101 protein-coding genes and 9 pseudogenes (1 of these 110 running past the window's edge) are annotated in these 115,343 nt (G+C 71.9%); 43 read left to right on the top strand and 67 right to left on the bottom strand.

Features of this window, described 5'->3' with window-relative positions:
- Both ENC19_RS26785 and kdd read right to left on the bottom strand, forming a co-directional pair.
- Positions 1-1,200 carry the 5' portion of an amidohydrolase gene (locus tag ENC19_RS26785; protein WP_164449841.1) on the bottom strand. Its footprint begins 369 nt before the window's first position, so the window shows 1,200 of its 1,569 coding nt (coding positions 1-1,200); it begins with the start codon at positions 1,198-1,200; the stop codon falls past the left edge of the window.
- 4 nt (positions 1,201-1,204) lie between these two features.
- Positions 1,205-2,266 (bottom strand): L-erythro-3,5-diaminohexanoate dehydrogenase, encoded by a 1,062-nt coding sequence (gene kdd, locus ENC19_RS26780; RefSeq protein WP_164449840.1) that lies wholly within the window; start codon positions 2,264-2,266, stop codon positions 1,205-1,207.
- A 142-nt stretch (positions 2,267-2,408) separates the two neighbouring features.
- On the opposite strand from kdd, the gene ENC19_RS26775 reads away from it, so the two are divergent.
- A complete protein-coding gene (locus ENC19_RS26775) occupies positions 2,409-3,815 on the top strand; it encodes a KamA family radical SAM protein (protein WP_164449839.1) in 1,407 nt (468 codons plus the stop codon).
- Between the two features lie 88 nt (positions 3,816-3,903).
- Here the strand turns inward: ENC19_RS26775 and ENC19_RS26770 are convergent, their stop codons facing one another.
- Positions 3,904-4,098, bottom strand: coding sequence for a CsbD family protein (locus tag ENC19_RS26770; protein ID WP_164449838.1), 195 nt, complete (start codon positions 4,096-4,098; stop codon positions 3,904-3,906).
- A gap of 325 nt (positions 4,099-4,423) precedes the next feature.
- Here ENC19_RS26770 and ENC19_RS26765 point away from each other — a divergent pair, with 325 nt between their 5' ends.
- Entirely contained in the window at positions 4,424-5,038 is a 615-nt protein-coding gene (locus ENC19_RS26765) for a histidine phosphatase family protein (RefSeq protein WP_164449837.1), read from the top strand.
- A 38-nt stretch (positions 5,039-5,076) separates the two neighbouring features.
- Here the strand turns inward: ENC19_RS26765 and ENC19_RS26760 are convergent, their stop codons facing one another.
- The 3 genes and pseudogenes from ENC19_RS26760 to ENC19_RS26750 form a co-directional block, all read right to left on the bottom strand.
- A complete protein-coding gene (locus ENC19_RS26760) occupies positions 5,077-5,550 on the bottom strand; it encodes an Lrp/AsnC family transcriptional regulator (RefSeq protein ID WP_164449836.1) in 474 nt (157 codons plus the stop codon).
- A gap of 86 nt (positions 5,551-5,636) precedes the next feature.
- On the bottom strand, positions 5,637-6,779 hold the full coding sequence (locus tag ENC19_RS26755) for an acyl-CoA dehydrogenase family protein (protein ID WP_164449835.1): 1,143 nt from the start codon (positions 6,777-6,779) through the stop codon (positions 5,637-5,639).
- Positions 6,776-7,891: pseudogene (locus ENC19_RS26750) on the bottom strand (M24 family metallopeptidase). The gene ENC19_RS26755 and the pseudogene ENC19_RS26750 overlap by 4 nt, the downstream one beginning before the upstream one ends.
- A gap of 175 nt (positions 7,892-8,066) precedes the next feature.
- Between ENC19_RS26750 and ENC19_RS26745 the strand changes: the two are divergent.
- A complete protein-coding gene (locus ENC19_RS26745; RefSeq protein ID WP_164449834.1) occupies positions 8,067-8,294 on the top strand; it encodes a hypothetical protein in 228 nt (75 codons plus the stop codon).
- 13 nt (positions 8,295-8,307) lie between these two features.
- Here the strand turns inward: ENC19_RS26745 and ENC19_RS26740 are convergent, their stop codons facing one another.
- A complete protein-coding gene (locus ENC19_RS26740; protein WP_164449833.1) occupies positions 8,308-8,688 on the bottom strand; it encodes a VOC family protein in 381 nt (126 codons plus the stop codon).
- 107 nt (positions 8,689-8,795) lie between these two features.
- On the opposite strand from ENC19_RS26740, the gene ENC19_RS26735 reads away from it, so the two are divergent.
- Positions 8,796-9,704, top strand: coding sequence for a 5'-3' exonuclease (locus ENC19_RS26735; protein ID WP_164449917.1), 909 nt, complete (start codon positions 8,796-8,798; stop codon positions 9,702-9,704).
- 16 nt (positions 9,705-9,720) lie between these two features.
- On the opposite strand, the gene ENC19_RS26730 is transcribed toward ENC19_RS26735, so the two are convergent.
- The 4 genes and pseudogenes from ENC19_RS26730 to ENC19_RS26715 all read right to left on the bottom strand — a co-directional run bounded on the left by ENC19_RS26730 (position 9,721) and on the right by ENC19_RS26715 (position 14,462).
- Entirely contained in the window at positions 9,721-11,250 is a 1,530-nt protein-coding gene (locus tag ENC19_RS26730; protein ID WP_164449832.1) for a cell wall anchor protein, read from the bottom strand.
- An 89-nt stretch (positions 11,251-11,339) separates the two neighbouring features.
- Positions 11,340-12,164, bottom strand: coding sequence for a sugar phosphate isomerase/epimerase family protein (locus tag ENC19_RS26725; protein WP_164449831.1), 825 nt, complete (start codon positions 12,162-12,164; stop codon positions 11,340-11,342).
- Positions 12,161-13,314: pseudogene (locus tag ENC19_RS26720) on the bottom strand (dihydrodipicolinate synthase family protein). The gene ENC19_RS26725 and the pseudogene ENC19_RS26720 overlap by 4 nt, the downstream one beginning before the upstream one ends.
- Positions 13,311-14,462: a Gfo/Idh/MocA family protein gene (locus ENC19_RS26715; RefSeq protein WP_164449830.1), complete on the bottom strand. Its 1,152-nt coding sequence runs from the start codon at positions 14,460-14,462 to the stop codon at positions 13,311-13,313. Before ENC19_RS26715 ends, ENC19_RS26720 begins: the two are co-directional and overlap by 4 nt.
- A 181-nt stretch (positions 14,463-14,643) precedes the next feature.
- On the opposite strand from ENC19_RS26715, the gene ENC19_RS26710 reads away from it, so the two are divergent.
- The 4 genes from ENC19_RS26710 to ENC19_RS26695 all read left to right on the top strand — a co-directional run bounded on the left by ENC19_RS26710 (position 14,644) and on the right by ENC19_RS26695 (position 19,126).
- Positions 14,644-15,483, top strand: coding sequence for a class I SAM-dependent methyltransferase (locus tag ENC19_RS26710; protein ID WP_164449829.1), 840 nt, complete (start codon positions 14,644-14,646; stop codon positions 15,481-15,483).
- A 96-nt stretch (positions 15,484-15,579) separates the two neighbouring features.
- Positions 15,580-16,698, top strand: coding sequence for a LacI family DNA-binding transcriptional regulator (locus ENC19_RS26705; protein ID WP_328824391.1), 1,119 nt, complete (start codon positions 15,580-15,582; stop codon positions 16,696-16,698).
- Between the two features lie 8 nt (positions 16,699-16,706).
- Positions 16,707-18,236 (top strand): arabinosylfuranosidase ArfA, encoded by a 1,530-nt coding sequence (gene arfA, locus ENC19_RS26700; RefSeq protein WP_164449828.1) that lies wholly within the window; start codon positions 16,707-16,709, stop codon positions 18,234-18,236.
- Positions 18,237-18,268: 32 nt separating this feature from the next.
- Complete coding sequence (locus ENC19_RS26695) at positions 18,269-19,126, top strand: phosphotransferase family protein (protein ID WP_208021031.1); 858 nt, start codon at positions 18,269-18,271, stop codon at positions 19,124-19,126.
- A gap of 42 nt (positions 19,127-19,168) precedes the next feature.
- On the opposite strand, the gene ENC19_RS26690 is transcribed toward ENC19_RS26695, so the two are convergent.
- Positions 19,169-20,875: an NAD-binding protein gene (locus ENC19_RS26690; protein WP_164449827.1), complete on the bottom strand. Its 1,707-nt coding sequence runs from the start codon at positions 20,873-20,875 to the stop codon at positions 19,169-19,171.
- Positions 20,876-21,006: 131 nt separating this feature from the next.
- Here ENC19_RS26690 and ENC19_RS26685 point away from each other — a divergent pair, with 131 nt between their 5' ends.
- From ENC19_RS26685 to ENC19_RS26675, 3 genes are all read left to right on the top strand, one after another.
- The gene (locus ENC19_RS26685) at positions 21,007-22,218 is read left to right on the top strand and encodes a hypothetical protein (RefSeq protein WP_164449826.1); all 1,212 of its coding nucleotides are present in this window, start codon (positions 21,007-21,009) and stop codon (positions 22,216-22,218) included.
- A gap of 184 nt (positions 22,219-22,402) precedes the next feature.
- Positions 22,403-23,437, top strand: a complete 1,035-nt coding sequence (locus tag ENC19_RS26680; RefSeq protein ID WP_164449825.1) for a phosphotransferase family protein — start codon at positions 22,403-22,405, stop codon at positions 23,435-23,437.
- A gap of 70 nt (positions 23,438-23,507) precedes the next feature.
- Entirely contained in the window at positions 23,508-24,416 is a 909-nt protein-coding gene (locus tag ENC19_RS26675; RefSeq protein WP_164449824.1) for an oxygenase MpaB family protein, read from the top strand.
- Positions 24,417-24,452: 36 nt separating this feature from the next.
- Here the strand turns inward: ENC19_RS26675 and ENC19_RS26670 are convergent, their stop codons facing one another.
- From ENC19_RS26670 to ENC19_RS26650, 5 genes are all read right to left on the bottom strand, one after another.
- Positions 24,453-26,255: an IucA/IucC family protein gene (locus ENC19_RS26670; RefSeq protein ID WP_164449823.1), complete on the bottom strand. Its 1,803-nt coding sequence runs from the start codon at positions 26,253-26,255 to the stop codon at positions 24,453-24,455.
- Entirely contained in the window at positions 26,242-26,853 is a 612-nt protein-coding gene (locus ENC19_RS26665) for a GNAT family N-acetyltransferase (protein ID WP_164449822.1), read from the bottom strand. The genes ENC19_RS26670 and ENC19_RS26665 overlap by 14 nt, the downstream gene beginning before the upstream one ends.
- Positions 26,850-28,130 (bottom strand): lysine N(6)-hydroxylase/L-ornithine N(5)-oxygenase family protein, encoded by a 1,281-nt coding sequence (locus ENC19_RS26660; protein ID WP_164449821.1) that lies wholly within the window; start codon positions 28,128-28,130, stop codon positions 26,850-26,852. Before ENC19_RS26660 ends, ENC19_RS26665 begins: the two co-directional genes overlap by 4 nt.
- A gap of 35 nt (positions 28,131-28,165) precedes the next feature.
- On the bottom strand, positions 28,166-29,710 hold the full coding sequence (locus ENC19_RS26655; protein WP_164449820.1) for a pyridoxal phosphate-dependent decarboxylase family protein: 1,545 nt from the start codon (positions 29,708-29,710) through the stop codon (positions 28,166-28,168).
- A gap of 140 nt (positions 29,711-29,850) precedes the next feature.
- On the bottom strand, positions 29,851-30,879 hold the full coding sequence (locus tag ENC19_RS26650; RefSeq protein ID WP_164449819.1) for an ABC transporter substrate-binding protein: 1,029 nt from the start codon (positions 30,877-30,879) through the stop codon (positions 29,851-29,853).
- 406 nt (positions 30,880-31,285) lie between these two features.
- On the opposite strand from ENC19_RS26650, the gene ENC19_RS26645 reads away from it, so the two are divergent.
- From ENC19_RS26645 to ENC19_RS26625, 5 genes and pseudogenes are all read left to right on the top strand, one after another.
- The gene (locus ENC19_RS26645; protein WP_328824390.1) at positions 31,286-32,056 is read left to right on the top strand and encodes a FecCD family ABC transporter permease; all 771 of its coding nucleotides are present in this window, start codon (positions 31,286-31,288) and stop codon (positions 32,054-32,056) included.
- Positions 32,053-33,072: pseudogene (locus ENC19_RS26640) on the top strand (FecCD family ABC transporter permease). The gene ENC19_RS26645 and the pseudogene ENC19_RS26640 overlap by 4 nt, the downstream one beginning before the upstream one ends.
- A 77-nt stretch (positions 33,073-33,149) precedes the next feature.
- Positions 33,150-33,965 carry an ABC transporter ATP-binding protein gene (locus ENC19_RS26635; protein ID WP_164449818.1) on the top strand — a complete coding sequence of 272 codons (816 nt, stop codon included), beginning with the start codon at positions 33,150-33,152 and terminating at the stop codon, positions 33,963-33,965.
- Positions 33,962-36,003, top strand: a pseudogene (locus tag ENC19_RS26630) (penicillin acylase family protein). Before ENC19_RS26635 ends, ENC19_RS26630 begins: the two are co-directional and overlap by 4 nt.
- Complete coding sequence (locus ENC19_RS26625; RefSeq protein ID WP_164449817.1) at positions 35,996-36,544, top strand: GNAT family N-acetyltransferase; 549 nt, start codon at positions 35,996-35,998, stop codon at positions 36,542-36,544. The pseudogene ENC19_RS26630 and the gene ENC19_RS26625 overlap by 8 nt, the downstream one beginning before the upstream one ends.
- Before the next feature lie 150 nt (positions 36,545-36,694).
- Here the strand turns inward: ENC19_RS26625 and ENC19_RS26620 are convergent, their stop codons facing one another.
- The 7 genes and pseudogenes from ENC19_RS26620 to ENC19_RS26590 all read right to left on the bottom strand — a co-directional run bounded on the left by ENC19_RS26620 (position 36,695) and on the right by ENC19_RS26590 (position 42,358).
- Positions 36,695-37,411, bottom strand: coding sequence for a RibD family protein (locus tag ENC19_RS26620; RefSeq protein WP_164449816.1), 717 nt, complete (start codon positions 37,409-37,411; stop codon positions 36,695-36,697).
- Positions 37,408-38,049 (bottom strand): GTP cyclohydrolase II, encoded by a 642-nt coding sequence (locus ENC19_RS26615; RefSeq protein ID WP_164449815.1) that lies wholly within the window; start codon positions 38,047-38,049, stop codon positions 37,408-37,410. The genes ENC19_RS26620 and ENC19_RS26615 overlap by 4 nt, the downstream gene beginning before the upstream one ends.
- Before the next feature lie 11 nt (positions 38,050-38,060).
- On the bottom strand, positions 38,061-39,023 hold the full coding sequence (locus ENC19_RS26610) for a lysylphosphatidylglycerol synthase domain-containing protein (RefSeq protein WP_164449814.1): 963 nt from the start codon (positions 39,021-39,023) through the stop codon (positions 38,061-38,063).
- Between the two features lie 62 nt (positions 39,024-39,085).
- Positions 39,086-39,910: a methyltransferase domain-containing protein gene (locus tag ENC19_RS26605; protein ID WP_164449813.1), complete on the bottom strand. Its 825-nt coding sequence runs from the start codon at positions 39,908-39,910 to the stop codon at positions 39,086-39,088.
- Positions 39,907-40,941 (bottom strand): annotated as a pseudogene (locus tag ENC19_RS26600) (glycosyltransferase family 4 protein). The gene ENC19_RS26605 and the pseudogene ENC19_RS26600 overlap by 4 nt, the downstream one beginning before the upstream one ends.
- Position 40,942: 1 nt before the next feature.
- Positions 40,943-41,374: a 6-pyruvoyl trahydropterin synthase family protein gene (locus ENC19_RS26595; RefSeq protein WP_164449812.1), complete on the bottom strand. Its 432-nt coding sequence runs from the start codon at positions 41,372-41,374 to the stop codon at positions 40,943-40,945.
- 3 nt (positions 41,375-41,377) lie between these two features.
- Entirely contained in the window at positions 41,378-42,358 is a 981-nt protein-coding gene (locus ENC19_RS26590; RefSeq protein ID WP_164449811.1) for a zinc-dependent alcohol dehydrogenase, read from the bottom strand.
- A 97-nt stretch (positions 42,359-42,455) separates the two neighbouring features.
- On the opposite strand from ENC19_RS26590, the pseudogene ENC19_RS26585 reads away from it, so the two are divergent.
- Together ENC19_RS26585 and ENC19_RS26580 are read left to right on the top strand one after the other, a co-directional pair.
- A pseudogene (locus tag ENC19_RS26585) lies at positions 42,456-43,219 on the top strand (CDP-alcohol phosphatidyltransferase family protein); the annotation flags it as partial.
- Positions 43,220-43,291: 72 nt separating this feature from the next.
- Entirely contained in the window at positions 43,292-45,031 is a 1,740-nt protein-coding gene (locus ENC19_RS26580; RefSeq protein ID WP_208021030.1) for a sulfatase-like hydrolase/transferase, read from the top strand.
- 11 nt (positions 45,032-45,042) lie between these two features.
- Here the strand turns inward: ENC19_RS26580 and ENC19_RS26575 are convergent, their stop codons facing one another.
- Both ENC19_RS26575 and ENC19_RS26570 read right to left on the bottom strand, forming a co-directional pair.
- Positions 45,043-46,086, bottom strand: a complete 1,044-nt coding sequence (locus ENC19_RS26575) for a TRM11 family SAM-dependent methyltransferase (protein ID WP_164449809.1) — start codon at positions 46,084-46,086, stop codon at positions 45,043-45,045.
- 132 nt (positions 46,087-46,218) lie between these two features.
- On the bottom strand, positions 46,219-47,400 hold the full coding sequence (locus ENC19_RS26570; protein WP_164449808.1) for a snapalysin family zinc-dependent metalloprotease: 1,182 nt from the start codon (positions 47,398-47,400) through the stop codon (positions 46,219-46,221).
- Between the two features lie 229 nt (positions 47,401-47,629).
- Here ENC19_RS26570 and ENC19_RS26565 point away from each other — a divergent pair, with 229 nt between their 5' ends.
- The 5 genes from ENC19_RS26565 to ENC19_RS26545 all read left to right on the top strand — a co-directional run bounded on the left by ENC19_RS26565 (position 47,630) and on the right by ENC19_RS26545 (position 52,405).
- A complete protein-coding gene (locus ENC19_RS26565) occupies positions 47,630-48,208 on the top strand; it encodes an AMIN-like domain-containing (lipo)protein (RefSeq protein ID WP_208021029.1) in 579 nt (192 codons plus the stop codon).
- Positions 48,209-48,306: 98 nt separating this feature from the next.
- Positions 48,307-48,987 (top strand): response regulator transcription factor, encoded by a 681-nt coding sequence (locus ENC19_RS26560; RefSeq protein ID WP_164449807.1) that lies wholly within the window; start codon positions 48,307-48,309, stop codon positions 48,985-48,987.
- A gap of 13 nt (positions 48,988-49,000) precedes the next feature.
- Complete coding sequence (locus ENC19_RS26555) at positions 49,001-50,482, top strand: sensor histidine kinase (RefSeq protein ID WP_164449806.1); 1,482 nt, start codon at positions 49,001-49,003, stop codon at positions 50,480-50,482.
- A gap of 49 nt (positions 50,483-50,531) precedes the next feature.
- Entirely contained in the window at positions 50,532-51,365 is an 834-nt protein-coding gene (locus ENC19_RS26550) for a Gmad2 immunoglobulin-like domain-containing protein (RefSeq protein WP_328824389.1), read from the top strand.
- A 209-nt stretch (positions 51,366-51,574) separates the two neighbouring features.
- On the top strand, positions 51,575-52,405 hold the full coding sequence (locus ENC19_RS26545; protein WP_164449805.1) for an NPP1 family protein: 831 nt from the start codon (positions 51,575-51,577) through the stop codon (positions 52,403-52,405).
- Between the two features lie 28 nt (positions 52,406-52,433).
- On the opposite strand, the gene ENC19_RS26540 is transcribed toward ENC19_RS26545, so the two are convergent.
- A complete protein-coding gene (locus tag ENC19_RS26540) occupies positions 52,434-53,591 on the bottom strand; it encodes an FAD-dependent oxidoreductase (RefSeq protein WP_164449804.1) in 1,158 nt (385 codons plus the stop codon).
- A gap of 80 nt (positions 53,592-53,671) precedes the next feature.
- Between ENC19_RS26540 and ENC19_RS26535 the strand changes: the two genes are divergently transcribed.
- Together ENC19_RS26535 and ENC19_RS26530 are read left to right on the top strand one after the other, a co-directional pair.
- Positions 53,672-54,289, top strand: a complete 618-nt coding sequence (locus tag ENC19_RS26535) for a TetR family transcriptional regulator (protein WP_164449803.1) — start codon at positions 53,672-53,674, stop codon at positions 54,287-54,289.
- A gap of 9 nt (positions 54,290-54,298) precedes the next feature.
- Complete coding sequence (locus ENC19_RS26530; RefSeq protein ID WP_164449802.1) at positions 54,299-55,147, top strand: alpha/beta hydrolase; 849 nt, start codon at positions 54,299-54,301, stop codon at positions 55,145-55,147.
- Positions 55,148-55,155: 8 nt separating this feature from the next.
- Here ENC19_RS26530 and ENC19_RS26525 read toward each other — a convergent pair whose 3' ends face one another.
- Positions 55,156-56,352, bottom strand: a complete 1,197-nt coding sequence (locus ENC19_RS26525) for an MFS transporter (RefSeq protein ID WP_164449801.1) — start codon at positions 56,350-56,352, stop codon at positions 55,156-55,158.
- A 208-nt stretch (positions 56,353-56,560) separates the two neighbouring features.
- On the opposite strand from ENC19_RS26525, the gene ENC19_RS26520 reads away from it, so the two are divergent.
- The gene (locus tag ENC19_RS26520; protein ID WP_164449800.1) at positions 56,561-57,562 is read left to right on the top strand and encodes a hypothetical protein; all 1,002 of its coding nucleotides are present in this window, start codon (positions 56,561-56,563) and stop codon (positions 57,560-57,562) included.
- On the opposite strand, the gene ENC19_RS26515 is transcribed toward ENC19_RS26520, so the two are convergent.
- From ENC19_RS26515 to ENC19_RS26455, 12 genes and pseudogenes are all read right to left on the bottom strand, one after another.
- Complete coding sequence (locus ENC19_RS26515; protein ID WP_164449913.1) at positions 57,552-58,751, bottom strand: RtcB family protein; 1,200 nt, start codon at positions 58,749-58,751, stop codon at positions 57,552-57,554. The two genes, ENC19_RS26520 and ENC19_RS26515, sit on opposite strands and share 11 nt — an antisense overlap.
- Before the next feature lie 499 nt (positions 58,752-59,250).
- Positions 59,251-59,628 (bottom strand): monovalent cation/H(+) antiporter subunit G, encoded by a 378-nt coding sequence (mnhG, locus tag ENC19_RS26510; protein WP_164449799.1) that lies wholly within the window; start codon positions 59,626-59,628, stop codon positions 59,251-59,253.
- Positions 59,625-59,921 (bottom strand): monovalent cation/H+ antiporter complex subunit F, encoded by a 297-nt coding sequence (locus ENC19_RS26505; RefSeq protein ID WP_164449798.1) that lies wholly within the window; start codon positions 59,919-59,921, stop codon positions 59,625-59,627. The genes mnhG and ENC19_RS26505 overlap by 4 nt, the downstream gene beginning before the upstream one ends.
- Positions 59,918-60,526 carry a Na+/H+ antiporter subunit E gene (locus ENC19_RS26500; protein WP_164449797.1) on the bottom strand — a complete coding sequence of 203 codons (609 nt, stop codon included), beginning with the start codon at positions 60,524-60,526 and terminating at the stop codon, positions 59,918-59,920. Before ENC19_RS26500 ends, ENC19_RS26505 begins: the two co-directional genes overlap by 4 nt.
- Positions 60,523-62,094 (bottom strand): Na+/H+ antiporter subunit D, encoded by a 1,572-nt coding sequence (locus tag ENC19_RS26495; RefSeq protein ID WP_164449796.1) that lies wholly within the window; start codon positions 62,092-62,094, stop codon positions 60,523-60,525. Before ENC19_RS26495 ends, ENC19_RS26500 begins: the two co-directional genes overlap by 4 nt.
- Positions 62,091-62,561, bottom strand: coding sequence for a Na(+)/H(+) antiporter subunit C (locus ENC19_RS26490; RefSeq protein WP_164449795.1), 471 nt, complete (start codon positions 62,559-62,561; stop codon positions 62,091-62,093). The genes ENC19_RS26495 and ENC19_RS26490 overlap by 4 nt, the downstream gene beginning before the upstream one ends.
- On the bottom strand, positions 62,558-65,380 hold the full coding sequence (locus tag ENC19_RS26485; RefSeq protein ID WP_164449794.1) for a Na+/H+ antiporter subunit A: 2,823 nt from the start codon (positions 65,378-65,380) through the stop codon (positions 62,558-62,560). Before ENC19_RS26485 ends, ENC19_RS26490 begins: the two co-directional genes overlap by 4 nt.
- 121 nt (positions 65,381-65,501) lie before the next feature.
- Entirely contained in the window at positions 65,502-66,533 is a 1,032-nt protein-coding gene (locus ENC19_RS26480; protein ID WP_164449793.1) for an extracellular catalytic domain type 2 short-chain-length polyhydroxyalkanoate depolymerase, read from the bottom strand.
- 172 nt (positions 66,534-66,705) lie between these two features.
- Entirely contained in the window at positions 66,706-67,494 is a 789-nt protein-coding gene (locus tag ENC19_RS26475) for a class I SAM-dependent methyltransferase (protein WP_164449792.1), read from the bottom strand.
- Between the two features lie 135 nt (positions 67,495-67,629).
- Positions 67,630-68,439 carry a M15 family metallopeptidase gene (locus ENC19_RS26470; protein ID WP_164449791.1) on the bottom strand — a complete coding sequence of 270 codons (810 nt, stop codon included), beginning with the start codon at positions 68,437-68,439 and terminating at the stop codon, positions 67,630-67,632.
- Positions 68,436-69,677 (bottom strand): D-alanyl-D-alanine carboxypeptidase family protein, encoded by a 1,242-nt coding sequence (locus tag ENC19_RS26465; protein WP_164449790.1) that lies wholly within the window; start codon positions 69,675-69,677, stop codon positions 68,436-68,438. The genes ENC19_RS26470 and ENC19_RS26465 overlap by 4 nt, the downstream gene beginning before the upstream one ends.
- Positions 69,678-69,787: 110 nt before the next feature.
- Positions 69,788-71,061: pseudogene (locus ENC19_RS26455) on the bottom strand (D-alanyl-D-alanine carboxypeptidase family protein).
- Positions 71,062-71,424: 363 nt separating this feature from the next.
- On the opposite strand from ENC19_RS26455, the gene ENC19_RS26450 reads away from it, so the two are divergent.
- A complete protein-coding gene (locus ENC19_RS26450; RefSeq protein ID WP_164449788.1) occupies positions 71,425-72,303 on the top strand; it encodes a hypothetical protein in 879 nt (292 codons plus the stop codon).
- Between the two features lie 167 nt (positions 72,304-72,470).
- Here ENC19_RS26450 and ENC19_RS26445 read toward each other — a convergent pair whose 3' ends face one another.
- Positions 72,471-73,193 (bottom strand): MerR family DNA-binding transcriptional regulator, encoded by a 723-nt coding sequence (locus ENC19_RS26445; RefSeq protein ID WP_164449911.1) that lies wholly within the window; start codon positions 73,191-73,193, stop codon positions 72,471-72,473.
- Between the two features lie 179 nt (positions 73,194-73,372).
- Between ENC19_RS26445 and ENC19_RS26440 the strand changes: the two genes are divergently transcribed.
- Positions 73,373-75,646 carry an ATP-binding cassette domain-containing protein gene (locus ENC19_RS26440; protein WP_164449787.1) on the top strand — a complete coding sequence of 758 codons (2,274 nt, stop codon included), beginning with the start codon at positions 73,373-73,375 and terminating at the stop codon, positions 75,644-75,646.
- 134 nt (positions 75,647-75,780) lie between these two features.
- On the opposite strand, the gene ENC19_RS26435 is transcribed toward ENC19_RS26440, so the two are convergent.
- Together ENC19_RS26435 and ENC19_RS26430 are read right to left on the bottom strand one after the other, a co-directional pair.
- Positions 75,781-76,143 carry a protein-tyrosine phosphatase family protein gene (locus ENC19_RS26435; RefSeq protein WP_166459170.1) on the bottom strand — a complete coding sequence of 121 codons (363 nt, stop codon included), beginning with the start codon at positions 76,141-76,143 and terminating at the stop codon, positions 75,781-75,783.
- Between the two features lie 135 nt (positions 76,144-76,278).
- Positions 76,279-77,082 carry a DedA family protein gene (locus tag ENC19_RS26430; protein WP_164449785.1) on the bottom strand — a complete coding sequence of 268 codons (804 nt, stop codon included), beginning with the start codon at positions 77,080-77,082 and terminating at the stop codon, positions 76,279-76,281.
- 71 nt (positions 77,083-77,153) lie between these two features.
- Between ENC19_RS26430 and ENC19_RS26425 the strand changes: the two genes are divergently transcribed.
- On the top strand, positions 77,154-77,849 hold the full coding sequence (locus ENC19_RS26425; RefSeq protein WP_309246026.1) for a carbon-nitrogen hydrolase family protein: 696 nt from the start codon (positions 77,154-77,156) through the stop codon (positions 77,847-77,849).
- Positions 77,850-77,890: 41 nt separating this feature from the next.
- Here ENC19_RS26425 and ENC19_RS30695 read toward each other — a convergent pair whose 3' ends face one another.
- The 6 genes from ENC19_RS30695 to ENC19_RS26405 form a co-directional block, all read right to left on the bottom strand.
- On the bottom strand, positions 77,891-78,055 hold the full coding sequence (locus ENC19_RS30695; RefSeq protein ID WP_235945142.1) for a hypothetical protein: 165 nt from the start codon (positions 78,053-78,055) through the stop codon (positions 77,891-77,893).
- Positions 78,052-79,665: a serine/threonine-protein kinase gene (locus ENC19_RS26420; RefSeq protein ID WP_235945141.1), complete on the bottom strand. Its 1,614-nt coding sequence runs from the start codon at positions 79,663-79,665 to the stop codon at positions 78,052-78,054. Before ENC19_RS26420 ends, ENC19_RS30695 begins: the two co-directional genes overlap by 4 nt.
- Positions 79,666-79,667: 2 nt before the next feature.
- A complete protein-coding gene (locus tag ENC19_RS30690) occupies positions 79,668-79,922 on the bottom strand; it encodes a substrate-binding domain-containing protein (protein WP_309246031.1) in 255 nt (84 codons plus the stop codon).
- Entirely contained in the window at positions 79,814-80,695 is an 882-nt protein-coding gene (locus ENC19_RS31605) for a LacI family DNA-binding transcriptional regulator (protein WP_328824388.1), read from the bottom strand. The genes ENC19_RS30690 and ENC19_RS31605 overlap by 109 nt, the downstream gene beginning before the upstream one ends.
- 280 nt (positions 80,696-80,975) lie before the next feature.
- Positions 80,976-81,857 (bottom strand): helix-turn-helix domain-containing protein, encoded by an 882-nt coding sequence (locus tag ENC19_RS26410; RefSeq protein ID WP_166459169.1) that lies wholly within the window; start codon positions 81,855-81,857, stop codon positions 80,976-80,978.
- A gap of 138 nt (positions 81,858-81,995) precedes the next feature.
- The gene (locus ENC19_RS26405; RefSeq protein ID WP_164449783.1) at positions 81,996-82,235 is read right to left on the bottom strand and encodes a DUF397 domain-containing protein; all 240 of its coding nucleotides are present in this window, start codon (positions 82,233-82,235) and stop codon (positions 81,996-81,998) included.
- A 255-nt stretch (positions 82,236-82,490) separates the two neighbouring features.
- Here ENC19_RS26405 and ENC19_RS26400 point away from each other — a divergent pair, with 255 nt between their 5' ends.
- Together ENC19_RS26400 and ENC19_RS26395 are read left to right on the top strand one after the other, a co-directional pair.
- The gene (locus tag ENC19_RS26400) at positions 82,491-83,138 is read left to right on the top strand and encodes a GGDEF domain-containing protein (protein ID WP_164449782.1); all 648 of its coding nucleotides are present in this window, start codon (positions 82,491-82,493) and stop codon (positions 83,136-83,138) included.
- A gap of 78 nt (positions 83,139-83,216) precedes the next feature.
- On the top strand, positions 83,217-83,867 hold the full coding sequence (locus tag ENC19_RS26395; RefSeq protein ID WP_164449781.1) for a flavodoxin family protein: 651 nt from the start codon (positions 83,217-83,219) through the stop codon (positions 83,865-83,867).
- A gap of 62 nt (positions 83,868-83,929) precedes the next feature.
- Here ENC19_RS26395 and ENC19_RS26390 read toward each other — a convergent pair whose 3' ends face one another.
- Positions 83,930-84,412 carry a type II toxin-antitoxin system PemK/MazF family toxin gene (locus ENC19_RS26390; RefSeq protein WP_164449780.1) on the bottom strand — a complete coding sequence of 161 codons (483 nt, stop codon included), beginning with the start codon at positions 84,410-84,412 and terminating at the stop codon, positions 83,930-83,932.
- 77 nt (positions 84,413-84,489) lie between these two features.
- On the bottom strand, positions 84,490-84,846 hold the full coding sequence (locus tag ENC19_RS26385) for a DUF2267 domain-containing protein (protein ID WP_164449779.1): 357 nt from the start codon (positions 84,844-84,846) through the stop codon (positions 84,490-84,492).
- 391 nt (positions 84,847-85,237) lie between these two features.
- On the opposite strand from ENC19_RS26385, the gene ENC19_RS26380 reads away from it, so the two are divergent.
- Positions 85,238-85,696, top strand: a complete 459-nt coding sequence (locus ENC19_RS26380) for an XRE family transcriptional regulator (protein ID WP_164449777.1) — start codon at positions 85,238-85,240, stop codon at positions 85,694-85,696.
- Between the two features lie 15 nt (positions 85,697-85,711).
- On the opposite strand, the gene ENC19_RS26375 is transcribed toward ENC19_RS26380, so the two are convergent.
- The 8 genes from ENC19_RS26375 to ENC19_RS26340 all read right to left on the bottom strand — a co-directional run bounded on the left by ENC19_RS26375 (position 85,712) and on the right by ENC19_RS26340 (position 93,607).
- Positions 85,712-85,903, bottom strand: coding sequence for a hypothetical protein (locus tag ENC19_RS26375; RefSeq protein WP_164449776.1), 192 nt, complete (start codon positions 85,901-85,903; stop codon positions 85,712-85,714).
- A gap of 460 nt (positions 85,904-86,363) precedes the next feature.
- Positions 86,364-87,113 (bottom strand): winged helix-turn-helix transcriptional regulator, encoded by a 750-nt coding sequence (locus ENC19_RS26370; RefSeq protein ID WP_164449774.1) that lies wholly within the window; start codon positions 87,111-87,113, stop codon positions 86,364-86,366.
- Between the two features lie 185 nt (positions 87,114-87,298).
- Entirely contained in the window at positions 87,299-88,162 is an 864-nt protein-coding gene (gene pstB / locus ENC19_RS26365; protein ID WP_164449773.1) for a phosphate ABC transporter ATP-binding protein PstB, read from the bottom strand.
- Position 88,163: 1 nt separating this feature from the next.
- Positions 88,164-89,078, bottom strand: coding sequence for a phosphate ABC transporter permease PstA (gene pstA, locus ENC19_RS26360; protein ID WP_164449772.1), 915 nt, complete (start codon positions 89,076-89,078; stop codon positions 88,164-88,166).
- Positions 89,075-90,067: a phosphate ABC transporter permease subunit PstC gene (gene pstC, locus ENC19_RS26355; RefSeq protein WP_166459158.1), complete on the bottom strand. Its 993-nt coding sequence runs from the start codon at positions 90,065-90,067 to the stop codon at positions 89,075-89,077. Before pstC ends, pstA begins: the two co-directional genes overlap by 4 nt.
- An 86-nt stretch (positions 90,068-90,153) precedes the next feature.
- A complete protein-coding gene (gene pstS / locus ENC19_RS26350; protein ID WP_164449769.1) occupies positions 90,154-91,230 on the bottom strand; it encodes a phosphate ABC transporter substrate-binding protein PstS in 1,077 nt (358 codons plus the stop codon).
- A 214-nt stretch (positions 91,231-91,444) separates the two neighbouring features.
- Entirely contained in the window at positions 91,445-92,089 is a 645-nt protein-coding gene (phoU, locus tag ENC19_RS26345) for a phosphate signaling complex protein PhoU (RefSeq protein WP_164449768.1), read from the bottom strand.
- 156 nt (positions 92,090-92,245) lie between these two features.
- On the bottom strand, positions 92,246-93,607 hold the full coding sequence (locus ENC19_RS26340) for an MGH1-like glycoside hydrolase domain-containing protein (RefSeq protein WP_235945140.1): 1,362 nt from the start codon (positions 93,605-93,607) through the stop codon (positions 92,246-92,248).
- A gap of 111 nt (positions 93,608-93,718) precedes the next feature.
- On the opposite strand from ENC19_RS26340, the gene ENC19_RS26335 reads away from it, so the two are divergent.
- The 5 genes from ENC19_RS26335 to ENC19_RS26315 all read left to right on the top strand — a co-directional run bounded on the left by ENC19_RS26335 (position 93,719) and on the right by ENC19_RS26315 (position 99,229).
- Entirely contained in the window at positions 93,719-94,330 is a 612-nt protein-coding gene (locus tag ENC19_RS26335; protein ID WP_164449767.1) for a class I SAM-dependent methyltransferase, read from the top strand.
- Between the two features lie 24 nt (positions 94,331-94,354).
- Positions 94,355-94,957 carry a class I SAM-dependent methyltransferase gene (locus tag ENC19_RS26330; protein ID WP_164449765.1) on the top strand — a complete coding sequence of 201 codons (603 nt, stop codon included), beginning with the start codon at positions 94,355-94,357 and terminating at the stop codon, positions 94,955-94,957.
- An 80-nt stretch (positions 94,958-95,037) separates the two neighbouring features.
- Positions 95,038-96,783 carry an ABC transporter ATP-binding protein gene (locus ENC19_RS26325; protein WP_164449764.1) on the top strand — a complete coding sequence of 582 codons (1,746 nt, stop codon included), beginning with the start codon at positions 95,038-95,040 and terminating at the stop codon, positions 96,781-96,783.
- Positions 96,780-98,540: an ABC transporter ATP-binding protein gene (locus tag ENC19_RS26320; RefSeq protein WP_164449763.1), complete on the top strand. Its 1,761-nt coding sequence runs from the start codon at positions 96,780-96,782 to the stop codon at positions 98,538-98,540. Before ENC19_RS26325 ends, ENC19_RS26320 begins: the two co-directional genes overlap by 4 nt.
- Before the next feature lie 167 nt (positions 98,541-98,707).
- A complete protein-coding gene (locus tag ENC19_RS26315; protein WP_164449762.1) occupies positions 98,708-99,229 on the top strand; it encodes an AAA family ATPase in 522 nt (173 codons plus the stop codon).
- 131 nt (positions 99,230-99,360) lie between these two features.
- Here the strand turns inward: ENC19_RS26315 and ENC19_RS26310 are convergent, their stop codons facing one another.
- The 3 genes and pseudogenes from ENC19_RS26310 to eccB all read right to left on the bottom strand — a co-directional run.
- Positions 99,361-99,936 carry a dihydrofolate reductase family protein gene (locus ENC19_RS26310; protein WP_164449760.1) on the bottom strand — a complete coding sequence of 192 codons (576 nt, stop codon included), beginning with the start codon at positions 99,934-99,936 and terminating at the stop codon, positions 99,361-99,363.
- Between the two features lie 120 nt (positions 99,937-100,056).
- Positions 100,057-100,476 (bottom strand): annotated as a pseudogene (locus ENC19_RS31130) (type VII secretion protein EccB); the annotation flags it as partial.
- Positions 100,477-100,496: 20 nt separating this feature from the next.
- Positions 100,497-101,435 (bottom strand): annotated as a pseudogene (gene eccB / locus ENC19_RS26305) (type VII secretion protein EccB); the annotation flags it as partial.
- Positions 101,436-101,547: 112 nt separating this feature from the next.
- Here eccB and ENC19_RS26300 point away from each other — a divergent pair.
- Positions 101,548-102,267: a polyamine aminopropyltransferase gene (locus ENC19_RS26300; RefSeq protein ID WP_164449758.1), complete on the top strand. Its 720-nt coding sequence runs from the start codon at positions 101,548-101,550 to the stop codon at positions 102,265-102,267.
- Between the two features lie 27 nt (positions 102,268-102,294).
- The gene (locus ENC19_RS26295) at positions 102,295-102,546 is read left to right on the top strand and encodes a hypothetical protein (RefSeq protein ID WP_164449744.1); all 252 of its coding nucleotides are present in this window, start codon (positions 102,295-102,297) and stop codon (positions 102,544-102,546) included.
- 5 nt (positions 102,547-102,551) lie between these two features.
- Here the strand turns inward: ENC19_RS26295 and ENC19_RS26290 are convergent, their stop codons facing one another.
- On the bottom strand, positions 102,552-103,772 hold the full coding sequence (locus ENC19_RS26290; protein WP_253289607.1) for a glycosyltransferase 87 family protein: 1,221 nt from the start codon (positions 103,770-103,772) through the stop codon (positions 102,552-102,554).
- Positions 103,727-104,185 (bottom strand): glycosyltransferase 87 family protein, encoded by a 459-nt coding sequence (locus ENC19_RS31125; RefSeq protein WP_164449756.1) that lies wholly within the window; start codon positions 104,183-104,185, stop codon positions 103,727-103,729. Before ENC19_RS31125 ends, ENC19_RS26290 begins: the two co-directional genes overlap by 46 nt.
- 217 nt (positions 104,186-104,402) lie before the next feature.
- Between ENC19_RS31125 and ENC19_RS26280 the strand changes: the two genes are divergently transcribed.
- From ENC19_RS26280 to manD, 3 genes are all read left to right on the top strand, one after another.
- Positions 104,403-105,743, top strand: coding sequence for an extracellular catalytic domain type 1 short-chain-length polyhydroxyalkanoate depolymerase (locus tag ENC19_RS26280; protein ID WP_164449755.1), 1,341 nt, complete (start codon positions 104,403-104,405; stop codon positions 105,741-105,743).
- Positions 105,744-105,934: 191 nt separating this feature from the next.
- The gene (locus tag ENC19_RS26275; RefSeq protein ID WP_164449754.1) at positions 105,935-107,542 is read left to right on the top strand and encodes an RICIN domain-containing protein; all 1,608 of its coding nucleotides are present in this window, start codon (positions 105,935-105,937) and stop codon (positions 107,540-107,542) included.
- Positions 107,543-107,668: 126 nt separating this feature from the next.
- Positions 107,669-108,865: a D-mannonate dehydratase ManD gene (manD, locus tag ENC19_RS26270; protein WP_164449753.1), complete on the top strand. Its 1,197-nt coding sequence runs from the start codon at positions 107,669-107,671 to the stop codon at positions 108,863-108,865.
- A 98-nt stretch (positions 108,866-108,963) separates the two neighbouring features.
- Here manD and ENC19_RS26265 read toward each other — a convergent pair whose 3' ends face one another.
- From ENC19_RS26265 to ENC19_RS26255, 3 genes are all read right to left on the bottom strand, one after another.
- Positions 108,964-110,424 carry an endo-1,4-beta-xylanase gene (locus ENC19_RS26265; protein ID WP_164449752.1) on the bottom strand — a complete coding sequence of 487 codons (1,461 nt, stop codon included), beginning with the start codon at positions 110,422-110,424 and terminating at the stop codon, positions 108,964-108,966.
- A gap of 261 nt (positions 110,425-110,685) precedes the next feature.
- A complete protein-coding gene (locus ENC19_RS26260; protein WP_164449750.1) occupies positions 110,686-111,732 on the bottom strand; it encodes an acetylxylan esterase in 1,047 nt (348 codons plus the stop codon).
- A gap of 21 nt (positions 111,733-111,753) precedes the next feature.
- The gene (locus tag ENC19_RS26255) at positions 111,754-112,785 is read right to left on the bottom strand and encodes a LacI family DNA-binding transcriptional regulator (RefSeq protein WP_164449748.1); all 1,032 of its coding nucleotides are present in this window, start codon (positions 112,783-112,785) and stop codon (positions 111,754-111,756) included.
- A 296-nt stretch (positions 112,786-113,081) separates the two neighbouring features.
- On the opposite strand from ENC19_RS26255, the gene ENC19_RS26250 reads away from it, so the two are divergent.
- On the top strand, positions 113,082-115,343 hold a 2,262-nt coding region (locus tag ENC19_RS26250; protein WP_164449746.1), incomplete at its 3' end, for a beta-xylosidase/alpha-l-arabinosidase.

Raw genomic sequence — 115,343 nt, 5'->3', positions numbered from 1 at the left:
CGCACCCATCGGATTCGACGCCAACGACCGCGCCAACCCCAACCGCGTCTCGTACATCCGCCCCGCGCCACCCCACAACCGGTCGAACGCCGGCTGCATCGACGCCACCACCCCGTACTCCACGAACCCGGCGATCAACCGCCGATCCACGATCTCCGCGTGCTCCACCCGATGCCGCGCCGCCCGCAACCGATCCGTGCCCAACCGCCGCGCCGCCCCCGCGAAACCCTCAAGCACCGTCGACACGGCCGCGTCACCGATCGCATGGAACCCGCCCTGCATCCCGTGCGCCGCACAGTCCAACAAATGATCACGCACCTGGTCCGCGCTCAGATAACCGTGACCACACCCGTCACCATCGGCGTACGGCTGCGACAGGTGCGCCGTCCGCGAACCCAACGCGCCATCGGCGAACAGATCACCACCGGCACCGACCGCCCCCAGCTCCCGCGCCCGCGCCGCACCACCCAACTCACCCCAGTACCCGTACACCTCCGGCACCCCCGCACCGGAGATCGCCAACAGGCCGGTGAAATCCTCCTCGTCGGAGATCTCCGGCCCGCCACACTCGTGCACCGCCGCGATCCCCACCGACGCCGCGTACCCCAACGCCACCCGCTGCGCCGCCACCCGCTGCGCCCGCGTCACCGACGCCCGCGCCACCGCCCGCACCACATGGTGCGCGTCCCGACGCAGCCAACCCGACCCGTCGTAGCCCGGCGCGGCCGCCGCCTCGGGACACGCCGCCAGCAACGCCTCCGACACCAACGCCGAATGGATCGACGCCTGCGACAGGTACACCCGCCGACCGTCCGCCGCCCGATCCAACTGCGCCGCCGACGGCGGCTGCGCCACCGACCACGTCGACTCGTCCCACCCGTGCCCCAACACCACCGCGTCCACCGGCAGACCCGCCGCGTACGCCGACACCGCGTCCAACAGCTCACCGGCCGACCGCACCCCGGACAGATCCAGCCCGGACAACACCAACCCGGTGTCGCTGGCGTGCACGTGCGCGTCCACGAAAGCCGGCGTCACCAACGCACCGTCCAGCTCCACCACCCGATCGGCCGGCGGCGCGTCGGCATCCGAACCCAGCCACACGATCCGCCCGTCACGGACCAGCAACGCCGTCGCGGACGGATCCGCCGGGCAGTGCAGCACACCGGCGCGGTACAACGTCGAGGGGAAGTTCGTCATGGCCTCAGTCTGCCGCCAGCCGCGCCTCGAACAGCCCACGCACCCCCGGCTCGCCCCGCAACAACCCCAACGCCAACTCCGCGTGCCCCGGCACGTACCCGTTGCCGACAAGCATCGTCACGTCAGCAGCCAGACCCTCCGCACCCAACGCCGCCGCCGCGAAACTCGTCGCCATCGAGAAAAAGATCACCGTGCCGCCGTCCGCCGTCGCCAACACCGCGCCGTGCTCACAACCCGGCACATCCACGCACACCACCGTCACGTCCGCCGGCACCCCCAACGCCGAGGTCACCGCCGTCGACAGGGCCACCGGATCGCGGGCATCGGCCACCACCACCGCATCGGCCAGGCCCGCCGCCACCAGCGCGTCACGCTCCGCGACCACCGGCACCACGCCGACCGTACGGCCCGCACCCGCCCGCCGCGCCGCCGCCAGCGACAACGAACCACTCTTGCCCGCGCCGCCGACCACCGCCACCGTCACCGGCCGGGCGTCCGCCTCGGCCGCCCGCTCTGCCACATACCGGGACACCACCCGCGACGTCAACGCCGGCGCACCGCACACGTCCAGCACCGCCAGGGACAGTTGCGGGTCCAGGTCCTCCGGCAGCACCGCCGCGACCGATCGGGCGAACAGAATCGCCCACCCCGCACAGGGCACCTGCTCGCTCCGGCCGTCCCAGCCGGCCAACCCGTCGGTGACCACAAGCGGAGTCAACGTCAACGACACGAGCGTGGCCACCCGCTCGCCCGCCTTGAGCCCCAACGGTGAACGCCGACCCGCCTCCTCGACCGTGCCGATCAACATGCCGCCCGACCCCGTCACCGGGTTCTGCATCTTCCCCCGGGCGGAGATGATGTCGAGCACCTCGGCCCGGACCGCGGCACCGTCCCCGTCGTGCTTGACGGACAACTGCCGGAAACTCGCCGCGTCCAGGTTCAGCCGCTCCACCCGGATCCGCACCTCGTTCGGCGCGATCTCCGGACGCGTGTCGAGCCGCCAGGCGGCCTGTGGCAACACGCCCGCAGGCTCCACGACACGGTGCAGACCCACCGGTGACGTCACACCGACCTCCCCCTGTCCGGCCGCCTGAAGCCTCGCCTTGGACTCGCATGGCGGGAAAACTTACGGCAGAATAATTTCTCTACCGAAATTTTTCCAGTAGCCTTCGGGTCGCTGATCACCCAGGCAGACCAGAGGAGGGGCCGTGACCCAGACCCGACCGCCGGTGCAGACCATCCCGGCACCCCCGCCGGCCCCCACCACAACCCGCACCGGCCAGCCGTACGAATACCGCCGCAGCCCCCTCGTCGAACCCGACTGGACCCGCTTCCCCGGCTGGCGCGCGGTCACCCGCGACCAGTGGGAAAGCGCCCAGTGGCAACGCGTCAACTGCGTCAAGAACATCAAACAGCTGCGCACCGTGCTGGGTGACACCGTCGACGACACCTTCTACGCCGACCTCGAAGCCGACCAGCGCGCCCTGGCCACCATGTCCATGCTGGTGACCCCACAGATGATCAACACCATGGCGCCGTACGGCCCACCCACCACCGAGACGCTGCTCGCCGACCCCATCCGGCGCTACATGATCCCGGTCGCCTCCGACCGCCGCACCGACTGGCCGTCACACCCCTACGCCACCCGCGACTCACTGCACGAACACGACATGTGGGTCGCCGAAGGCCTCACCCACCGCTACCCCACCAAGGTCCTCGCCGAACTGCTCTCCACCTGCCCGCAGTACTGCGGGCACTGCACCCGCATGGACCTGGTCGGCAACTCCACCCCCACGGTGGACAAGCTCAAGCTCAGCCTCAAGCCCGTCGACCGCTACGACGCCCACATCAGCTACCTGAAGGCCCACCCCGGCGTACGGGACGTCGTCGTCTCCGGCGGCGACGTGGCGAACGTGCCCTGGCGCAACCTCGAGTCCTACCTGATGCGGCTGCTGGAGATCGAAACCATCCGCGACATCCGGCTCGCCACCAAGGCCCTGATGGGTCTGCCCCAGCACTGGCTGCAACCCGACGTCGTCGAGGGCCTGGAACGAGTCGCCCGCACCGCCGCCCGCCGCGGGGTCAACCTCGCCATCCACACCCACGTCAACCACGCCCAGTCGCTCACCCCGCTGGTCGCCAGGGCCGCCCAGACCGCCCTCGACATCGGCGTGCGCGACGTACGCAACCAGGGCGTCCTGATGCGCGGCGTCAACGCGACCAGCACCGACCTGCTCGACCTCTGCTTCGCACTCCAGGGCGAGGCAGGGATCCTGCCCTACTACTTCTACATGTGCGACATGATCCCCAACGCCGAGCACTGGCGGGTTCCGGTCTGGCACGCCCAGCAGCTCCAGCACGACATCATGGGCTACCTGCCCGGCTACGCCACCCCACGGATCGTCTGCGACGTGCCCTTCGTCGGTAAGCGCTGGGTACACATGGTCACCGAGTACGACCGGGAGCGCGGCATCTCCTACTGGACGAAGAACTACCGCACCTCCATCGAGTCCGCCGACCTGGAGGCGCTCAGCAAGCGCTACGCCTACTACGACCCGATCGACACCCTCCCCGAAGCCGGCCAGCAGTGGTGGCGCGTCCACCGCGACGACTGAGCCCGACCGGGCGGCGTCATCGCCGACCTGTGCCACACCGCGAAGCGGGCCACCGGATGATCCGGTGGCCCGCTTCCGTGCCGGGCGATCACTTCGTGAAGGCGTCCTTCGTGTTACGTCCGGCCTCCTTGACGTTCTCACCGGCCTGACGGGCCCGGGCATCGCTCTGCTGGCTGGCACCCTCGGCCCGCATGCGCTCGTTGTCGGTCATGTCGCCGATCCGCTCTCTGGCGGCACCGCTCAGTTCCTCGACCTTGTTCTTCGCCTTGTCGGTGAAGCTCATGTCGTCTCCCTGTCTGTTCGGCGGTAGAGCGGAGCGGACCGCTCCGCTCTTTCTCGAGTCCCCCCGTGCGGAGAGCTGAAACGGTCTGGTGTCTCGGTGGCGGATGGTACAACCGCTGAGGCATCCTAGGACACTAGGTGTATGGTGGAGCCTGGTTCGATGCGACGCGGGACGAAGTCACTGATTGTCGAGTGCGGTCCGTCCGATCCGTTCGCCGCCCGACATCGGACCCGGTGTCCTGGTTGACTGAGGACATGGGTGAGCGAATTCTCCGGATCGGCGCCGTCAGACCGCACCGCATCGCGCCGCACGGTGGTGCGACGGCATGAACGAGATCCTGCTCGTCCGGCACGGCGAAACCACCTGGAGCGCCAGCCGCCGCCACACCTCGTACACCGATCTCAACCTGACGCCCGACGGTGAGCGGCAGGCCCGCGCACTCGGACCGGCTCTCGCCGGACGACGGTTCGTCGCGGTGCTGACCAGCCCACGGATCCGGGCGCTGCGCACCGCGCAGCTGGCCGGGTTGCCCGTCACCGACTCCGACGACGACCTCGCCGAATGGCACTACGGTGACTACGAGGGCCGCACCACCGCGGAAATCCAGGACGAACGTCCCGGGTGGAGCGTCTGGACCGACGGATGCCCGGGCGGCGAGTCACCGAGCGAGGTCGGCGAACGCCTGGACCGACTGCTCGCCCGGCTGCACCCCCTGCTCGACCGAGGTCCCGTCGCCGTGGTCGGGCACGCGCACGCGCTCCGCGTGCTGGGTGCCCGGTGGATCGGGTTGCCCCCGTCGGCCGGTGGCTTGTTCCGGCTGGACACCGCCACCCTCAGCCTGCTCGGTCACGAACACGGCCGGCGGGTGCTCCTCCGCTGGAACCAGCCGCCTCCCCCACCGCTCGACCCACCCACGGCGCAGTCACCGGCCCGCCACTGACCATTCGCCGGGCCGGCGGTGACGGACCGCGGCGTCGATCAGCGGGACGGCTGCTGCCGCGCCGGATCCTGCCCTACCTTCGGTGGCCGATGTTCGTACGGGGTGGACAGCACTACAGTCGTGCGGGTGGTGACATTCGCCGACGTCCTGATCTCCTGGAGCACCCGCTCCAGGTCGACCGGCCCGGCCACCCGGACCAGCAGCAGGTAGAAGTCCTCCCCCGCCACCGAGTAGCAGGAGTCGATCTCCGGCAGATGCGCCAGCCGCTCCGGCGCGTCGTCCGGCTGCGACGGATCGAACGGCCGGATCGCCACGAACGCCGTCAGGGGCAGGTCCAGCGCCTCGAACGAGACCCGGGCGGCGTAACCCTTGATCACCCCGCGCTGCTCCAGCCGTCGTACCCGCTGATGCACCGCGGAGACCGACAGGCCGACCTTCTCCGCCAGATCCGTGTACGACAGTCGGCCGTCCGCGGTCAGCGCCACCACGATGGCGCGGTCGATCTCCTCCACGGCGTGCAACCTACCGGGTACGACCGGTCGACGCGACTGACAAGCCCGCCCGCCGTCGCGTTCGGCGGGCGGATGCTCGCGTACGGTCAGCCCTTCGCCAGTGCCCGGGAGATCACCAGCCGTTGAATCTGGTTGGTCCCCTCCACGATCTGCAACACCTTCGCCTCCCGCAGGTACCGCTCGACCGGATGATCGGCCACGTATCCCGCGCCGCCGAGCACCTGTACCGCGTCGATGGTCACCCGCATCGCCACGTCCGTGGCGAACAGCTTCGCCTTGGCCGCCTCGATCGAGTACGGCCGACCGGCGTCGCGGAGCCGGGCCGCGGACAGGGTCAACGCCCGGGCGGCGGAGATCTGGGTGGCGAGGTCGGCCAGGGTGAACCCGAGCCCCTGGAAGTCGATGATCGACCGGCCGAACTGCTCACGTTGCCGGGCGTAGTCCACCGCGTAGTCCAGCGCCGCCTGGGCCAGCCCGACCGCGCAGGCCGCGATGCCCAGGCGACCGGAGTCCAGGGCCGACATGGCGATGGTGAACCCCGCCCCGTCGCCGCCGATCAGCCGGTCGGCCGGCACCCGGGCCTCGTCGAAGACGACCTGCGCCACCGGAGACGAGCGCAGCCCCATGGTGCGCTCGGCGGCCTGCGGGTGCAGACCTGGTGTGGCGCGGTCGGCGAGCAGGCAGGAGATGCCCTTCGGGCCCGGGCCGCCGGTGCGGCAGAAGATGTTGTAGAAGTCGGCCACCTGGGCGTGGGTGATCCACGCCTTGGTGCCGGTGACCAGATAGCCGTCGCCGTCGCGCACCGCCCTGGTGGTCAGCGCCGCGGCGTCCGAACCACCCTGCGGCTCCGACAGGCAGTACGCCCCGAGCAACTCGCCGCCGATCATGTCGGGCAGCAGCTTGCGCTGCTCCTCGCTGCCGTAGGCGGCGACCGGGTAGCAGGACAGGGTGTGCACGCTCACCGCCTCGGCGACCGCGAGCCAGCGGCCGGCCAGGATCTCCAGCACCTGAAGATAGACCTCGTACGGCTGGGCGGCGCCGCCGTACTCCTCCGGGTACGGCAGGCCGAGCAGACCCGCCCGGCCCAGCGTGCGCAGCACCTCCCGGGGGAACTCGGCCCGCTGCTCGTGCTCGACCACCTTCGGCGCGAGTTCCCGGTCGGCCAGTTCGGTGGTCAACTCCAGCAGGTCACGAGCCTCGTCGGTGGGCAGGATCCGGTCGACAGTCATAGCGCGATGAGCTCCGTGGGGATGGTGTTGAGCCGTCGTACGCCGTCCGTCGTGCAGACGACGATGTCCTCGATCCGGGCGCCGTGCCGCCCGGCCAGGTAGATGCCCGGTTCGACGGAGAAGACCATTCCCGCCGCCAGGGCACGGTCGTTGCCGGCCACCACGTACGGCTCCTCGTGGCCGTCCAGACCGATGCCGTGGCCGGTGCGGTGCAGGAACGCATCGCCGTAACCGGCCGCGGTGATCGGCGCGCGGGCGGCGGCGTCGACGGCCGCGGCGCTCACCCCGGGCGGACCGCCGCCACGGCGGCGCGCTGCGCCTCGTGCAGCACCGCGTAGTAGTCGACGAACTCGGCCGGTGCCGGCCCACCGCTGACATAGGTACGGGTGCAGTCGGAGCGGTAGCCCGAGGCCATGGTGCCGCCGATGTCCACCACGACCGGCTCGCCCACGCCGATCGGCCGGTCGGCGGTGCCGTGATGCGGGCTGGCGGCGTTGGGGCCGGCCGCCACGATGACGAAGTCGACGGTGGCGTGGCCGGCTGCCCTGATCGCGGCGGCGATGTCGGCGGCCACCTCCACCTCGGTCCGTCCCGGTCGTAGCCACTGCCCCATCCGGGCGTGCACCGTGTCGATCGCCGCGCCGGCCTCGGCGAGCGCCGCCACCTCCGCGGCCGACTTGTGGACGCGCAGCCTGCGCAGGACCGTCGAGGCGAGCCGCTGCCGGGCGTCGGGCAGCAGCGCACGCAGTGCCAGCACCTGCTCGGCCCACATCCGGTCGGCCAGCCCCACCGCGCCGACCGGCCCGCCGAGCGCGGCGGTCACCAGTGGGTACGGGTCCGTGCCGTCGGGGTGGTCGACGATGCGTACCCCGGTGGCCGGCGCCGGCGACGCCTCGGCCGCCGGCCGTTCCAGGGTCGGCACGATCAGCGTCGGCTCCGCCCTCGGCGGGCAGCACCAGCAGGGTCAGCCGCTCACCGGCGTGGGCGTCGTAGCCGGTCAGGTAGCGCAGGTCGGAGCCGGGGCTGAGCAACAGCGCGTCCAACCCGGCGGCGGCCACGGCACGCTGCGCGGCGGCCAGCCGCCCCGACGGATACAGCTCCTCGAACCCCACACCACTAGCTTAACGGTCGTTTGGGCCAGCCGGCGCCCACGGTGCCGGACCGCCACGACGCACCGGTCAGGAATCAAGAAGCACCGACCAGCGGGACGTCACTAGCTTGACCAGGGTGGATATCCGGCCGGGCAGCCGCTCGGGCCGGTGCGGAGAGGCACCCGGGAGGTTCGTGATGAGTGGGAGCAACTGGATCCGGCAGGCCCATCGGTGGCTGGCGATCGCGTTCACGGTGACCGTCGTCGTCACCTTCGTCGCGCTCGCGCAGGAGAATCCGGTCGAGTGGATCGCCTACCTGCCGCTGCTGCCGTTGGCCCTGCTGATGATCACCGGCCTGTACCTGTTCGTGCTGCCGTACGTCGTCAGGCGGCGTCGCGGGCCGGGTACGGCCGGTGCGCGCTGACGGCACGACCGGCTCACTCCACCAGCCAGAGACAGAACGGGTGGCCGTCCGGGTCCAGGCAGACCCGGACGTCCTCCTGCGGCTGAAAAGCGGCGAGCGTCGCCCCGCAGGCCAGCGCGTGCTCCAGCGCCGCCGGCAGGTCCCGCACCCCGATCTCCAGGTGCATCATCATCTGCTGCCGGCCGGGCTGCGCCGGCCAGCTCGGCCGCACGTACGCGCGTTCCCGCTGAAAGGACAGCCCGACCCCGCCGTCGGCGGCACGCAGGATCACGTCGTCGGCCTCCTCGACCGCGATGTCCCAGCCGAGCAACCGCGCGTAGAAGCGGGCCAGCGCCGCCGGGTCGGGGGTGTCGAGGTTCACCGTGGTCAGCGTCAGCCGGGTCGGTACGGTCATCGGGCCCTCCCTCGTCGCGCCGGCGGAACGCACCGCCGACCTGCCGTACGTCGTGAACGTCGGTGTGGTGTGCCAGGCTGTCGGGCGTGACAGCGCAGACCCCGATCATGCTCATCGACGCGCCCAGTCTCTACTTCCGGGCGTACTTCGGCATCCCCGAGTCCGCCGCGAAGACCGCCGACGGCCAGCCGGTGAACGCGGTGCGCGGGTTCCTGGACATGCTCGCCCACCTGGTCCGCACCCGCCGGCCGGGGCGGATGGTGTGCGCGATGGACCACGACTGGCGGCCCGACTGGCGGGTCGCGCTGCTGCCGTCGTACAAGGCGCACCGGGTGGCTCCGGAGGGGGGCGAGGTGGTGCCGGACACCCTCTCCCCGCAGGTGCCGATGATCCTGGAGGTGCTCGACGCGCTGGGGGTGACCGTGGTCGGCGCGACCGGCTACGAGGCCGACGACGTGCTGGGCACCCTCTCGGTCAGCGAGCCCGGTCCGGTGGAGGTGGTCTCCGGTGACCGGGATCTGTTCCAGCTGATCGACGACGCCCGGGGCGTGCGACTGCTCTACGTCGGGCGGGGGGTGGCCAAGCTGGAGGACTGCGACGACGCCGCCGTGCGCGCCCGCTACGGGGTGCCGGCCGACCGGTACGCCGAGTTCGCCGCGCTGCGCGGCGACCCGTCCGACGGGCTGCCGGGGGTGGCCGGCGTCGGCGAGAAGACCGCAGCCCGGCTGGTCGACAGGTACGGCGACATCGCCGGCATCCTCGCCGCCCTGGACGACCCGGCCGCCGGTTTCGCACCCGGGCTGCGCACCAAGCTCGTCGCGGCCCGGGACTACCTGGCGGTGGCGCCCAAGGTGGTCCGGGTCGCCCTGGACGTGCCGCTGCCACCGCTGTCCACCGAGCTGCCGGTGTCGCCGGCCGACCCGCAACGGTTGCTCGACCTGGCCGAGCGGTGGAACCTCGCCGGCTCGACCCGGCGCCTGGTCGACGCGCTCGCCACCCGCACCGCGACGAGCTGACCCGTTCCGGGCCGGCTCAGACGGTGAAGCGGAGCCGGCCGCGCCGGGCCAGCAGGTAGCCGAGGGCACCGGCGGCGATCAGCGCCAGACCGATGCCGACGAGCAGGCCGGTCGAGGCACCGGTGATCGGCAGCGAGCCGCCGCCTCCGCCGCTGCCGGAGAGCCGCACCTGGATCTTCGCGGTGTCGTTGGCGGGGTCCAGGTCCTTGACGGGGCCGGCGCCGTCGAAGGTGTGCAGCCGGACCGTGCCGCCCTTGCCATCGGCCCGGTCGATCCGCAGGTCGAACTCGAAGCTCAGCCGCTCACCGCGGCTGATCGTGCCGCGCGCCAGACACACGTAGACCCGCGCGCCCGGCTTGCCGGGCTGCCACTCGTCCGCGTCCCGGTCGACACAGGACTGCGGGGCGGTGACCGCGGTGACGTTTGTCGGCAGGGTCACGATGGTCTCGACGTTGAGCCCCCGCTGGCCGTTGGGTCCGGCACTGGCCGGGCCGTTGTTGAGGTACCCGACCCGCATCTCGACCGTGTCGCCGACCGCACCCGTGACGGTGGCCCCCTCGGCGGCCACGTCGCCACGCTGGTCGCCGTCGACGGTCAGCGTGATCCTGGTTTCGTTGTCGAGGGTGTCGGTGTCGGTCTGGCCGAGCGCGCGGGCCTGCGTACCGCCGACCGGCACCAGCGTCAGCGCCTCGTCGGTGCCCTTCGGCCCGAGCGGCCCGGTCGTGGGCGACTGGGAACGGAACTCCGCCCAGTCGGCCGGGGTGAACCAGACCGCGTAGCTGTGGTGCAGGTTCGGCGCCCAACTGTCGGCCGGAACCGTGCCGCCGAACGTCGGATCCACCCGGAGCGCCGCACCGGGCTCCAGCGAGTTGTCGAACGTGCAGGCGAAGGTGCTGCTGTCCAGGTCCGGGTCGCTGTACTCGCAGTTTTCGTACCGCTTCGACGGGGTGAACCCGTAGGAGCCGGACAGGTACAGCACCATCCCGTGCGCGGTCTTCGTGCCCCGGTTCCGCACCGTCAGCGGCACGTCCACCCGGCCGCCCAGGCTGCTGTCGAGGGTGAGCGTCCGCTCGGTGGCCAGGTCGACGCCCTCGCCGACGGCGACCGTGGACCGGTAGGTGCCGGTGGTTCCGTCCGGTGCGGTGACGGTGAACAGCAGTTCCCCCTGCTGGCCCGGCTGCGCGCCGGCAGCCGCCGTCACGGCCAGGCTGAGCAGTTCCGAACCCCAGTCGCCGTCGATGGTCAGCTCGCAGGTGACGACCGCGCCCGCCACCGTGCAGACGCCCGGCTCGTCGCCGGGCTCGACATCGGCGAACGCCATGACGTCGCGGCGGTCCACCCGCACGGTGTAGGTGCCGACCTGCTGATCGCCGAGCAGCCGGAGCGAGGCCCACTTCTGCGGGCCGTCGGTGGCGACGACGACGTTGTTGACGTACGCCACCGGCTTCGCGGCCGGCTCGGCGGCGGCCGGCGCACCGGCGGCCACGGTGGCGAGCACGACGACGGCCACGCCGGCGAACCACCGACGAACAACACGAGTCTGCATGGCGGGTCCCTCGAGAACGGTGATACCGCGGGAGCTGAGCCGGGTAAGACTCTCATGGATGCCGTGCTCGTCGGTAGCCGCGCCGCGGCTCAGGTCACCTCGCGCAGGTAGCCGTCGATGGCGGCGGCCAGGATCTGCTCGCCGGGACGCGCCCAGACCTCGGCGTTGAAGACCTCCACCTCGATCGCGCCGGTGTAGCCGGCCGCGTCGACCGCCTCGCGCAGCCGGCGCAGCTCGATGCAGCCGTCGCCGGGCAGCGCCCGGCCGAGCAGCACCCCCTCCGGCAGCGGGGTTATCCAGTCGCAGACCTGGAACGCGGCGATCCACTCCCCCGCGCGGGCGATCTGGTCGTGCACGGTGTCGTCCCACCACACGTGGTACGCGTCCACCACCACACCGACCACGCCCGGGTCGAACCGCTCGGCGATGTCCAGCGCCTGACCGAGGGTGGCGATGACGCACCGGTCGGCGGCGAACATCGGGTGCAGCGGTTCGATGGCCAGCCTCACCCCGGCGGCGTCGGCGTGCGGAGCGAGTTCGGCGATCGCGTCGGCGACCCGGGCGCGGGCGCCGTCGATGTCCCGGCTGCCGGCGGGCAGGCCACCGGAGACCAGGACCAGCACCGGGGCGCCGAGCGTGGCCGCCTCGTCGATGGCTTGTAGGTTCTGCTCCCGCCAGTCGTCGGCGGTGAAGAACCCACCCCGGCACAGGGTGGTGACCGTCAGCCCGGCGTCGCGGACCAGCTTCGCGGTACGGCCGAGACCGTACTCGATCACCGGCTCCCGCCACAGGCCGATGCCCGGCACCCCGGCGGCGGCACACCCGGCGACCACATCGGGTAGCGGCCAGTGCTGGGCGGTGGCCTGGTTGAACGAGAACCGGCGCAGGGCCGCCCTGCCCGCCGGGCCGGTCACTGGGTCACCCCGGCCACGGTGAAGAAGGCCCGGGCGCGGGCGGCGGCCAGCTCGGCGTCGGGCAGCAGGCCGGCGGCGTCGGCGAGGGTGAGCAGGGTGCCCAGGTGCTCGGGTGTCCGGCCGGACTGCAACCCGCCGACCATCGTGAAGTGCTCCTGGTGCCCGGCGAGCCAGGCGAGGAAGACGATGCCGGTCTTGTAGTACCAGGTGGGTACGGCGAACAGGTGCCGGGCCAGCGGCACGGTCGGGGCGAAGATCTCGTCGTACCGGTTCAGGTCACCGTCGTCGAGGGCGGCGAGCGCGGCCGACGCGGCGGGCGCGATGGCGGCGAAGACCCCGAGCAGCGCGTCGGAGTGGCCGGCCCCGTCGCCCCGGATCAGTTCCGGGTAGTGGAAGTCGTCGCCGGTGTAGAGGCGTACCCCCGCGGGCAGCCGGCGGCGCAACGCCACCTCGCGCCCGGCGTCGAGCAGCGACACCTTGATGCCGTCCACCCGGCAGGCGTGGGCCTTGAGCAGCTCGACGACGGTGTCGGCCGCCAGGTCCAGGTCGTTGGTGCCCCAGTAGCCGGACAGGGCCGGGTCGAACATCGGACCGAGCCAGTGCAGCACCACCGGCTCGTCGGCGGCGTGCAGCAGCTTGTCGTACACCCGCAGGTAGTCCTCGGGGCCACGGGCGGCGGCGGCCAGGTGCCGACTGCACATCAGCACCGGCACCGCCCCCGCGTCGCGCACGTCGTCGAGCTGCTCCCGGTAGGCGGCGGTGACCTCGGCGAGCGTCGCCGGGCCGGGCGGCAACTGGTCCGTGGCGGCCCCGGCGACGATCCGGCCACCGACGGACCGCGCCTCGGCCGCGCTGCGCCGGATCAGCTCCCGGGTCGCCGGGTAGTCCAGACCCATGCCGCGCTGCGCGGTGTCCATCGCCTCGGCCACCCCAGGCCGTAGGACCACAGGTGGCGGCGGAAGGCGAGGGTACGGTCCCAGTCCAGGACCGCCGGGGCGCCCGGGGTGTTGTCGCCGGCCGGGTCGGCCACCACGTGCGCGGCGGCGTACGCGACGCGGCAGGTCGGCGGGCCGTCGGGGTGGGGATGCCCGGTGCCGCCGGAAAGCCGCAGGCGACGGCCGCCGGGCAGGGTCACCTCGGTGCCGCTCACAGGCTCAGCTCCGGCACCTCGACGCGGCGTCCCTCGCGGGCCGACAGCAGGCCAAGCTCGGCCAGCTGCACGCCACGGGCGCCGGCCAGGAAGTCCCACGGGAACGGCTCGCCGGTGGCCACGTGCCGCAGGAACGCCTCCCACTGCACCTTGAAGCCGTTGTCGAAGTCCTCGTTGTCCGGCACCTCCGTCCACTGCGAACGGAAGTCCTCGGTGGCGGGCAGGTCCGGGTTCCAGACCGGCTTGGGGGTGACCGCCCGGTGTTGCACCCGGCAACGCCGCAGCCCGGCGACCGCACTGCCCTCGGTGCCGTCGACCTGGAACTCGACAAGCTCGTCGCGGTGCACCCGGACGCACCAGGACGAGTTGAGCTGGGCGATGACGCCGCCGTCCAGCTCGAAGATGCCGTAGGCGGCGTCGTCGGCGGTGGCCTCGTAGGGCCGCCCGGCCTCGTCGACCCGACGTGGGATGTGCGTGGCGATGGTGGCGGAGACGGCGCGTACCTCACCGAACAGTTCCGCGAGCACGTAGTGCCAGTGCGGGAACATGTCCACCACGATGCCACCGCCGTCGGCGGCCCGGTAGTTCCACGAGGGCCGTTGGGCGGGTTGCCAGTCGCCCTCGAAGACCCAGTAGCCGAACTCGCCGCGTACCGAGAGCACCCGGCCGAAGAAGCCACCGTCGAGCAGCCGCTTGAGCTTGCGCAGCCCCGGCAGGAAGAGCTTGTCCTGCACCACGCCGGTGCGTACGCCGGCCGCCCGGGCGGCACGCGCCAGGTCCAGGGCGGCGGCGGTGTCCTCGGCGAGGGGCTTCTCGGTGTAGATGTGCTTGCCGGCGTCGATGGCCTGCCGGATCGCCTTCTCCCGCTGCTGGGTCACCTGAGCATCGAAGTAGACCTGGGTGTCGTCGCGGGCCAGGGCGGCGGTCAGGTCGGTGGTCCAGTCGTCCAGGCCGTGTCGTTCAGCGATCTCGCGCAGCTTGGCCTCGCTGCGGCCGACGAGGACCAGATGCGGCCAGACGGTGGTGCCGTCGGCCAGCGGCACCCCACCGGCGGACCGGATGGCCAGCAGGGAGCGCACCAGATGCTGCCGGTATCCCATCCGGCCGGTGACGCCGTTCACGATGATGCCGATCGACCTGCGGGTCATGGGGGTCCTTCCGTCGTACGCGCTCGGACCGGGTAAGGTAAGCGCTTTCCCGCCCAGATTAGGCCGCACCTCCGAAGCCAGGCAAGGGCTTACCTGACGATGGTGCGTCCGGCCTCGGCGGCCGATGGCGGGCCGAACAAAGCGCTGGCCACCTCACCACCGCAACGAGGACCATCAGTGGATGGATCGCCAGTCCGACGAGATCGTCGCGTACTACACCGACCGGTACCGCGAGGACCTGCGGCTCGCCGCACGGCCGCAGGCCCGGCTGGAGCGGACCCGCACGCTGGAACTGCTACGCGAGTACCTGCCCGCACCACCCGCCCGGATCCTGGACGTCGGCGGAGGAACCGGCGAGTACGCCCGGGCCCTCGTCGCCCTCGGCTACCGGGTACGCCTGCTCGACCTGGTGCCCGCGCACGTCACCCAGGCCCGCGCCGGCCACCCCACCGTCGACGCGGCCGTCGCCGACGCTCGCGCGCTGCCCGAGCCCGACGACGGCTACGACGCCACCCTGCTGCTCGGGCCGCTCTACCACCTGCCCCGGCGGGCCGACCGGTGCCGGGCCCTGGCCGAGGCGGTCCGGGTCACGCGACCCGGCGGTCGCGTCCTCGCCGCCGCGATCTCACGATTCGCCGGGCCGCTGGACTTCGCCGCCACCGGTCGACTCGACGACCGGATGGTCGAGGAAGCCGCGGTGCTGCTCACCGACGGCCGGAACGACGCGCGTCTCGGTTTCACCCACGCCTACTTCCACCGGGTCGAGGAACTGCTCGACGAATGCCGGACCGCCGGTCTGGTCGACCTGGTCGTCGACGGTATCGAGGGGCCGGCCTGGATCGCCGCCGAGGCGGCCGCCCACGGGCCGATGGCGGAGACCGTGTTCACCGCCGCGTTGCGGCTCGCCCGCGTCTACCGACGGGAGCCCGCCCTGGTCACGGCGAGTGCCCATCTGCTCGCCCGGGGCACCGTCGGCGATCCGTCGGACATCGGGCGGGACCGGCCGGACCTGCGGGCTTGACCTGCGCTAACCACGCCCCGATGCAGGCCCCCGCCCTGGGGTACGGTGTCGCTGGTCGCCGCTACAGCGGCCGGCGCGACGCGTGAGGGGGCGGGTGTGGCGACGCTGTCCGATGTGGCCCGACGGGCCGGTGTCTCACCCGCCACCGCCTCGCGCGTGATCAACGGCAGCAGCAAGCCGGTCACCGAGGAGCTGCGCGAACGGGTGCTGCGCGCCGTCGCCGAGTTGCAGTACGTCCCCAACGCCCACGCCCAACTGCTGGCCCGGTCGCATCGCGGCGCCGTCGGGGTGATCGTGCACGACGTCTCCGACCCGTACTTCTCCGAGATCACCCGGGGCCTGCAACGGGTCGCCACCGACCAGGGCCGACTGTTGATGATCTGCAACAGCTACCGTGACCCGGAGCGGGAACTGGAGTACGTCGAGCTGCTGCGGGGCCAGCAGGTCGCCGCCATCATCCTGGCCGGCTCCGGGTACCACGACGCCGACTTCACCCGGCTGCTCAACGGCAAGCTCGCCGCGTACGAGGCTACCGGCGGGCGGGTCGCGGTGATCGGCCGTCACGAACACTCCGGTGACGCGGTGATGCCGGACAACCGGGGCGGCGGCGAACTCCTCGGTCGGGAACTGTGCCGCCTCGGCCACGAACGCATCGGTGTGGTGGCCGGCCCCCGGGTGCTGACCACCATCACCGACCGGCTCGCCGGGTTGCGCGCGGCACTCGCCGACCACGGCCGGGAGCTGCCGGAACACCGCATCCGGTACGCCGACTTCGACCGCGACGGCGGCGCCGGGGCCACCGCCGAGCTGCTCGACGCCGAGCCCGGGCTGACCGCGATCGCGGCGCTCAACGACTCGATGGCCATCGGCGCGTTGGCGCTGCTGCGCGCCCGCGCGGTGCCGGTGCCGCAGCAGGTGAGCGTGTTCGGCTTCGACGACATGCCGGTGGCCCGGGACGTCACCCCGGCGCTGACCACGGTCCGCCTGCCACTCGTCGAGATGGGCGCCCGGGCGATGGCCCTGGCCTCGACCCGGGAGCCGCGAATCCCCGGATCGAGTCGCTCGCGGCCGAACTGGTCCGTCGGGACAGCGCCGGCCCCGCCCCGGGGTGAGGCGGCGGGCCGCTGGCCGACGGTGGGCACCGCGCGACGCCGACGACCTGCCGAGGGCTCGTCCGCCGGCACCGAAAACGTTATCGTAGGTGATCATCGGTAAGGAGTCTCATGCCCCGCGCGCACCTCACCATCAACCCGGCGTTCACCATCGGGCCGGTCCGTCGACGACTCTTCGGCGGTTTCGTCGAACATCTCGGCCGGCACATCTACGACGGGATCCACGAGCCCGGGCATCCGAGCGCCGGACCGGACGGGTTCCGGCGTGACGTCGTCGAGCTGGTCAAGGAGCTGGGTGTCAGCACGGTCCGGTACCCGGGCGGCAACTTCGTCTCCGGCTACAACTGGGAGGACGGGGTCGGGCCGGTGGCCGAGCGACCGCGTCGGCTCGACCTCGCCTGGCACTCCACCGAGACCAACCAGGTCGGCCTGCACGAGTTCCAACACTGGCTCGACCTGGTCGGCAGCGAGCTGATGTTGGCCGTGAACCTCGGCACCCGCGGCCCGAAGGAGGCCGTCGAGCTGCTGGAGTACACGAACCTGCCGGCCGGCACCGCCCGTGCCGAGCAACGGGCCGCCAACGGCCGGGAGAAGCCGTTCGGCATCGCCATGTGGTGCCTCGGCAACGAGATGGACGGTCCCTGGCAGCTCGGCCACCGCGACGCCACCGACTACGGCAAGCTCGCGTCGATGACGGCCAAGGCGATGCGCCAGGTGGATCAGAACCTGGAGCTGGTCGCCTGCGGCTCGTCCGGCCGGGGCATGCCGACCTTCGGTGAGTGGGAACGCGTCGTGCTGAACCACGCCTACGACGACGTCGACTACATCTCCTGCCACGCGTACTACCAGGAACACGACGGAGACCTCGCGAGCTTCCTCGCCTCCGGGGTCGACATGGACACCTACATCGAGTCGGTGGTCGCCACCGTCGATCACGTACGCACGGTCAAACGCTCGTCCAAGCGGGTGGATCTCGCGTTCGACGAGTGGAACATCTGGTACATGAGCCGGTGGCAGGAGAAGGCGCGCACCTTCACCATCGACGAGTGGCCGGTCGCACCACGCCTGCTGGAGGACCGCTACACCGTCGCGGACGCCGTCGTCCTCGGCGGTCTGCTGATCTCCCTGCTCAACCACGCCGACCGGGTCACCTCGGCGAACCTCGCGCAGCTCGTGAACGTGATCGCCCCGATCATGACCGAGCCCGGCGGCCCGGCCTGGCGGCAGACGACGTTCTTCCCGTTCTCGGTGACCTCGCACGCCGCCCGGGGTGACGCGCTGCGGGTCCTGGCCGACGCCGACGAGACGACCACCGCGACCTTCGGCTCGGTGCCGGTGGTGGCCGCCGCGGCGACAAGCGACGGCACCGGGCTGTCGGTGTTCCTGCAGAATCGGCACCTCACCGAGGCGACGACGGTGACGATCGACCTGCGCGCGTTCCAGCCGACCGGTGCGGTCTCGGCCCAGGGCATCTGGGACACCGACGTGCGCGCCGCCAACGACCTGCGCGACCCGCACCGGGTCGGGCTGCGCAACAACGACACCGCGCGGCTCTCCGACGGTCTGCTCACCGTCGAGCTGCCGCCCGTGTCGTGGACCGCGCTGACGGTCCCGCAGGCAACCGGGTCCGGCGGGTCCTGACCGTACCCACGGTCGGCTCGTATCCTCTCGTGGTGACCTCGGCGCTCGGGAACCTCACCCGCCAGCAGCAGACGCTGCTGGCGCGGTGGCTTCCCGGGACGAGCGTCGAGGCCGAGCACAGCTGGGGCTTGGTGGCCACCACCGTCCTCGAGGTGACCTGCGCGGGTGCGCGATTCATCGTCAAGGCCGGCGGCGACGACGACCACGGCATCCGGCGCGAACTGGACGCCCATGCCAACTGGTTGCGGCCCTGGACCGATCGGGGCCGCGCGCCGGCCCTGGTGCACGGCGACGTGGACGCGAAACTGCTCGTCACCCGCTACCTGCCCGGTCAGTTGGTGCTCGGCAGCGAGCACGCCGACGATCCTCGCCTCTACCGGCAGGCCGGCGAGTTGCTGGCGCTGCTGCACGCCCAGTTCGTCGTCACCGACGACGACCACGAGCGACGCGAGAACGAGAAGGCCCTGGCCTGGCTGCGCCGACCACATCGGATCGCCGCGCACACCGTGCGGCGGCTGCGGGCCGAAATCACCTCCTGGCCGACCCCGTCGGCGTCCCTGGTGCCCACCCACGGCGACTGGCAGCCCCGGAACTGGCTGGTCCACGAAGGCGTGCTCAGTGTGATCGATTTCGGTCGCGCCGCCCTGCGTCCCGCGTACACGGACTTCGGTCGGCTGGCCGCCCGGGACTTCCGGCGCGATCCGAGGCTCGAGGCAGCCTTCCTCGACGGTTATGGGACCGATCCCCGTGAGCCGGACGCGTGGCACCGGAACCGGGTCCGCGAGGCGATCGGCACCGCGGCCTGGGCGTACCGGGTGGGCGACGAGGCGTTCGAGGCGCAGGGCCATCGCATGATCGCCGGAGCGCTCCGCGACGTCGACGTCCCGTAAGGACGCCACCGTCGGCCGCAAGCCACACCATGAGCGCCGTTGTCACTCGTGCGGCACGATGTGCCGCACCGCGTCGGGGCGGGCTGCCGCCTCCGCCATCAGCCGGGCCAGCCCGGCCCTGGTCGCCACCACCGTGATCTTCTCTCCGGGACGCAACCGCCGTCCGTCCGCGACGGTCGCCGGCAGCTGACTGCCGACGAGGTTCGTCAACCGCAGCAACCATGTCTCGCCCGGCCGGCGCAGATCACCGACGGTCATCCGGGCCAGCAACGAGCGCTCGCCGACCGTCGTCTTCGCGACCAGCAACACCCGCCGGGCGACGGGAATCGCCTCCAGTTCGTGACCCAGCATCCGCGCCACGAACGACGGCACCGCGAGATAGCTGACACTGCGGGAGATGGTGAGGTCGAAGGCGCGCTGCACCTGGTCGGCGAAGTCGCCGTCGAAGAGCCGCAACACCACCCGCAGATCGGGCCGGACGGCGCGGCCGACCAGCGCGGTCTCCAGATTCGTCACATCGTCCGAGGTGAGTACGACAAGGGCGCGGCTGGTCGCCAGCGAAGCGGCGACCAGCGTCTCTCGACGACTCGCGTCCCCGACGATCAGCGGAATCCGCAGCTCCCGCGCAGCCGATACGCCGCGCGCGTCCGCCGAGCGGTCGATGGCGATCACGTCGACCCCGAGGGCGTGCAGACCTTCGACCACGTGGCTGCCGACCCCGCCCAGCCCGACCACGATGACGTGTCCGCTGGCCCGCCTCGGCAGGGAACCGTCCGCCACCTCCAGTCGTACCTTGATCACTGCGTCCACCACGGCGCCGGTGAGCAGCGGAATCAGGGCGATGCTGGCGATGGTGAGGACAACCAGCGTCGCCTTCTCCACCCCGGTGGCGGTCGGCTCGACGTCCGCGCCACCCAAGGTGGCGAGGACCGCCTCGAAAAACGCCTGGGACCAGGTGGTTGCCGGACGGCTCAGGGCGAGCACGACGGCGGCGGCGAGCAGCAGTCCGAGGAAGACGCCCAGGACGACGCGGATCCGGCGCCAGACCCGGCCCGCGATCGTTCCGAGCGGGTAGCCGTGGGTCATCGGGCGGCGGCGGGACGTCTCCGGACGCCAGGGTGCCACGGCGGCGAGCACCAGGTCGGCCTCGTGCTGGTGGGCCGGCAGTACCTCGACCTCGTCGCCGTTGCGGGTGATCGCCAGGCCACAGACCACCTCGTGCTCGCGTACCTCGTCGCGTCCGGCGACGAACATCGTGCCGTCGCGTAGGCCGTGCCGGGGAGTGGCCTGGCCGACGGCGGCGGAGACGAAGGCCGGCGCGGCCAGCGCCCCGTCGGACAGGACGGTGCAGTAGGGCAGTTGGTCGAGTCCTCGGCTCAGTCCGGTGTTGAACATCCGCACCACGATCCGCAGCGTCGGGTGCAGGTCGTGGGCCTGGAGCGCGGCCTCGATGTTCGCCACGTCGTTGCGGTCGACCAGGGCCAACGCGTCGGCCGTGCCCAGCCCGGCCGTCTGGTAGGCGTCGGTGTCCGGCCGCTCCGCCACGATGCACCGGACGCCGGGCAGCCGGGCGATGCGTCGACCGTACCGGGATGTCCGGGACCGCAGGATCACCGTGACCTGACCGCCGTGCCGGTTGGTGAGTTCGTCGGCGAGCCGGTACGCCAGGCTGTCGTCGCCGCAGATGACGAAGCGACGTGGCTCTTCCGGCTCCGGCTGGACCGGCGATCCGGACTCCGGGGCCTCCACGCCGCCGAGCGTATCGACCACCCGCCAGGCCAGGCGCTGGACACATCGCGGAACCCGGCAAGCCGCCGCAGGCCGCACGCATGGGACAGACGTGATCGCATGCGTGGATTCGCGATGCGATCATCAGGGCCATGCGCAAGATTGTCGTGACGACGGCCGCCGTCCTGCTGGTGTCGGGGTGCACCGGCGGATCGGCGGGCACGAGCACCTCGGCCCCCTCCGACGGACCACCCGGAGCCGTCGCCGCCGACGCGCCGGAACCGGGTTGGCGGCTGGCCACGCTGCCGGAGCTGGCCGGGCCCACAAGCGTGCTGTGGGACGTGGTGTCGGTGGACGCCAGGCACGCGTGGGCCGTCGGTAGCGAGGCTTACTCGCCCGACCAGCCGAACGACACCGGCACCCCGTTGGTCCTTCGGTGGGACGGAACGAACTGGACACGAGCGGCCGTGCCGGCGATCTCATGGCACGGCCGGCTCGACCTCGTCGCGGCCGACTCGCCGTCGAATGTCTGGGCGGTCGGCAGCACGGCCGCCGCCACCCCGGAGGAGCAGGTGACGCACGTCCTGCACTACGACGGCAGCGCCTGGCGCGAGGTGCCGTTCGCGCGGGGCGACGGCGAGAGCCAGGCACTGATCACCGGACTTACCGTCCTCGGCGAACAGACCTGGTTGGTGGGCAACGACGGCAGCAATGTGATCATCAAGCAGTGGGACGGACGATCCTGGCGGTCACACCAGCCGCCCGCCGAGTGCCGCACCGGCGGCACGTCCTTCGGTGGAATGCCGAACTTCTGCACCGTCACCGCGATCAAGGCCATCGGGCCGGATGACGTCTGGGCCGCCGGCAACGGCGCGTGGCAGGGCTTCAAGGGCCCGTTGCTCTTCCACTGGAACGGCTCGGGCTGGCGTACGGTCCAGGTGGGCGTCAACAACGACGAGTCCTCGTTCCGCGCGCTCGCGGGTCGATCCTCCAGCGAGCTGTGGGCGGTCGGCGACGGTGGGTTGGCCGTGCGCGGGGGCGGTGGATCGTTCGAACTGCTCAGGTACGCGCCGGGTGGCGCACTGCCCGACGTGGTCACCGACCACGCCGGACAGCCGTGGCTGATCGACAACTCGCCGACGCCGAGCGCTTCGCTTGTCACGTACCGGACGGGCGGGTGGGCCGGCGTTGCGGCGCCGCAGCCGCCGGACGCGGTCGGGCTGAGCCTGCACGGGATCGCCGGGACCCCGGGCAGCCCCCTGATGTTCGCGGTGGGCGCGGCAGATCTCCCCACCACCCCGCGCTACCTGCGGGGGGTCGTGCTCGAGTACGTGCCGGACGCGTCGACCGGATCACGCCACTGACGTCGACCCGGAGTGGTTCGCACAGCTACAGGTCTACAACCCCGTCGACGGGCCGGTGCCGGAGGTGATGCTGACCGGAGTGGTGACCGACGGCTGACCCGTGCCGCCCGCCGGCCGCACACCGGGTGCGGACGGCGGGCACGGGACGGACAGCGTGCGGAGCGCGGCCTACGCTGGCCGGGTGGTGCCGGTCAGTCCAACGCAGCGGGTCCTCTCCCCCGACGACGTGGTCGACTTCGTCCGGTCCTCGTTCGGGCCGGACCGGCGGGTGGCGGACTGCGGGCCGCTGTCCGGTGGCGGCTTCGCCGCGGTGTGGTGGGTCCGCCTCGACGGCGAGCGGCCGGGAGCGGGCCGCGTGGCACCAGGTCACCGCGACGTGGTGCTGAAGGTCGCCCCGCCGCCCACCGCGCGGCTGCTGCGCTACGAGACCGACCTGCTCGCCGCCGAGGCCCGATACTTCCGGCTGGTCGCCGAGCGGGCGCCGCAGGTGCCGGTGCCGCCGGTGCTGCACCACGGCCGGGACCGGCGGCTCGGTGAGTGGCTGGTCACCGGCCGGCTGCCCGGCCGGGCCCTGCCCGACCTGGACGGTGACGACGGGCCGGTCCGCGCCGACCTGGGCGCGGCGACGGCCGCCCTGCACCGGGTCACCGGCGACCGGTTCGGCTATGACGCCGGCCGCACCGGCGGCGCGACCTGGTCGGCCGCGTTCACCGCGATGATCGACGACCTGATCGCCGACGCGGTCGACTGGCAGGTGCCGCTGCCGGTGCCGCCGCAGCGGTTGCGGGCACTCGTGACCCGGCACGGCGAGGTGCTCGACACGGTACGCCGGCCGGCGCTGCTGCACTTCGACTGCTGGGACGGCAACGTCCTCGCCGACCGGGACGCCGACGGCGCGTACCGGATGTGTGGGCTGGTCGACGGCGAGCGGTTCCTCTACGGTGATCCGCTGCTCGACCTGGTCTCACCGCTGCTGTTCCGCCGCGCCGAGGACGAACCGACGCACCCGTTCCTGCGCGGCTACGCCGAGGCCACCGGTGTGCCGCTCGCCTTCGACGACGGAGCACGCCGCCGGCTCACGCTGTACCGGATGCACCTGCACCTGCTGATGACCTCGGAGATGCCCAGCCGGGGCATCACGCCGAAGAACGACCCCGGCCGGCACACGCTGCTGGCCGAGTTGCTCGACCGCGACCTGGTCGAGCTGGCCGCGGACTGAGCCGACGGCCCAACGGCCGGCCGGACCAGTTGGCCGGGCCGGCAGTCGACCACCGCTGGAGGTGCCGCTGTTGCGAGACCGTCACGCCAACCTGGCGCGTATCCGGTCGCTCGACCCTGAGCGTGACCACCTGGAGATCTACCAGACGATGCTGCGCCACGAGTTCTGCTGGGATCTGCGGCTCGGGCTCAACCTGGCGTTCAACCGCTCCTTCTCGATTCCGGAGATCGCCGCCGTGCACACCGCCACCGGTGAGCTGACCCAGCGGACCCGCAAGCGCATCGACGACACCGGGCTGTTGATGTACGAGATGGTGCTCAACGGCTTCGACCATCCGCGCGGGCGGGCCGCGTTGCGCCGGGTCAACCAGATCCATCGCCCGTACGGCATCGGCAACGACCACTATCGGTACGTGCTCGGCTGTCTGGTGGTGATCCCGACCCGCTGGATCGACCGGCACGGCTGGCGTCCCACCTGCTGTCACGAGCGGCGCGCCACCCATGCGCTCTACCGGGAGCTGGGCCGCCGGATGGGCATCACCGACATCCCGGAGACCTACCGGGAGTTCGCCGACTGGTTCGACGCCTACGACGCGGCGCACCTGCGCCCCAACGACGACGCGGCGGCGATCGAACGGGCCACCCGGGAGCTGCTGCTCGGCCGGCTGCCCCGCCCGCTGGCTCCGATCGGCGACGCCCTGGTCGCCGCGCTGTACGACGACCGGCTGCGCGCGGCCGCCCGGGTCGCCACCCCGGCCTGGCCGGTACGCGCCGGACTGCACGCCGGCCTGCGCGTCCGGGCGTGGCTGCTGCGCCACCTCGGCCGGCCGCGCACCGCGCCGCTGTTCGCCGGCGGCGTGATCAGCACCCGGACGTACCCGGACGGCTACACCATCGACCAGCTCGGCCCGGCCGACACCACCGATTCGCGGACGACCGGCGGCGGTGCCGTCACCGCGAGCCGCCCCGATCCCGACTGACGGCGACGGCCGGTCGGGATCGAGGTCCGCCGGCGGTCAGGACGGTGCGAACCGGGCTAGCGGGTTGGTCAGGGCACCGACCAGTTGCAGGGCCGCCGACGGGTCGGCCAGGTCGACCATCTGCTGGTTGTCGCGCAGTTGCAGCCGGTTGAGGCAGGACAGTGCGAACTCCGGGGCGAACAGGTCGTAGCGGGCCAGCCGGTCGGCCAGGTGCGGTACCCGGCCGGCGTACTCGGTGGCGCAGTCGGCCACGGTACGCCAGAACTCCTCCTCGCCGAGGACGCCCTGGTCGGCAAGGGTCGCGCCGAGGAATCGGAAGAAGCAGTCGAAGACGTCCGTGAAGATCGACAGCAGCTTCATGTCCTCCGGGATGTCGGCCCGGATCCGCTCGACCGCCGGCGGCAGCTGCGCGTCGGCTCCCATCACCACGATCTCCTCGGCGATGTCCTTGAAGATCGCGCGCTCGACGACGCCGTCGCGCAGCACCAGGATGACGTTCTCGCCGTGCGGCATGAACGCCAGGTCGTAGGCGTAGAAGGCGTGCAGCAGCGGGGTCAGGTAGGCGGTCAGGTAGCGGCGCAGCCACTGCGCCGGTGCCAGCCCGGAGGCCGCGATCAGCTCGGCGGCGAACGACCGGCCGTCGGCGTCGACGTGCAGCAGCGACGCCATGGTGGCCAGTCTCCGGCCGTCCGCCAGGTCGGGTACCGGGCTCTCCCGCCACAGCGCGGCGAGCATCTTCCGGTACGGGGAGTAGCGGTCGGTGGCGGCCTCGTACTGGCGGTGCCGGTAGCCGACCGCGGCCCGCTCCCGGATGATCGTCAGTCCGGTGGCCCGGAACACCTCGTCGCCGTCGATCAGGTCGGCCAGCCAGTCGTTGATGGCCGGGGTGGCCTCCATGTACGCGGCCGACAGGCCCCGCATGAAGCCCATGTTCAGCACGGACAGCGCGGTCTTGACGTAGTGCCGCTCGGGGTGGCTGACGTTGAAGAAGGTGCGGATGGACTGCTGGGCGAGATACTCGTCGGGGCCCTCGCCGAGGCAGACCAGCCGGCGACGCGCCACCTCGCCGGCGAAGGTGACCGACAGCTTGTTCCACCACTGCCACGGATGTACCGGGATGAGGTGGTAGTCGGCGAGGTCGAGGCCCAGCTCGGTCATGGTCGCGGCGAACCGGGCGAGGGTCGCCTCGCCCAGTTCGGTGCGCAGCAGCGTCTCCCGGTCCAGGTCCGCCGAGCTGGTGAAGGTGGCGTGGTCGCGGTGGGCGGCGAGCCAGATCAGCCGTACCGGGTGGGCCGCCTCGGGGGCGTACCGGTGGTACTCGTCGACGCCGAAGCCGAGCCGTCCGTTGTTGGCCACGAAACAGGGATGACCCTCGGTCATCGAGGTCTCGATGGTCTGGAAGTCGGCCGCCACCAGCTTCGCCGCGCCGGGCAGCGCCCGGTCCAGCTTGTACGCCAGGCCGGCGAGGGTGGACGTGATCTCCTCGAGGTAGACCGGCAGGATCCGGTCGGTGAGGCCGAGCGCGTCACGCAGGTCGAGGCAGAAGTCGACCGCGTCCAGCGGCAGCGACTCACCGTCCCGGTGCCGGCTGATGCTCTCCGGGTCGATGTCCCAGTGCTCCAGGGTCATCACCCGGGCCGCGAACCGGTACCGGACCGCGCCGGAGGCGGCGGTGACGGTGTACCAGCGGCGGCCGGTGGAGTCGGCGGCCGAGCCCTCCGGTTCGGGGGTGAGCAGCCGCTCGTGGCTGAATTCGGCCAGCGCCTTGCGTACCAGCAGGCGGTTGGCCCGCTCCCAGGTTTCCGGGCGCAGGTGGGCGACCGGGTCAGGCGAGGTCACGGTGATGCTCCTTCGTCTCGGTGCCGGCCGCTGCGGTCACGTCGGTGGCGGCGCGGAATCCTTGCCGGGTGCAGATGCTCAGCAGGGCGATCTTCTCCGGCTTGGTCACCGGTCCGACCACCTCGAAGCCGACCGCCGCGTTGAGCGCCTGCACGGCGGTGTTGCGCACGTCCGGCTCGACCACCACCCGTTCGGTGGCCGGGTCGGCGAACAGCCAGGCCATCACCGTGGTGATGACGGCCCGAGTGAAGCCGGACACCGGGGTGGCGGTGGGTGCGCAGAGGAAGTGCATCCCGACGTCGCCGGGCCGCGCGTCGTGCAGGCCGACCAGCTCGACGTGCGCCGGGTCGTACCGTTCGGCGAGGAAGGCCGGCTCGCCGCGCCACAGGCCGAGGTACGCCTCGTGGTGCGGGTGCTCGGCGATGCGGCGGTACTCCGCGGCCACGGCGTCGAGGTCGGCGTCCTGCATCAGCCAGAACGCCGCCTTGGGATGGGTCACCCACCGGTGCAGCAGCGGCGCGTCGACGGCCAGGTCGATCGTACGCAGGGCGAACTCGCCGAGTCGCCGATCATGGCGGACGTGGACGAGCTGGGTCACCCCGGCACCCCGAAGTCCTGGAAAGTGATCGACTTCTCGATGGGGTACGGCTCGCGGCCGAGCAGCTCCCGGATGATCCAACTGTTGCGGTACGGACCCATGCCGAGGTCGGGCGAGGTGACGCTGTGGGTGTGGGTGCCACCGTTCTGCAGGAACACGCCGCGCCCGGTGGAGTCCACACTGTAGTTGCGGGCGACGTCGAGCCGACCGTGGTCGTCGAAGCGCAGCCGGTGCCGGATCGGCTCCAGGAACGCGGGTACCTCGTACCGGTATCCGGTGGCCAGCACCAGCCCCTCGGTGTCCAGGGTGAAGTCCCGCTCCTGCTCGACGTGGCGCAGCCGAAGGGTGTGCTTCCCGGTGCTCTCGTCGTACGTCACCTCGGTCAGCTCGGTGTTGGTGAGCAGCCGGGTGTTCACCGGTCCGTCGACGCTGCAGGCGTAGAGCAGGTCGTAGATGTCGTTGACCAGGTCGGCGGAGATGCCCTTGAACAACCCCTTCTGCTCGGCCTCCAGCCGGTACCTGGTGGGCTCCGGCAGCGCGTGGAAGTAGTCCACGTAGTCCGGCGAGGTCATCTCCAGCGTGAGCTTCGTGTACTCCAGCGGGAAGAAGCGCGGCGAGCGGGTCACCCAGTTCAACTGGTAACCGTGGGTGCCGATGTCGCCGAGCAGGTCGTGGTAGATCTCGGCGGCGCTCTGCCCGCTGCCGACGACGGTGATGCTCCGCTTGGCCCGCAACGCGTCCCGGTGCGCCAGGTACCGGGAGTTGTGCACCGCGTCGGAGGTCAGGCCGGCGCAGGCGTCCGGCAGGTGCGGCGGGGTGCCGGTGCCGAGCACCAGATGCCGGGCCCGGTGGGTCACGACGGCACCGTCGACGGTGGCGGTCACCACGTAGCGGTCGTCGGTCGGGTCGTACTCGACGGCGGTGACCTGGTGACCGAAGCGCAGGTTGGGCAGCTTGGCGGCGGCCCAACGGCAGTATGCGTCGTACTCCACCCGCAGCGGGAAGAAGTTCTCCCGGATGTAGAAGGGGTAGAGCCGGCCGATCTCCTTGAGGTAGCTCAGGAAGGAGAAGGGCGAGGTGGGGTCGGCGAGGGTGACCAGATCGGCCAGGAACGGCGTCTGCAACCGGGACGACTCCAGCAGCATGCCGGGGTGCCAGGAGACGTCGTCGCGGGCCTCCAGGAACAGCCCGTCGAGTTCGGCGATGGGTGCGGTCAGGCAGGCCAGGCCGAGGTTGTACGGCCCGAGGCCGATCCCGATGAAGTCGTAGCTTCGCATCCGGCCCTCCAGGCTCGGGTTGGCAGCTGGCATGGTCAGCCGACCGGGCAGGTCAGGTCGGCGGCGGGCACGTGTTCGTGCAGGTAGCGCCCGGCGTGCTCGGCGATCAGGTCCAGCACGTAGGCGACGTCGGCGACAGTGGTGGCCGGGTTGAGCACGGTGAACTTGAGGTACTGGCGGCCGTCGACCTTGGTGCCGGCGACCACGCCGAGGCCGGAGGCGGCCAACGCCTCGCGGGCGCGCAGGTTGGCCGCGTCGGTCAGGTCCGGGCCCGGCCCGCTGGGTCGCCAACGGAACACCACGGTGCTCAGCTGCGAACGGGTCAGCACCTCGAATCGCGGGTCGGCGGCGACCAGCTCCCACGCCTGCGCGGCCCGGTCGCAGACCTCGTCGAAGAGTTCACCGACCGCGTCGGGCCCCATCACCCGCAGGGTCAACCAGAGCTTGAGCGCGTCGAACCGGCGGGTGGTCTGCAGGCTCTTGTCGACCTGGTTGGGGATGCGCTGGGCGACCGTCCGGGCCGGGTTGAGGTAGTCGGCGTGCCAGGTGGCGTGCCGCAGGGTCCGCCGGTCACGGACCACCAGGGCGCTGGAGCTGACCGGCTGGAAGAAGGACTTGTGGTAGTCGACGGTCACCGAGTCGGCGCGCTCGATGCCGTCGAGCAGGTGCCGGCGGGTCGGCGAGACCAGCAACCCGCATCCGTACGCGGCGTCGACGTGCAGCCACACCCCGGCCGTGGCGCACACCTCGGCGATCTCGTCGAGCGGGTCGATGGTGCCGAAGTCGGTGGTGCCGGCGGTGGCCACCACCGCCATGACGGTCAGGCCGGCCCGCCGGCAACGGGCGATCTCGTGCCGGACCGCGCCCGGACGCATCCGCCGGTCCGGGCCGGTCTCCACCACCACGACCGCGTCCGGTGCCAGGCCGAGCAGCTTGGCCGCCTTCTGCACGCTGAAATGACCGGCCGCCGAGGCGATGATCCGCAGCTGGGGCAGCAGGATCCGCCGGTCGGCGGGGGTCGCGGCAGCCAGCGCCTCCTCCCGGGCCAGCAGCAGGGCGTGCAGGTTCGACTGGGTGCCGCCGCTGGTGAAGACCCCGTCGGCGGCCGGACCGAGGCCGATCCGGTCGGCGGTCCACTCGACGAGCCGGCGCTCGATCAGGGTGCCGCCGGCGCTCTGGTCCCAGGTGTCCATCGAGGAGTTGACCGCGCTGAGGACCGCCTCGCCGAGCAGTGCCGGAATCACCACCGGGCAGTTGAGGTGGGCCAGGTACCGGGGGTGGTGGAACCAGACCGCGTCGCGCAGGTAGACGTCCTCCAACTCGTCGAGCGCGGCGGTGGTGTCGCCCAACGGCCGGTCCAGGTCGATCGCCTCCACCTGGGGGGCGAGTTCGTCCGGGCGTACGCCGGTGAACGGTCCGGTGGCCTCGGCGATCCGCCGGGCCACCCGGTCGGTGCCGGCGGCCACCGCCCGGCGGTACTGCTCGACCGTGTCGTCGCTGAGCAGGTGGGCCCGGGCGGGTGTGGGGCCGGGCCGCAGGGGGGTCGGCGTTGCCTCGGCGGTGTGCACCGGCAGGGTCATGGACGTGTCCTCCACGCTCGGCGGTTCGGTTTTCGGGCAGCCGGAACGGGCCGCACGACAGGTGGGCGGCACTCGGATCGGGTCTGGCAGGGCGGTGGCGGGGCGGCCGGTGCTGACCGCAGCCGGCCGGCCCGCCCAGGTCAGGTGAGCTTCTTGGCGCCCTGGATCGCCTTGGCGAGGTTCTCCAGCAGCGGCGCCGCGCCGGCGTACGAGAAGCGTGGCACCGCGTCCCACGGCGTGACCTGCCCGGCCTGTACGGCGGGCAGCTGCTTCCAGGTGGGCTTGGCGGCCAGGTCGGTGGGTTGCAGGGCGGTGCCGCGGTTGTCGAGCAGGATCAGGTCGGCGGCGAACTTTCCGGCGTTCTCCCAGCTGAGCGCCTCGAAGTAGTCACCGGCCTCCAGCTTGGTCGGCACCACGATGTCGACGCCGAGTTCGGCGAAGTACATCAGGTCGGTGCTGACCTTGGGGTTGGAGACGTAGAACAGGTCGGGGCTGCCCGAGGCGGCCATCACCTTGATGCCCGGATTTGCCGCGACGGCCTGGCGTACCGCCTCGGCGGCGGCCTCGAACCGCGCCTTGGCGTCGGTGACCTTCGCCGCCGACAGGTCGGCGCCGAGGGACTCGGCGAGCTGGGCGTAACGCTCGATCGGCTTGGTCATCGGCACCCGGGCGGTGGTGATGGTCACCACCGGTGCCAGCGGCAGGATCTTGTCCTTGCTCTCGTCCGGGACGTACCAGTAGGCGCCCGGGTCGTACATGTGGGTGACCAGCAGTTCCGGGCGCAGGGCGGCGTACTTCTCGACGCTGAACTCGCCCCAGACGTTGCCGAGGATCTCGACGCTCTCCACGTCCAGGTCGCCGGCCTGCGGCTCGACGCTGCCGTCGGCCTTCCTGGTCTCGCCGAAGACCCCGACGATCTCGCTTCCGAGTCCGAAGTCGACGAGCGCCGCGGCGGAGCCGGTGAAGGCGACCACCCGGTCGGGCCGGGCGTCGGCGGTCACCGTCTCGGGGCGGTCGTCGGTGAACGACCAGGGCCCGGAGCCGTTGTCGGTGTCGGTGCCGGAGGTGTCGTCACGGCCGCAGCCGACGAGCGCGGCGGCCATGGCGGCGCCGCCGATGGCGAGCAGCCCCCGACGGGAGAGGCGACGGGCGGAGTGGTGCTCAGACATGCGTCTCGTCTTTCGATCAGGGTCTCGGACCATGGACAGCCGGGGTTAGGCTAACCTAACCTAACTTCCTGCCTACACTCGGCTCCTGTCAAGTCCCGACGGCGTTTCGCACCACACTGGAGTTCACCCTGTCCGTCATCGAGTCGCCACCCCGCGAGCAGCCGACGCGGCCGACCACGGCACCCCGGCAGCGCCGCAACGCCCTGCGCGCCGGCGGTCTCCTCGTCGCCGCGCTGGCCCTGCTCGCGGTCGCGGTGCTCAGCATCGCCGTCGGCGCCAAGCCGATCCCCCCGTCCGACGTCTGGCACGCCCTGACCGAACGCGACGCCGCCGAGCACACCGTCGTACGGCAGCTGCGGCTGCCCCTTACGCTGCTCGGTCTGCTGGCTTCGGTGCCGCGCTCGGCGTGGCCGGCGCGGCGATGCAGGCCCTCACCCGCAACCCGCTCGCCGACCCCGGCCTGCTCGGCATCAACGCCGGGCCGCCGCCGCCATCGCCACCGCCACCGCCCTGTTCGGCCTCGGCGGCGGCACCGGCAGGTGTGGTTCGCCCTCTCGGCGCCGCTGTCACCGTCGGGGTGTACGCCGTCGGTGGCGGTCGCGCCGCGACCCCGGCCCGCCTGGCGTTGGCCGGCGCGGCGCTCAACGCGGCCCTCTACTCCTACGTCAGCGCGGTGATGCTGCTCGACGCGGCCGGCCTGGAACGGCTGCGCTTCTGGACCGTCGGCTCACTGGCCAGCGCCGACGCCGGCACGGTGCTGCGGGTACTGCCGTTCATCGCGGTTGGGCTGCTGGTCGCGCTGGCCGCCGCCCGTCCGCTCAACGCCCTCGCCCTCGGTGACGACGCCGCGCAGGCCCTGGGTGCCCGACCGGCCGTGGCCCGAGCCGGTGTGATCATCGCCATCACCCTGCTCTGCGGGGCCGCCACCGCCGCCTGCGGACCGATCGTCTTCGTCGGTCTGCTCGTGCCGCACCTGGTCCGCGCCCTCACCGGCCCCGACCTGCGCTGGCTGCTGCCCTACTGCGCACTGCTCGCCCCGGTGCTGCTGCTCGGCTCCGACGTGCTCGGGCGGGTCCTCGGCCGCCCCGGCGAACTCCAGGTCGGACTCATCACCGCAGTCGTCGGCGGTCCGCTGTTCCTGGCGCTGGTGCTCCGGACGAGGACGATCCGATCATGATCGTGATCCGTACGCCCGCCCGGCTCTCCGTCCGGTTGCGTCCCCGCGTCCTCGCCGTCGGCACGGTCTGCCTGCTGCTCACCGTCGGCGTCGGCGTACTGGCCATCGGGCACGGCGAGTACCCGATGTCACCGATCGACGTGTTGCGCACGCTGACCGGTGGCGGCAGCCCCGCCGAGGAGTTCATCGTCACCCAGCTGCGGCTGCCCCGGCTGGTCACCGGACTGGCCGTGGGCACCGCGCTCGGCCTGGCCGGAGCGGTCTTCCAGTCGCTGGTCCGCAACCCGCTGGGCAGCCCGGACGTGCTCGGCTTCACCCAGGGCGCGGCCACGGGCGCGCTCGTCGTGGTCGCCGTCAGCGGCAGCAGTGCCGCCCTCGCCGGTTCCGCGGCCCTCGGCGGGGTGGTCACCGGCCTGCTCATCTACCTGATCGCCTGGCGGCGCGGCGTGCACGGCTACCGGCTGGTCCTGGTCGGCATCGGCATGTCTGCCATCCTCACCGGCGTCAACGGCTACCTGATGACCCGGGTACCGCTGATGAGCGCCTCCCGGGCGATGCTCTGGCTCACCGGCAGCCTCGACGGTCGCGGCTGGTCCGACGCCGCACCGCTGCTGGCCGCCCTCGCGGTACTGGTACCGGCGCTGCTGGCCTGCGCGCCGGCGCTGCGGATGACCGAGTTGGGCGACGACGCCGCCAGCGGGCTGGGGGTCAGCGTGCACCGGCTGCGGATGCTGCCTCGCCGGGGCCGCGCTGCTGGTGGCGCTGTCCGCAGCCGCCGCCGGACCCTGCCGTTCCGTCGCGCTCACCGCCCCGCACCCTGGCCCGACGACTCCCGGGCCCGGGGTCACCCTGCTGCCTGCGGCGGTCGTCGGCGCGCTGATCCACGTCCTCCGCCGGCTCAGGTCGCGCTGCGCGCCCTGCCCGGCCAACTACCGGTCGGCGTGGTGACCGGCGTGATCGGCGGCGGCTACCTGGTGTGGCTGCTGGCCACCGAGCGCCGGGCGGGCCGGCTGTGACCGCCCGGCAGTCCGGCGGACCGGGCCGGACCAGCGGGTCGGTCCTGACCACCAGACCTCAGAACGGAGCAACAAGCATGTCGACCTCCCGGCTCGGTGGCGACGGGCTGCGGCTCGCCTACGACCGACGCGTCGTCGCCGAGGACCTCACCGTCGCCGTGCCCGACCGCTCCTTCACGGTCATCATCGGCCCGAACGCGTGCGGCAAGTCCACCCTGCTGCGGGCGCTGTCGCGGCTGCTGAGGCCGACCGCCGGGGCGGTGCTGCTCGACGGGACGGACATCCACCGGCTACCCGCCCGCGCCGTGGCCCGTACGCTCGGGCTGCTGCCCCAGTCGCCGATCGCCCCGGACGGCATCGACGTGGCCGAGCTGGTGGCCCGGGGGCGCTACCCGCACCAGGGGCTGCTGCGACAGTGGTCCCGCGACGACGAGCGGATCGTCGCGGAGTCGATGGCCGCCACCGGCGTCGACGACCTCGGCGACCGGCTGGTCGACGAACTATCCGGCGGCCAGCGGCAGCGGGTCTGGCTGGCCATGGCGTTGGCCCAGCAGACACCCCTGCTGCTGCTGGACGAGCCGACCACGTACCTCGACATCGCCCACCAGATCGAGGTGCTCGACCTGTGCGCCCGGCTGCACGAGGAGCAGGGTCGCACGCTGGTCGCGGTGCTGCACGACCTCAACCACGCCGCCCGCTACGCCACCCACCTGATCGCGATGCGTGACGGACGGGTGGTGGCCGCCGGCGAACCCCGCCGGATCGTCACCGCCGAACTCGTCGAGGAGGTCTTCGGCCTGCCCTGCCGGGTCATCGACGACCCGGAGACGGGCACCCCGCTGGTGGTGCCGGCGGCCCGTGCCCGAGCGCGCGCCGGTACGGTGACGCGGTGAACGCCCGCCGCTACCGCGACGGCTACGGCGTCCCCCACCTGCGCGCCGACGACCACCCGTCGCTGGCCTACGCCCAGGGTCGGGTCACCGCCCTGGACCGGGCCTGGCAGATCGAGGTGGAACGGCACCGGTCCCAGGGCACCTCCGCCTCCTTCCTCGGTACCGAGGCGGTGGCCTGGGACAGCTTCGCCCGCCGGGCCCGGCTCGCCGACACCGCGCGACGCTGCCACGCCGCCCTCGACCCGGGCACCGCCGAGTGGGTGGGGCGCTACGTGGACGGGGTCAACGACGGGCTGTCCGCCGGTGCGGCACGGGCCCCCGAGTTCGCCGCCACGGGCCTACGGCCGGGGCGTTGGCAGCCGTGGACGCCGCTCGCGCTCTGGCTCGGACATCACGTGCTCTTCGCGGGTTTCGGCACCAAACTCTGGCGCGACCACGTGGCCCGCCGGCTCGGCCCGCAGGCCGCCGGCCTGTTCGCCGTCGACAACCAGGTCACCTCGGGCAGCAACGGCTGGCTGCTCGCCGCCGACCGCACCGCCACCGGCGCCGCCCTGATCGCCGGTGATCCGCACCGGTTCATCGAGGCGCCCGGCATCTACCAGCAGATCCGGCTGGCCTGCCCGGAGTACGACGTGCTCGGCTTCGCGGTGCCCGGCATCCCGGGCATCCCGCACTTCGGCCACGCCGGGGAGGTGGCCTGGGCGATCACCAACGCCATGGCCGACTACCAGGACGGATACGCCGAACGGCTGCGCCGCCGGGGCGACCGGGTCGAGGCGTACGGGCCGCAAGGATGGCGGCCGGCGCACCGGCACGTCGAGACGATCGAGGTGGCCGGCGCCGCGCCGATCGAGGTCGAGGTGATCGAGACCGAGCGGGGGCCGCTGGTCTCCGGTGGACCGGACGACGACCCGGCCATCACGGTCAGCCTGCGCTATCCGCCCCGTGTCCTGGGTGAGCTGGGCTTCGGCGTCCTGCCGGCGCTGCTGCGGGCGCGCACCGTCGACGATGTCGACGCGGCACTCGACGACTGGGTCGAACCGGTGAACGTGGTCCTCGCGGCCGACACCGCCGGCGGCCTGCTGCACCGGGTGGCCGGGCGGGTGCCGCGACGCCACCCCGCCAACGGGCTGGGGGTGGTCCCCGGCTGGGAGGCGAGCCACGCCTGGCAGGGCTGGCACGACATGCCGAGCAGCCCGGTCGGTCAGGTGGCGGTGATGGCCAACGAGCGTGGCCTCGCCGCCGGGCTCGGTGTGGAGTTCGCGCCGCCGTACCGGGCCGACCGGATCCGCCACCTGCTGGACACCACCGACGACTGGCGTGCCGAGCAGCTCGCGACCGTGCACACCGACACCCACCTGGCCGCCGCCGGCCCGCTGCTGGACCTGCTCGTCCCGCTGGACGGGCTCGAACCGGCCGCCGCCGAGCTGCGGAACGTCTGCTGACCTGGGACCGCCGGATGGACGCCGACAGCGTCGACGCCGCCGCCTTCGCCGACCTGCGGGCCGCCGTGACCCGCCGGCTCGCCGCCCACCCCGCCCTGGCGGCGCTTGCCGAACCACCCCCCTACCCGGAGGTGTTCCGGCCGTGGCTGGGCCTACCGGCCCGCGTCGGGTACGCGGTGACACCGCTGCTGCACGCCGACCTTCCCGGCCTGGATCGGGCCCATCTGCTGCGCGAGACCCTGACGGAGGTGGCCGCCGCCGGCGACACCCACCGCTGGGGCGAACGGCACCGGCTCCTGCCATGGCGGGCCCTGCCGGAGCCGGCCGCGTCGCCGGGGCCGCAACTGTCCGGTGACCACGACTGCGTGCTGGCCACCTCGAGCGTCCCCGGGGTCACCGACCTGTGTCTGCGCGGGCCGGCGGCCCGCTACGTGTGGGACCTGGCCCGGCGGGACGACAGCCGCTGGGTGGTGCCGTTCGGCGCCACCGGCGCCGGACCGCACCGCGACGACCAACTGCCGCTGTGGTTGCGCGGCGACCTGATCCAGACCTGCTGCGACTGGGACCGGCTGACCGAGGAGCACGATGACTGACCGCCACCACTACGAACGTCACGTGCCCCGGTTCGGTGTGGTGGCCTTCCGGCCGGTCGAGCCGGACGCCGACGCCGAGGTGATCCACTCCTGGGTCAGTCAGGAGCGGGCCCGGTTCTGGGGGATGCGCGACGCCGACCGGGAGCGGGTCGCCGAGATCTACCGGTTCGTGGACTCGCTGTCCACCCACCACGCGTACCTCACCCTGCGCGACGGGCACCCGGTGGCGCTGTTCCAGACCTACGAACCGGAGCACGACCCGGTCGGCAGGTGCTACCCGGTACGCCCCGGCGACCACGGTGGACACCTGCTGATCGGCACCCCGGTACGCCCCGAACCGGGGTTCACCGGCACGCTGCTGGCCGAGTTCGTCGCCTTCGTCTTCACCGACCACCGGCGGCTACGACTGGTGATGGAACCGGACGCCCGCAACGACAAGGCGATCGCCCGACTGCGCCGGGCCGGCTTCGTCGACGGTCCGCTGATCGACCTGCCCGACAAACGCGCCCGGCTGATGTTCCTCGACCGCCCGTCGGCGTAGCCCTTCATGCAGCATGTCGCGCCCTCCCGCCGCCCGGAGACCGCGAGATGCCGCATGTCGCCGACCGCCGCCGCACCGACACCGCGAGACGCCGCATGTCGCGCCCGCCGCCGCGCCGGACACCGCGAGATGCGGCATGCGGCGCGACCGTCAGTCGGTCGACGGCGGCTCGCAGCGTTCGGACAACGCGTAGCGGGTGAGCACCACGTCACCGATCTGACGCGCCTCGACCACCTGCGCCCGCCGGCCCGGGTGCCACGGGAAGCTGCCCTCGCCGACGAACCTCGGCGCCCGCCGGTCCCCGACGAAGAACGGGGCCACCACCAGGTGCAGCTCGTCGGCCAGCCCGGCGGCGAGGAACTGGCCGTGCACGCCCGCGCCGCCCTCCACCAACAGGCGACCGACACCCCGCTCGGCCAGGTCGGTGAGCATCCATCGCAGGTCGACCGGATCACCGGCGTCGACCACGGTGGCCAGCTCACCGAGCCGGTGTCGGGTCTTCTCGACCGCCCCACCGGCGCTGTAGACGATCCGGTCGGTGTCACCCACGGTGAACAGCCGGGCCTCGGGGTCCAGGTCGCCACAGCCGGTCATGGTCACCCGGGTCGGCGATGCCGGCAGGCCACGGGCGACCCGGTCGGCCCGGCGCCGTTCGCAGCGCACCAGCAACCGGGGATCGTCACGGCGAACGGTGCCGGCACCGACCAGGATCGCGTCGCAGCCCGCCCGGACCTCGTCGACCCGGTCGAGATCCGCGTCGTTGGACAGCAGCAGCCGCTCGTCGGTGGCGTCGTCGATGTAGCCGTCGATCGAGGTGGCGCAGCTGAGCAGCACGTACGGCCGGGCCGCCCCGGACGAGGCGGTCACCGGACGAAGGGAAGGTCGGCGGCGCGGGCCGCGCGGCTGGCCTTCGCCGCGAGGTAGTCGGCGTTGGCCGGGGACAGGAACACTCCGGTGGGCACCTGCTCGGTCACAGTGATCCCGAGCCGCCCCAACTGCTCGGTCTTCTCCGGGTTGTTGCTCAGCACCGAGATCGGGCCGACACCGAGCGCGGCGAGCATCTGCGCCGCCACGGTGTAGTCGCGTTCGTCCTCGGCGTGACCGAGCGCGACGTTGGCCTCGAAGGTGTCCAGCCCCGCGTCCTGCAACGCGTACGCGTCGAGCTTGGCGTACAGCCCGATGCCCCGGCCCTCCTGGCGCAGGTAGAGCAGGTAACCGCCGACGTCGGCGATGCGCTGCACCGCCTCGCGCAACTGCGGCCCGCAGTCGCAGCGTTGGCTGCCGAACACGTCGCCGGTGAGGCATTCGCTGTGCGGACGGACCAGCGGCACGTCGCCGGCGCGTTCCGCCGCGCTGGGATCGCCGAGGCGGAAGGCGAGGTGCTCCCGGCCGTCGACGAGCCCGTCGAAGGTGAACAGTCGAGCCGTGGTGGTGTAACCGTCGGGAAACCGCAGCGGCACGGTGACCTGCGTCCGGATGGTGGCGACAGGCAGTGTTTCGGACATGGGTCTCCTCGTCAGACGGTGGCGGGTACACGGACACGTCGGGCCAGGAGCACGGCGGCTCCCGGCAGGCTCGCGACGAGCACCAGGGCGCCGTACACCGTCGCGGTGGCCACCCCCTCGGCGGCGGTCAGGCCCGCGGCGGCGAACGCCCACGCGGCCACCCCCTCGCGAGGGCCGAACCCGGCGACGTTCGCCGGCACCCCCATCGCGAGCAGGGCCAGCAGGGTCAGCGGCAACAGCAGGGTCAGCGGGGCGGTCGAACCCGCCGTGCGTGCGGCCACCAGGAAGGTCGCGAGGTGCCCGGCCACCGCCAGCGCGGAGGCGAGCAGGACCCCTGCCCAGGTACGCCGGCCGAGCAGCCCGAGGCGTACGTCCGACACGGCGGTGCCCAGTGCTCGGGCCCACCGGGAGGCGCCGGAGTGCGGCAGCAGCCGGGCCGCCACCACCACGGCGACCAGCACCGCCACCGCCACGGCGGTGGCCACCGGCAGGAACGGGCGCACCGGCGACGGGAAGGCGAACAGCAGCACCGCGGCGACCGCGACCAGCACCACCTGCCCGGCCATCCGTTCCCACACCACCGCGCGGATGCCGCGTCCGACGTCGCCCACGTCGCGGCCGTGCCGCACCGCGCGGTGCACGTCACCGAGGATGCCGCCGGGCAGCGTCGCGTTGAGGAAGATCGCCCGGTAGCAGTGGGCGACCGCCTCCCGCAGCGGCAGACGTACGCCGAGGCCACCGGCGACGAGGCTCCACCGCCAAGCGGCGCAGACGGTGGTGAGGACGCCGATGGCGAGCGCGGCGGCCAGCGCGGGCGCGTCGATCAGCCGCAGCCCGGCCAGGAACGGCCCGGTGCCGAGCCAGCAGAGCAGCCCGACGAGGACGGCCACTCCCAGTGCCAGTCGGGCCCAGCCCCAGAACGAACGGCGCGCCGGGGTCGCCGTGGGTGCGGCGTCGCCAGCTTCTTCCCCCACTCGTGCCTCCCCGGCATGACGATCTTCCCTGACTGTACGCACGTAGCTGGTCGGCTGCCGGTTCAACGGAGCAGCGCCAGCAGGTCGACGTGACCGACCAGTACCCCGAGGCGACCGCTTTCAGCCTCCGCCAGCCGACGTCGTGCGTACTCGTCTGTGTGGACGGTCAGGTCGGGGCGTTGCTCACGGGCCGCGTCGAGCCAGCCGGTGAACCACTCCGTCGTCAGGGCGGCCTGCTCCGACCCGAGCCGCCAGGGGCTGGGCCGCAGTTGCACGTCCACGCCGTGGCGGGCGAAGGCGGCGACGCAGGCGTCGACGGCGTCCGGTCCGAGCAACCGCCGGCCGCCGACGGTACGACGTTGGTGGGCGTTGAAGGCGGCGGCGACCTCCCCGTCCAGCGGGTCGGCCGGGGTCAACCGCACCGCGCCGGTCACGGAGATCAGGAACAACGCCGGGCAACCGGCCTCGGCACAGGCGGCGACCAGGCGGTCGAGTTCCTCGACGGTCAGCATGTCGAGCAGGGCCGAGGCGGTGACCAGGGCGGCGTCGGCCAGCTCGGCGGCGGTCAGCCGGGTCAGGTCGCCCTGGCGGGTCTCGACGGTGATCGGCGCCCCGTCGGCGGCGGTGGCCGGCATGCCGGCGCACGCCCGGGCCAGCAGGTCGGGATCCTGGTCGTACAGGATCCAGTGCTGGGCGCCGGGCAGCAGCGGGGCCAACCAGCGGCCCAGCGAGCCGGTCCCGGCGCCAAGATCATGCACCACCAGGGGGCCGTGGCCGGGCAGCGCCGTACGCAGCGTGTCGACAAGTTCGGTGGACCGGGCCGCCACGTCGGCGGGTTCGCGCAGCGCGAGCCACTTCGCGAAATCGGGCGGGAGTTCGATGCTCATGCCGACGCCTCCTTCAGGGCCGTGGTGATCCGGGCGACCGTGCTGTCCCAGTCCGCGAGGGTGTCCCGTCGCCGCACGGCGGCGTGCCGCAACTGCTCGCGCAGGGCCGCGTCGTCGAGCCAGCGGCGTAACGCCGTGGCGAGGGCGGTCGGGTCGTCGGGCGGCACCAGCAGACCAGGCCGGTCGCCCGCCGCCGTGCGACCGAGGGCGTTAGGCAGTCCGCCGACGGCGGTGGCGAGCACCGGTACGCCGCGCGCCAGCGCCCGGTGACCACCATCCCGTACGTCTCGCCCCGCGACGGGTGCACCAGCAGGTCGGCGGCGGCGTACGCGGCGTGCAGCCGGTCGCCGACCAACGGTCCGGTGAGTCGGATCCGGTCGCCGAGCCGGCCGGCGGTGATCCGCTCGCGCAGCCGGTGCACGAACTCCGGCTCCCGGTGCAGCGGTCCGACACAGGTGAGCGTCCAGTGCCGGTCGGCCACCGTGGTCAGCGCCTCGACCAGCACGTCGTGTCCCTTGTGTCGGGCGACCGCGGCGACGCAGAGCAGGGCCGATCCGGTGGCCGACCCGGGCGCCGGCGGGGCCGGGTCCACCCCGGGCGGGGCGACGTGCACCCGCTCGGCGGGCAGCGCGTACCGCCGCAGCAGCGCGTCGCGGGTCCAGGCGCTGGTGGCCACCACGGCGGTGACCGTGGCCAGCGCCCTGGCCTCGGTGTCGTCGTCTCGGGGCAGGTGCACCAGCGCGACCAGCCGCAATCGCCCGCGGTGGGCGGCGAGGACGTCCGGCACCACCGAGGCGACGAGGCCGTCGACGAGCACCAGCGCCCCGTCCGGCGTGCCGGCCAGCACGTCCGGCCAGCGCCGCCCGCGCCGCCGGGGACGGTCGCGGCCAGTCACCGGCCACGGCGTGCTCGCGCACCGACCAGCCGGCGGCGGTGAGCCCGGCGCAGATCCGCCGGTCGTAGCCGTTGCCGCCGCTGGGCGACGCCGGGTCGTCGATGTCGCCCGGCAGGATCACGTGCAGGATCGGCACGTCAGGCGGTGCCCTCACCGACGGCGGTCGAGCCGGGCAGCGCCCGCTCGTAGCTGGCCCAGGCCACGTGCGACTCGTGCAGGGTGACCGTGATGCCGGTCAGGCCCCGGGCGCCGCCGCCCAGTTGACCCGCGGCCACCCGGTCGGCGAGCCGGTCGGCGATGGTGCTGGCCAGCACCTCGGTGGTGGTGTTCCGCCCGGCGAACGCGGGTTCGTCGTCGAGGTTGCGGTAGTTCAGTTCGCCGAGCACCGCCTTGAGCTGGTCGGTGGCCAGTCCGATGTCGACCACGATGCCGTCGTCGTCGAGGTCGGGGCGGCGGAAGGTGGCGTCGACCACGAACGTCGCGCCGTGCAGCCGCTGGGCGGGGCCGAAGACCTCGCCGCGGAAGCTGTGGGCGATCATGATGTGGTCACGGACGGTAACGCTGAACACGGTTCACTTCCCGTCGTAGGTGATGAGGTGGCACAGCGCGGGCAGGTCGCCCCCGCTGAGTCGGGCGAGCACGTCGGGCAGTTCCGCGAACGGCGACCGGCCGGTGATCAGCGCGTCGAACCTCGGATCGGCGAGCAGGTCCAGGGCGAGTGCCATCCGGTCGGCGTAGCTGCGACTGCCACGTCGCGCCGGAGCCACCATGCCGACCTGGCTGCTACGGATGCTCAGCCGTCCAGAATGGAACGCACCACCGAGGGACAACTGCACCGGTCGGTCGCCGTACCAGCTCAGTTCGAGCAGGGTGCCTTCCGGTGCGAGCAGGTCCAGGCCGCGTTGCAGACCGGCGGCGCTGGCGCTGGCGTGCACCACCAGGTCACGGCCGTCGCTGGCGGTCTCGGGGGTGGCGAAGTCGACGCCCAGCGCGGCAGCCACCTCGGCGCGGGCCGGATCGGTGTCCACCAGTTCCACCCGTACGCCCGGGAAGCGGGCCAACAGGGCGGTCACCGCGCAGCCGACCATGCCACCGCCGACCACGGTCACCCGGTCGCCGACCAGGGGCGGGGCGTCCCACAACGCGTTGACGGCGGTTTCCACCGTGCCGGCCAGCACCGCGCGGGCCGCCGGCACGTTTTCCGGTACGACGGTCACCGCCTCCGCCGGCACCACGTACGCGCTCTGGTGCGGGTGCAGGCAGAACACCGTACGCCCGAGCAGGCGCGCCGGACCCTGCTCGACCTCGCCGACGCTGAGGTAGCCGTACTTGACCGGGGCCGGAAAGTCACCCTCCTGGAACGGGGCACGCATCGCGGCGTACTGGCTGGCCGGCACGCCGCCGGTGAAGACCAACGTCTCGGTGCCCCGGCTGACCCCGGAGTACCGGCTACGCACCAGGACCTCGTCGGCGCTCGGTTCCGGCAGCGTCACCGGACGGAGCTCACCCGCGCCGGGAGCCCGGAGCCAGAAGGCGAGGGCGGAACGCGTCACCGGTTTTTTCTCCTTACCTGCGTCCAGACCGAACCGATCCGTCGTATTTTCCGTAGTTCCCTGTCGGGGGGTCGTCGATCATAAACACGGAGGCACGGTGTCCACAGTTCGAACCAATCCGCAAATCGGGCTGATCGTCCAGATCGTCCTGCTGGCGGGGCTCGCCGCGACGGTCGGTCTCGGTGTCGCGGGCTGGCTGGCGGGCCTGGCGTACGGGGCGGTGACCTACCTGGCACTCGTGCGTGGGCTCCGTCACGCAGGCTCGGACCGACTGGGACCGGCCGACTGGGTGACCATGGGCCGTGGGCTGCTGGTCGGTGCGGTGACCGCGCTGATCGCCGACGCGCTGACCGACGGTCGCCCCGCCCCGGTGGCACTGCTGGTGGCGATGACGGCGGTGGCGCTGGCGCTCGACGCGGTCGACGGCAAGGTGGCCCGCCGTACCGGGACGACGAGCGCCCTCGGCGCCAGGTTCGACATGGAGGTCGACTCGTTCCTGGTGCTGATGCTGAGCCTGCACGTCGCGCCGTCGGTCGGTGCCTGGGTGCTCGCCATCGGCCTGATGCGGTACGTGTTCCTGGTCGCCGGCTGGCTGCTGCCCTGGGTCAACGCGCAGCTGCCGCACCGGTACTGGCGTAAGGTGGTCGCCGCGGTCCAGGGAGTCATGCTCGCGGTCGCCGCCGCCCAGGTGCTGCCCGGAGTACTGACCACTGTCGTGCTGGTGGTCGCGCTGGGGCTGCTGGTCGAGTCGTTCGGCCGCGACGTCGGCTGGCTGTGGCGCCACCGGCAGGTCCGGCCCGTCCCGGCCGTGGTGGTGCCGGTGGTTCCGACCATGCCGACGGTGCCGATCGGCGTCCGGCGGGCCGATCGGGCCGACGAGCGCGACCTGTCCACCGCCCCCGTCCTGTCGCTGCGCTGAGCCCGGAGACCCAGTTGTCGATCGCCGATCCGGCATCCACGCCCGACGCCGACCAGAACCCGAGCGCCATCACCGACCCGCTCGAACACACACACGGGACCGGGGCGGATGACGCCGCGTCCCGGCCGGCGCCGGTCACCCTGCGCCGACGGATCGTCGCGCGGGTGGTCACGGCGCTCGCCGCGCTGCTGGTGCTTGTCACGTTCACCCTGCCCAACCGGCCGTGGCAGCTGGAACCCGGCGCGTTTCTGCGGATCCCGCTGGAGGGGCTGTTGCTGGCCGCGCTGCTGCTCGCGCTGCCCGGTCGGCCCCGCCGGGTGGTGGCCGTGCTGGCCGGTGGGCTGCTCGGGCTCGTCGCCGTGGTGAAGGTCGGCGACCTCGGCTTCTACTCGTCACTGGGCCGCCCGTTCGACCTGGTGCTGGACTGGTCCCTGCTGGACGAGGCGTTCACCTTCGTGGCCGAGTCGATCGGCCGACCGGGCGCGATCGCCATCGCACTCGGGGTCGGGTTGGTTCTGCTGTCCGTACCGGTACTGACCGCTCTGTCGGCGGTGCGGCTGTCCGGGTTGCTGGCCCGACACCGCACCGGCAGCACGCGCGCGATCGCCACGCTGGTGCTGGTCTGGGCGGTGCTGGCCGCCTTCGGGGCACGGATCGTGCCCGCCATGCCGATGGCCGACACCAACGCCACGATCCTCGTGCAGGAGCACGCCGCCGAGGTCCGGGACCGGCTGTACGACCGCCAGGCGTTCGCCAACGAGGTGGGGGTAGACCCGTTCCGGGACGTGCCCGGCGACCAGTTGCTCACCGGGCTGCGCGGCAAGAACGTGGTGATCGCCTTCGTGGAGAGCTACGGCCGCGACGCGGTCACCGACGCCGAGTTCGCCTCCATCCCCCGGATGCTCGACGAGCGCGCCGACCGGCTGGCCACGGCCGGGTTCGGCACCCGCAGCGGCTTCCTCACCTCACCGACGATCGGCGGTGCGAGCTGGTTGGCACACGCCACGCTGCTCTCCGGCCTGTGGGTGGACAACAACCAGCGCTACCGGAACCTGCTCGCCACCGATCGGTTCACCCTCGGTGACGCGTTCCGGCGCGCCTCCTGGCGTACGGTCGGGGTGATGCCGGCGGTCAACCAGGCCTGGCCGGAGGGCGCCTTCTACGGCTACGAGCAGTTCTACAGCGGCCCCGACCTGGGCTACCAGGGCCCCAAGTTCGCCTTCGCCCCGATGCCGGACCAGTTCGCCATCCACCAGTTCCACCAGCGGGAGCTGGCCGGGCAGCAGGACCGTCCGGTCATGGCCGAGCTGGCCCTGGTCTCCAGCCACTCCCCCTGGACGAAGGTGCCGTCGCTTGTCGACTGGGACACCATCGACGACGGCGAGGTGTTCCGGCGGGGCATCATCGGCACGCCGACGGCGCAGGCCCGCACCGGCTACCGGCACTCGATCAGCTACACGCTGCGTACGCTCATTTCCTACGTGGAGCGCTACGGCGACGACGACACGGTGCTGGTCTTCGTCGGCGACCACCAGCCCGCGCCCGTCGTCACCGGCGAGAACCCGAGTCACGACGTGCCGATCCACATCGTGGCGAAGGACCCGGCCGTGTTCGAGCGGATCAACGACTGGGGCTGGCAGGACGGCCTTACTCCGGACGCCAACGCCCCGGTCTGGCCGATGCACGAGTTCCGCGACCGCTTCCTGACCGCCTTCGCCTCCACCGGATCCCGCCCCCAAGCCCACCCCCGCTGACCCCGCCGGGGTCAGGTGGGTTTTTGGGCTACCAGGACGTCGCGGACTATGGCCTGGTCGACTCGGTGGGTCAGGGTGCGCCAGGGGCCGGTGTCGAGGACGGTGAGGCCGGCCGCGGCCAGCCGGGCGGCGGCCTCCTCCCGCCGCGCGACGTTCGTGTTCCACGAGATGCCCAGCGCGCCGCCGGGGCGCAGCACTCGTGCCCAGCCCGGCGCGGCGGCGGTGAGCAGGGCGAGCGGGTCGCGGGCCAGGCCGGTCTCGGCGGTACGGCTGCCGTGCTGCACGCCGTACGGCGCGTCGGCCACCACCACGTCGATGGTCTCCGGGCGGAAGAACTCACCGACCCGGGTGGTGTCGGCGTTGACCACGTCCACGCACTGCACGTCGCCGGCCTTGTGGGCCTCCTTCGAGGCGGCCAGCTCCACCCGTAGTCGCCGGCCGACCACCTTGCGCTCCCGACGGATCGGCCCGGACTCCAGCACCCGGTGCTTGATCCGTTTGCGCTTCAGCCAGGTGTTCAGGAACGTCTGGTACGCCTCGAAGTCCTTGCTGTCGCGGTCCAGGCCGGCGGCGTCGAAGCCGTACATCATCGCCTGGTTGAGCGTGGTGCCCCGGCCGCACAGCGGATCGAGCACCCGGAACCGTCGGGTCAGCAGCTCGCCGGCCCCGTCCGAGGCGAGCAGCGTGACGTTGAGCAGCAGCTTGGTGAACTGCTCGTTGGTCTTGCCCGGGTACTTCTGGATGGTGAGCAGGTCGTCGTCGAAGCGGTCCAGCCGGGTCAACGGCACGGGTCGCAGCAGGTCGCCGACGAACTCGAAGATCGCGTACGCGCTGGAGAGGTTGCCCAGCAGCGCGGCGTCCCGCTCGCTCAGACCACCGACGGCCTCGAACGTGACGTAGCGCGCCCCACCGATCGTCGCGGTGGACACGTCACCGACGCGCCCACCGAGCACGGCGTCGCCGAAGATCTCCAGCTCCGCCCGGGTCAACTCCACCGCCGCCCCCGAGTACACCCGGTTACTCGACGGCAGACTCAACACCCCATATCTCGCCACGACCGCCCACTATCCCACCCCACCCCGCGCTCCCCCGCACAACCCTCGCCGATCATGCAGGTGTGGCACCCGGAACAGCCCGTTTCGGGGCGTTCGTGGGGCACCACACCTGCATGATCACGGCGGTGCGGGTCAGGAGGGCAGGCCGCCGACCTGGGTGTTGATCCAGGAGCGGATCGAGGTCAGGTCACCGTAGATGGACGGGGCGGTGGCGCAGGTGGAGCTGTTGTTACCGGCTCGGCTGGTCGCGCCGATCACGTTCCACACGCCGTTGATCCGGCGCACCTGCGGGCCGCCGGAGTCGCCGTAGCAGGCGCCGGCGTTGCCGTTGGTGTTGTTGGTGCAGATCTCGTACGGGCCGTTGATGCCGCTGCACCGGCTGTCGGCCACGATCGAGGTGTCCAGCTCGTGTGCCACGGTAGGCGCGGAGCCGCAGCCCCGGGGTGCGCAGGTCTGGCCCCAGCCGATGATCCGGGTGGCCGTGCCGACGGCACCGGAGCTGGTCGGGATCGGCGCGGGCGCGTAGCTGACCGAGCTGGCGAGTTGGAACAGCTTGACGTCGATGCTCGGGTGGTTGACCGCCCGGCTGACCCGGACGACAGTGCCGCCGCTGGTGCGGTTGATGCTGCCCACCCGCACCGACGACGGGGTCGGGCAGTGCTTGGCGGTGACCATCCAGTTGGACTTGATCAGGGTGCCGGTGCAGCCGGAGGTGTAGACCAGCCACGGGTAGTTCTCGGTGGCCGGGCGACCGTTGACCACGAGGATCCCGACCCCGGTGTCCTCGGTCCAGGTGTAGCTGCCGGCGGCCGACGCGCTCCTGCTGCCGGCGAAGAGCTGGTTGACCCGGCTCGCCTCGGCGGCACTGGGGTAGGCGTTGGTGCAGGACACCGGCGCGCTGCTGCCGGACATGAGATCGGAGCAGAGCCCGGTGCGCCGGTCGGGCAGACCGAGGATGTGACCGAACTCGTGGGTGGCGATCCGGGTGCGGTGGTAGCCCTGGTCGACCGCCTGCCAGCCCATCCAGATGCGTCCGGAGCCGAGCCCGGTGACCTGCGCCCGGGGCCAGCCGCTGTCGACGTAGATGGTGACGCTCGCGGGCGTGCCGGGCGCCAGCCGCACGTTGCTGACCCGGCTGTTCCAGATCTGCGCGGCCTGGTCGAAGTTGGTCCGGAACTCGCCGGCCCGGCTGGCGTCGTAGTAGACGGTCCGGGCCGCCGAGGCGCCGGCGGCGGTGGCCACCTGAAGCCCCGTCGCCGCCAGCACCGCCGCCAGCGCGGCGGTGGCCGCGCGCAGCAGTTGTCGTCGGATCATCACGCACTCCCTGCGGACTGAGCGGCGCGCCGACACGCCGCTATCGATGTGCGTGAATATTAATGGCCGCCCTTCGCTGGTAGTCATCGCGAAAGCGTCATACCGCCCACCGCTGTTACCCGCGCGTTACGCCACGGCGAAACTGCCGTGGCGTAGCGACGCGACGGTGGGACTTCACCAGGTCGAGCCCGCACGTCTCAGGAATCGGCGGGCCGGAAGGGAGCAGAAAATGAGGATCAGAAGGACCGTCACCACGCTGGTCGTGGCGCTCGCCACGCTGATCGCCGCGACCGCCACAGCCGCACCCACCGCCGCCAGGCAGGCGGCGACCGGCTCACCGTACTGCGGGATCACCTGGGGCAGCGGCGACAAGACCGCCGGGGCGCTCAGCTCCGCGCCGCTCGTCGACGTACGAACCGGTCGGCACGACTGTCACGACCGGGTGGTGTTCGAGTTCGACGGCCCGGTCACCGGCTACTCCGTCGGCTACGGCGAGACGTACACCGAGGGCGAAGGGTTGGCGCTGTCGCCGTACACCGCCGGTGGCGCGCTGCTGCGGGTCTCGCTGCGCGCCCCGGCGTACGACGACGAGCACCTCGCGACGGTGCCGTACCGGACCGGCGAGCACGTGGCGAACGTGCTGCGCTACCAGACCCTGCGCGACGTGGTCTTCGGCGGCAGTTTCGAGGGCTACAGCACCTTCGCTGTCGGCGTCCGCGCCCGGCTGCCGTTCCGGGTGTTCGTGCTGACCGGCCCCGGGGACCACAGCCGGATCGTGCTCGACGTGGCACACCAGTGGCAGGAATGACCGACCGCCGCGACGGGGGTCCGGCGCCGGCCGGCCCCCCGTCGTCGCCCGTCACGCCGAGCGACCTGCCGACCGTCCGGGACTACCCTGGGTGCATCATGGACGGCCGTGTGCTGGTGGTCGAGGACGACGCCTCCATCCGGGAGGTCATCGCCCTCGGGCTGCGCCGCGCCGGTTTCCGGGTGGCGACCGCCGCGGATGGCCGGCAGGCTCTGGCCACCTGGCGGGCCGGGACCGTCGATCTGATCGTGCTGGACGTCATGCTGCCCGGCGTCGACGGCCTTGAGGTGTGTCGGGAGATCCGACGCAGCAGTGCGGTGCCGATCCTCATGCTCACTGCCCGGACCGACACCATCGACGTGGTGGTCGGCCTCGAATGTGGCGCCGACGACTACCTGCGCAAGCCCTTCGACCTGCCCGAGTTGGTGGCCCGGGTCCGTTCGGTGCTACGCCGGGCGGTGGTGCCGCCCGAGCCCGGGCCGCTGCGGGTCGGCGACCTGGAGATCGACCCCGGCGCGTTCGTGGCCCGCCGGGACGGTGCCGAGCTGCCGCTGACCACGACCGAGTTCCGGCTGCTGCTGGAGCTGGCCCGCCGACCCGGACAGGTGTTCACCCGGGAGCTGCTGCTGGACCGCGTGTGGAACCACAGCTACCTCGGCGACAGCCGGCTCGTCGACGTGGCGGTGCAGCGGCTGCGCGCCAAGGTCGAGGCCGACCCGGGCAACCCTCGGCTGATCCGCACGGTACGCGGCGCCGGATACAAGCTCGTCGCCGGGTGAGCGGGCGACGGCGATGGGCAGCAAGCCGCCACCGCGGACGCCAGCGGACCGGCAGACGGTCCGCCCCGGCCGGTTGCGCCGCCGGCTGACCATCGCGTTCGTGCTGGTCGCCGGGATCTCCGCCGGGGTGCTCGCCGGTGGGTCGTACCTGCTGCTGCGGCAGGCCCGCTACGACGCGTCGCTGCACGCCGCCGCGGCCGACGCCCGGTACCGGCTGGTGCTCGCCGGGCAGTTCCTGCCGCTGACCGAGCAGCGCCGCACCGAACTGTTGACCAGCTTCGAGGGCAGCGGCCGGCACGTGGTGCTGATCGCCGGGGACACCTGGCCCTCGGACCCGGCGTACGCGCCGCCGCTGACCGAGCGGCTGCGCAGCACCGTCGCGGCCGGGCAACTCGGCTACCAGCGCAGCTTCGAACCGACCCGGCTGCTCGTGGTGGGCGGGCGGATTCCCGGCTCGACCGCCGAGTTGTACGTCATCACCGACGAGCGGGACCTCGCCGCCGGGCTGGAGCAGCTCCGCAACGCGCTCGGCGCCGGCTGGGTGCTCGTGGTGTTGCTGGCCGCCACGGTCGGGCACACCCTCGCCCGGCGCACCCTGGAACCGGTGGGGCGGGCCAGCCGGGCCGCGCGGGCCATCACCGAGGGTCTGCTCGCCACCCGGCTGCCGGTGGCCGGGCGGGACGAGTTCAGCGGGTGGGCCGCGTCGTTCAACGAGATGGCCGAGGCGCTGGAGGCGAAGATCGCCGCCCTGCACCGCGCGCAGGAACGGGAGCGGCGGTTCACCGCCGACGTGGCGCACGAACTTCGTACCCCGGTGACCGCGCTGGTGGGGGCGGCCTCGCTGCTGCGCGACCACCTCGACCAACTGCCCGGCGACGCCCGGCGCGCCGGTGAGCTGCTGGTCACCGACGTGGTCCGGCTGCGCCGGCTGGTGGAGGACCTAATGGAGATCTCCCGGCTGGACGCCGGGCGGGAGGCGGTGAGCGTGACCGACGTGGACGCGCCGGTCCTGGTGCGCCGGATCGTGGCCGCGCGCGGCTGGTCTGATCGGGTGACAGTCGACGGCGGCCCACTGTGGCTGCGCACCGACCCGCGCCGACTGGAGCGGGTGCTGGGCAACCTGATCGCCAACGCGGTGCAGCACGGCACCGGTGCGGTCCGGGTCCGGACGGCCCGCGCTGGAGACCGGGTGCACGTCGACGTCGACGACCAGGGGCCGGGCATCCCCGCCGAGCACCTGCCCCGCCTGTTCGACCGCTTCCACAAGGTCGACCCGGCCCGCTCCGGCGGAGGCAGCGGGCTCGGTCTGGCCATTGCCCTGGAGAACGCCCGACTGCTCGGCGGCCGGTTGACCGTGCACAGCACCCCCGGCGTCGGCACCCGCTTCCGGCTCGACCTGCCCCGCGTACCGACGGCGGAGCGCACCGGCTCCGCGCGGGCGCCTTCGGAACTGTCCGGCACGCTCGGACAGGAGCCGACCGGCGGCACCGGATGAGCCGCCGCCGACTCGTGACGCTTGTCGCCCTGGTGCTGCTGGTCGCCGGGTGCGCGCCGGCGCGGTCCGGCTCGCTCGGCCCCGCGCCGACCGCCACCGCGCCGACCGCGCCCGCCCCCACCAGCGCCGGCCCGTCCGCCAGCATCGCGTCGCCGCCCACCGACACCTCCGCACCAGCCACGCCGCGCGCCGGCGCCACGGCACCACCGGAGTCGCCCGGCCGGCGACCCTCACCCTGGAGCTGTGGTACGTCCGGGACGGGCGGCTCGTTCCGACCCGACGCACCCGACCCGCCACCGTGGCCACCTCCCGACTGGCCCTGGCCGAGTTGGCCGCGGGGCCGACCCGACGCGAGGCCGACGCCGGCCTGGTCACCCTGCTGCCCGACGGCGCCGAGGTGAGCCGGATCGCCGACGGCGTCGCCAGCGTCCGGCTGGCCGCCGTGGCCGACCCGGTCACCGCCCGGCTACGCGAGGCGCAGGTGGTCTACACCCTCACCCAGTTCCCCACCGTGCGACAGGTCGACTTCGGCACCGCCGCGCCAGCCGGCCGCGCCGCCCACACCGACCTGCTGCCACCGATCGTGGTCACCGGACCGGTCATCGGCGACCGGGTGAACAGCCCGGTCACCGTCACCGGCAGCGCCGACGTGTTCGAGGGAACAGTCAGCGTCCGGGTGCTCGACGCCGCCGGCCGCCAGCTCGCCACCGCCTTCACCACCGCCACCTGCGGCACCGGCTGCCGGGGCGCCTACCGGGTCGCCGTGCGATACCGGCTGCCGGCCGCCCAGGCCGGCACGATCGAGGTGTACGAGGTGTCCGCCGACGACGGTTCCCGCACGAAGGTGGTCGCGGTGCCGGTGACCCTGGCCGCCGCCCGGTAGACCGTTCCGCCCCGGGGCTCGTCCCGGATCGACGCGCGGCTGGCCGGATGGCCGCGTTGACAGCGGCTCGGTGACGCAGGCGCGTCCGGCCCCACCGACAGTTAATGAATCCGCCTCGCGTTCAGCGTTGACCGGCCTCCTACCAACGTGAGATATAGATGCTCACGCATCGGCGCCCCGACAAGCGCTCCGGCCCAGGAAGGCGACGAATGGATCCCGTGTCATCGCCGTCATCTCCCCCACCGACATCCACCACCGGCCAGCCGCCGGGGTCCGACCGGCGCTGGCTGGCCCGGCTCGTCGCCGGGCTGGCCGCGCTCGGCATCCTGGTCCCGGCGGCACCGGCACACGCGAACTCACTGCCCAACCTGCCGCACAACGCCGGCGGTTACGAGTCGTCGTTCTCGCCCGCCTACGACTACGACACCGACGGCTGCTACGCCGTGTCGGCGATCAGCCCGGACGGCACGATCAACGGCGGGCTGAAGACCACCGGGGCGATCAACGGCAGCTGCCGGGACCGCTCCGATCTGGACATGTCGCAGACGTACGCCCGCGCCAAGTGCAACAACGGCTGGTGCGCGATCGTCTACGCCAGCTACTTCGAGAAGGACCAGGCCGTGCATGGCAGCGGCCTCGGCGGCCATCGGCACGACTGGGAGCACGTCATCTCCTGGGTCGACCAGGCAGCCAACCGGGTCGAGTACGTGAGCACCACCCAACACAGCAGCCGGCGCACCTACCCGCGCTCGCAGGTGCGGTTCGACGGCACCCATCCGAAGGTCGTCTACCACAAGGACGGCGCGTCGACGCATTTCTTCCGGCTCGCCAACAACAACGACGAGCCGCCGGAGAACCACTACCACGTCTGGCACTACCCACCGGTGGTCGACTGGAACGGCTGGCCCAGCACCGAGCTGCGCACCCGGCTGATGGACGCCGACTTCGGCGCCGCCACCATCAAGATCAAAGATGGCTCGTTCGAGTACCTGCTCGCCGCCGCCAAGCCCGCCGGGATCCCCTTCGACCCGTACGGCTGACCCACCGCACGCCGGGTCGGCCACGCGGTCACCGGTTCTGGCGTTCGATGCCGCGACGGACGAGGCCGCGGATGCCAGGCAGGGTGACCGCCCGAATCGCGACCTCGTTCAGCCAGACGTGCAGGCCACTCGGCGGTGCGTACTGGTACATGCCACGGCGGGCGAGCGCCTGCCGCTTGGTGACCTCGGCGCGCAGGCCGGCTTCCCACTGCGTCAACGCCGACCGGATGTCGTCGCCGTGCCGGGTCAGGGCGGCGCCGAGCCGGTCGGCACCGGCGAGCGCCAGGGCCGCGCCGTGCCCGGCGAAGAGGCTGACGCACCAGGCCGCGTCACCGAGCAGAACCGCCCGACCGACGCTCCACTGCGGCACCTTCACCTGGCTGACCCGGTCGAAGTAGGCGACGGCCGGATCGGCCTCCAGGTCACGCAGCGCCTCGGGAACGCCGCCGGCCAGGTCGGCGAAGGCGGCGCGTAACGCGGGCACCGGCCCGCGCGCCAACTCCCGGTCCGGGTCCGCGCAACGGTAGGTGGCAAAGGCCGAGGAGCGCCCCGGACCCAGGTTGACGAGCGCCGCCGTACGTCCCGGACCGATGAACGTGGTGGCGGACGAGGCGGGCACGCCCTCGGGCGGGCGGGCGAGCGGAAAGGCCGCCACCACGTACGGCAGGTCGACCCGATGACCGGCACCGAACAGTGTCGTCCGAGTCGCGGAGTGCACGCCGTCGGCGCCGACGAGCAGATCGGCCTCCTCGGTGGTGCCGTCGCTGAGGGTGATCGCCACCCGGTCGGCGTCCTGGTCGACGGCATCGACGGTGATGCCGAAGCGGATCTCGACCCGGTCGCGGACCGCGTCGTACAGCACGCCCTCCAGATCGCCCCGGAACACCGTCATGGCGCGGGGGCCCAGTGCGGCCTCCGCGACGACCGAGGGCACCGTGAGCTTCGGCCGACCGTCCGCCCGGACCAGCACGGTGGTGAACAGGCCCAGCGCGCGCTCGGCGAGGGCGGGAACCAGGTCGAGTCGCTCGGCGGCGTCGTAGCCCCGACCCAGCAGGTTCACCAGGTAACCGCCACTGCGCCGGGCCGGCGCACGTTCCACGACGATCGGCTGCCAACCGTCACGCGCCAGGCGCAGGGCGGTGGCGAGACCGGCGATGCCCGCACCGACGATCACGGTTCGCTTCATTCGGACCCCCTATAATGAGCATTTGCTCAAACATGATGAGCGTGTGCTCATCCGAGCGCAAGTGTGCGTAGACTGCCGGCATGCCACGCGGAGTCGCCATCACCGAACCCCGGCAGCACCTCTTCGCCGCCGCGGAACGCCTGATCGCGGCAGCGGGGCCCAGTCAGCTCACCAGCCGGGCCGTGACCCGGGAAGGCGGCGTCGCCACCGGCTTGCTGTTCGCCCACTTCGCCAGCTTCGACGACTTCCTGACCGGTTACGCGGTCGACCGGAGCTTCCAGATCGCCGCCAACGCGGCCGGGCTCGGCGAACGCGCCGGCACCGGCACCGTCGACGCGAACCTCGGCGAGGCGCTGCTCGCCACCCCGATGACCACGCTGCTGGCCGTCACCCGACTCTTCGCCCACCGGCCGACCCTGACGCAGGCCGTCGAAGCGGTACTGGGCAGCGGAAACGCCGCGCTGCCGGCACTCGAACGCACCGTCGCCGGCTACCTGGCCGCCGAGCGGCACATCGGACGACTACCCGCCGCCGCCGACACCGACGCGCTGGCGGTGGCGGTGGTCGGGGCGCTGCACCACGTCGCCCTCACCGACGGGGCGAACCCGGCGGCGCCCAGCCGCGTCCGCCGCGCCATCACCGCCCTGACAGCCGCAACGACGGTGAATGCCGTTGCCCGACGTGACGACGGCTCGTAGCGTCGCCGGGTGACCGTTGAGGTGCCGTTCCGTTCCCTCGCCATCGATCAGTCGGACGTCCGCTACCGCCACGGCCCCGACTCCCACCAACAGCCGGGCACGCCGAGAGGTCAGACCATCGAGTTCGGCTGGGATGAAAGCACCGTCTATCCGGGCACGTCACGGAAGTTCTGGATCCATCTGCCGGACCGGTACGATCCCTCGCGGCCGGCTTCGCTGATCGTGTTCCTCGACGGGCAGTGGTACCTGGATCCGGCTGGCGAGGTCCGTGGCGCGATCGTCCTGGACAATCTCATCCATCGCGGCGACATCCCGGTCACCGTCGGCCTGTTCGTCGAACCTGGCGTCCTCGTCGATGCCGAGCAGCCGAAGAACCGCAACGTCGAGTACGACGCGTTCGACGACCGCCTCGTCACCTTCCTGCTGACCGAGATCATCCCGCAGGTCACGGAACGCTACTCGATCGCCGACGACCCGGACCGATGGGCCATCTGTGGCGGCAGCAGCGGCGGCAACGCCGCGTTCACCGCCGCCTGGCTACGCCCGGACAGGTTCCGGCGGGTGCTGTGCTGCCTGTCCAGCTTCGCCCAGATGCCCGGCGGGAATCCGTACCCGCAACCCATCGCCAACGAAGCCCGCAAACCCCTACGCATCTTCATGCAGGCCGGTCATCGGGATCTGCACTGGAACGAGCCGCGCCGCAACTGGCTCTCCCACAACCTGCGGGTCGCGGCCGCCCTGGCCGAGGCCGGCTACGACTTCCGGCTCGTGCTCGGCGACGGTGGCCACAACCCCAACCACGGCGGCGTCCTCCTGCCCGACGCGCTGCGGTGGCTGTGGCGGTCGACCATCACCTGACATCCACTTCACCGCCCGTGCGCGACGTCGGGCGTCGCGGCCAGCAGCAGCGCCGCCCCGGCCGCGAAGACGGCCGCGCCAAGATAAACCAAGCCCGGCGACGCGTACGTCAGCGACCAGCCGAACGCCACTCCGGCCGTGATCGGCACGACGGTTTCCGCGACGGCACCGATGCCGGTCAGCGCGCCCTGCACGGCGCCCTGTTCGGCGGACCGAACAGCACGGGAGATCCATGACTGTGCGGCGGCACCCGCGAGCGAGCCGAGCACGCCGACCGCGCACAGGAGATAGAGCAGCCACGGCACCGACACGAACGCCGTACCGCAGAGCGAGGTGACACCGAGGAGGCTGCCGAGCACCGCGGCGCGCTTGTCGCCGAGACGCCGCACCAGCGGTCCCACGGCCCGGGCCTGGTAGAGCGCGCCGGCTAGCGCGCAGACGGCCAGCACGACGCCGATCTGAGTGGTGCCGAAGGTGAACTGGTGGGTGAGGAAGAACGTCCAGGTCGACTGGTGCGTCATCCGGGCGACGTCGGCGCAGAATCGGGCGCGGGCGAGGCGGCCGAGCACCGGTCGGCGCAGGACGGCGGCGATGGCACCGACCGGGTTCGCCAGCCGCAGGGTCAATGGGGTGCTCGGGTCACCGGGACGCGACTCCGGCAGGACGAACCAGCCGTAGGCGACGTTGGCGAAGCAGAGCGCGGCGGCGACGACGAACGGCAGGCGTACGTCGACCGCGCCGAGCAGGCCACCGAGGAGCGGACCGGCGACGAAGCCGAGCCCGAACGCGGCGCCGACCAGCCCGTACGCCTGCGCCCGCGCCCCGGGTTCCGTGACGTCGGCGAGATAGGCGTTGACCACTGTGTACGTGCCCGCGCAGGCACCAGCGACAGCATGGAACGCCAGCAGGGTCCACGGGCTGGGCGACGCCGCGTGGGCCAACCAGTCGACGCCGAGGCAGGTGAGCGACACGAGCAGGACCGGACGGCGGCCGTAGCGGTCGGACAGCCTCCCGAGCAGCGGCGCGGCCACGAACTGGAGCAGCCCGTAGACCGAGCCGAGCAGGCCGGACCAGAAGACAGCGGCGGCGACGTCCTGGGTGACCGACGTCATCAGGGCCGGCACGATCGGCACGATCAGGCCGAGCCCGAGCATGTCCAGTACGACGGTGCCGAGGAGAACGGTGACGGTGGGTGCCCGGCGCATTGCGGCTCCTGAGTGTCGAGAGGGCAGGGCCCACTCGCGACTCACGGTCTGCCGAAGGCACGGAGGATCAGAATATTGGGGCCGTCAAACCGTTTTCGGCGGTCGTCCCGTGCGGTTCATGGTGAGGGGCGCGCCCTCGGGGGTAATCGGTGGGCGGCCGGCGCCCACGGTGAGGGAGCATGGGTCGGTGGCCGAGACGATGCCCGTGGTGCGTAGGTCGAATCTGCCCGCGTCGAGCGCGGCGGGGGCGTGGGAGGCGCTGGTTCTCGACGTCGGAGAGCCGACGCGCCCCGCCCTGCGGGTGGAGGCAGCCGGGGGCGGCCTGCTCGTGCTACGGCGCGGCGACGCCGTCCTGCTGCTGGCCAACGTGGCTGACGACCACTTCGGCGTCGCGTACGTCGCGACGGGCCATCACCGCTCGCCGGTGCCGCCGACAAGCGCGGCCCGGGCGGCGGCCGTCGGCACCGCCGACGCGGGCGGTGCCGGGCTGGCTCGGTGGGCTCATCACTTCGCTACCGCGCTGACCGGGACCGGCGACGGCCCGTTGCATGCCGGTCGCTGGGTCATCGCCGGCGAGCCCGCGCAGCCGGACTCCGGGACATCCCAGCGGCGGATGCCCGTTCCACTGCCGCAGCATCGGGGCTGGATCGACTGGTTCGGTGGGGACCGGCACCGGCAGATCCTGCCGCTTCGCCCGCTGGCCAGCCCCGGCGACAGTCGGGTCAAGGCCTATCGGAAGCAGTTCCGGGAGGGCGTCCTGCCGCCGGTGCTGCTCTGGTGGATCAGCGGCCTCGACTGCCACGTCGTGCTGGACGGTCACGATCGGCTGGCCGCCGCGCTCGCCGAGGACGGACCGCCGCCGCTGCTCAGACTCTCCTCGGTGAGCCAGCGCCAGGTCGATGCCGACACGGACACCGCCGTGCGCCGCTACGCGACGACCACCGAGGCCGTCCGACACCAGGTGGCCGCCGGCACGCCCGGCGCGGCGGACGCCCTCGCCGCCACGCACCGCCGTTTCGCCCGCGAGCTGGGCGGCGTCGGCACCGGTTACGGCACCAGCCGCGCCTGGCCCCTGAGGGGCGGCCCGGCCACGTGGCACCGGCTCGCCGAGGCGCACGCTCCGGACTGGCACGCGGAGATCTCGGCGGCGGACGACGGGTACGGCCGGCGCCCGCCCCCCGACGGGCGCCGACCGCACCTCAGCCCTTGACGCAGATCACCTGCTTGAGGTGGGCGACCACCTCGACCAGGTCCTCCTGCTGCGCCATCACCTCGTTGATGTCCTTGTAGGCGCCGGGGATCTCGTCGACCACCCCGGCATCCTTGCGGCACTCCACACCCGACGTCTGCGCCGCCAGGTCCGCGGTGCTGTACGTCCGCTTCGCCTGGGCCCGGGACATCCGCCGGCCCGCCCCGTGCGAGGCCGAGCGGTAGCTCCAGTCGTTGCCCGAGCCACGGACGATGTACGAGCCGGTGCCCATCGAACCGGGGATGATGCCCAGGTCACCGAGGCCGGCCCGGATGGCACCCTTGCGCGTCACCAACACGTCCACCCCCTCATAGGTTTCCTCCGCCACGTAGTTGTGGTGGCAGCTGATCGGTTCGTCGTAGCTGACCTGCGGGAACCGGTCCCGGATCAGGTTCATCAGGACAGCGAGCATGACGGCGCGGTTGCGCCGCGCGTACTCCTGCGCCCACCACAGGTCCCGGCGGTAGGCGTCCATCTCGGTGGTGCCGGCGAGGAACACCGCCAGGTCCCGGTCGGGCAGGTCGGCGTTGTGGGGCAGCCGACGGGCCACCGCGATGTGCCGCTCGGCCAGTTCCTTACCGATGTTGCGGGATCCGGAGTGCAGCATCAGCCAGACCCGGCCGGCGTCGAGGCCACCCTGTTCCAGACAGACCTCGATGAAGTGGTTGCCGCCACCGAGGGTGCCCAGCTGCCGCTTCGCCCGCGTCTCCAGCTGTGCCACCCGCCGGTCGAGGTCGGTGAAGCGCCGCCAGAAGTCGTCCCAGCCGCGCTGTTCCAGCCCCCGTACCCGGCGCGGGTCCACCGGCTCGTCGCGCTGGGCGAAGCCGACCGGGATGGCCTCCTCGACCGCCCGACGCAGCCCGGCGAGGTCGTCGGGCAGGTCGGCGGCGGTCAGCGAGGTACGCACCGCCGACATGCCGCAGCCGATGTCGACTCCGACGGCCGCCGGTGAGACCGCCTGCCGCATCGCGATGACCGAGCCGACCGTGGCACCCTTACCGAAGTGCACGTCGGGCATGACCGCCACGCCGTGCACCCACGGCAGCGCGCCGATGTTGCGCAGCTGCCGCGCGGCCTGCGGTTCGATGGCGTACGGGTCGGTCCACACCCGCACCGGCGCCCGCGTTCCCGCGAGCAGGCTGAAACCCATGGTGATGTTCTCCTGGTTCTGCGGCGAAGCCCGCCGATCATGCACCTGTGGTCGATGGAATGCAGCTTTTGTCCCGATTTGGAGTGACCACAACTGCATGATCCACGGCCGCGCGGGGCGCGGGTGGCGGGTTGGTGTGAGAGATGCCGGAGGCAGGCAGCCCCGGATCGGTTGGGGCGGTCGCGGAATCGTCGGCGAATCCGTGCCGGTCAGGGTCTGCCCTGCGGCGACGTGCCGAGCGCCGGGACTACCTGCTGGTCGTCAGGAGGGCGGATCTGCCGGCGAGCGCGACGGCGGGGCACCACGAACAACGACCGACCTGGCTGCGGTTCAGTTCTCGCACGGCATACTCCTTCCGGCTCCCGTCGTGATCGACCTGATGCCGGAAAGGCTAGGGAGGATTCGCCGCGCCCGCAATGGATATTGGTCAGGACAACAGACGCCGTCCCGGCCGGCGCAGTTGTGCGAAGGGCGAGACTGCCGGCCGTCGAGGGACTGGTCAGGCCGCTGCCGAGTGCTCCCGCTCCTCGGCGACACGGTCCAGGTGGGCGGCGAGTTCGTCGGTGACCAGCAGGTCGGTGCGGATGTCCTCGTGCGGGTACGCGGCCCGACCGACCATGTGCGCCGCGACCGGGGCCGTGGCGAGGGAGAAGGCACCGACCAGCACCAGCGTGGTGATGTCCACCCCGGTACGCAGCCGCAACGCGCAGCCGACCAGCACCAGCAGCAGCCCCAGCACCTGCGGTTTGGCCGCGGCGTGCATCCGGGTGAGCAGGTCGGGAAAGCGCACCAACGCGATCCCGGCGGCCAGGCTGAGCAACGCCCCGGCGATCAGACAGATCGACGCCGCGACGTCGACCGCCACGTCCAGGCTCATCTGCGGCTCCCGTCCGACGTGGCCGAGGTGGACGTGTCGTTGCGTCGGGCGGCGAACCGGGCGACGCTCACCGAGCCGACGAAGCCGAGCACGGCGAGGACGACGAGCACCGGCAGCGCGGTGGCGTCCCGGCTGTAGGCGGCCTCCGTGGCGATCGCCGCGACGATGACGGCCAGCAGCACGTCGGTGGCCACGGCCCGGTCGAGGATCGACGGCCCACGGATGATCCTGGTGAGGGTGAGCCCGCCGGCCGCGGCGAGCAGCACGGTGACGATCACGGCGACCGCGCTCATGCGGGTACCCCTTCCCGGTCGGCCGGGGTCTCCCGGACGCGGCGCAACTCCTCGGGTGAACCGATGGCCTCGATGATGCGGGCCTCCAGTTCCAGCACGCCTCGGCGGAACCGTTCGACCTCGTCCCGGCTGGTCACGCCCAGCACGTGGATGTAGAGCGTGCCGGTCCGCCGGTCGGCCTCCAGGATCAGGCTGCCCGGCAGCAGCGACAACGCCTCGGCGGTGAGCGTGAGGTTGAGGTCGGTGTTGACCCGCAGCCGCGCCGCGATGATCGCGCTCCGCGGAGTGGGGCCGACCCGCACCGCCAGCCAGGCGACCTGCGCGGAAGCCACCACGAGGTCGCGCAGGAAGTGCAGCCAGAAGCGGAGCAGCGGCAACGGACGGACGCGGCCGGCGAAGGTCACCGGCGGCAGCGGGAAGACGGCCAGCAGGACGGCGGCCACCACCAGGCCACCGATGATGTTGGCCCAGGACAAGGTGCCCCAGAGCAGCACCCAGACGGCGACCAACGCGGTCACCGCGACGACCTGGTTGCGTCGCCGGGCCGTACGGCTCAGCGGCGGACGTGCCGGGTCGGTCGGCTGCGTCGGCGGATCGGACCTCACGGCGCACCTCCCGGGAAGACGGCATCGACGTACGGGGTCCGCCGCAACAGGTCGTCGGCGGCGTCGGTGCTGAGGTCGAACAGTGGACCGGCGACCACGGTCAACGCCAGCCCGAGCACCACCAGCGCGAGCGTCGGCGCGATCATCAGGCCGGGCAGCACCGCTCCCGACCGCCCGCCGCTCCGGTCGGGCTCCATCGCGCCCTCGGTGCGGGCCGCCTCCGCGGCGTCGTCGTCGGCCGGCATGTCCGCGTGCGGCGTCCGCCAGAAGGCCAGATTCCACACGCGGGCGATGGCGTAGAGGGTGAGCAGGCTGGTGACCAGGCCGCCGGCCACCAGGATCCAGGCCAGCGCACCGCCGTCGTCGACACCCGCCTGGATCAGGCCGAACTTGCCGAGGAACCCGGAGAACGGCGGTATGCCGGCGAGGTTCAGTGCGGGCACGAAGAACAGCACGGCGAGCAGCGGAGACAGCCGCGCCAGGCCGCCGAGCCGGTCCAGGGCGGTGCTGCCGCCCCGGCGCTCGACCAGACCGGCGGCGAGGAAGAGGGTGGTCTGGATGGTGATGTGGTGCACCACGTAGAAGATCGCCGCGGACAGGCCGAGCGACGAGGTGAGGCCCACCCCGAAGAGCATGTAGCCGATGTGGCTGATCAGCGTGAACGACAGCAGCCGTTTGATGTCCGACTGGGCCACCGCGCCGAGGATCCCGACCACCATGGTCAGCACCGCCGTCACCAGCAGCAGCGTGGCCGTGCGTCCGCCGGGGAACAGCAACGTCTCGGTACGGATGATCGCGTACACACCGACCTTGGTGAGCAGGCCGGCGAAGACCGCGGTGACCGGGGCCGGTGCCGTCGGATAGCTGTCGGGCAACCAGGCGGACAGCGGGAAGACCGCCGCCTTGATCCCGAAGGCCAACAGCAGCATGCCCTGCAACACCAGGCGCAGGTCGTCCGGCAGGGTGTCCAGCCGGTCGACGAGTTGGGCGAGGTTGAGCGTGCCGGTCGCGGCGTAGACCAGACCGATCGCGATCAGGAAGATCACCGAGGAGAGCAGGCTCACCACCACGTAGGTGGTGCCGGCGCGGATCCGGTTCTCCGTACTGCCCAGGGTCAGCAGGACGTAGCTGGCGACCAGCAGGATCTCGAAACCGACGTAGAGGTTGAACAGGTCGCCGGAGAGGAACGCGTTGCAGACACCGGCGGTCAGCACCAGGTAGGTCGGGTGGTAGACCGACAGGGGCGTCTCCTCGTGGCCGTCGGCCATACCCTGCCCGATCGAGTACACCAGCACGCAGAGCGTCACCGCCGCCGAGACCACGAGCATCAGTGCGGCCAACTGGTCGGCGACCAGCACGATGCCCAACGGAGCGACCCAGCCGCCGACCTCCACCACCAGCGGACCGTGCAGGCTGGACTGCACCAGCAGCGTGGCGGACACCGCCACGGTGGCGGTGAGCACGGTGAGGCTGACCCATCGCTGGGCCTGCGGCCGGCCGAGCAGCAGCAGCGTCAGTGCGGCGCCGAGCAGCGGCATCACCACCGGCAGCGGAACGAGGTACGTCATCCGGCCCGACCCGCCTCCACCACATTGGCGACCGGCCGGGGGTCGCCGGTCGGCTCGCCGTCGCCGTCGTCGGTGCCGCCCTCGGTGTCGGCGGTGCCCGGACCCTCGTCGCGGATCGCGAGATCCATGATCCGACGGTCCTCGACGTCGTCCTGCACCTCGTCGTGCCCGTTGAGATGCCAACTGCGGTACGCCAGCGCGAGCAGGAACGCGGTCATGCCGAGGGTGATGACGATGGCGGTGAGGATCATCGCCTGGGGCAGCGGATCGCTCATCTGCTCCGGCTCGGTGGTGCCGACGATCGGCGCGCCACCGGCCCGCCCGCCGGTCAGCAGCAGCAGGTTGACGCCGTTGCCGAGCAGGATGACCCCCATCAGCACCCGGGTGAGGCTACGTTCCAGCAGCAGTGTCACCCCGGCGGCGACGAGCACGCCGACCACGATCACGTAGGTGAGGTTGGGGGTCACACCAGCTCCCTTTCCCGGATCTCGGCATCCTCGGTCTCACTCTGCCGGTCCATCTCCGCGCCGAGACTGCGCAGGATGTCCAGCACCAGACCGACGACGATCAGGTAGACGCCGACGTCGAAGAAGACCGACGTGACGAAGTGGACGTGCCCCAGCACCGGCAGGTGGAAGTCGAGGACCGCGCTCTGCAGGAACTCGCCGCCGAGCAGCATCGCGCCCACCCCGGTGCCGACGGCGACGAACAGCCCGGCGCCGAGCACCACACCGGCGTCGACGGGTGCCGCGCCGTTGAGTTCGGTACGCCCGCCGGCCAGGTAACGAACGGCCAGCGCGAGACCGGCCACCAGGCCGGCGGCGAAGCCGCCACCCGGGGCGTTGTGGCCGCTGAACAGCAGGTAGATGGAGAAGAGCACGATGGCGTGGAAGAGCAGCCGGGTCACCACCTGGAGGACCACCGACTGGGCGCGGGTGGTGGCACCGGTGGTCATCCAACGCGGCCAGGTCGACTCGGCCCGGCCGCCACCGGGAATCTCGGCGCGTCGGTGCAGGTCACCCGAACGCCGGAAGATCAGGCTGGCCACGCCGGTGGCGGCCACCACCAGCACGGCGATCTCACCCATCGTGTCCCAGGCTCGGATGTCGACCAGGGCCACGTTGACGATGTTCTTGCCACCACCGTACGACACCGCCTCGTCGGGAAATCCGACGGAGATCGGGACGGCCTGACGGGAGCCCGTGGCGACGTACGCCATGCCGGCGGTGACCGCGCCCACCGCGATCCCGATCGCGACGCGACCACGCCGGCTGGACCGGATCGGCCGCTCCGAGAACGTGATCGGCAGACGGCGCAGCACCAGCACGAACATGACGATGGTGACGGTCTCCACCAGGAACTGGGTGAGCGCCAGGTCGGGGGCACCGTGCAGGATGAACAGCAGCGCGGTGCCGTAGCCGGCGACGCCGACCAGGATCATCGCGGTCAGTCGGCGCAGAGCCCGGGCCGCCAGCACCGCCGACACGATCACCACGGCGGCGGCAACCCCCTGCAGGGGGGTGTCCCAGACGTGGAACCGCCGCGGCCAGGGCGCCCCGATCAGCAGCGCCCCACCGGGTAGCAGCACCAGCACCACCAGGATGACGCCGAGGTAGAACGGCAACGATCCACGCTGGGTGGCACCGGTCAGCTCCACCGCCAGCCGGTCGACGGCACCGACGACCCGCGTGTAGCCGGTCGCGCTGTCGAAGGGCAGCCGCAGTGTGGCCCGCACCCGTTCCCGGCGCAGCAGGTGGAACAGCGCGGCACCGCCGGCCACCGCCAGCACCGACAGCCCCAGCGCCGGGGTCAGCCCGTGCCAGAGCGCCAGGTGGTAGCCCGACTCGGCGCCGGGAAAACGGTCGGCGTACGGGGCGAGCAGGCGGTCCACCGCCGGGGCGAGCAGTCCGGCCGCGACCCCGGCGACGGCCAGCGCCGCCGCCGGGCCGAGGAAGGGCCAGGACACGGCCGTCACCTCGGCGGGCGTGACGCCCGGCTTACCGGCGAAGGCTCCCCAGAGGAACCGCAGCGTGTACGCGACGGTCAGCGCCGAGCCGAGGACCACACCGGCCAGCACCACCAGGTCGGACCCACCGCCGTGCAGCAGCGCCTCGACGGCGGCTTCCTTCGCGACGAAGCCGGCCATCGGCGGCAGGCCGGCCATCGAGGCCGCCGCGAGTCCGGCGACCACGGCGAGCGCCGGCGCCCGTCGACCCAACCCGCTCAGTTCGCGCAGGTCCCGGGTGCCGGCGACGTGGTCGATGATCCCGACGGTGAGGAAGAGAGTGGCCTTGAACAGCGCGTGCGCGAGCACCATCGCCGCACCGGCCAGGGCGGTGTCGCGGGTGCCGGCGCCGAGGATCACCATCAGCAGGCCGAGCTGGCTGACCGTGCCGTAGGCCAGCAGCAGCTTGAGGTCGGCCTGGCGCAACGCCGTCCACCCACCGAGGAACATGGTGATCAGGCCGGCGGTCAGCAGCACCGGCCGCCACGGGGTGACCTCGGCGAGCGCCGGCCCCAGCAGGGCGACCAGGAACACGCCGCCTTTCACCATGGCGGCGGCGTGCAGGTACGCGCTGACCGGTGTCGGTGCCGCCATCGCACCGGGCAGCCAGAAGCTGAACGGGAAGATCGCCGACTTGCTGAGGGCGCCGAGCAGGATCAGCACCACGGCGACGGTGAGGTAGCCACCACCGGGCAGGTTCCCGGCGATCTCGGACCAGCGGAAACTGCCGGCGTGCCGGCCGAGCATGACGAACCCGGCGAGCATGGCCAGACCGCCCAGCGTCGTCACCAGCAGGGCCTGCATGGCGGCCCGCCGGCTGGCCCGCTTCGCCGGGTCGCTGCCGATCAGCAGGTAGGAGAAGACGGTGGTCAGTTCCCAGAACACGTAGAGCAGCAGCAGGTCGTCGGAGACCACCAGGCCGAGCATCGCACCGGCGAAGGCGACGAAGACGGCGGCGAAGCGTCCGAGGCCGGGGTCGTCGGTGCGGAAGTAGCGGGCGCTGTAGGCCAGCACCAGCGCGCCGACCCCACCGACGAGGACCACCATCAGCCAGGACAGCGTGCCCATCCGGAGGGCGAGTTCCAGCCCGAGTTGCGGAACCCACGGCGCCGTCTCGACCACCGGCACACCGTCGCGTACGCCGGTGGTGTGGGTGAGCGCCCAGATCAGCGTCGCGCCCGGTGCCAGCGCCACCAGGTAGAGCGCGTTGCGCCCCCAGAGTCGCACCAGACCGGGGGCGATCACGGCTGTCAGCGCATGGACCGCCACCAGTGCCAGCACGCACCCTCCCCAGAGATCATCAGCCGGTGTAACGACCCTATCCGGTGACGCCCGTTATCCGCATGCGTCGTGATCCTGGTCAAAGACGAGCTCGCGCTGGTGGACGGTCGTGCGTTCGTCCTCAGCCGCCCAACCGGCGCACCATGTTCATCACCGTCTCCACCTGTGCACCACCCTTTATCGGGTAGTTGGTGGCACCGAGGTAACCCCACCAGTCCCAGCATCCGTTCGGGTTGCTGGCTGCGGTGATGGCCTGCGGGTACAGCACGATCATGGCGTTGGTGTCGGCGTACTGGTTGAGGTTGGCCCGGTCCACGAAGACGGTCCCGACCCGGCTGTGCCCCTGGAGGCAACCGTGCAGCGCCACCAGCAGCCGGCAACTCGCGCCCGAGGCGCACGACGACGGGACGTAGGCGAAACCGTTGGCGTCCATGCTCAGGCCGTTGGCCCAGCCGTTCACCGCGAAGCCGTTCTGGCTGAACCGCACGAGCGTGCCGCCGAGCGGGCCGGTGTTGGGCGACTGGACCGACCCGAACAGTTTGCGCAGGAAGGTCCGCTGCGGGTCGGTGCCGCAGTCGTTGAGATACGGCGCTGCGGTGGCCGTGCAGCCCACCGTTCCGTAGGGCGTGACCCAGCCGTGCCCGGCCGAGGAGCCGCTGTCGTACTGCACGCTGGCGCCGAAGTGCTGCTGGTAGCGGACCAGGTCGTCACTGACCGACCGCTTCACCGTGCCGTCGGATCCACCGTGGAAGACGTAGACCGGCTCGCCGGACAACCCGCTGACCGGGTCGACCCAGCCATATCCGGCCCAGGTCCGGGTGTACGCCTGGAGGCTGCTCAGATATGTCGGGTAGATGTTGTCGCCGCAGCCGTACAGCGCCTGCGCGACGTTGTTCTGCGCGCAGTAGTAGGGGCCGGCGGCGAACAGCGCCGCTCCCCTGATCCGTCGCGAGTAGGCCACCTGGAGTTGGCCGGCCAGGTAGGCGCCGGAGGAGATGCCGGCGACGTACACCCCCGAGATGCGATAGGTCGACAGGTTTCCGGACACGGGGGTCCTGGTGTGCGGGGTGTCGGCGGCGTGGGCGGGTGCCACCGGGGTGAGCAGCAGGGCCGCGACGACGGCGGCGAGCAGGCGCGAGACAGGTCTGATCATGACGCTCCCTGTGGTTCGGTGAGCGCCGGCGGTGGTGTCGGCGTACGGCGACGCTAACGTGACCTGCGTCACCGCCGACATGACCGCGACCCACACCTCGCAAGGCCGCGCAGTGGTGCCGGTCGCTGTCGACGACCTCTCCCCCGGTCTCCGCTGTGCCCTGTCGCTGCGATCAGTCCACGACGCCGAACTGCAACCACACCTGGACGCGCTCGGTGACGTGGTCCCGCCCGCCGAGGGCACCACGCACCTCAGCGGTGAACTTGGCCCGGCCCGACGCCGAGGGCAGCCGGTCGGCCGACATGGCGGAGAAGACGCCGCCGACCATGTCCTCGACGGTGAGCTGCGCGTCGTACCGCACAAACGACTCGGCGTACCGGTAGCCGGCCCGGACGAGAGCCTCCTGGTTGAGCCGGCGACCTGTCTCGTCGGTCTGACAGGTGGCGTTGACCGGATGCCCGAGCAGCTGTTGCAGACAGTCGCGCAGCACCACCGACCACTCGTCGTCCTGCGCCCACAAGGGAGCGCCGTTGGTGATCACGGCGATACCGCCGCCGGGTCGCAGCAGTTGGCGGGCGTCGGCGAACAGCGTGTCGCGGTCCATGAAGTGGACGGCGACGGCGACTGTCAACGCGCCGATCGACCGATTGCCGAGGAGCCGGCCCAGCGTGGGCAGCTCGCGGTCGGTGCCGAGTACCCAGGTGACATTGGCTCTCGCCGCGCTCAAGGCGGCCTCGCGGGCCTTGGCCAGCATGTCCGGCTCGGGGTCCACGCCGATGACAGCTCCGACCCTGGCGGCGAGCGGGAGAGTCAATTTGCCAGTGCCGCAGCCGAGGTCGAGCACGGTGTCCTCGATGCCGAGCCGGCACGCGGCGGCCAGGGCGTCGAGCACCTCGGGTGGGTAACCGCGTCGATGCCTCGCGTAGTACGCCGCCACTTCACCGCTGAAGTCCGCCCTCACCTCGCCAGCCTGCCCGCGACTCCCGCCGGAACGCGTGCAATTCTGCCCACGGCATAGCCGCCCCGTCCGCCGTCCGCGTGGCGGTTGTTCGTCGGGTCGGTCAGGATCGTCGGGCCGCGCTGACCCTGGACGGGGTCAGCCGGCCGAGGAGCGGGTCACCGGCAGGTCGAAGTAGGTGTCGGGCCAGGGTTCGTCGCGGTAGCGGAAGTGCCACCACTCCCGGTCGTAGCCGACGAATCCACCGTCGGTCATCAGGTGCCGTAGCTGCCGCCGGTTCTCCCGCGCGGTGGGACCGACGCGATCCGAGTCGGTGTGCGACAGCGGGTCGAAGCAGTCGAAGCCGGTACCCATGTCGACACTGTTGTCGGCGAGACGCCGCGCGTACAGGGCGGTGCAGGCCACCAACGGCCGGCCAGGCTCGACGCGCGCCTGCTCGGGCGGCGGCACGTCGACCAGGGTGAGGTCGACGGTGCTGCCCCGGCTGTGTGCGCTGGGTGCGCCGAGATAGCCGCGGTCGACCAGCTCGGTCTTTGGCACCCGAGGGTAGAACTCGGCCTTCGTGGCGTCCTGATCCGGCTGGGCGGCCCAGTGCAGGAAGTCGTCGGTGGCCCGCTGCGGGCGGTAGCAGTCGTACACCTTGAGGCTGCGGCCGACGGCGAGCGCCGCGTCCTGCACCCGGCGCAGCGCCTCGGCGGCGCGGGCGGTGAGCAGGCACAGCGGTTCCTGGTAGCCGTCGACGCGGCGGCCGACGAAGTTGGCCGCCGTGGCGTACCGGATGTCGGTGAGGATGCGATCGTCGACATCGGACAAAACGACGAAGCCCGGCGACACCGATGGCGACGGTGGTGGTGGTGTCGGCTCCGGTTCGTCACCCCGTCCGCAGCCACCGGTCACCAGCGCCAGCGTCGCCGTCAGGCCGAGGGCGAGGGTGCGCGGCGAGGTCACCTCACCGCCGGCCGGCGCGCGTCGCGGCGGTACGGTGCCGCCAGCGCCGGCGGCCCACCAGACCGCCGGCGAGAAGCGTCAACCCGACGGCGAGGCCGATCAGGAGGCCGACCGCAGGCGACCGGCCAGGGTCGCCGCCTGCGAGGTCTCCGCGCCGGACGCGCCGCCCGGCAACGCCCGCGGGGTACGGCGGCCGGTGGAGCCGAGGCGGTGGCCGAGCCCGGGCTCACCAGCACCCCCACCGAGGCCGCCGAAGGCAGCTCGAATCCCCAGTCGAGCAGGGCCGCGCCCTGTTGCCAGCCCCGCTTGTCGATCACGTCCGCGCCCAGCAACGTCACCACGAGCCGCCGTCCGTTCCGCTCGGCGATGCCGACGTAGGTGTGCCGGGCCAGGTCGGTGTAGCCGGTCTTGCCGCCGAGCGCGCCGGGATAGTGGTAGAGCAGCTGGTTGTCGTTGTCGATGGTGAAGCCCTTGGCGCGTTGCCTGGGCTGGGCCGGGATGGTCGCCTCCCGGGTGGCCACGTAGCGCCGGAAACGCGCGTCGCCAAAACAGGCCCGGGTGATCAGAGCCAGGTCGTACGCACTGGTGAACTGTCCGGGACCGTCCAACCCGGAGGGCGTCGCCGCGTGCGTCTGGTGAGCGCCGAGCAGTTTCGCCTGCTCGTTCATCGCCCGTACCCCGCCGGCCATGCCGTCCGCGCCGCCACCGAGGCGGGCCAGCGCGTTCGCCACCTCGTTCCCCGAGCGCAGCAGCAACCCGAGCCAGAGCGTCTCCACCCGGTACCGGCCGCCCGCCACCAGCCCCACCGCGGAACTTCCCGGTTCGATGTCGAGGTCACCGGCGGTGATGGTGACGACGTCGGTCGGATCGAGTCTCGGCAGCATGGTCGCGGCCAACAGCAGCTTCTGCACGCTGGCCGGGGTGGCGTACTCGTGCGGACCACAGCCGCCCAGCACCTCGCCGGTGTCCAGGTCCGCCACCAGCCACGAGGTGGCGGCCACCTTCGGCGGCGTCGGTACGCCCGGCGGCACCACCAGACCGGAAGTGGCCAACCGGGGTCCGCCGATGGCCCGCTGCACCGGGTCCGGTGACGGCGCCGCCGCAGGTGTGGGGCCGGGGGCGGGCGGCGCTGGACGCGGACACCGCACCGGCGCCGCCGCCTGGGCGTCGGCGACCGGTACCAGTGGCGTCGTCAGCAGCGCGGCAGCCACCGCGACCGAAAGTGCGGAAGCTCTCACAATCAGCGACACTATCGGGTGAATTCCGACGAGGCCCGCAAATCGACCATCACCCACCCTCGGATCCTGGATCTGGCCGGCCCTCGACGAGGGCGGATTCGCACCAGGCCCTACTCGGTGGGGCGGGCCCGGCGAGCGGCGAGGAAGGCCAGGGTGATCGCGAGCGCTCCGACGGCCAGCGCCACGAGCATCCCCGCGCCCGGCCCGCCGCTGGCCGAGGCGGTGCCGGCCGGCTGAGCGGCAGCGGTGCCGGTTCGCGGCGGGACGAGCGGCGGTGCCACCTCAGCCGACCCGGTCACCGTCGGTGACGGTGCGGCGTCCAACTCCCCGGCTCCACCAGCCGGCCGACGCTCGTCCGCCGGGGCAGCGCGAAGCCCCAGTCGAGCAGCGCGGCACCCTGCTCCCAACCGCGTTGCGGCCGGGGCTCGGCGCCGAGCAGCGTGACGACCAGTCGGCGACCGTCCCGCTCGGCCGCGCCGACATAGGTGTGCCGCGCGTAGTCGGTGAAGCCGGTCTTGCCGCCGAGGGCACCGGCATAGCGGTACACCAGTTGGTTCTCGTTCTGGATCTCGAAGCCCCTGCCCCGCACCGCCTTCTGCGCCGGGATGCGGGCGCGCTCCGTGAGCGCGTACCGCCGGAAGGTCGGATTGGCGAAGCAGACGCGCGCGATCAGGGCCAGGTCGTACGCGCTGGTGAACTGGCCGGGGGCGTCCAGCCCGGACGGGGTGACCGCGTGGGTCTGGTACGCGCCGAGCAGTCTGGCCTGCTCGTTCATCGCCCGCACCCCGCCGGCCACGCCGTCGGCGCCGCCACCGAGGCGGGCCAGCGCGTTCGCTGCCTCGTTGCCGGACTGCAGCAGCAGCCCCAGCCAGAGCGTCTCCACCCGGTAGCGACCGCCCGGCAACAGCCCGACCGCCGAGCTGCCGGGGGCGATGTCCAGGTCCTCCCTGGTGACCGTGACGACCTGCGCCGGATCGAGTTTCGGCAGCATGGTCGCGGCGAGCAGCAGCTTCTGCACGCTGGCCGGGGTGGCGTACTCGTGTGGACCGCAGCCACCCAGCACCTCGCCGGTGTCCAGATCCGCCACCAGCCACGAGGTCGCCGTCACCCTCGGCGGGGCCGGCACTCCCGGCGGCACGACCAGGCCGGGGGTGGCCAGCGCTTCTCCGCCGACCATCCGGTGCGCCGCGACGGGTGGCGGTGGCGTCGGCTTCGGCGACCGGGACACCTTCGGCGCCACCGCTTTCGGGCAGGGCACGACCGTCGGGGCCGGCGTCGCGGGCACCGACGGGGGTAGCGGTGGCACGGCGGCGGCCGGGAGAGCGACCGAGGTGGACGATCCGGAACCGACAGTGGTCACCGCAGCACCGACAGTCGCCGGCATCAGCACGGCGGCGACGGCGGCGCAACCGGTGGCCAGGGCCCGGATTCTCATGAAGACGCAGACTAACGGCAGGATCGTCGGTGTCGCCCACCCCGCCCGGCCGGCTCGGGTCGGGCGCAGGTCGCGATCCTCGCCGCGGATTGTTGAACCGTTCGCGCCCACCCCCCGTATCCACGACCGAACACATGAAACGCCCGGACCTGCGGCGGGAGCGCTCCCGCGCGGCTCGGTCCGACGTCACCCGCGAGGGTCCTCGGCAGGCGGGGCGGGGCCGGCCGCCGTCGCCGAGTGTCTTTCCGGGCACCCCTTTGCGCACCAGCCGACGGGCCGACCCGTCGGGCGGTCAATCATGAGGAGAGAAGCATGGTCAGGCGTACGCAGCAGCACCGCAAGCACGCTGCCTTGAAGCTCGGTGGCGTCGGTGTGCTGGCGGTGGTGCTCCTGGGAGGCGGTCTGACGCTGGCCTCCGCCGACGACGCGGCCGAGCCGCAGACGGCGAACTGCCCGACGGTACGGGACAAGCTGTCCAACGTGCCCGCCGCCGCCGTCGCCGGGGTGGAGCAGGAACTGGCCAACCTCGACAAGCAGATCGCCGAGGCGAACGCCCGCCTCGCCCAGCAGGCCGCCAACCCCCAGGGTGGCCCCGCCTTCGTCCAGAACGCCATCCTCGGGCCCCTGGCCAGCAAGCGAACCGCCGCCCTCGATCGCATCGGCATCAACATCTCGCGTGTCGGTGGTCAACGCCCCGACCTCGCCAGCTTGGCCACCTGCGGCCTCAACGCCGCAGGGGTGCCCAGCGCCGTCAACGGCAACGCCGGAAACGCGGGCAACGGCAACGCCGGCAACGGCAACGCGGGCAACGGCAACGCGGGCAACGGCAACGCGGGCAACGGCAACGGCAACGGGAATGCCGGTAACGGCAACGCGGGGGCCGGCGTGGCGCAGCGGGTGAACTGCCCGACGGTGGCCGACCGGCTCCCGACGGTGCCGGCTCAGGCCGCGGCGGAGGTGCGGCGGGAACTCGCCAACCTGGAGAGCCAGATCGCCGACGCCAACGCCCGCCTCGCCCGGCAGGCGGCCAACCCGCAGGGCGGCCCGAACTTCGTGCGCAACGCCATCATCGGCCCGCTGGAGGACCGGCGCGTCGCGGCGATCAACCGCATCGCCACCGCGATCGGCCGGGTCGACGGCAACCGCCCCGCCGATCTGGTCAACCTGGCCAGGCCCTGCTCGGCGCGTTGACGACCTGATCCACCGCAGCGGCGAGCGGTGGTGACACGAGTGCTCCCTCGAGCACCACGTTGACCGAGCCTCCGCTGCGAGGTCGCCTTCAGGCGGTGATGTCACTCAGACATGAACTTGTCGTCGTGACATCACCGCCTTCGGTCCAGGTGCCTGGCCGAGCGGTGTCAGCCGGCCAGCTGGCACAGATAGTCGTGCAGGGTCGCCGAGGCGGCCAGCCGCCGCCGGCTGCGGCGGTGCAGCTCCTGCTCGCGGCGGGCCAGCTCGGCCCGGACCCGCTGCGGGCTCCCGGTGGTCCGCATCTCGTCGAGCACCGCTGTGATGATCTCGAACGGGTACGCGCCCCGGCGCAGCAGCGCCACCACCTGGGCGGCACGCTGCTCGGCCTCGTCGTACACCCGGTAGCCGGTGCCCGCCTCGCGGGCCGGGCGCAGCAGGCCGCGCGCTTCCCACAACCGCAGTTGTGAGGTGCGGACCCCGACCAGGTCGGCCACGACGCCGACGCGTACCGCCCGACGTGGCCCGGCGGTGGGCCGGCGTGGACCAACGACCACCGTCTCGAACGCGCCGAGCACCATCCGGATCTCGGCCCGTTCGCGGTCCAACTCGGCGTGTCCGGCGTCCAGCGACGCCAGCGCCGTCGTCAGGTCACCCCGGTGGACCGCGGCCATGATCTCCCGGGTACGCGTCCAGCCGTGCCCGTCGGCCACCGACCGGGCCACTGCCAGGGCCCGCGCGTGCGCGTCGGTGAAGATCCGGTAACCGCTCGGGGTGCGCTCGACCGGAGGCAACACGCCGAGGTCGACGTAGTTGCGGACCTGCTGTACGGAGACACCCGCCGTCGCGGCGAGATCCACCGCACGCAACCGTCCGCTGCCCCGACGATCCATCACCGGCTCAGCCTAGCCTCCCATGTCGTTTGAGACTTCTCGTCACCTATCACGCCAACCAGCGCGCAGTATGCCGCGAAAGTCTCCACATGCATGTGAATGAGACAATTGAACCCGGCCAGGCCATCTGAAGCCAGTTCCCGGGCGGGAGTCCGTCCACGATCTCGCGAAGGGTTCGCATGCAGCAGCCAGCAGGGTCCGCCGCCGACAGTCACGACGTCATCGAGGTACGCGGGGCGCGGGAGAACAACCTCGACGCCGTCTCGGTCGACATCCCCAAGCGCCGGCTGACCGTCTTCACCGGCGTGTCCGGTTCCGGCAAGTCCTCACTTGTCTTCGGCACCATCGCCGCCGAGTCCCAGCGGCTGATCAACGAGACCTACAGCGCCTTCCTCCAGTCGTTCATGCCCAACCTCTCCCGGCCCGACGTGGACTCGCTACGCAATCTCACCCCGGCCATCGTGGTCGACCAGGAACGGATGGGCGCCAACTCGCGCTCCACCGTCGGCACCGCCACCGACGCCTACGCCATGCTGCGCATCGTGTTCAGCCGGCTGGGTGAGCCGCACGTCGGCGGGGCCGGCGCCTTCAGCTTCAACCTGGCCGAGGGGATGTGCCCCACCTGCGAGGGCCTGGGCCGGGTCTCCGATCTCGACGTCAACGAACTGGTCGATGTGGAGAAGTCGCTCAACGACGGCGCGATCACCGTGCCGAACTTCGCCGTCGACACGTGGTACTGGCAGACCATCGTCGGCTCCGGCCTGTTCGACCCGGACGTCAAGCTCCAGGACTTCGCGCCGCAGCAGTGGCAGGACCTCCTGCACAAGCCCGCCACGAAGATCAAGGTAGGCGGCACGAACCTGACCTACGAGGGTCTGGTCGTCAAGGTACGCCGGCTCTACCTCGCCAAGGACCGGGAATCCATGCAGCCGCACATCCGGGCGTTCGTCGACCGGGCGGTCACCTTCACCACCTGCCCCGGCTGCGGAGGCACCCGGCTGAACGCGGCGGCGCTGGCCTCCCGCATCGCCGGCCGCAACATCGCCGAATGCGCCGCCATGCAGATCAGCGACCTGGCCGGGTTCATCCGCGGCATCGACGACCCGTCGGTCGCCCCGTTGACCGGCAACCTGCGGGAGTTGCTGGACTCGCTGGTCGAGATCGGTCTGGGATATCTCAGCCTCGACCGGGAGTCGGCCACCCTCTCCGGTGGTGAGGCGCAGCGGGTCAAGATGGTCCGGCACCTCGGTTCCAGCCTCTCCGACATCACGTACGTGTTCGACGAACCCACCGTCGGCCTGCACCCGCACGACATCGCCCGGATGAACGACCTGCTGCTGCGGCTGCGGGACAAGGGCAACACGGTGCTCGTGGTCGAGCACAAGCCGGAGACCATCGCGGTGGCCGACCACGTGGTCGATCTCGGTCCCGGTGCCGGTGCCGCCGGTGGTCGGATCTGCTACACCGGGGACGTGGCCGGCCTGCGCCGCTCCGACACGCTCACCGGTCGGCACCTGGACCACCGGGTACGGCTGCGGAAACCGGTCCGTACGCCTCAAGGGCACCTCGCGATCCGGCACGCCGATCTGCACAACCTGCACGACGTCAGCGTGGACATCCCGCTCGGCGTGTTGACCGTGGTCACCGGGGTGGCCGGCTCCGGCAAGAGCTCCCTGGTGCACGGCTCACTGCACGGCCGCGACGGTGTGGTGATCGTGGACCAGGCCCCGATCCGTGGCTCCCGGCGCAGCAACCCGGCCACCTACACCGGCCTGCTCGACCCGGTACGCACCGCCTTCGCCAAGGCCAACGGGGTCAAGGCCGCCCTGTTCAGCGCCAACTCCGAGGGCGCCTGCCCCACCTGCAAGGGCATCGGGCTGGTCTACACCGACCTGGCGATGATGGCCGGCGTCGCCTCCGTCTGCGAGCAGTGCGAGGGTCGCCGTTTCACCGACGAGGTGCTCACCTACCGGCTGCGCGGGCGCAACATCAGCGAGGTGCTCGGCATGTCGGTGGCCGAGGCCCGGGACTTCTTCCCCAGCGGGCCGGCCCGGATCATCCTGGACCGGATGGCCGACGTCGGGCTGGGTTACCTCACCCTCGGCCAGCCGCTGACCACCCTCTCCGGCGGCGAGCGACAACGGCTCAAGCTGGCCATCCACATGGCCGACAAGGCCGGCACCTACGTGCTGGACGAACCGACCACCGGACTGCACCTGGCCGACGTCGACCAACTGCTCGCGCTGCTCGACCGGCTCGTCGACGCCGGCAACACGGTGATCGTCATCGAACACCACCAGGCGGTGATGGCCCACGCGGACTGGCTGATCGACCTCGGGCCGGGTGCCGGTCACGACGGCGGCCGGATCGTGTTCACCGGCACCCCCGCCGACCTGGTGGCGCGCGGCGACACGCTCACCGCCCGCCACCTGCGCAACTACGTGGCCGGCTGACCACCGCCGGAGCCGGTGGCGCCCGTCGGCCGGCTCCGGCACCCGCCTGGCCGTGGGTGGGTGCTCCTCCGGCGTCGACGCTGCGCAGGCTGCACATCCCGCCGGACCGACCACCACACCGGCGGTCGGTCCCGTTACGCCGCGGACAGCCGGCGCAGCCAGCGCCGTTGCCAGGGTGTCTCCACCGCGCCCGGCCGGTAGGCGGCGCGTACCCAGCCGACCGCGTCCTCGGCGGGCAACCCGTCGAGGATGGCCAGCGCCGCCAAAGCGGTGCCGGTCCGTCCCGTGCCACCCCGGCAGGCCACCTCCACCCGCTGGCCGGCGTACCCGCGACGCAGCGCCTCGCCGAGCGCGTCCAACGCGTCCGCCCGGTCCAGTGGTATCCAGAAATCCGGCCACCGGACCCGCCGGTACGCCCAACCGGGCACCGGCCCAGGAGCGAGCAGCAGGCTGAAGTCGGCCGGTGCGGCCGGATCACCGATCCGGCGGCCCCGCATCCGGATCCCGCCGGGCAGTTCCACCACACCGACCTCGTCCGCCCAGTCCGATCCGCGCACCACACCTCCTCGGGAGCAACCGACACGTCCGGCGCCGCTGCGGCGGGCGTGCCGTCCGCACCGGGCCGGCCGGAATCAGCGCCGGGGTTCCTGGTCGGTCCGCTCGTGGCCGTCCGACCAGACGCTGCGGTAGATGGTGCCCCGCCCGTCGGGATCCGGCACCCCGGTGGGCGTCGCGTCGGTCAGGCCGGCACCGCTGTCGTTCGACCGCAGTCCGCCGGCTCGACGCGAGCGGCGCAACCGGGTGACGACGAACCAGACGACAGCCAACGCCGTGGCGACGATAACCACGTTCTGCAGGATGCCGGCGTACCCCTCGACCAGGTGCCAGTTGTCGCCGAGCAGGTAACCGGCCATCACGAAGGTGGTGTTCCAGATCAGGCTGCCCAGCGTGGTGTAGACCGCGAAGGTCAGCAGCGGCATGCGTTCCACCCCTGCCGGAATGGAGATCATGCTCCGGAAGATCGGGATCATCCGTCCGAAGAAGACGGCCTTGACGCCGTGCCGCAGGAACCACTCCTCGGTCCGGTCGATGTCGCTGAGCTTCACCAGCGGCAGCCGCGCCGCGATGGCCCGCGTCCGCTCCCGGCCCAGCGCGGCGCCGACCCAGTAGAGCGCGAGGGCGCCGAGCAGCGAACCGAGTGTCGTCCAGAAGATGGCCCCGATGACGTTCATCCGCCCCTGCGCCGCGACGAACCCGGCGAGCGGCAGGATCACCTCGCTGGGAATCGGCGGGAACAGGTTCTCCAGCGCCACGGCCAGCCCAGCACCCGGGCCACCGAGCCGCTCCACCAGGTCGGTGACGAAACCGACCAGACCGTCCTCGGGTGGTGCGGACTGGCCGACGACCGAGGGCGAGGCGTACCGGACATGCGTCATGTCCTACACGCTACGAACCACACCTGAGAGTCGCTGCATCGGCGTCGACTTTTCGGAACTAGGCTGCGCGGGTGTCCCGCCCTCCGCTGACCATCGCCGTCGCCCAGCCCTCGTGCGTGTCGTACGACGTGGAGACGAACGTGGCGGCGCACGCCGCGATCGTCCGTGCCGCCGCGACCCGGGTGGTGATCTTCCCGGAGCTGTCGCTCACCGGTTACGAACTCGACGCCGCGCCGGTCGACCCGGCGGATCCGCGGCTCGCGCCGCTGGTCGCCGCGTGTACGGCGGCAGGGGCGGTCGCGCTGGTCGGCGCGCCGGTGGCCGGAGAGCACATCGCCACCCTCGCGGTGGACGGCAGCGGGGCACGGGTTGCGTACCGCAAGATGTGGCTCGGAGACGTCGAGGCCCGCCGCTTCCGCCCCGGACCGGCACCGGTCGTGCTGGACGTCGACGGCTGGCGGATCGGCCTGGCGATCTGCAAGGACACCGGGGTCGTGGCGCACGCGGAACAGACCTGCGCTGCCGGCGTCGACGTGTACGCCGCCTCGATCGTCGACGCCGCCGCTCAGGCGCACGTGCCGGATCAGCGGGCGATGCGGATCTGCGCCACCCACCGGGTCGTGGTCGCGGTCGCCAGCTTCGCCGGCTCCACCGGTGGCGGCTACGCCGAGACGGCCGGACGGTCGGCGATCTGGTCGTCGGATGGTTCGGTCCTCGCCCGCGCCGGAACCGCACCGGGTGAGTTCGTCCAGGCGACCCTGACCTGACCGTGCGCACCGACCGGCTGCTGGCCGGTGCCGGACGGGGGTCAGCCCTGCGGCAGGGTCTCCTCGAACCGGTCCAGCACGTCGTCCACCCGGTCGGCGAAGTCGGCGGGGAGCCGACCGCGGTCCACCTCGTCGTCGAGCCGCTCGCGCAGATCCTCCAGTCGCTTCTCCTGGTCCTTCGACCGGCTCCCGACCAGCTCGGTCAACTCCTTGCGCAGCCGGTCGGCCGCCTTCCGCTCGATCTCGCCGGTGAGCTGTGCCTCGGTGAGCAGCGCGATGAGTTCGACCGCCGCCCGCCGCAGGCTCGCCGGCTCCGGCGGGTTGGCCGGTGAGGTCGCGGCGGGTCGTGGTGAGACCGGCGCGGCGGAGGACGGCCGGTCGGCCGCGGGCGTGGTGGGGGTGGCCGTCGGCTGCCGTCGCTCCGGTCGCCGAGGACGAGTGCCGCGCCCAAACCCAGGAGCAGGACAAGTGCGAACGTGACGAGCGCGCCGGTGGGCGGGCCGGCCAGACCCGCGCCGGCCAGCGGCCGTCCGGCTGCCGGCCGACCTGGGCACGCAGTGGTCGGCGAGTCGCGGATCGTGGTGCGATGCCGGACGTCCGGGCGGTCGCCGGCTCGATGAGGGTCGGCGGATGGTGGCGCACCAGCCGGCTGGACTCCGGTGGCTGCTGCTCGCCGCCGCTGACGACGCCGGCCCGGTGACCGGCCCGTCGTCCGTGGTCGGCGCCGCCGGACCGGAGGCGGCGGCACACGCAACCAGGTGGCCAGTAGTCCGGCCGTGGGACGTCGTTCCGGATCAGGGTCGAGGCAGGCCAGCACCAGCTGGGCGAGGTCCGCCGGCAGGCCCGGCACCCGTGGGGGTGCCACGGCCGGTCGGTTGGCATGCACCCGGACCGCGTCCGGCCAGCTGCGCACGGGCAGCGGCACGTCACCGGTGAGGGCGCGGTACAGCAGTGCACCCAGGGCGTACACGTCGCTGGCCGGATGGGCCGGGTCGTTGCCCAACCTCTCCGGTGCCAGGTACGCGGGCGTACCCATCAGGGCGCCGCCGGCCGGTCGCCCACCGGGCGTGGGCGCCCCGGCGAGTGCGGCGATACCGAAGTCGAGCACCTTGGCACCGTTGTCGGTGAGCATGACGTTGCCCGGCTTGACGTCGCAGTGCACCACGCCGAGGCGGTGCGCGGCAGCCAGGGCGCTGGCCACCTCGGCGGCCATCCGCAGGGCCGGCCGCCAGGGCAGCGGACCGTCGGTCAGCCGGTCGGCGAGATTCCGCCCGTCGACCAACTCCATCACCAGGTACGGCACGACGCTGCCGTCGGTCAGGGCCGCCTCGCCGTAGTCGTACACCTGGGTCACGTGGGGGTGGGCCAGGCGTGCCGCCGCGCGGGCCTCCCGCCGGAGGGTGGCCCGCAGGTCCGGGTCGACGGCGAACGTCCCGGCGAGGACCTTCACCGCGACCGACCGGCCCAGGACCTCGTCGTCGGCGCGCCACACCTCGGACATTCCGCCGAGGCCGACGCGGTCGTGCAGCACGTAGCGGTCGTGCAACCGCAGGCTGGGGGTGAACGGAGACATGGGCCTCCAGTCTGCCTGCCCACCGCCCGCGCCACCGCCCCCGTCCGGCAGGCGGGCGGTGCGGGCTGGACGGGGCTGGATCTGGTCGGCGAGTCGGCGCAGCGCCCCGGCGGCGAGCCGGCGGGTGACCACCAGCCGCTCCGGCCGGGGTACGTCGGGTCGGACCGGCGCGTCCGGGCGGGCGGACATGACATGGCGGGTCACCGCGTCGACGGCCATGACGAAGCCGGTGGACTGTTCCATGCTCAACTCCTCGGAACCGGTCCGGAGCTGCTCCGGACGACGAGTGTGGTGGGCAGCAGGATCTGGCCCGCGGCGGCGTCCACGGGCGGGTCGAGCAGCAGCGTGGCGGCGCTTCGGCCCTTCGCCTCGCCGGGTTGGCGGATGGTGGTCAGGCCGGCCGGGGTGGCCTCGGCGATGTCGTCGAAGCCGGTAACCGAGACGCCCCGCCCCCACCCGCCGTCGGCACGCAGGACGTCGAGGGCACCGAGGGCGAGCACGTCGGAGCAGGCCAGCACGCAGTGGGCAGTTCGGGCAGGTGGGTCAGCGCGCTGACCGCGGCGGCGCCCGCGGCCGGGTGTTGTCGGTCGCGAGCACGGTCAGGTCGGGCCAGGCGACCCCGGCCACCGCGAAGGCCTCGGCAAGCCGGCCAGCCGGTCCCAGGTGGTGGGATGCGGCACGTCGGCCACGTCGTCGACCAGCAGCGGCCGGCAGGCGCGTCGGGCAGCACGTCGTGGCCGAGCAGGGCGACCTTCCGGTGGCCGAGGGTGGCCAGGTGCGCCGCGGCGGACCGGGCGGCGGACCGCTCGTCGATGCCGACCCAGAGGTCGTCGGCCCGGGGACGTGAGGAGGTGGTCACGAACGGCAGGCCACGGCCACGGATCGTGTCGAGAATGCCCTCCTCGTCGCCGGCGCAGTAGACGCAGAACCCGTCGACGGCGGCGTTCTCCACCGCTGTGCGCGCGCCGACGGCGTCGTCGGGCAGGGGTATCAGCAGCAGGTTGCTACCGTGACGCTCGGCCGCCTCGGCCACCCCGGTGAGGAACCGGACGGCGAAGGGGTCGGTGAACGCGTACGACAGCCGGGAGGTGAACAGCACCCCGATGGCGCCCACGAAGCCCCGGCGCAGCGACCGGGCGGTGGGGTCGGGCCCCGGGTACCCCATCTGCCGCGCGGTCTCCAGGATGCGCTGACGCAGCTGCGGCGAGAGTTGGTCAGGACGGCCGTAGGCGTTGGAGACGGTGCTGCGCGAGACACCGACGGCCTCAGCCACGGCCCGCAAGGTCGGCTTCATCCCCCTGCCCCTCCCGCCCGTCTGGATCGATTCAGTTGCTGAATCGATCCAGACGCTACCCCCCACCCCCACCCCCGTCAACCCCACCCCCACCCCACTCCCACCCCGCCCCCACTCCCACGTTGATCATGAAGTTGTTGCTGCGAGCAAGCGCTTGCCCGGGTGACAACTTCATGATCAACACCCGTGTCGACGCGCAACGCAGCGCACCCCCGGGCAGGCGGTGCGCGCGGGGGGTGGGGGTGCGGGGGTGGGGGTGTTAGCGGGGGGCGAGGTCGGCGATCATGCGTTCCAGGATCTCCGGGGTGCGCTCCGGTGGCTCGGCCTCGACGCAGAGCCGCTCCATGGCCACCGCGTAGAAGTCGAGATCCTCGCGCTTGTCCAGGTAGATGGCACTGGTCAACTGTTCGATGTACACGATGTCGGGCAGGTCCTGGTCACCGAAGCGCAGAATAGTGAAGGCGCCCCCGGCGGCGGCGTGCCCACCGGCGGCGAACGGGATCACCTGAAGCCGGACGTTCGGCGTACGCGTCGCCGCGAGCAGCGCCTCCAGTTGGCCGCGCATCACCTGCGGGCCACCGATCGGCCGGCGCAGCGCCGCCTCGTCGACGACCGCCCACAGGCGCGGCGGGCGGGGCCGGGCCAACAGCTCCTGGCGGCGCATCCGCAGATCCACCCTGCGGTCGATCTCCTCCGGACCGGCCGTGCTGTGACCGAGCAGCACCACGGCGCGGGCGTACTCCCGGGTCTGCAACAGGCCCGGGACGAACTGGACCTCGTAGCTGCGGATGAGCGCGGCCGCGGCCTCCAGCCCGAGGTACGACTGGAACCACGACGGCAGGACGTCGCCGTACCGGTGCCACCAGCCCGGGTTGTTCGCGTCGCGGGCCAGTTTGAGCAGCGCCGCGCGCTCCTGCTCGGCGGTGACGCCGTAGAGCGTGAGCAGGTCGGCGACGTCGCGTTCCTTGAACCCGACCCGACCCAGTTCCATCCGACTGATCTTCGATTCGGAGGACCGGATCTCCCAGCCGGCGCTCTCCCGGGAGACACCCCGCGACTCCCGCAGGCGTCGAAGTTGCGCACCCAGCAGCATCCGCAGCACGGTCGGGCCGGCCGCCGGACCCTCCTCGGCGGAAACCATGGTCACCTACCGTCCTCCACACGCCGTCAGTGGTCGAACCGGTGGACCGAGTCGACCGACGTGTAAGCATGCCATGAACCGTCAGTGAGGTGAACCGCCCATCCCGTGCGGGACGAATCCCGTCGATGGGATGTGGGGTCAGCCGATCAGATGATCGAAGTCACCGTCCCGGGCACCGAGCACGAACGCGGCGATCTCGTCCACCGTGTAGATCAGCGCGGGTCCGTCCGGGTGCCGGGAGTTGCGCAGGGCGATTCCGGCACCGCCGGGCAGTTCCGCCAGCTCGACACAGTTTCCGCTGGGATTGCTGCGCCGGCTCTTCTGCCAGGCGAGGGGAGGCAAGTGGTCAACGGGTACACCGTTTGGCGGCTGCTGCATGAGGGGCTTCTGTTCTCTCCGATTGGCGCCGGTGCCGTGGGAGGAGCGGTAGCGGCTTGAGGGGCGGCGTCGGCTCGTTATGCACGTGCATCTGCTATTGCATCTGCAATGGACACCGGGGATGATAACGCACGTGCGTGACGCCTACCTGCGCACGCTCTGTCCCGCGAACCTGACGACCATCAGGGGAAACGAGGTGTCTGACAGCGTCCGCCATCCGGTGTCGGGCGTGTGTCGCGGAGAAGGGAGATGGTGGTGCCGGATCCGCTGACCGTCGCGTCCGGCATCTGCGCCGCGGGAGCGCTGCTCTCCTCCTGGCAGTTGGGACGCCGGGCCGTGCGGGCCGAGACGGAGATCGGGCGTCTCCAGGCCGAACTGACCGCAGAGCGGCACGCCGCCAGCCACGACCCGCTGACCGGCCTACCGAACCGGCGGGCCTTCTACCGCCTCGCCGCGACGCTGCTCACCGACCGCTCCGGCTGCCACCTGATCGCCGTGGTCCTCGACCTCGACGACTTCAAGCAGATCAACGACCGGTACGGGCACGCCGCAGGAGATCAGGTACTGGTCAGTGTCGCCCAGCGACTGGCCACCTTCGCCGGTGACAACCTGGTGGCCCGCCTCGGCGGCGACGAGTTCGCCGGACTGCTGGCCAGCCCGACCCTCGACCGACGGTGGATCGACCACGCTACCCGGCGGTTGTACGACATGCTCGCCGCGCCGATCCCGATGGGTGCTCTCACCCTCCGGGTGACCGCCTCGGTCGGTCTGGCACCCGTGCTGGACAGCCAGCTCACCGAGGCGCTCAACCGCGCCGACGCGGCGATGTACGAGGCCAAGGCGCTCGGCAGCGGTCGACCGGGCCGGGCGCTGCGCGACACCGCGTACCTCGCCGAGTGCTGACATCACCCCGCACCACGCGTCGCCGCCTCCCAGGTGGGTACTCCGCCGTTACCAGGCTGGTACGGCGGAGGGAAGAACATGTCAGACATTCGGGCGCTGGTCCTCAACTGCACCCTGAAACGCTCTCCCGCCCGGTCCAGCTCCGAGGTGCTGGGCCGGGAGGTGCTCGACGCCCTCGGCGAGCAGGGGGTCACCGGCGAACTGATCCGGGTCGTGGACCACGACGTCCGCTTCGGTGTCTCCACCGACGAGGGCGATGGCGACGCCTGGCCGCAGATCCGGGCGAAACTGCTGGCCGCGCAGATCTTCGTGATCGCCACACCGATCTGGCTCGGACAACCGTCCAGCGTGTGCAAGATGGTCCTGGAACGCCTCGACGCCGAGCTCAGCGAGACCGACGACCAGGGCCGGCTGCTCACCTACGGCAAGGTGGCCGCGGTGGCGGTCGTCGGCAACGAGGACGGCGCCCACCACACGATCGGGCAGGTACAGCAGGCACTCAACGAGGTCGGCTTCACCTGCGCGGCGGCCGGCGCGACGTACTGGGTCGGCGAGGCACTGCACAAGACCGACTACATCGACGCGCGCCCGAAGCCGGAGACCACCGGTCGGGCGACCAAGGCGTTGGCGCTCAACAGCGCCCACCTGGCGCGGCTGCTCGCCGAACAGCCGTACCCGCCGCCGGACGCCCGCGACGCCGCGGTCGACCCGGCCCAGCGGTCCGGCTGAGGTCACCGGCCCACCCCGGTCCAGCAGTCCGGCTGAGGCTGCGGACCGGGCGAGCCGGACGGTCAGCGCCAGCCGTAGCCGGCGCGCAGGGCCTGGCCCACCCGGTCGAACCGGGCCCGGTCCAGCACCGCGCCCTCCCGCCGGATGCTGTCCTCTCGCATGGTCAGCACCCGGTCCAGGCGCACCCAGCTCGGCCGCCGGTCACGGTCCCAGTCCCCCGGCCCGAGGGCCAGCCAGTGCCGGTCACCGTGGCGGTCCTGCTGGCTGGAGAGCATCAGCCCGAACAGGGTCCGGCTGTGCCGGCCCACCACCAGCACCGGCCGGTCCTTGCCCTGCCGGGGGTCGTCCTCGTAGGACACCCAGGTCCAGACGATCTCCCCCGGGTCGGCCTGCCCGTCGGGCTCCGGGGCGTACGACAACTCGCGGCGCTGCAACGCGCTGACCTGACGCCGTCGCGCGAGCTTCGCCGGGGTGGGCCCGGCCGCGCGCGGCCTCGGGATCACCGCACCGACACGGGACGCCACACTCCTGAACAGACCTGCCACGGCGGCAGCCTATCCGCTGTCACCGGTCCCCCGGCCGGCAGGGACTGTGCCCTCCTGGGCCGCGTGGCGATGATGTCTCACCCGGCGACCGGGTCGCTACCATCGCCGGCGGTGGCCAGCCGCGCCACCATCTCGTGGAACTCGCCGACGGTCACCGTCTCGCGCAGGGTGGCGAAGACGGCCGCGGCCCCGGCGGCCGCCGTGCTCTCGTCGACTCCGGCCCGCTCGCCGACCCGGCGCAGGAAGTCCGCCGGCCCGCCCGGCGACAGCGCGTCGGTCAAATCAGTCGGTAGATACCCGGTCGGGTCGGGCGGCTGCGCGCCGGTCATCCGCTCCACGACGGTGTCCAGAACCGCCCGCGCGACGTCGGCCGCAGGTTCGGGCGCCAGCCCGGAACGACGTGACACCGCAGCGACGAACAGCGGAAACCGCACGGCGCCCTCCTGTCGTCGGCGCCGCGCTGGATACCCCGCCGGCACCGGGCAAACGCCCGCCCGTGGCGGCCGGGGGCCGCCCGGCCCGGGCCGGACCCGCGCGGTGTCCGGGCGGGCCCGTCGGGGACCGACCACGAGCGAGGCCGGCGGGACGAGCGCCGCCCGGCGGTCCCTCGGCCGACGGTGCGGCTCGCCGGCGCACGTCGCGCCCCCGTTCGCCACCACGTGTGCCGGCCCGAAAGACCACGCTGGCAACCCTGCGGGCCGGTCCGTCGGCCGCTGGGTTGCCAGGCGAATGTCATCGTACGCGGACAGTAAGGAGTCCTGTCAATGCTGGATTCCGGATCCAGTCGTTGTGTAAATATGGTGTTCCGCCGTCCGAGGAGCCTCCATGCCTGAGGAGCCGGACCACCTCGGCGAGACCTTCGCCGAGCGTCTCGACTGGCTGTTCCGCACCACCCCGGACCCGACCGGCAAGCCGTACAGCGTCCGCCGCGTCGCCGTCGAGCTGACCCGGCGCGGCTGCCGGATATCGCACACCCACCTCAACAACCTGCGCCAAGGCCGGGCACCGGACCCACGACGGTCGGTGGTGGAGGCGATAGCCGCCTTCTTCGGACGTCCGCCCTCGTTCTTCACCTGTCGGCCGACCGACCGGACGCCGCTCGACGACGACCTCGTCCACCTGCTGGCCGACCCGTACGTCCGGCAGGTGGCCCGGCGGCTGGTCGACGCCCGCCTGTCGCCAGAGGGCCATGCCGTCGTGGTGGCGGTGATCGAGCAGGTCCGTCGGCTGGAGGTCGCCGCCGGGAGTCGGCGCCGCGACACCGCGCGACTGACCGGAAGCTGAGCGTCGCGCCGCCGCTCAGGCCTCGGAGCGCGCGACCGGGCCCTCGGCCGCGCGGTCGTCGGTGCCGCGCCCGGCCCGCCGATCCGTGCCCTGTTCCTCGCGTCGCTGGGCTGGGCCGACCGGCGGCACCGCACCGGCATCCGCCTCCGGGCCCGGCAGCCGCGCCTCCGCCAGCGCCCGGCGCGTGCCCGGTCCATCGTGTAGCACAGCTCCCGGGGTGCCTCCGGCCGCCCGGGCACCCGATCGAACGGGAATCCCCGGCCGGCGTAGTCGTAGTGGGCCTTCAACAGTCGGGTCAGCCCCGCCATCGCACCAACGATCTTCTTGCGCGGCCGGCCGGTCGCCTCGGCCAGCTCCCCCACGGTGAACAGCCGCTGGGGCTCGGCGGCGAGCGCGTCGAGCACCGCGGCGACCGTCCGGTGGGTGGCGCTGCGCCCCTGGCTGAGCCGGCGCAGGTCCGCCACCGTCCAGTCCGACTCGGGCGGACGGGACACCGGGTCGGCCCGCCGTCGGGGCGCCGGCGTCACCCGCTGGCGGGCGTCGAGGTCGGCCAGCAACCGGGCCACGTGCGGGACGTACGCCAGCGGGACCGCCACCAGGATTATCCCCTCGGTAGGCGTCCCCGGCACACCCGCCGACGGCGGGTACGGCGGCAGCGCCGGCATGTTCACGACGTGGACGGTGTTGCCGTGGCCTGGGCGGGCACGAACCGGTAGCCCAGGCCGCGTACGGTCACGATCATCGGTGCCCGGTCCCCGTCCAGCGCCAACCGTCGACGCAGTCGCTTGATGTGCACCGTCAGGGTGTTCGAGGTGTCGTCGGAGATACCGCCCCAGACGGCGGCGAGCAGTTGCTCGCGGGTGACCGTCCGTTCCGCGTGGCTCATGAAGAAGTACAGCAGGCGGAACTCCTTCAACGGCAGGGCCACCGTCCGGCCGTCCAGGCTCACCTCGAACGTCGCCGGGTCCACCCGCAGCCCACCCAGCTCGATCGGCGGATCGAGGGCGCCGGAGGTCTCCGGACGGATGGCCCGCAGGATCGGCAGGACCTCCTCGGCCCGGTAGGGACGCCGGACACAGGCCGTGGCACCGGCCTTGAGCGCGGCGGCGGCCACCCCACCGTCCTCGTCGCCCACCCCGACCACCGTGGGGATGCCGGCCCGGCCGGCGAGCAGCCGCACCAGCTCGGTGCAGCTCATCGTGGACAGACCGGCGGCGACCACGGCCGCGTCCGGTTGCAGCGCCCCAGTGGCCAGCAGCGCCTCGGCGGCGTGCGCGAAGTGGTGGCCGCGTACCCGGTGGTCGGCCAGTTGGGCGACCAACGCGGCACCGACGCTCTCGTCGTCGTCCACCACGAGCAGCACGAAACGCCCGTCGGATCGATGGTCACCCCTGGTGGCCTCGACGAGATTGTTCATCGCACACCGGCTCCGGTTCAGTTCAGGCCCGCCGCGACACCCTTGGGCGCGCCGGGCGATCCCCCGCACTACAGGTCGACGACGGACGGTCGGCCGGACACCGGCTGGGCACGACGACGAGCCAGCCGGGCCCGGTGGGTCACCCTTGACCAACGGCGACCCACCGTCGACCGTCGCGTTCGGCCTCAGCCGAAGCGACCGGTGATGTAGTCCTCCGTACGCTTGTCGGCGGGGTTGGTGAACAGCTTGCCGGTCTGGCTGAACTCGACAAGTCGCCCGTGCCGCTCCTGCGCCTCGTCCACCTCGGCGGTGAAGAACGCGGTGTAGTGGCTGACCCGGGCCGCCTGCTGCATGTTGTGGGTGACGATGACGATGGTGTAGTCGTTCGTCAGCTCGAAGATCAGATCCTCGATCTTCGCCGTGGCGATGGGGTCGAGGGCCGAGCAGGGCTCGTCCATCAGGATCACCTCGGGCTTCACCGCGATCGTCCGGGCGATGCAGAGCCGCTGCTGCTGGCCGCCGGAGAGCGCCAAGGCGCTCTTGCGCAGCTTGTCCTTGACCTCGTCCCAGAGCGCGGCCTTGGTCAACGCCTCCTCGACGTGGTCGTCGAGCCGGCCCTTGATGCCGTTGATCCGCAACCCGTACGCGACGTTGTCGTAGATGGACTTGGGGAACGGGTTGGGCTTCTGGAACACCATGCCGATGCGGCGGCGCACCTGGATCGGGTCGATGTCCTTGGCGTACAGGTCCTGACCGTGGAACAGGACGTCGCCGCTGACCCGGGCACCCGGGATCGGGTCGTTCATCCGGTTGAGCGCGCGCAGCACGGTGGACTTGCCGCAGCCGGACGGCCCGATCATCGCGGTGACCTGGTTCTGCTGGATCGGCATCGTGGTGCCGCGGACAGCCTCGTAGCTGCCGTAGTAGACGCTCACGTCGCGCAACTGCATCACCGACGAGTCGGCGGAGTCCGCACCGGAGACGGTGGTGCCGGGAGCGTGCACCGCCACGGACGGGCGGGTGGTGAGGTTGGTGTCGTTGCTGGCCATGTCAGCGCTCCTTGATGGCGAACCGGCTGGAGATGAATCGGGCGATGATGGTGAAGCCGAGCACGATCACGATGAGCGTCAGCGCCGCACCCCAGGCCCGGTCCTGTGCAGCGGGGAACGAGGTGCTGGCGTTGCGGAAGATCTGCGCCGGCAGTGCCGTGTTGGAGCCGTCGAAGAGGTTCCAGTTCGGCGAGAAGACGATGCCGGTGACGATGATGATCGGGGCGGTCTCGCCAGCCGCGCGGGCCACGGCCAGCAGCGAGCCACTGGTGATCCCGGAGATCGCCGCCGGCAGCACGACCGTCAGCGTGGTCTTCCACTTACGGGCACCGAGCGCCATGCTGGCCTGCCGCAGCTCGTCGGGAACCAGCCGGAGCATCTCCTCGCTGCTGCGGATGACCACCGGCAGCATCAGGCAGGCCAACGCCAACGCGCCGGCGAAGCCGGTGAACTCGCCGACGAGCAGCACCCAGGAGATGTAGATGAACAGCCCCATCACGATCGACGGCACGCCGGTCATCACGTCGGCCATCAGCCGGATGATCCGGGCCAGTGGCCGCTGCTTGCCGTACTCGTTGAGGTAGATCGCGCCGAAGACGCCGAGCGGGATCGCCATCAGGGCGGCCATCCCTGTGATGAGCAGCGTGCCGACGATCGCCGGGCCCATCCCACCACCTTCGCGGCGGTAGGAGTTGGGGATGTCCTCGTTCAGGAACGACAGGCTCATCACCCCACCGCCCTTGGCGATGACGGTGTAGGTCACCAGCGCCAGCGGGATGACGGCGAGCAGCACGGCGAACCAGATGACCGCCGTGGCGAGGTGGTTGGTGAACCGGCGGCGGCCGGAGAGTGCGGCCCGGGTCAGGTCGGGTCCGCCGGCGGCCGGGCGGGCGGCGGGTGGTGCGGTGAGAGTCACGCGACGCTTCCCTTCATCCGGGCCTCGGCCCGACGGACGACCACCTGGGCGAGCAGGTTGACCAGCACGGTCATCGCGAACAGCACGACGCCGAGACCGATGAGCGCGGCGGTGAACGTGCCGGTGGACTCGCCGAACTGCTGCACGATCACGGCGGCCATCGAGTTGCCGGGGGCGAACAGGTTGGCGGTGATGTTGGTGGCACCGCCGATGACCAGGGCGACCGCGATCGTCTCGCCCATCGCCCGGCCCAGGCCGAGCATCACCGCGCCGACCACCCCACCGAAACTGTGCGGGAAGACCGCGCCCCGGATCATCTCCCAGCGGGTAGCGCCCAGGGCGAGGGCGGCGTCCTTGTCGGCGCGCGGCACGGTGCTGAACACCTCGCGGGTGATCGAGGTGATGATCGGCGTGACCATGATCGCCAGGATCAGGCCGGCGGTCATGAAGTTGCGGCCGCTGGCCACCGGCCCGAAGAGCCGGCCGAGCAGTGGAATGCCACCGAGCAGGTCGTGCATCCACTGGTAGATCGGGACCAGGGCGGGTGCGACGACCAGGATGCCCCAGAGGCCGAAGACCACCGACGGCACGGCGGCCAGCAGGTCGATCACGGTCACCGCCGGGCCGCGCAACCGGCGCGGGGCCAACTCGGTCAGGAACAGCGCGATGCCGACCGACACCGGCACCGCGAACAGCAGCGCGATGAGCGACGAGACCGCGGTGCCGTACGCGAACGACAGCGCGCCGAAGACGGCGTCGCCGGTGGCCGGGTTCGGGTCCCAGACCCGCTCGGTGATGAAGCGCAGGCCCATCGCGTCGAACGCGGGCCAGGCCTCCCGGACGGTGGTGATCAGGATCAGCCCGAGGATGGCCAGCACCAGCAGGCCGGTGCCGAGCGTCCACCAGGAGAAGACGCGGTCGCCGAGGGCGCTGCTGCCGCGCTGGGTCAACGTCGGCTTGGTGGCGGGGGGATTGTTCGTCAAGGTCATCTTCACTCCAGCTCAGGTACCCCGCTAGGGACGGGATCGACGTGATCCCGTCCCCAGCTGGAACGCCCTAGCGATCTTGATTGTGATCAGCCCTGGATCTTCTCGACCTGGGCCAGCGCCTTCTCCTTGAGCGAGGCCGGCAGCGGCGCGAAGTCCACGTCCTTGGCCAGCTCCTGGCCGTCGTTGAGCAGGTAGGTGAGGAAGCCCTTGACCAGCGCGGCCTTGTTCGCGTCGTCGTAGGAGGTCTTGACGATGATGAACGTCGGCGCGGTGATCGGGTAGGCGGCGGCACCGGCGGCGTTGAGCGGGTTGTAGCTCAGGTCCTCGGCGACCTCGGCACCCTCCAGGCCGGCGGTGGTGCCCTCCAGCGACGGCTCGACGAACTGGCCGTCCTTGTTCTTGATGGCCGCGTACTTCAGGCCGGTGGCCTTGGCGTCACTCAGGTCGACGTACCCGACAGCGCCGTTGGTCTGCTTGACGATCTGGGCGACACCGGTGTTCTTCTCGCCACCCTGGGTGCTGGCCGGCCAGGCGACCGTGTCACCGCTGCCCAGCTTCCAGGTGCCCGCGGCGGCAGCGTCGAGGTACTTGGTGAAGTTGCTGGTGGTGCCGGAGCCGTCCGAGCGGTGGGCCACCACGATCGGGGTGCTGGGCAGCTCGACACCCGGGTTGTCGGCCTTGACGGCCGCGTCGTCCCAGGTCTTGATGTCGGTCTGGAAGATCTTGGCGAGCGTCTCCGGGCTGAGCTGGAGCTTGTCGACGCCCTCCAGGTTGTAGGAAACCGTGATCGGGGCCGCCACCGTCGGCACGTACATGAACGAACCGGCGGCCACGCCGTCGGTGTCCTTCACCAGGCTGTCGGTGCCGGCGAAGTCGACCAGGCCCTCACCGAACTGCTTCTTTCCGGTGCCGGAGCCGGTCGCGTTGTAGGTGACCGTCACGTCGGGGGCCTCGGCCTTGAAGGCTTCGACGACCTCTTGGTAGTAAGCGTCCGGGAAGCTGGCGCCCGACGCCTTCAACTCGCCGGACAGGTCGGCGTAGGCGCTGTCGCCGCCACTGCCGCCCGGCTCCGAGCTGTTGTCATTGCTACCACAGCCGGTAAGCGCGAGCGCGGCAAGCGCGACGCCGGCAAGGACGCGCCGCGAAAGCACGTTGCGGTTCACCAGGTAAGCCTCTCTATCGGGGTGCATCAGCCCGTCCGGGCCGTACGCGAGTCAAGTTAGGAGGCGCAGGTAGCCGGACTCCCGGACCCAGGTGAACGAAAAATGAACTTGCCGGCTCGGTGGCGGCCACGTGGGAGCCGGGATGTGACGTTGCGGGCGCGCCGTACCGGATGTCCGGAATTCGCGGCCCGGTTACTGACCTCTGCCGGCCTCGTCAGAGACGGATGGTGCCGGTCACCAGGTACACGACCTGACGGGCGACGTTCACCGCGTGGTCGGCGTAACGCTCGTAGTAGCGGCCGAGCAGGGCCAGGTCGATCGCGGACTCCACCCCGTACGGCCAACCGGAGACCAGCAGCGACAGCAGGCGTTCCTGGGCGGCGTCGACCTCGTCGTCGTCCAGTCCGAGCTGCATCGCGTCGAGCCGGTCCCGGGTGGCCAGCACGACCGCGCACTTGTCCGCCACCCGTGCCGCCGCCTCGGCCAGCGCCGTCATCACCGGCATCGCCGGCTCCGGCACCACCCCGACCGGATGCCGGCGCAGCGCGACCTTCGCGACGTGCACCGCGAGGTCACCCATCCGTTCCAGGGCACCGGCGATCCGCAGCGCACACACCACCAGGCGCAGATCCGAGGCGACCGGCTGGTGTCGCACCAGCACCTCGGGAATCATCGCCTCCACCTCGGCCCGCCGGGCGTCGAGCGTCGCGTCCTCGGCGAGCACGGTCTCGGCCGCGCCCCGGTCCACCTCCAGCAGGGCGGTGCTGGCCCGCCGGATCGCCGCGCTGGCGTCCCGGCTCATCACCGCAAGGACACCTGTGAGCCGGTCGAGCTGCTCGTCGTAGCTGTCCCGGCTCATCGTGTGTCCCTTCCGTCCAGCCGGGTCACCCGTTTCGGCGGCACCCGGAACCGGCGCGGCGGCCGGCCGACCCTGGACAGCAACCTACCTGCCCCCGGACGACACCACCTTGCACGGCCACCCGGAAGGCGGCGGGCGGGTCACGCGCCGCACCGGTCAGTCGGCCAGCACGTCCAGCAGCAGGGCCGCCGTCCAACTGAACGCCGGTGAGCCGAGGCCGGCGCCGGTGTCCGGGTGGAAGTACTCGTGGCAACCGGCCACCGAGACCAGGTCGATCATCGAGGTGCGCAGTCCGGCCGCCAACCGGTCGTGTCCGTGCCGCAGCAGTCCCCGCCGGACCAGCCAGGTGATGTTCGTCCAGCTCGGGCCGCGCCAGTAGCGCAGCGGCTCGAAGTCGCCGGCGGTGCGGTCGTGGCTCGGCAGCGGCCGGGCCATCCGGGCGGCGAGACCGAAGCGGGCCGAGCGGGCCTCGGCGAGCACCGCCTCGACCTGCCGCGCCGGCAGGTCGGGCAGGATCAACGGGGTCAGGCCGAGCACCGTACGGGCCGGCGTCAGTCGGCCGGTACGCAGGTCACGCGGGCGGAAGGTGCCGCTGCCCGGGTCGTACAGCCGGGTGACCACGGCCTCGGTGATGGCGACGGCCCGTTCCCGGTGCGGGCCCGGGTCGACGCCGATCACCTCGGCGATCCCGGCGAGCGCCGACTCCGAGGCACCCATGGCCGCGTTGAACAGTGGACATTCCACCAGGAACGGATGCCGGTCGGCCAAGCCGTCGTCGCGGTAACCGTTCGCGCGGTACGCGGTGACGATGGTGACGTACCGCGCGTAGTCCAGGTCGGTGGGTCGGTGGGCGGGATCGGCGTGCACGGTGTCGCGCCGCCGGTACGCGCGCATCACCGCCGCCTCCGCAGCCACCGCGGACATCGGCTCGTCCCAGGCGGGGCTGTTGTCCAGTCCGGACTCCCACGGGTGCACGATGCTGGCCAGCCCGGCACCACCGACGTCGCGGCAGCTGGCCAGGTAGCGCTGCTGCGCCACCAGGTGCGGATAGAGCCGACGCAACGCGGAGCGGCCCTCCTGCGTCGGCACCCGACGGTACGCGTGCCAGGCGGCCAGCGCGTGCACGGGCGGCTGCACCAGGCCGGACGTGGCCACCGACGGCGTCCCCTCGACGGTCGCCGACGACCAGAATCCCGGCCCGGGAAAGTAGGCGCCACCGGACACGGCCGGGTTGAACACGATGTGCGGCACCCGGCCGTCGCGCCACTGGGCGCGGAACAGGCTGGTCAGCTCCGACCAGGCACGGTCGGGACGAAGATGCGCCCAACCGATCGCGATGAACGCGGAATCCCAGCTCCACTGGTGTGGGTACAGAGTGCGGGACGGCACCGTGTGTCCGCCCGCCCAGTTGCCGTCGAGGGTGTCGCGGGCCAACTCCCACAGCCGGCCGCCTTCGCCTGCGGCATCAGCACTGGCAGCCGGTCCCGGCCCGGCCGACGGAGCAGTTCGGTTCACCATGAGTCACAACATGGTAGCGGTGCGCCCGACGCTACGCTAGGACGACCGCAGCGCAGGTCGCGGTACATGGGGGTGAATCAGGACGGCGAGACGACGAGGCGAGGATTCCCGATGAGACAGCCACGACCCGGTCCAGCGGACACGCAGAGTGAGAGCTACACCCAGCGGCTGCGGCGACTCAGCGGGGCGCGCTGGAAGCGGTGGCTGGATGTGCAGGCGCCCTACCGGTGGAACCTGCGGCGGCTGGAGTTGGGGCGGACCCTCGACGTCGGCTCGGGCCTCGGCCGCAACCTGATCAACCTCGGACCGAATGCGGTCGGGGTGGACCACAACCCCACCTCGGTGGCCCACTCCCGGGCACTGGGGCTGGAGGCGTACACCGTCGCGGAATTCTTCCGGTCGGAGCACGCCCGGCCAGACGCGTTCGACTCGCTACTCGCCGCGCACCTGCTGGAACACATGCCGGCCGAGCAGGCGCACGAGGTGGTCGCCGGCTACCTGCCGTTCGTCCGTTCCGGCGGCCGGGCGGTGTTCATCACCCCACAGGAGCGGGGCTACCGCAGCGACGCCTCGCACGTCCGCTTCGTGGGCTTCGACGAGACGGCGCAAACCTGCCGGGATCTCGGCCTGACCGTGCTGCGCCAATATTCCTTCCCGTTCCACCGCGCCGCCGGCAGGGTGTTCACCTACAACGAGTTCGTCACCGTCGCCAGGCTTCCGTGAGCCGGCACGGTTACGGTGCAAGACATGACCAACAGGACCCGCTGGGCCACCGACACCGGCCCCGAGCACTCCCAGTGGTACGTCAACCGGTTCCGGCAGTTGGCGGCCGAAGGGGCGGACCTGGCCGGTGAGGCCCGACTGCTCGACACGCTGGTGCCGCCGGCCTCCCGGATCCTCGACGCCGGCTGCGGCACCGGCCGGGTCGGCGCTGAACTCGCCGCGCGCGGCCACACGGTGGTCGGGGTGGACGCGGACCCGGTCCTGATCGACGCCGCCCGCGCCGACCACCCCGCACCCCGCTGGATCGTCGCCGACCTGGCCGAGTTGGACCTCGCGGCGGCCGGCGAGGGCGAGCCGTTCGACGCGGCGGTGCTGGCCGGCAACGTGATGGCGTTCGTCGCCGCCGGCACCGAACGCCAGGTGCTCAGCCGAGTCGCCGCGCACCTGCGCCCGGACGGCGTGGTGGCGGTCGGATTCGGCACCGACCGGGGGTATCCGCTCACCGACTTCGACGCCGACGCGGTCGGCGCCGGCTTGCGTCTCGAACACCGCTTCGCCACCTGGGACCTGCGTCCGTGGCGCGACGACGCGGACTTCGCCGTCACCATCCTGCGCCGTCCCACCTGACTCCTCCGGAACGCCCGTCGACGCCCGAACCGGCTGATATTGACGTGGAAGCGTCCCGAACCGCACCGTAGCCTGAACCGATGCCCCCACAGCTCCCTCATGCCGAGCCGGGCACGCCGGACACGAGGGGGCCACTGCGGTACATCTGGTGGCTGGTCCGCTGCCAGCCGTGGCGGGTGCTGCGCGGCGGTCTGATCGGCACGGCCTGGATGCTCGGGCTGTCGCTGCGGCCGTACCTCGTCGCCCGGGCCATCGATGACGGGCTGCGCGCCGCCGACCACCGGACGCTGCTGTGGTGGGTGGCCGCGATCGTCGTCGCCGGGATGGGTCTGGCCTACCTGGGCATCATGCGGCACCGCACGATGACGTTCGTCCGGGAGGACGCCTCGGCCCGCTCCGCCGCCGTCCTGCTGCGTCACCTGTCCCGGATCGGTGCCGTGTTGCCCCGCAGACTCGCCGCCGGTGAGGTAGCCACGGTGGGCGGTGCCGACATCACCCACACCTCGGCGGTGCTGACGATGACCGGGCCGGGCGTCGGAGCGGTCCTCGCGTACGTCTTCGTCGCTTTTCTCCTGTGGTCGGTGTCGCCGTCGCTCGCGGTGTTCGTGCTGCTCGGCGTGCCGACGGTGGTGCTGCTCGTCGGGCCGCTGCTGCGCCGCCTCGAACGGGTCGAGTCGGTCTACCGCCACCAGCAAGGGCTGCTCACCACCCGCGCCGCCGACATCGTGGCCGGGCTACGCGTGCTCGCCGGAGTCGGTGGGCGGGGCCTGTTCGCCCGCCGGTACGCGGCCCGCTCGCAGCGGCTGCTGGCCGAGGGGTACCGGGTGGGTGCGGTGAACAGTTGGATCGAGTCGCTGACGATCGTCGTCCCGGGGGTGTTCCTGGCCGCCGTGGTGTGGCTGGCGGCGCGGATGGCCTCGGCCGGTGACATCACCATCGGGCAGATGGTGGCCGTCTACGGGTACGTGGCGGTCCTCATCGTGCCGGTGTGGTTCCTGCTCGAAGGTGGTCACCAGGTGATCCGGGGGCGGGTCGCCGCCCGCCGGATCGTCGCGCTGCTCAACCTGCGGCCGGACACGGCCGGCCCGACGTCGCCGGGTGGCGGGACGCGTCAGGCACCGGACCGGCCCGCCGACCTGCACGATCCCGCGTCCGGGCTGACCGTACCCGCCGGACGGCTGCTGGCCGTCGCCGCCGACGATCCGGCCGAGGCCAGCGCGTTGGCCGACCGGCTCGGGCGGTTCGTCGCCAGCGAGGTGACCTGGGATGGGGTACCGCTGACCAGCATCGCGCTGGACGAGGTGCGGGCCCGGATCCTCGTCGCCGACCACGACTCCTATCTCTTCGCCGGCACGCTGCGCGAGATCCTGCACGTCCGGGCGGATCTCGGCGACGCCGATTTGCGCGCGGCGCTGCGTACGGCGTCGGCGGAGGATCTTCTCGACGCCCACCCGGACGGGCTCGCGATGCCGGTCGGTACCCGGGCCCGGACGCTCTCCGGCGGCCAGCGGCAACGGGTACGCCTGGCCCGCGCCCTGCTCGCCGAGCCGGACGTGCTCATTCTCATCGACCCGACCTCGGCTGTGGACGCGCACACCGAGGCGCGCATCGCGCAGCGGCTCCGGGCGGCGCGGGCCGGACGGACCACCGTCGTGTTGACCACCTCGCCGCTGCTGCTCGGTCGCGCCGACCTGGTCGCGCACCTGCGCGACGGCCGGATCGTCACCGTCGGCGCCCACGTCGACCTGCTCGAACAGGATCCGAGCTACCGGGCCCTGGTGTCCCGGGACAACGAACCCGCCGACGTGGACGGATCCCTGCGGTGAGCGGCCTGCCCGTCGCGGACCGCCAGGTCGTCCGCCGCGCGGCGCTGAACCTCATCGCCGCGGACCGCCGCGCGGTCGCCGTGGTCCTGGTGCTGCACGGTGCCGCCGCGGTCGCCGGGCTCGCCCCGCCGTGGCTGCTGGGCCGGATCGTCGACGAGGTCACCGCCGGTGCCGGTGCCGCCGCGGTGGACCGTCTGGCCCTCGCGATCGGCGGCTGCGTGCTGGCTCACGGGTTGCTCGCCCGCTACGCCCAGTACGTAGGCCACCGGTTCGGTGAGCGGTCCGTCGCCCGGCTCCGTGAGGCGTTCGTCGCGCGAGCGCTGGACCTGCCCATCTCCGTCATCGAACGGGCCGGCACCGGCGAACTCGCCACCCGCAGCTCGGTGGACGTGACGACCGTCGGGACGACCGTGCGGGACGTGATGCCCGTCATGGTCATCGCCGCGACGCAGTTGTCGCTGCTGTTCGGCGCGATCTTCCTGCTGCACCCGCTGCTCGGCCTGGTCGCCCTGACCGGGCTGCCGACGATCGTCGCGGTCACCCGGTGGTACCTGCGGCGGGCCAGGCCGGCCTACCTGGCGGAGGGGGCGGCGACCGCCGAGCTGACCGAGGCGCTGACCACCACCGCGGAGGGCGCCCGCACCGTCGAGGCGCTCCGCCTCGGCGCCGAGCGCATCGGGTACGGCAGGCAGCGCATCGGCCAGGTGTGGGCCACCCGCCGGGCGACCCTGGCCCTGCGGTCGGTCTTCTTTCCGGTGGTGGAGGCGAGCTACGCGCTACCGATCGCGGTCGTGCTGCTGTTCGGTGGCTTCCTGCTGGACCGTGGCATGGTGACCCTCGGCGAGGTGGTCGCGGCGGCGCTCTACCTGCAACAGGCGATCGAGCCGTTGGACCGGCTGCTGCTCTGGATGGAACAGGCCCAGCGCGGCCTCGCCTCGTTCGCCCGGGTACTCGGTGTCGGTCAGCAGAGCGAGCCCGCCGCCACCTCGGTCGCCACCGGGACACCGCGACCGAGGGTTCCGGCGTCCGCCCGACCCGGTCGGCTCGTCGTGCGCGGCGCCCGGTTCTCGTACGCCGACGGCCCCGACGTGCTGCACGGGATCGATCTGGTGGTGCGTCCCGGCGAACGCCTCGCCATCGTCGGCCCTTCGGGCGCGGGAAAGTCCACTCTCGCCCGGCTGCTCGCCGGCATCGACGAGCCACGCGAGGGCGTGGTCAGCCTCGACGGCGTCGCGGTCACGGACCTCGACCCGGCCGAGCGCCGTCGCCGGATCGCCCTGGTCACCCAGGAGCATCACGTCTTCATCGGTACGCTGCGCGACAATCTCGCCTTCGCCGCGCCGGACGCGTCCGACGAGCAGATGCGCGCCGCCCTAGGCGCGGTGAGCGCCGACTGGTACGCCGACCTGCCCGACGGACTCGACACACAACTCGGTGACGGGGCCCGCGAACTCGGTGCCGCCGACGCCCAACAGCTCGCGCTGGCCCGTCTGGTGCTCGCCGACCCGCACACCCTGATCCTCGACGAGGCGACGGCCGCGCTCGACCCGACGACCGCCCGACGCACCGAGCGAGCCCTCGCCGCCGTGGTCAACGGGCGTACCGTCATCGCCATCGCGCACCGGCTCAACACCGCGCACGACGCCGACCGGGTCGCCGTGCTGGAGGACGGCCGGATCACCGAACTCGGCAGCCACGACGAACTCGTCCGCGCCGGTGGCGCCTACGCCGCCCTCTGGCGCTCCTGGCACGGCTGACCGCGCCACGCTCACCGCCGGTCCCTGCCCAGCCGACGTCACCCGGCTCGCCACGGTGGTCGGCCTGACCCGACAGCCGTGAACCGGCAGGAAGTCGACCGACCAGACGAGAGAGGCAGCCGACAGCCTGGGAAGCAGCAAGCCGTCGCCGTGGCAGCATCATCGGCATGATTGTCTGGATCAACGGTGCCTTCGGCGTCGGCAAGACGACCACGGCGGGCCTGCTCGTGGAGCGTCTCCCGGATGCCAAGGTGTTCGACCCCGAGTACGTCGGTTACCTGCTGACTCCGTTCGTCGGCTCGCCGACCGGGGACTTCCAGGATCTTCCACTGTGGCGTCACCTCGTCGTCGAGACGATGAGCGGCCTCGCCCGGGAGTACCCGCACCCCTGGATAGCGCCGATGAGCCTTATCAACCCGGCGTACCGCGAGGAAATTCTCGGCGGTATCCGCGCGGATGGGGTCGAGGTGCACGAGGTCGTGCTCACGCTGCCCGAGGAGCAGTTGCGTGCCCGCATCGATGCCGACCAGGTGGATGTCGCCGCCCGCCAGTGGCGACACGATCATGTTGCCCCGGCGCTCACCACCTTTGCTGCCGTGACCGGCGCTCAGCTCGTCGACGCGTCCCAGCCGCCCGACCAGGTGGCCGACACCATCGCCATGAGCATCCGGTCAGTGCCCAGCCGCTGACCCGCTTCGGTCATCGACGCAGCTTTCGCTGTGGGTACATCTGTCGTCGTCGGAGCGACAACAGATGTACCCACCTCGGTTCGGCGGGCACGCGGGACCGGACCGCACCACCGGCAGGGCCGGTCGACCGGTCACCGGGCGACGTCGTAGACCAGCTTCTGGATGCCGTTGGCGTAGGATTCGCTCTCGACCAGCTTGAGGTTCTGCTTGTCCCGGTCGGTGTCGCTGAACAGCCGCTTGCCCGCGCCGAGCAGCACCGGGAAGACCAGCAGGTGGTAGCGGTCGATCAGGCCGGCGTCGGAGAGGTTGCGGTTCAGCGTGGCGCTGCCGTGGATGCTGATCGGTCCGCCGTCGGTCTGCTTGAGGGCGGCGACGTCGTCGAGCGACCGGAGGATGACGATCTCCCCCCAGTTGGACACCAGATCCTGCTCCTTGAGGCTCGTCGACACGACGTACTTCGGCATCGCGTTGTAGCCGGCGAACTCCACGGTCATCTTCGGCCACACCGGCGCGAACGCCTGGTAGCTGACCCGGCCCATCATCATCGCGGTGGCCTCGTCCTGCTCCCGGCCCTTGATCTCGTAGGCGGCCTCGTCGAACTCGATGTCGTTGAAGGTCCAGCCCGAGTTGCGGTAGCCCGGTTCTCCACCGGGTGCCTCGACGACGCCGTCGAGCGAGACGAACGCGGTGGCGATGAGGGTACGCATCAGGTTGCTCCTTGCTGGTTGTCTGACGTGCTGTCGTCAGTGCGACGAGCGGGAGTCGCCGGATTCGACAGCCCACGCCGAGAAAATTCCTACCACTTTCGCGGCGCGCGTCCGAGCACGTCAGGCGGGGGCGGCGCGCCGGCGGGCCGCGTCCGGGTCGAGCGGCGCACCGGCCGGTACGAGGCTGACCACACCCGCGGGCAGCCGCACGGGCCGGACATCGGCGTAGCCGAGCATGCCGGTCACCTCGGGGCCGGTGAGCGCGTACCGGCGGCCCAGGTCGGTCACCACGGAGATCGCGCCACCGCTGGCGCCCGGCGTGGCGACCGATTCGACGACCGCACCCCGACCCGGCTCCACGAACACGTGGTCGGCGGTCGTCGGCTCGGCCGACCGATCCGGTGCCCGGACCAGCACCGGCAGTTCCACCCCCAGCCGCAGCTCGACCGACCCGCTGTCGTCGCCGACCCGCGCGCAGACCGTCGACGCGTCCGGCGTGGCCAGCGGGGCGGGGCAGCCGGCGGCGCGTCGGGCCCGGCGGGAACGAGGTCGGGCAGCTGCGGCAGGGCGGCGAACCTGCCGAGGCTGATCTGCTCCGGCTCCCGCTGACCGGTACGCGCGAGCAGCAGACCGGCCTGTAGCTCGGTGATGCCGGCGAGCCCGTCGCGCAGCACCACCGCGTACTGCCGTCCGCCGCCGGAGTTGCGGATTACCAGCACGTCACCGATCCGGGCCCCGGTCACCCGGGCGGACTGCCGGCCCAGGCCCGGCGGGCTCAGCGGAGTCAGATCGGGACCGGCGGGCACCGAGTTGAGCAGGGCGGCGGCCACCGGGACGGACCGGGAGCGGGTGGTCGCGAGCGCGGCCAGCACCCGTTCGGTGTCCCGGATCAGGTGTCGACGCTGCTGCCAGAGCAGGTGCAGCCGGCCGTCCGCCGCACGCAGCAGCAGTGCGTCCCGGCCCAGCGGTCGGCCGCCGGTGCCGCCGGCACCCACCAGCAGCACCGACCGGGGCGGGCCCGGTCCGTCCCCGGCCGGTGACACCGAACAGACCGTCCACCCGGCGGTGGCCAGCCGGCCCGCCGGAGGCAGCGAGTCGGGTGCGTCGCGGATGCCCAACGGCAGCCCCCTCGGCACCCCGTCGATCGACCGGCGGGACACCAGTACGGTCTTCGGCCGCTGCGCGCCGATGATGAGCAGCGCGGAGGCGTAGTTGAGCACCGGGTGCAGCCGCTGGTCCCGGTAGACGAACCGGGCGCCCGACTCCCTCTCGACGATCACCACGCCCGCGTCGCGCCATGTTCCACCGCCGCCGGTGAACAGGCCGTACAGGGCCGTGGCACCCAGCCCGACGGCCGCCACCAGGATGCTCGCCAGCGCGGCTCCGGCGAGCCGACGCGTCGGGGACAGCGCCGGATCGCTGTCCCGGGTCACCAGCGCGGCCACCGTCCGCGCCACGGCGAACTGGTACGAGTGCAGCTGGTCCTGCCGCGACGGCATCGTTCCCCCCTCCGGCGAGACGATCGGCGCACAGGATATGCGCTGCGTCGATGTCCCGAGGACCGTGCGTCATCCGACGGACGGTCACTCACCGGTCGGTAACATTCCGGCGGTGAGCGTACGTTTCGAGGAACTGGCCTGGCGGCCGACACCGATCGGCGAGATCAGTCTGCGCCGACGTCGCGATCCCCGGCTCGACCAGGACGTGTACGAGGTCAAGCTCGACGACGAGTTCCTGATGTCGAGCCTGTTCACCGCCGGAGAGGTCGAGCTGGCCAGGTTGGGGTTGGCGGCGCTGGCCGGTGACCGCCTCGACGTGGCCGTCGGTGGGTTGGGGCTCGGCTACACCGCCCGCACCGCGCTGGCGGACGACCGGGTCGCCGCCCTGCTGGTGGTGGAGGCGGTCGAGGACGTCATCGACTGGCACCGGCGGGGCCTGCTGCCCTTCGCCGCCGGACTGGCCACGGACCCGCGTACCCGGCTGGTGCGGGCCGACTTCTTCGCCCAGGTGGCCGGTCCGGACGGCCTCGACCCCGACGACGCGGGGCGTCGCTTCCACGCGGTGCTGCTGGACGTCGACCACTCCCCCCGCCATCCGCTGCACCCGAGCCACGCCGCCTTCTACCGGCCGGACGGGTTGCGCCGGCTGACGCGGCTGCTGCATCCCGGCGGGGTGTTCGCCCTCTGGTCGGACGATCCACCGGACCCGGACTTCGAGGCCGCCCTGGCCGCGGTCTTTCCCATCCATCACAGTCACGTGGTGCGGTTCGCCAACCCGCTGACCGGTGGCCAGTCGGCCAACACCGTCTACCTGGGGAAACTGCCCGACTGATCTCGCCCGTGCAGCCATGCGTTCGGCATGATCCGGTTGGTAGCGGGTAGCCGGTTCGGCAACCGCGCCCGGACCGGCCGGGCGGCCGGGTGGGAGGTGGAGATGCGTGCCCTGCTCTGGGTCGTGGGCGTGGTCGCCGGGGTGCTGGTCCTGCTGGGGCTGCTACTCGAAGCGGTCCAGTGGTTGGTGATCATCGGTCTGGTCGCGCTCGCCGCGGTGATCGTGCTGGCCTTCGTCCGGGGTCGCCGCTCCGCCCACAACTACCCCAACCGCCGCTGAGTCCCTCACGTCCCGACCGCGGCGGCCAACTCGTCGTCGTAGCGGGCGAGGGCTCGTCCGTCGGCGGCGTACGCGATCAGCCGTCCGTGGGCCATGGTGGCCGAACGGAACGAGAACGTCCGCACACCGGGATAGGCGGCCAGCAGCGGGATGGTCCGCGGTGGGCCGCCCGGCGCGGAGTGGTAGTCCAGCCGCGCCACCTGCTCGGAGACCACACCGTTGACGCGCACCTTGGTCTTCTCGCTGCGGGTGCCGAAGGTGACCGGGGCACCCGTGCTGTAGCGGGCACACTCCACCTGCCCCCGGCAGACGAAGAAGTACCGCGAGTTGACCACATCCGGGAGGCCGTACGCCTTGAAGGTGGGATCGGCTCCGGCCGGCAACGGCTGCACGGCGAAGAACGCCAGCGCACCGAGGGACGCGACGGCCACCCGCGGCCACCCTCGCCGGGGGGACCGAGCGGGCTGGGCGCGGTTGGCGGTCAGCGCGACCGCGCCGAACCCCGCCACACAGAGCGCGACCGCGCCCACGGCCCGGGCGTTCTCGAAGAGGAACTGCACGCCGGGTCGCATCGACACCGGAGCCAGCACCGCACCCAGCGACAGCACCATGCTGGCCAGCAGCAGAGCGCCGGCGACCTTCCGGGTCACGCCGACGGAACCCACCAGCAGCATCGCGGCCAGCACCGTCCAGACCTGGTGGTGGGTCCAGGAGACCGGGGACGCGGCCACGGTGGCGCAGCCGACCAGCACCGCCGCGTGCCCCGGACGTCCCAGCCGGGACAGCGCCCGTGCCCGCAGCACCGCCAGGGCGCAGATGACGAGCACCAGGGCCACCCAGACCAGCGGCAGGGCTCCCGAGTCCAGGCCGAGACGAAGCAACATCCCGTGCACCGACTGGTTGCCCAACGACGCCAGGTTGCCGATCCGAGAGGTTTCGGTGACCGTGCCCGCCCAGTAGGTCAGGCTCTCGGCGGGCAGGATGGCCAGGGCGAGCGCCCCGCAGGCGACGAAGGTGGCCAGCGCCCGGGCGGCGTCGCGGTACCGGCCGCAGACCAGGAAGTAGAGCACGAACAGCAGCGGGGTCAGTTTGATCGCCGCCGCCACGCCGACCAGCAGGCCACGCGTCCGCGACGGTGGTGCCATCCCGTCGAGCAACGCCATCAGCACGATGAAGATGCTCACCTGACCAAAGCGCAGGTTGCTCTGCACCGGCGCGGTGACCATGAGCACCGCCGCGACCGCCGCGATGCTGACGGCCGCCGACGTCGTCGCCCGGCCCTCGCTTCCACCGGGGAACGGTGTGGCGGTGCGGCGGCCGGCGGCAGCGCGCGACCGACCGGGACGGCGAGGGCGATCACGGCGGCGCAGGTCGCCGCCAGCCAGAGCGCTTCGACCACGCCGAGCGGCACGGTCGTGATCGGCCAGAGGACGAGCGCCGCGAAGGGTGGGTAGGTGAACGGCCCTCCGTTCGGCGCCACGTACCCGTAGAGCGGTCGCCCGGCGCGCAGGTCGGTAAGCGCTCCGTGATAGATGTGCAGGTCGGACAGGCGGTCCGGGCGTCGTAGCACCAGTGCGACGGAGACCAGCGCCGCGACCGCGAATCCGACCCACAGCAGCGCTGCCCGACGATCCCGCATGGACAGAGAATAGATGTCCCCGGACCACTGGGCGTGCGGCGGTTCGCCGCTCGGCGCGGCTCCGCCACCGCTCAGCGCGGCTGCCGCACCACAGCTTGTGACGCCTCCCCGATGGTGAAGACAATCATCAATGTTCTGAGAGCCGGACGAGGTAGGGCACCGGGCAGCCCTCGATCGGAACACCACCATGTCCCCTTCCGTCCGGAGGACCCGTCCCATGAGAAGAGCGTTCCGACTGTGGTCTGCCGCCCTGGCGACCATCGTCCTGACCGCGTTCGCCGCGCTGTCGCTCCCGACCTCGGCCTCGGCCGCGACGCTGACCGAGGTGACGAACTTCGGCACCAACCCGAGCAATTTGCGGATGTACCTCTACGTACCGGACCGGGTCGCGCCACGGCCAGGCCTGCTGGTCGTGGTCCACTACTGCACCGGCAGCGGGCCGGCGATGTACTCGGGCACCCAGTACGCCCGCCTGGCCGACCAGTACGGCTACATCGTGATCTACCCGTCGGTGACCCGCAGCAGCCAGTGCTTCGACGTCTACTCGCAGCAGGCGTTGCGGCGCGGTGGCGGCAGCGACCCGGTCGGCATCATGTCGATGGTGGACCACGTCCGGAACCGCTACCCGGTGGACCCGGCCCGGATCGCCGCGACGGGCACCTCGTCCGGAGCGATGATGACGAACGTCCTGCTCGGGCTCTACCCGGACGTGTTCCGCGCCGGTGCGGCCTTCGCCGGGGTGCCCTTCGGCTGTTTCGCCACCACCGGCGGCTCGGAGTGGAACAGCGAGTGCGCCAACGGGCAGATCAACCGCACCCCGCAGCAGTGGGGGGACCTGGTGCGCAACGCCTACCCCGGCTACACCGGACCCCGGCCGCGGATGCAGATCTGGCACGGCACCAACGACGAGATCCTGCGCTACCCCAACTTCGGCGAGCAGATCGAGCAGTGGACCAACCTGCATGGGCTGAGCCAGACCCCGACCTTCACCGACAGTCCGCAGTCCGGCTACACCCGGACCCGGTACGGCGGTTCCGGCGGTAACGCACCGGTCGAGGCGATCAGCATGCAGGGCGTGTCGCACAACCTGCCGGTCGACGCCGCGCAGGCGATCCGGTTCCTCGGACTCGACGCCGCGTCGCCCACCCCGACGCCGACGCTCACTCCCACTCCCACTCCCACGCCCACGCCGACGCCGACGGTCACTCCCACGCCGACGCCCACCACGCCGCCGCCGGGCACGGGCTGCCGGGTCGGGTACGCGGTGAACGCCTGGAACACCGGGCTGACCACGTCGGTGACCATCACCAATACCGGCGTCACGGCGGTCAACGGCTGGAACCTGTCGTTCACCCTGCCCGGCGGGCAGACCATCACGAACGGCTGGAACGCGACCTACTCGCCGACGTCAGGGGCGGTGACCGCCCGCAACGTCTCCTACAACTCGACCATCGCCCCCAACGGCTCGGTCACCATCGGGTTCCAGGCCAACCACAGCGGCAACACCGCCAGCCCGTCCTCGTTCACCCTCAACGGCACCGCCTGCGCGGTCGGCTGACCGTCGCCCTCTCCCGGCCGGCCCCGGTGTCCGTACGGTCCCGCCGTACGGACACCGGCGTCGCCACCGCTCACTTGGTTTGCGGCAACCCGGAAGATATATTCCTGTCAATGTCAGGAAAGCGCTTGCTCTGCGTCGTTCACCACTCCGGCACGCGCTCCGCCACCACACCCGTCCCCGGAGGAACCCGCATGCTGTTCAGGACAGGAAGACGAACCCCTCGGCGCTGGCTGGTCGTCGTCACCACGATGGCGCTGCTCGGCGTCGGCGTGCTGGTGGCCTCGCCGAGCGCCCAGGCCGCGACGGTCGACCCCAACGCCACCTACGTGTTCGTCAACCGGCACAGCGGCAAGGCGATGGACGTGTGGAACTGGTCCACCGCCGACAACGCCCCGGTCAACCAGTACACCCGCAACGACGCCGCCGTGCAGCAGTGGCGGTTCGTCGACGTGGGAAGCGGCTACTACCAGGTCCGCTCCGTGCACAGCGGCAAGGTCCTCGAACTGCCGAACGCCAACGACGGCGTCCAACTCGTGCAGAACACCGCGGCCAGCGGCAACACCCGCCAGCACTTCCGACTCGCCGACTCCGCCGGCGGGTACGTGCGGTTCGTCAACCGGCACTCCGACAAGGTCCTCGACGTGTGGGGCTGGTCCACCGCCGACGGCGGCATGATCTCCCAGTACCAGGACCACGACGGCGCCAACCAGCAGTGGCAGCTGGTCACCCTCGGCGGCGGCAACGGCAACGGCTGCGGCAGCGGCTCGTTCCAGGCCGAGGCGGTGCTCAACGGCGGCACCTGGACCGCCCGCAACGGTGGCAGCACGGTCTACACCGGCAGCGACATGCGGTCCGCCGTCCAGGCCGCGGTGAACAGCCTCAGCGCCGGCCGGACCAGCAAGCAGCGGGTGGTGGTACGCGGCTCCGGCTCGATCAGCGCCGGCTCGCGCATCTCCCTGCCCAGCTACACGACCATCGACGTCTGCGGCACGATAAACGTGACCGGTTCCGGCTCCGGTGACCAGGCCCCGATCTACTCGCGCGGCACCACCCAGGTCGAGGTGCAGAACCTCACCGTCACCGGCACGCCGCTCTACGGCATCTTCATGCGCAACGTGACGAACGTGATCCTCGGCCAGATCGACCTGCGCGTCTCCAGCGGGCTGGGGGTACGCATCGACAACCGGGGCGACACCAGCCAGTGGACGCGCAACGTGCGCATCGACAACGTGTACGTCTCCGGCACCAGCACCCACGGCGTGGAGACCTACGGCGTGGACGGACTGACCGTCGGCACCGTGACCGCCCGTAACGTCGGCGGTTCCGGCCTGCTGCTCAACGAGACCATCAACGCCACCGTGACCACTGTCGACGCGGAGAACGCCGGCACCGGCACCGGCTACGCGGCGTTCCGCACCGCCAACCGCGCCGGCCGGATCGGGTCCGGTTACCCCACCAACATCCGGGTCGGCACCGTCCGGGCACGCGGCGGCGGTCGGGGCATCTTCTGCGTCTCCGAATCCGGCGGCGTGGCGGTCAACCGGGTCGACATCGCGAACACCGGCAACAACGCGATCCTGATCGAGAACTGCTACGGCGTGGACATCGCGGCCGGCGGCGGCACCATCAGCGGCGGCGGAGAGGTCCGGCTGGCGGCGCGGACGGAGTTCCCCGGCAACCGGGACATCACCCTGCGAAACTTCACCCTGGTCAACAGCCGGATCCTGGAGAGCCCCTGCACGACCAATTTGACCATCAGCAACGTCACCCTCAGCAATTCGAGCATCAGCCGCTGCTGACCGTGCCGGGGACGTCCGGCGACCGGACGCCACCCCCAGGCACCCCGGCCGGAGCCGGTTGACAGATCATGGAGGCGATCCCAGACTGGCTCGCGTCGATCCGTCGGCCGCCGGTGAGGAGCCTGGATGAAGATCGCCGATGCCCGGGTCATCGTCACCTGTCCCGGCCGCAACTTCGTCACGCTGAAGATCGTGACGGACGACGGGGTGACCGGGGTCGGCGACGCGACGCTCGCCGGCCGGGAGCTCGCGGTCGCGAGTTACCTGACCGAGCACGTCGTGCCGCTGTTGATCGGCCGGGAGGCGGACCGGATCGAGGACACCTGGCAGTACCTGTACCGGGGGGCGTACTGGCGACGTGGCCCGGTGACGATGAGCGCCATCGCGGCGGTGGACACCGCGCTCTGGGACATCAAGGGCAAGGTGGCCGGGCTACCCGTCTACCAGCTGCTGGGCGGCCGCAGTCGCGACGGGGTGACCGTCTACGGCCACGCGAACGCACCCACCGTGGACGGGCTCCTCGCCGAGCTGGCCCGCCACCTCGATCTCGGGTACCGCGCGATTCGGGTGCAGTGCGGCGTGCCCGGGCTGACCGACACCTACGGAGTGGGACAGGACAAGCCGGCGGGCACGGCCGTCCCGGCCGAGACCGTGTGGAGCAGCGAACGGTATCTCCACCACGTGCCGTCGGTCTTCGCGCAGGTTCGCAGCGAGTTCGGGCCGGAGGTGAAGTTGCTGCACGACGTGCACCACCGGCTCACTCCCATCGAGGCCGCCCGGTTGGGCAAGTCCCTGGAGCCGTACGCGCTGACCTGGCTGGAGGATCCGGTGCCGGCGGAGCTGCAGGAGGGCTACCGGCTGATCCGTCAGCACACCACCACGCCGATCGCCGTCGGCGAGGTGTTCAACACCGTCTGGGACTGCCAGCAGCTCATCACCGAGCAGCTCATCGACTACGTACGGGCCACCGTCGTGCACGCGGGAGGCATCACCCACCTGCGCCGCATCTTCGATCTCGCCCACCTGTACCACGTCCGCAGCGGGTCGCACGGCACCACCACCATGTCCCCGGTGTCCCTGGCCGCGGCCCTGCACCTCGACGTCAGCATCCCCAACTTCGGTCTGCAGGAGTACCTGCCGTACACCGAGGCGACCGACGCGGTCTTCCCGCACTCGTACCGCTTCGCCGACGGCTGCCTGCACCCGTCGGAGGAGCCGGGGCTCGGCGTCGACATCGACGAGGAGTCGGCCGCGCGGCACCCGTACCGGCCGGCTTCACTGCCGGTCAACCGGTTGGAGGACGGCACCCTGCACAACTGGTGACGTGGCGCTCGGCCTGAACCGCTGAGCCAGGCCGCACCCGGCGCGCCAAGGCCCGGCGCGGACATGTCCGCGCCGGGCCCGGGTGTCGTGCTGACGGATCAGCTCCCGGAGCAGGCGAGGCTACCGGATGGCCCGGTACCTGTGCCCTGGAAGCCGAAGCTGGCGGTGCCGCCGGCGGCGACGTTGCCGTTGTAACTGACGTTGCGGAACGTCACATTGCCACTGGTACCGCTGGCGTTGGCGTTCCACGTGTTGGTCAACGAGCTACCGCCCGGAAGTCCGATGGTTACCGCCCAGCCGTTCAAACTGCTGGAACCCGCGGTGACCCGGATCTGAGCGACGAAGCCACCGTTCCACTGGTCCAGCGACGCCACCGATGCGGTGCATCCGGATCCACCGGGCGGCGGGGTGCTCGGTGGCGGGGTGCTCGGCGGCGGAGTGGTGGGCGGCGGAGTCGTCGGCGGCGGGGTGGTGGGCGGCGGGGTCGTGGGCGGCGGGGTGGTCCCGCCCGCGTTCAGGGCTTCGAGCGTCGCGTTGTACGCCTGCTTCTTGTTGCCGTTGTTGTCGAACAGCAGCGGGGTGCCGTACGAGCGCCACGAGTCGCTGTCCCGGATGCCCCACACGGTGATGCCGTTGCACCGCGGGACCGCGAGGCAGTCCTGGACCACCCGACGGTACGTGTCCGCCTGCTGGGTGCCGGAGCCTTCGATGTCCAGCTCGGTGATCTGCACGTCCACCCCGAGGGCGGCGAAGCTGGACAGCGTGGTGCGGTAGTTGCTGTTGTACGCCGACTGGGCGTTGAAGTGCGACTGGAACCCGACGCAGTCGATCGGCACGCCACGCTGCTTGAAGTCCTGCACCATCCGGTAGACGGCCTGGGTCTTGGCCCAGGTCCAGTTGTCGGTGTTGTAGTCGTTGTAGCAGAGCTTGGCGCCCGGGTCGGCGGCCCGGGCGGCCCGGAACGCCGCCTCGATCCAGTCGTTGCCGGTGCGCTGCAGGTTCGAGTCCCGCCGCGCGCCATTGTTACCGTCGTCGAACGCCTCGTTCACCACGTCCCACGAGTCGATCTTGCCGCGGTAGTAGGTCGCGACCCGGGTGACGTGGTTGAGCATCGCGTTGCGCAACGCGGTGCCCGACATGTTCCGCATCCACTCGGGCTGCTGCGAGTGCCAGGCCAGGGTGTGACCCCGGACCTTCCAGCCCCGGGACAGAGCGTGGTTGACGATCCGGTCCGCGTTGCCGAACGTGAAGTTGTTCTGCTGCGGCTCGAGCGCGTCGATCTTCATCTCGTTCTCGGCGGTGACCGAGTTGAACTCGCGGTTCAGGATGTTGACGTAGGTGGAGTCGGAGAGCTTGTGCCCCGCCACCGCGGCACCGAAGTACCGCCCGGACTGGGCCGCGGCCGCACCGAGCGTGGACTCGGCGGCCTGGGCGCTGGAGGTCGCCACCACCACGCTGGTGGCGACGAGGGCGAGACCGACTGCGGCCGAGACCAACGCGGCGCGTGGTCGCAGTCGGGTGGCCGGCCGCCCGCTGGCGCGGGCGTGGGCGTTGTTCATGGCATGAGCCTTTCGACGAAGCCGTGCTGATGAGAAGCCGGCCCCGACTACTGCCCAGCACGATGACTCTCCGTCGCCGACGCGGTCGCCCGGATGCCGCGTCGGCCGGTGCACTCAGCCCGCCATCGTGAGTAGATCGAGGCTGTTGTATCGAAAACCTTATCGAAACAGGTCCGAAAGCTCAACGCGCCAGGGAACTCTTTGCCCGTCCGTCCCAATCACCGTCCGAAACGGCTGCCGTCGTAGCGGCGGGGTGGGGTGTCACGCCGGTGAGATCTGGGCCCCCGAAACTTTCGGCCGGTGCGACCGGTCCGCGGTGACGCCGCCGAGCACATCGGCCAGCCAGCGTAGCTGCCGCCGGGTGTGGGTGGCCTCCCCGTGCTCGTGTCCGTTGAACGGGTAGACGTGCATCGCGCGCTCGGGTCGGGGGCCGAACGCGGTGGCGCCGTAGTGGTTGTAGGCGGCGAACCCGGTGCTCGGGGGGCACACCATGTCCCGCAGGCCGATGCCGAAGTGGACCGGTGCGTGGGCCCGACGGGCGAAGCTGACCCCGTCGACGTAGGACAACGTGCGACGTACCGCCGGCTCCGCGTCGCGGTTGACCGCGAGGTAGTTGGCGATCTCGCCGTACGCCCCCACCTCGGTGATCTCGAGGGCCCGCTGCGGGTGACAGAGGAACGGCGCGGTGGTGAGCACCGCCGCCAGTTCGACGTCGAGCCCGGCGACGGCAAGGGCCAGTCCGCCACCCTGGCTGTTGCCCGCCGCCACCACACCGTGCGGGTCGACCCCCGGCAGGGCGCGCGCCGCCTCGACCGCGCGTGCCGCGTCGGTGATGAGCCGGCGGTAGTAGTAGCCCTCCGGGCTCAGGATGCCGCGGGTCAGCGGCGACGGCCCCCCGGGCGCCTCGCCGTGCGGGTCCGGGGTGTCCCCCGCGCCGTACCGGCCGGACTGTCCCCGGGCGTCCATGAGCAGGTGGGCGTAGCCGGCGACCGGCCAGATCAGGCGTTCGTGCGGCAGCCCCCGGCCACGCCCGTAGCCGACGTACTCCACGATCACCGGCAGCGCCTCGTCCACCCCGGCCGGGCGGTTGTACCAGGCCCGGACCGGGTCGCCGCCGAACCCGGCGAAGGTGACGTCCCAGCTGTCCACCAGCCGCAGGTCGGTCGGCTCAGGCCGCACGTCGAGCAGCACCGGTGACTGCGCCGCCGCGTCCAGGGTCGACCGCCAGAAGGCGTCGAAGTCGGCGGGCTCGGCCACGGCCGGCGCGTACTGCCGTAACTGGTCCAGTGGAAGGTCGAACAGGGGCATGGCTCCTCGCAACGGGCTCGGTCACGAATGCGGTGGCGGTGCGGTGCTTTCCCGGATGACCAGCTCGGCGACCAGGTCTATCCGGCTGGTGGGCAGGGCGTTGCCGCGGGCGAGATCGAGCAGCATCTGGGCGGCGGTGCCGGCCATGTCGCGCAGGGGCTGGTTGACCGTGGTCAGGGCCGGACCCACCCAGGCCGAGAGCGGCAGGTTGTCGTAGCCGACCACCGACACCTCGCCCGGCACGTCCAGGCCGAGCTGCCGAGCCGCCCGCAACACCCCGAGTGCCTGCAGGTCGGAGCCGGCGAAGATCGCCGACGGCCGGTCCGGCCGGCTCAGCAACTCGATGCCATGGGTGTAGCCGGCGTCGAGGTGGAAGTTGCCGTGCCGGATCAGCGTGGCATCGATCGGGACGCCGAGTTCCTCGTGGGCGCAGCGGAAGCCGGCGGTGCGGGCGCGGGCGCAGAGCACGTCGCGCGGACCGGAGATGACCGCGATCCGGCGATGCCCGAGATCCAACAGGTGCCGGGTGGCGATCAGTCCGCCGTTCCAGTTGTTCGAGCCGACGGTGGGCACGGACGCCACGCTGGCGCTGTCGGTGTCGATGACGACCACGGGAATCGACTGGCGCTGCAACTGCTGCCGTTGCGGATCGGTCAGGTTGCACATCACCAGCAGCACCCCCAGCGGACGCCGGGCGACCACCGCGTCGACCCAGGACTGCGGCGGCCGGCGGGCGGCACTGAGCTGCGACAGCATCACGTTCACCCCGGTCAGGGCGGCAACCGCCTCGACCCCCCTGATGATCTCCAGAGCCCAGTCGGACCCGAACTCGTGGAACACCAGGTCGATCTGGCCCTCGCCGGGCGCGCGGCGGGCGCGTCGACGGTAGCGGTGCCGTTGCAGGCTGGCCTCGACCCGCGCGCGGGTCACGGCGGCGACGTCCGACCGTCCGTTGAGGACCTTGGAGACCGTCGCCGAGGAGACACCGACCTCGCGGGCGATGGTCGCGATGGTGGCGGAGCCCAGCGCTGCCGACGATCGCTTCTCTGCCATCCGATCCTCTGCAACGAATCCGAAAATTTCGGAGACTGTAGCACGCCACGAGCCGCCAGAGGGTGACCCGAATCGATGCTGCCCACTGGCGGCGATGAATTCCGGCAATCGCTTACCAGCACGACAGGTGCGGTCTGAACAGTCTTTCCGCAACCCTTGACACGCCCTGTTGACGCCCTTAAGTTCCCCGACACAGGTGTCCGACTGGTTTCCGAAAATTTCGACAATCGCCGTCTTCCACGGCGGTCGGCGTGGCCTGCCGGGAGAACCTCCCGGCCCCGGCCGGAGGGGTTCGCATGACAAGTCAGCTGCCCGTCGACGACCGATTGGCGTCCACTCACGCCGATCGGTGGCGTGATCCGACGTTGCGACCGGACGAACGGGCCGACGCGCTCATCCCGCTGATGTCGCTCGAGGAGAAGCTCGCTCAACTGGTCGGTCTCTGGGTCGGTGCGGAGGCGTCCGGTGAGGGGGTCGCTCCCCATCAGACCGACATGGTCGAGCACACCCCGCCGTGGTCGGAGGCGATCCGGCACGGCCTGGGGCAGCTGACCCGGCCGTTCGGGACCGCGCCGGTCGACCCGGTCCTCGGCGCGCGGTCCCTGGCCGCGTCCCAGGCGCAGATCGTCGCGGCGAGCCGGTTCGGTATCCCGGCGCAGGTGCACGAGGAGTGCCTCACCGGCTTCGCCGCCTGGCGGGCGACCGTCTACCCGACGCCGCTGAGCTGGGGCGCGGCCTTCGACCCGGAGCTGGTCGAGGAGATGGCCGGGCTGATCGGCCGGTCGATGCGGGCCGCCGGTGTCCATCAGGGACTCGCCCCGGTGCTGGACGTCACCCGTGACTACCGCTGGGGGCGCACCGAGGAGACGATCGGCGAGGACCCCTACCTGGTCGGCACGGTCGGCGCGGCGTACGTGCGCGGGTTGGAACGGGCCGGTGTGGTGGCGACGCTCAAACACTTCGCCGGATACTCGGCGTCGCGGGGCGGCCGGAACCTGGCGCCGACGGCGATGGGGCACCGGGAGCTGGCCGACGTGATCCTCCCGCCCTTCGAGATGGCCCTGCGCCTGGGCGGGGCGCGATCGGTGATGAACTCGTACGCCGAGATCGACGGTGTGCCGGCGGCCGCCGACGCGGGCCTGCTCACCCGGACGCTGCGTGACCAGTGGGGTTTCGACGGCGTGCTGGTCGCCGACTACTTCGCCGTTCGGTTCCTGCAGACCCTGCACGGCGTCGCCGCCGACGCCGCGGCGGCGGCCCGGCTGGCGCTGCGGGCCGGCATCGACGTGGAACTGCCCACCGTGGACGCCTACGGCGCGCCGCTGGCGGCGGCGGTGCGCTCCGGCGAGGTGAGCGAGGCGCTCGTCGACCGGGCCCTGCGGCGGGTGCTGATTCAGAAGATCGAGCTGGGGCTGCTTGACGAGGGCTGGCAGGAGTTGCCGCCGGACGTCGAGGCGCTGCGCTTCGACGACGAGGCCAGCCAGGCCGTTGCCCTGCGACTGGCCCGCCAGTCGGTCGTCCTGCTCCGCAACCAGGACGGCCTGCTGCCCCTCGCCGCCGACCAGCGGGTCGCGCTGGTCGGGCCGGTCGCCGACGACGCGATGGCCATGCTCGGCTGTTACACGTTCCCGCTGCACGTCGGGGTGCATCACCCCGAGTACGGCACCGGCGTCGAGATCCCGTCCCTGCGCGAGGAACTTCAGCGGCGGTGTCCGCAGCTCACCCACGTACCGGGTACCGACATCACCGGCGAGGACACCTCGGGCATCGCGGCGGCGGTCCAGGCTGCCGCCGACGCCGACGTCTGCGTCCTGGCCGTCGGCGACCGGGCCGGCATGTTCGGCCGGGGCACCTCCGGCGAGGGTTGCGACGCGGTGGATCTTGAGTTGCCGGGGGTGCAGGCCGAACTGGTACGCGCGGTGCTGGCCACCGGCACCCCCGTCGTCCTGGTGGTCCTCTCCGGCCGTCCGTACGCCCTGGGCGACGCGGTGGACCGCGCGAGCGCCGTCGTGCAGGCGTTCTTTCCCGGTCAGCTCGGCGGTCAGGCCGTGGCCGAGATCGTCACCGGCGAGGTGAACCCGTCCGGGAGGTTGCCGGTAAGCGTGCCCCGACACGCCGGTGGACTACCGGGCACCTACCTCACGCCGATTCTGGGCCGGAAGTCGAAGGTGTCCTCGGTGGACCCGACGCCGGCGTTCCCGTTCGGCCACGGTCTGAGCTACACCACCTTCGAGTGGAGCGACGCCGCGGTGAGCGACGCGCCGGGCGGCGACACCGGGGAGCCGACGACCTGGCCGGTCGATGGGGAGGTGACCGTCGGGGTCACCGTCCGCAACACCGGCGCCCGGGCCGGCACCGAGGTGGTCCAGCTCTACCTGCACGATCCGGTGGCGCAGACCACCCGGCCCGTGGTGCGCCTGATCGGGTACGCGCGGGTACCGGTGGAGCCCGGCGGGGCGGCGCGGGTCAGCTTCGCGGTCCCCGCCGACGTCACCTCGTTCACCGGCGTGCACGGCCGGCGCGTGGTCGAGCCCGGTGAGGTGCACCTGCGGCTCAGC

The organism is Verrucosispora sioxanthis (assembly GCF_010560025.1).
Lineage (GTDB): Bacteria > Actinomycetota > Actinomycetes > Mycobacteriales > Micromonosporaceae > Micromonospora > Micromonospora palythoicola.
This window is presented reverse-complemented; position numbering and strand designations above follow the sequence as displayed.

Coding starts and splice junctions, on each gene's coding strand:
- ENC19_RS26770 (WP_164449838.1), bottom strand. CDS start 4,098: ATGAGCTTCACCGACAAGGCGAAGAACAAGGTCGAGGAACTGAGCGGT.
- ENC19_RS26765 (WP_164449837.1), top strand. CDS start 4,424: ATGAACGAGATCCTGCTCGTCCGGCACGGCGAAACCACCTGGAGCGCC.
- ENC19_RS26755 (WP_164449835.1), bottom strand. CDS start 6,779: ATGACTGTCGACCGGATCCTGCCCACCGACGAGGCTCGTGACCTGCTG.
- ENC19_RS26745 (WP_164449834.1), top strand. CDS start 8,067: ATGAGTGGGAGCAACTGGATCCGGCAGGCCCATCGGTGGCTGGCGATC.
- ENC19_RS26740 (WP_164449833.1), bottom strand. CDS start 8,688: ATGACCGTACCGACCCGGCTGACGCTGACCACGGTGAACCTCGACACC.
- ENC19_RS26735 (WP_164449917.1), top strand. CDS start 8,796: ATGCTCATCGACGCGCCCAGTCTCTACTTCCGGGCGTACTTCGGCATC.
- ENC19_RS26730 (WP_164449832.1), bottom strand. CDS start 11,250: ATGCAGACTCGTGTTGTTCGTCGGTGGTTCGCCGGCGTGGCCGTCGTC.
- ENC19_RS26715 (WP_164449830.1), bottom strand. CDS start 14,462: ATGACCCGCAGGTCGATCGGCATCATCGTGAACGGCGTCACCGGCCGG.
- ENC19_RS26710 (WP_164449829.1), top strand. CDS start 14,644: ATGGATCGCCAGTCCGACGAGATCGTCGCGTACTACACCGACCGGTAC.
- arfA (WP_164449828.1), top strand. CDS start 16,707: ATGCCCCGCGCGCACCTCACCATCAACCCGGCGTTCACCATCGGGCCG.
- ENC19_RS26685 (WP_164449826.1), top strand. CDS start 21,007: ATGCGCAAGATTGTCGTGACGACGGCCGCCGTCCTGCTGGTGTCGGGG.
- ENC19_RS26660 (WP_164449821.1), bottom strand. CDS start 28,130: ATGCGAAGCTACGACTTCATCGGGATCGGCCTCGGGCCGTACAACCTC.
- ENC19_RS26655 (WP_164449820.1), bottom strand. CDS start 29,710: ATGACCCTGCCGGTGCACACCGCCGAGGCAACGCCGACCCCCCTGCGG.
- ENC19_RS26650 (WP_164449819.1), bottom strand. CDS start 30,879: ATGTCTGAGCACCACTCCGCCCGTCGCCTCTCCCGTCGGGGGCTGCTC.
- ENC19_RS26635 (WP_164449818.1), top strand. CDS start 33,150: ATGTCGACCTCCCGGCTCGGTGGCGACGGGCTGCGGCTCGCCTACGAC.
- ENC19_RS26625 (WP_164449817.1), top strand. CDS start 35,996: ATGACTGACCGCCACCACTACGAACGTCACGTGCCCCGGTTCGGTGTG.
- ENC19_RS26615 (WP_164449815.1), bottom strand. CDS start 38,049: ATGTCCGAAACACTGCCTGTCGCCACCATCCGGACGCAGGTCACCGTG.
- ENC19_RS26605 (WP_164449813.1), bottom strand. CDS start 39,910: ATGAGCATCGAACTCCCGCCCGATTTCGCGAAGTGGCTCGCGCTGCGC.
- ENC19_RS26570 (WP_164449808.1), bottom strand. CDS start 47,400: ATGATCCGACGACAACTGCTGCGCGCGGCCACCGCCGCGCTGGCGGCG.
- ENC19_RS26565 (WP_208021029.1), top strand. CDS start 47,630: ATGAGGATCAGAAGGACCGTCACCACGCTGGTCGTGGCGCTCGCCACG.
- ENC19_RS26560 (WP_164449807.1), top strand. CDS start 48,307: ATGGACGGCCGTGTGCTGGTGGTCGAGGACGACGCCTCCATCCGGGAG.
- ENC19_RS26555 (WP_164449806.1), top strand. CDS start 49,001: ATGGGCAGCAAGCCGCCACCGCGGACGCCAGCGGACCGGCAGACGGTC.
- ENC19_RS26545 (WP_164449805.1), top strand. CDS start 51,575: ATGGATCCCGTGTCATCGCCGTCATCTCCCCCACCGACATCCACCACC.
- ENC19_RS26540 (WP_164449804.1), bottom strand. CDS start 53,591: ATGAAGCGAACCGTGATCGTCGGTGCGGGCATCGCCGGTCTCGCCACC.
- ENC19_RS26535 (WP_164449803.1), top strand. CDS start 53,672: ATGCCACGCGGAGTCGCCATCACCGAACCCCGGCAGCACCTCTTCGCC.
- ENC19_RS26525 (WP_164449801.1), bottom strand. CDS start 56,352: ATGCGCCGGGCACCCACCGTCACCGTTCTCCTCGGCACCGTCGTACTG.
- ENC19_RS26515 (WP_164449913.1), bottom strand. CDS start 58,751: ATGGGTTTCAGCCTGCTCGCGGGAACGCGGGCGCCGGTGCGGGTGTGG.
- mnhG (WP_164449799.1), bottom strand. CDS start 59,628: ATGAGCCTGGACGTGGCGGTCGACGTCGCGGCGTCGATCTGTCTGATC.
- ENC19_RS26505 (WP_164449798.1), bottom strand. CDS start 59,921: ATGAGCGCGGTCGCCGTGATCGTCACCGTGCTGCTCGCCGCGGCCGGC.
- ENC19_RS26495 (WP_164449796.1), bottom strand. CDS start 62,094: ATGACGTACCTCGTTCCGCTGCCGGTGGTGATGCCGCTGCTCGGCGCC.
- ENC19_RS26480 (WP_164449793.1), bottom strand. CDS start 66,533: ATGATCAGACCTGTCTCGCGCCTGCTCGCCGCCGTCGTCGCGGCCCTG.
- ENC19_RS26450 (WP_164449788.1), top strand. CDS start 71,425: ATGGTCAGGCGTACGCAGCAGCACCGCAAGCACGCTGCCTTGAAGCTC.
- ENC19_RS26445 (WP_164449911.1), bottom strand. CDS start 73,193: ATGGATCGTCGGGGCAGCGGACGGTTGCGTGCGGTGGATCTCGCCGCG.
- ENC19_RS26440 (WP_164449787.1), top strand. CDS start 73,373: ATGCAGCAGCCAGCAGGGTCCGCCGCCGACAGTCACGACGTCATCGAG.
- ENC19_RS26435 (WP_166459170.1), bottom strand. CDS start 76,143: ATGCGGGGCCGCCGGATCGGTGATCCGGCCGCACCGGCCGACTTCAGC.
- ENC19_RS26430 (WP_164449785.1), bottom strand. CDS start 77,082: ATGACGCATGTCCGGTACGCCTCGCCCTCGGTCGTCGGCCAGTCCGCA.
- ENC19_RS26420 (WP_235945141.1), bottom strand. CDS start 79,665: ATGGAACAGTCCACCGGCTTCGTCATGGCCGTCGACGCGGTGACCCGC.
- ENC19_RS26410 (WP_166459169.1), bottom strand. CDS start 81,857: ATGGTTTCCGCCGAGGAGGGTCCGGCGGCCGGCCCGACCGTGCTGCGG.
- ENC19_RS26405 (WP_164449783.1), bottom strand. CDS start 82,235: ATGCAGCAGCCGCCAAACGGTGTACCCGTTGACCACTTGCCTCCCCTC.
- ENC19_RS26395 (WP_164449781.1), top strand. CDS start 83,217: ATGTCAGACATTCGGGCGCTGGTCCTCAACTGCACCCTGAAACGCTCT.
- ENC19_RS26380 (WP_164449777.1), top strand. CDS start 85,238: ATGCCTGAGGAGCCGGACCACCTCGGCGAGACCTTCGCCGAGCGTCTC.
- ENC19_RS26370 (WP_164449774.1), bottom strand. CDS start 87,113: ATGAACAATCTCGTCGAGGCCACCAGGGGTGACCATCGATCCGACGGG.
- pstB (WP_164449773.1), bottom strand. CDS start 88,162: ATGGCCAGCAACGACACCAACCTCACCACCCGCCCGTCCGTGGCGGTG.
- pstC (WP_166459158.1), bottom strand. CDS start 90,067: ATGACCTTGACGAACAATCCCCCCGCCACCAAGCCGACGTTGACCCAG.
- phoU (WP_164449768.1), bottom strand. CDS start 92,089: ATGAGCCGGGACAGCTACGACGAGCAGCTCGACCGGCTCACAGGTGTC.
- ENC19_RS26340 (WP_235945140.1), bottom strand. CDS start 93,607: ATGGTGAACCGAACTGCTCCGTCGGCCGGGCCGGGACCGGCTGCCAGT.
- ENC19_RS26335 (WP_164449767.1), top strand. CDS start 93,719: ATGAGACAGCCACGACCCGGTCCAGCGGACACGCAGAGTGAGAGCTAC.
- ENC19_RS26330 (WP_164449765.1), top strand. CDS start 94,355: ATGACCAACAGGACCCGCTGGGCCACCGACACCGGCCCCGAGCACTCC.
- ENC19_RS26325 (WP_164449764.1), top strand. CDS start 95,038: ATGCCCCCACAGCTCCCTCATGCCGAGCCGGGCACGCCGGACACGAGG.
- ENC19_RS26315 (WP_164449762.1), top strand. CDS start 98,708: ATGATTGTCTGGATCAACGGTGCCTTCGGCGTCGGCAAGACGACCACG.
- ENC19_RS26310 (WP_164449760.1), bottom strand. CDS start 99,936: ATGCGTACCCTCATCGCCACCGCGTTCGTCTCGCTCGACGGCGTCGTC.
- ENC19_RS26295 (WP_164449744.1), top strand. CDS start 102,295: ATGATCCGGTTGGTAGCGGGTAGCCGGTTCGGCAACCGCGCCCGGACC.
- ENC19_RS26290 (WP_253289607.1), bottom strand. CDS start 103,772: ATGGTCACCGCGCCGGTGCAGAGCAACCTGCGCTTTGGTCAGGTGAGC.
- ENC19_RS31125 (WP_164449756.1), bottom strand. CDS start 104,185: ATGCGGGATCGTCGGGCAGCGCTGCTGTGGGTCGGATTCGCGGTCGCG.
- ENC19_RS26280 (WP_164449755.1), top strand. CDS start 104,403: ATGAGAAGAGCGTTCCGACTGTGGTCTGCCGCCCTGGCGACCATCGTC.
- ENC19_RS26275 (WP_164449754.1), top strand. CDS start 105,935: ATGCTGTTCAGGACAGGAAGACGAACCCCTCGGCGCTGGCTGGTCGTC.
- manD (WP_164449753.1), top strand. CDS start 107,669: ATGAAGATCGCCGATGCCCGGGTCATCGTCACCTGTCCCGGCCGCAAC.
- ENC19_RS26265 (WP_164449752.1), bottom strand. CDS start 110,424: ATGAACAACGCCCACGCCCGCGCCAGCGGGCGGCCGGCCACCCGACTG.
- ENC19_RS26260 (WP_164449750.1), bottom strand. CDS start 111,732: ATGCCCCTGTTCGACCTTCCACTGGACCAGTTACGGCAGTACGCGCCG.
- ENC19_RS26255 (WP_164449748.1), bottom strand. CDS start 112,785: ATGGCAGAGAAGCGATCGTCGGCAGCGCTGGGCTCCGCCACCATCGCG.